Origin of the sequence: Neobacillus cucumis (assembly GCF_002860255.1) — a bacterium.
Taxonomy (GTDB): domain Bacteria; phylum Bacillota; class Bacilli; order Bacillales; family Cytobacillaceae; genus Neobacillus; species Neobacillus cucumis_A.
The window spans coordinates 1-82,705 of sequence record NZ_PGVE01000015.1 but is presented as its reverse complement, the minus strand read 5'-3'; the positions used below and the strand labels follow the sequence as shown (position 1 = coordinate 82,705).

The following is an 82,705-nucleotide window of genomic DNA, read 5'->3' as shown; positions in this document are numbered from 1 at the left end:
CTCTAATTTAATAAGTCTGGCAATTATGGCGAGAAGGTCACACCCGTTCCCATACCGAACACGGAAGTTAAGCTTCTCAGCGCCGATGGTAGTTGGGGCAAGCGCCCCTGTGAGAGTAGGACGTTGCCAGGCTGTTTAATTTTAATTATTTTTATTATCGCGGGGTGGAGCAACGAGCGTTGCTTCAATGAATAATCTGCGAGTTGTATCCATCGAGCTGCTGCTTGAATAGGCCTTCTGAGATGGGGACAGTCAGTAACAAAACATGGAGCATGCTCCAAACTTAATACTTTTTATTATCGCGGGGTGGAGCAGTCTGGTAGCTCGTCGGGCTCATAACCCGAAGGTCGTAGGTTCAAATCCTGCCCCCGCAATTTGGTCTGGTAGTTCAGTTGGTTAGAATGCCTGCCTGTCACGCAGGAGGTCGCGGGTTCGAGTCCCGTCCAGACCGCCATATTTTTTAAAAGTAGCCGAAACGATGTTTCGTCTTTTTTTTTGTCTATAAATGAACTTATAGCTTATGAAGGACAAAACCTAAAATAAAACTAGATAAACTGTTCTTCATTTGGCTTATGAAGGACAAAATATAAATTTAAACAAAATAAACTGTCCTTCAACGCGCGTAGAATCCCAAATCTTAATCCCAAGCCGCTGCTTTTTTGCTTAAATATAAAAATTCTTGTAAACTACATATAATATCAATCCTTAGGCGGTATCCTAAGGTTTTTTTTATACATAAATAAGGGTAAAATGAAAATAAGAATTGTTAGGGTAAAGTTAGGTGATTGGATGAAAGAATATGAATTAACGACAACAAATGATGGGGAAACCTCTCAGTTTGCCCAAAGGCTTGCTGAGTTTCTTCAGCCAGGTGACGTTATCGCTCTTGAAGGCGACCTTGGAGCTGGAAAAACTACTTTTACTAAAGGCCTGGCAAAGGGATTAGAAGTAAAAAAGACAGTTAATAGCCCCACGTTTACCATTATAAAAGAATATAAAGGCAGGCTCCCGTTGTACCATATGGACGTGTACCGAGTAGCTGACACATACGAAGACCTGGGCTTTGATGAATACTTTGAAGGCGATGGAGTTACAGTAGTGGAATGGGCTCATTTAATTGGAGAGCAGCTTCCAGAGGAACTGCTAACCATTTATTTATACCATAATGGTCAGGATCAGCGGAGAATTGTCTTAAAACCTAAAGGGCAAAGATATGAGCAATTATGTAAGGAGATATTTTAGATGACCATTTTAGCGATTGATACTTCTAATTATGTATTAGGAGTAGCGCTTTTAGAGGAAAATCAAGTACTCGGTGAATATATTACAAACTTAAAGAAGAACCATTCTGTCCGGATTATGCCTGCGATTCAAACCTTAATGAAGGATTGTGGAAAGGAACCTGCTGATTTAACAAAGATTGTTGTTGCAAAAGGGCCAGGTTCCTATACTGGCGTGAGAATTGGCGTTACCATTGCTAAAACATTAGCTTGGACCTTGCATATACCACTTGTGGGAGTGTCAAGCCTCGAAATATTAGCAGCGGGCACTGGACGATACTTTAATGGTTATGTTGCACCTCTATTTGATGCAAGAAGAGGACAAGTATACACTGCTCTCTATCAATATCAAGACGGCAGGTTGACAGCGGTAAAACAGGATCAGCTGGTTATGTTAGCAGATTGGGCTGTAGAACTGCAAGAAATGGACAAAGCTGTATTATTTGTTGGAAATGATTTACCACTTCATCAAGCTAAAATTGAAGAGGTATTAGGAGCAAAAGCTGTGTTTGCAAGTGTGACAGAGCGCAATCCCCGTCCAGCAGAGCTAGCTCAGTTAGGTCAGGTTAAACCAGGGGAAGATTTACATTCCTTTGTTCCAAATTATATTCGCTTGGCAGAAGCAGAAGCGAAATGGCTGGAGGCAAAAGGGAAAATTCAAAATGGATAGGATTAGAGACAAATGGTAGATTCTTTTGTTTTTCGTTATATGAGGGAAGAGGATATTGACCAAGTATTAGAAGTGGAACATGCCTCCTTTACAACACCATGGAGTCGGGAGGCCTTTTATAATGAAATACACAATAACAAATTTGCTGTCTATATCGTTTTGGAGGAAGATCATAAAATCGTTGGTTATTGTGGCACGTGGATTGTAATTGATGAAGCCCATGTCACTAATATAGCGATTTTGCCGGATTATAGGGGCAGAAAACTGGGCGAGACCTTATTGGCTAAACTTATGGAAACAGCCCGGGAAATGGGAGCAAGAACGATGACACTTGAGGTTCGTGTGACCAATCATGTGGCCCAATCTCTTTACCGGAAATTTGGTTTTCAAAACGGCGGTATTCGAAAAAATTATTATTCAGATAATCAGGAAGATGCACTAATTATGTGGGTGAACTTATGAAAAAAGATTTATGGATATTAGGAATTGAAACAAGCTGTGATGAAACAGCTGTTGCTATTATTAAGAATGGCCGTGAAATTGCGGCTAATGTGGTGGCCTCTCAAATTGAAAGTCATAAAAGATTTGGCGGGGTTGTTCCGGAAATTGCTTCTCGACACCATGTGGAACAAATTACTCTTGTAATAGAAGAAGCATTGCATCAGGCTAATCTTACTTTTTCAGAAATTGATGCTATTGCTGTCACAGAAGGGCCAGGGTTGGTAGGGGCCTTGCTAATTGGAGTAAATGCGGCCAAAGCCCTTGCCTTCGCTCATAATAAGCCGCTTGTACCTGTTCATCATATAGCAGGGCATATTTACGCGAATAGATTAGTTACAGAGTTGAAATTTCCACTCGTAGCCCTTGTCGTTTCTGGAGGGCATACAGAGCTTGTTTACATGAAGGAACATGGACACTTTGAGGTCATTGGCGAAACGAGGGACGATGCTGCTGGTGAAGCGTATGATAAAGTGGCAAGAACGCTGAATATGCCTTATCCAGGGGGACCGCATATCGACCGTCTGGCACATGAAGGAACACCGACCATTAACTTACCAAGGGCTTGGCTCGAAGAAGGCTCGTTTGACTTTAGCTTTAGTGGTTTAAAATCAGCTGTTATCAACACAGTCCACAATGCTGAACAGCGTGGCGTGGTCATTGCCCCTGAGGATTTAGCTGCAAGCTTTCAGGAAAGTGTGATTGATGTGTTAGTAAAAAAGACGGAGAGAGCTGTGGCAGAATATAAGGTTAAACAGCTATTAGTAGCTGGAGGTGTGGCGGCTAATAAGGGGTTGAGAAGGGCGCTTGAAGAGACTTTTTCAAAACACCCTGAAGTTGAATTAGTCATTCCTCCACTCTCATTATGTACGGATAATGCGGCGATGATTGCCGCTGCCGGTAGTGTTATGTTTGAAAAAGGGATCAGGGCAGGATTGAACCTTAATGCCAATCCTGGTTTAGATATTGAGTTATATAATGAATAGTCCTTCCATTAGGAAAGGGCTATTTTTTTGATTAGTAATATAAAAATCTGTGGATAAAAAATTCAGAAAAGTAGATAAACAATTCACAACTTGTGGATATCTATCCACAATCTGTTGATAATGTGGATAAAACCGGGGATAAGTGTGGATAATGTGGAAAAGTGCGATAAATGTTTATATAAATACCATCTGAAATGTGAGTAACCTTGTGGACAACTGAAATTCTGGTGAAAATAAAAACCGGGATATTTCGCCCGGTTTCGTCATTATTCGGCAAGTGCAGCCCATTCATCCATTAATTGCTCAAGCTCTGATTTTGCCTTTTCATTTTGTAAATTAATATTCAATACCTTTTCATGATCCTGAAACACCTCTGGATCACATAATTGCAGCTCAAACTCTTGTATTTGTTCTTCAAGTTCTCCGATTCTCAGCTCAACTTCTTCTAATCTTCTTTTTCGCTGCCGTTCTATTTTTTTGGTTTCTTTATCCTGTTGATAACTGTTTTTCTCAGTTGAATCCTTTTCAGTTGTTTTCTTAATGGAAGCTGCTTGGGCGAGAGCGGCAAGTTCTTCTTGTTCGAGTTTCTTATCCACGTAGTAATCATAATCTCCCAAGTATTCTAAGCTGCCCTTTGGACTCAATTCCAACACCTTTGTCGCGATGCGGTTAATAAAATATCTATCATGAGAAACAAAAAGGATGGTGCCAGGATAATCAATTAATGCATTCTCAAGAACTTCCTTGCTGTCGAGGTCAAGGTGGTTCGTTGGTTCGTCCAAAATAAGCAGATTGGCTTTTTGTAACATGAGCTTGGCAAGGGCCAGCCGTGCCTTTTCACCGCCGCTTAAAGTGGAAACAATTTTCAAAACATCATCACCGGAAAATAGGAAGTTACCTAAAACTGTACGAATTTCTTTTTCGCTTTTTAGAGGATAATCATCCCATAATTCATTTAATACTCGTTTATTAGAAGTTAATTCTGCTTGTTCCTGGTCATAATAGCCGATGGCTAGATTGGTTCCGTAGCGAATCGCTCCCTCTAATGATGGAAGCTTCTTAATAATCGTTTTAAGGAGAGTGGATTTACCAATTCCATTAGGACCTACTAAGGCAATACTTTCCCCTCGATAAGCCCGAAACGAAATATCCTCTGAAATCTTTTTACCTTCATAACCTACTGCGAGGGATTCTACCATTAACACATCGTTGCCGCTTTGTTTTTCAATTTCAAAGGAAAAAGTGGCTGATTTTTCATCTCCCAGCGGACGGTCCATTAATTCCATTTTTTCAAGCTTTTTTCTTCGGCTTTGGGCGCGCTTTGTTGTAGAGGCCCTAGCTAGATTTCTTTGGATGAAATCTTGCAGATTGGCAACTTCTTGCTGTTGTTTTTCATATAGCTTCATATCGCGCTCATAATTGGCAGCTTTCTGATCAAGGTAGGCGCTATAGTTCCCAGTAAAGCGTTGGATTTGTTTACGTGATACTTCGTAAACCTGTGTTACGACCTTATCTAAGAAGTAACGGTCATGCGAAACGATTAAAATGGCACCATCATATCCCTGCAAATATTGTTCCAGCCAGGAAAGGGTATTGATGTCTAAATGGTTCGTAGGCTCGTCCAATATTAAAATATCAGGTTTTGTTAATAATAGCTTACCTAAGGCCAGTCGAGTTTTTTGCCCCCCGCTTAGACTGGCAATCATCAGAGAATTATCATGAAAGTTTAATCCATAGAGGACTGACCGAATATCTGATTCATATTGATAGCCGCCCTGTTCTTTAAATTTCACCTGAAGCTGGTCATATTCTTTTAAGATGCGTTCGTATTTTCCACTGTCTTCAAAAATCGCAGGGTCGGCCATTTGTTCTTCGAGACGGCGAAGCGTTTTTTCCATCTCTTGAAGGGGTTTGAAAACCGTTAACATCTCATCCCAAATCGACAATTTCGATTCAAGTCCGGTATTTTGGGCTAAATAACCGATGGTTACATCTTTCGGTTTGATAATCTCGCCGCCATCATAGGACAGGTGTCCGGCAATAATCTTTAATAATGTAGATTTTCCAGCGCCATTACGGCCGACAAGTGCAACACGGTCACGCGTTTGTAATTCTAACTTTATATTCGATAAAATAAGGTCAGCACCATAATATTTTTGCAGTTGATTCACTTGCAGTAAAATCATCTTTCATCACCTCTATTAACAACGAAACGTAATCGGCTTACGCAAAATCTTAAATTGAAACAGCTGTATTCGATTTAAATTATATAGTGAAAAAATTCACGAAGAATAAGCAAAAAATGGCTTTTCTATATAATTAGTGTACCGTATAAGCGTATAGACAGCAATAAAGTAAGGTTTGATGGCACTTTTTTCAAGAAAATTGTATATTTCGCTCAAAGTTTCACACACATAGTGGTAAAAATAGTGTATTATTTTTTTGTAGGAGGATTTTTTTATGGCAGAATTCACTCATTTTAATGAAGAAGGCAGAGCAAAAATGGTTGATGTCAGTGACAAACCTGAAACGGCACGTACCGCTATTGCTCATACTAGCATTTCGGTCAGCGATGAAATATATCAAAAAATAACGAATCATGAAATGAAAAAAGGTGATGTTTTAGCAGTTGCACAGGTTGCTGGGATCATGGCTGCGAAAAAAACATGGGATATCATTCCGATGTGTCACCCCATTCCATTAACAGGGGTTAATATAACTTTCTCGTGGGAAAAAGTCTCAAATGAGATGTATCAATTGCATATCGCCGCAGTTGTTAAAACAAAAGGAAATACAGGTGTTGAAATGGAAGCGCTAACAGCCGCTTCTGCATGTGCGTTAACTATTTATGATATGTGTAAAGCTGTAGATAAAGGAATGGTCATTGGGCCAACTTACTTAGTTGAGAAAACTGGCGGCAAGAATGGAGATTTTAAAAGATCAGAACAAGTGAGATAAATTTATCAAATTTTTAAGGGGTGTGGGAGATTATGAGTAATGAAACAATGAAGATACCACAGGCGACAGCGAAACGGCTGCCCCTCTATTATCGATTTTTAAAAAATCTGCATACTTCTGGGAAACAAAGGGTTTCATCTGCGGAATTAAGTGAGGCGGTTAAGGTAGATAGTGCTACGATTCGCAGAGATTTTTCCTACTTTGGAGCCTTAGGGAAGAAGGGATATGGCTATAATGTCAATTATCTATTAACCTTTTTCAGTAAGACACTCAATCAGGATGAATTAACTAAGGTGGCATTAATTGGTGTTGGTAATCTGGGTACAGCCTTTTTAAATTATAATTTTTTAAAAAATAATAACACAAAAATTGCGGTTGCTTTTGATGTGGATCCCGATAAAATGGGTACAAAAATTCGTGAAGTGCCTGTTTATCATCTGGATGATCTAGAAAAGGTGCTTTTGGAGGAGCAGATATCGGTTGTTATTCTGACTGTTCCAGCCCCTGTTGCCCAAGTTATTACGGATAGACTAGCAAAAGCAGAAGTAAAAGGAATCCTAAATTTCACCCCTGCTCGATTAAATGTCCCTTCTACTATTAGGGTTCATCATATAGATTTGGCGGTTGAACTTCAGTCTTTGGTTTACTTCCTAAAACATTATCCAACAGAGGAAATAGAAGAATAATCAGTAAAAGGGTGTTTCACTTACAAAAATTAGTGGAACGCTTTTTTTATTACTTTACACGCGTAACAGTGTTATGTTACATTAACAATAGAAAGGGGTTTTAAGAATGAGCGACGAGTTAATTTCGAAAAAGGAGTTGCTGGATCTAGCCGGAATTTCTTATGGGCAGCTGTATCGATGGAAACGGAAAGATCTTATTCCAGAGGAATGGTTTATTCGTAAATCAACCTTTACTGGTCAGGAAACGTTCTTTCCAAAAGAAAAGATTCTCGAGCGGATCAATAAAATCCAGACGATGAAGGAAAATTTGTCACTAGATGAGTTGGCGGATATGTTTTCACCTAATATTAGTGATTTAAAGCTGGAAAAGGGTGAATTAGTAAAACGTAACATTGTTTCAAAAAGTGTTATGGGTATTTATTTGGAAATAGATAAAGGCAGCCATCAGTTTACTTTTTCTAGAATGATTGAAGTTTATGTATTAGAGAAACTTTTACAGTCAGGTGAAATAAATTTAGATGAAGGTAAAATGCTGCTCCAGGTATTAAAGGAACATGCACAGTTGATCAAACAGAAAAAATGCGAATTGGTGATAACTAGAAAGCTGGGAGTTTCCTCCTGCCTGTTAATGGTTAATTCAGAAACCTTTCATTTCGAGCAAGGGACAAAGGTGGTCACAGTCCTATCACTGATGACTTGTATGGAAGAAATTAAAGCAAAATTATTATAAGGAGAATGACGATGGAAACGAATCGCAGGGGAGATCTGGTCATTAATGGATTAGGTTCATCGAACGGGGGAGTTTTTTCTCGAGTGACGTTAAATGGAAGCGGGACTGTCAACAGTGACCTGGAATGTGAAGAACTAGATTGTAACGGAACCGGGACATTAAAGGGGAACGTGGCTGCAAATAGAACAAAGGTAAGCGGAGTTTTCCGCTTTCATGGAAATTTAGAGGGCGAGAAGCTGAAAGTCGATGGGACGATTAAAATTAGTGATAATCTATCGGTGAAATCCTTAATGATTTCGGGTAAAGCCAACGTTGAAGGAAGGGTTAAAGCGGAAGAGGTAAACCTTCATGGAATATTCACAGTGGGTGAGGACTGTGAAGCGGAGAAATTCAAAGGAAAATACCGATTTACCATAGGTGGACTCTTGAATGCCGAACAAATCGATGTGGAGATTTATGGTGATTGTAAAGCAAAAGAAATAGGCGGAGAGACCATTACAGTTAAGCCGCATAAAGGTTCCTTTATCGGGACTCTATTTAAACCATTTTATAAAACGCAATTAGAAACAGAGGTAATCGAGGGGGATCAAATTGTATTAGAAAATACGGTGGCAAAGATTGTCCGGGGCCACAGGGTTTCGATTGGTCCCAATTGTCATATTGGTGTGGTTGAATATTCGGATGAATTTTCCCAGCATAAAAATTCGGTTGTAGACGATATCCAGAAGGTTTAGGAGGAGGGATGAGAGAATGGGCAATAGTCAAAATTTAATTATTAATGGTTCAGGAAGCTATCCAGGCGGCATATATGATAAAGTCAGCATCCGTGGGGAAGGGGCCATTGTAAATGACGTCGAATGTGCGGCCTTTCATGTGTATGGAACGAGTGAGGCAAGTGAAAATGTAAAAACAGGCTCAGTTAAAATCATGGGAGAGGCAGAGGTTAAAAAGGATTTAGCGGCAAATGAAACACTGATCATGGGTACAATGAGGGTTGGCGGGAGTGCTCATTTGAAAAAGATGAAGGTGTTTGGTCTTCTTGAAGTTGGTGAAAAGTTAGGCGGAAATGAAGCGACCATTAAAGGAAGTATCTCCGTCAAGGGGGATGTGGAGTATGAAACGTTTGATTCCAGCGGCGGCTTTGAAATCAAAGGACTGCTTACAGCGGACAAAATTAATATTGGTCTTCGGTTCGGGCAAAGTTCAGCTGAAGAAATCGGCGGAAGTAAAATTACTGTAAAACGAAGGAAAAGTTCAATTCTCCCCTTTGGAAGAGAGGAAGGGACTTTAACGGCCCAAGTGATTGAGGGTGATGATATATATTTAGAAAATACCACAGCTGCTGTTGTTAGAGGAAGTAGGGTGAAAATCGGTCCTGGTTGTCAAATTGGCCTGGTGGAGTATACGGAGGATCTGACATGTGATTCAGCGGCAACAATCAAAACGGAGACGAAGGTATAAAGGGGAAGTGAAATAGTAAGTTAGGGTTAGTCATTGCTGGATTATTGAGTCGGGCACTTCCGACAGTTTGGGAAAATAGCTGAAGTCTTATCAAGCCCCATCGTCCACACCTTTACATGGGCACTAGTCCCTTCAGTATTAGCATTCCTCTTTATCTTCATCCTCGGAAAAAACCTTCTAAGAATAATCAGGCAAATAGCATCAAAATAGTAGAAAAGGTGACAGGCACCATGTGAAAATTTCACATGGTGCCTGTCACCTTTATTTACCTTTTCAACTGGTTTTTATACTTTATATGAAAAAGGATCATTTTGAGTCCGGAGCCAAAGTCGAAGGTGGCTAGTAAAATCAGCAGGTAACTGAAGAAGCCCCATCCGTGTGTTTGGACATGGTCGATGGCGAAGTAGGTAAACAACGCGCCTAGCAGAAGATAAATAAAGCCGGAAAACAAGGGTGTACGTCTCATAGAAAGCCTCCGATAAAGTTTTGAATCGCTTCCGCTTCTCGTCTTAGTCGTTCTATATCATCTTTATATATCGATTGAACCAAAACCACCATGGTGTTCATCGAGACATGAGCAAAGATTGGAACAATAATACGCTTGGTTTTGACATAAAGAAATGCAAACGTGAAACCCATAGCAGAATAAAGAATAATATGCACTGGTTCCATATGGGCTAAAGCAAAGATAACGGAACTAATTAATGCTGAGATGAAAAAATTATATCGTTTATATAAAGCGCCAAAAATAATTTTACGAAAAACAATTTCTTCAAGGATAGGACCAATAATGCTTGTCACAAGGATCGCAAGCGGTAATGTTTCAATAATTTTTAGGATATCCTGCGTATTCTCTGACCCCATTTTAACGCCTAAAAGGCTCTCAATGATGGCGGCAATGTATTGAGCAAACAACGCTAGAAAAACACCCAAAACCGCCCACATGGCCGAATAGCCGAATGATTTTCCTCTCTCGTCCAGGCTGCGTGTATTCATCTCTTTTCGTAAAATAAGTAAGATGATAACTAAAGCGATGGAAAAGCTCGCAATCAGATAAACGGGAACAGCAAATTTTTGATTGATATCGAAATGTTTAAAGCCAAAGATTAAGATGGGAAGTCCCACAAGACTTGAAAACTGCATAGCAATATAAACAATAATGACCCACCAGTATTCCTTTTTCAAATCACAATCTCCTTTAAGTACATTTATATAATGCAATGAGTATCAACTAATTATATTCAGTCTATTTGAGCACTAATATTTATTTTACTCTTAAAGCTGTAATTGTTTCAATTTAGATGACTTGTAATGAAAAAATGAAAGCGCCTAAACTTGTAAGGACTAGTAAACAGCATTTGTCCATTTTCTTTTAAAAAAACAGGTATAGAATGCAGGCTTTTTCACATACTTTATAAGGTTGCAGAAAAGAAAATTTATTTGTAAAAATTTATGCATGATACTTGCAAAAGATTTTCAGATTCATTATTATAATAATTGTGTTAGCACTCATTAGAAGAGAGTGCTAATAAAGACGAAATTACATATATCTTTGAGGAGGTTGTTTGAATTGTTAAGACCATTAGGTGATCGTATTGTTATTGAGCTTGTTGAGTCAGAAGAAAAAACTGCAAGCGGAATCGTATTACCGGATTCAGCGAAAGAAAAGCCTCAGGAAGGAAAAGTTGTTGCCGTAGGTAATGGCCGTGTCCTTGAAAACGGTGAGCGTGTAGCACTTGATGTTGCTGTAGGCGATCGCATTATCTTCTCAAAATACGCTGGTACTGAAGTGAAATACCAGGGTGTTGAATACTTAATTTTACGTGAAAGCGATATTCTTGCTGTAGTAGGCGAGTAATAAAGCGTTTAGAAGCTGGAACTCTTGTCTGGCATTGAAGTTCAAAGAATAGATTCAGAGTAAAAAATACGAGGAGGTTTTTTTACAATGGCTAAAGAAATTATGTTTAGTGAAGACGCACGCCGCGCAATGCTTCGTGGGGTTGATGCTCTAGCAAATGCAGTAAAAGTTACTCTTGGACCTAAAGGACGCAACGTGGTTCTTGAGAAAAAATTTGGTTCTCCACTGATCACAAATGACGGTGTAACCATCGCAAAAGAAATCGAATTAGAAGATGCATTCGAAAACATGGGTGCTAAATTGGTTGCTGAAGTAGCAAGCAAAACAAACGATGTTGCCGGTGACGGTACAACAACTGCAACTGTTCTTGCTCAAGCAATGATCCGCGAAGGCTTAAAGAACGTTACAGCTGGTGCAAACCCAATGGGTATCCGCAAAGGGATCGAAAAAGCAGTTGCTTCTGCTGTTGAAGAATTAAAAGCAATTTCAAAACCAATTGAAAACAAAGCTTCTATCGCACAAGTTGCTGCAATCTCTGCTGCTGACGAAGAAGTAGGCCAATTGATTGCTGAAGCAATGGAGCGCGTAGGTAACGATGGCGTTATCACAATCGAAGAGTCTAAAGGTTTCACAACTGAGTTAGATGTTGTTGAAGGTATGCAATTTGACCGTGGATATGTTTCTGCATACATGGTAACAAACACTGACAAAATGGAAGCTGTTTTAGAAAATCCATATATCTTAATCACTGATAAGAAGATTTCTAGCATTCAAGAAATCCTTCCAGTATTAGAGCAAGTAGTACAACAAGGCAAGCCATTATTACTTGTTGCTGAAGATATCGAAGGTGAAGCATTATCTACATTAGTAGTGAACAAGCTTCGCGGAACATTCAATGCTGTTGCTGTTAAGGCTCCTGGCTTTGGTGACCGTCGTAAAGCAATGCTTGAAGATATCGCTGCATTAACTGGCGGTGAAGTCATCACTGAAGAGCTTGGCCGTGACCTTAAATCTGCAACTATCAATTCTCTAGGCCGTGCTGCAAAGGTTGTTGTAACAAAAGAAAATACAACAATCGTTGAAGGTGCTGGCGCTACTGAAGATATCCAAGCTCGTGTAAACCAAATCCGTTCTCAATTAGAAGAAACTACTTCTGAATTTGACCGTGAAAAATTACAAGAACGTCTAGCTAAATTAGCAGGCGGTGTAGCAGTAATCAAAGTTGGTGCGGCTACTGAAACTGAATTAAAAGAGCGCAAGCTTCGTATCGAAGACGCATTGAACTCAACTCGTGCAGCTGTTGAAGAAGGTATCGTATCCGGTGGTGGTGTTGCTCTTCTTAACGTATACAGCAAAGTTGCTGAGCTTCAAGAAGAAGGCGATGTAGCAACAGGTATTAACATTGTCCTACGTGCAATGGAAGAGCCAGTTCGCACAATCGCTCACAATGCTGGTCTTGAAGGATCTGTTATTGTTGACCGCTTAAAGCGTGAAGAAGTTGGCACAGGCTTCAACGCTGCTAATGGCGAATGGGTAAACATGATTCAAGCTGGTATCGTTGACCCAACTAAGGTTACTCGTTCAGCTCTTCAAAACGCAGCATCTGTTGCGGCTATGTTCTTAACCACTGAAGCAGTTGTGGCTGATAAGCCAGAACCAGCTGGTGCCGGCGGCGGAATGCCTGACATGGGCGGCATGGGTGGAATGGGCGGCATGATGTAATCATCGCCCAACCCCCTTGATATATGAGGGTTTTATGTAAGAGGGGAGCGGAGTGCTAACATCTTGCTAACATTTCTCTCCTAAAATTAGAGGTTTCTCATGAGTTGCGCAAACTTGTGGGAAGCCTCTTTTTTCATTTCTTTCGTTACGTGAAGATAGACGTTTTTTGTTGTCTCGTCATCACAGTGGCCTAAGCGGTCCATAATCTCTTCCAATCCCACCTTTGCTTCTGCTAACAACGAGGTATTGTGTGGCGCAAAGAGTGAGGCGTTAGCTCTGCACTTAAGGCGGCCAGCTTCAGCAGCCGCGCCATTCTGTTTTCCACAGTCTTAATGAAAATAGAATAGCCGGGTTGTTTCTCTTTCTTAGCAAAAATGAATCCTTCGTCAAGATATGCTTCACCATAGTACTCCTGTACTTTCTTCTGAGGATTTTAAAAGAAGAGGCAGGAATCAAGTAAGCTGCTTCTATTCAATTTTGGAACCACAAACTAGGAGTTACTCGCTAAAATGTGAAACTCCTTTTCCGTTTAGTTTTATTTTAGAATTTATACTTTAATTTTTCTTTTTCAAAACTACTTTCATTTCTCTCGAATTAATACCATTCGAAGCCCGAACTTGTGTTTACTTCTAAGTTTTACTTAGTCAGAGTGTTTCCCCCTAATTTTAAAATTTTCACAATTATTCCAAAATTCATATTGTAAATTGGTAAAATAGCACATATAATCAAAAATGAGCATAAAAAACCAAATTCATTCAAAAATGAGCTAAAACGGTCAAATGTCGCATTGCATTTCAAATGTATTGGAGGAAAACGATTCTATGTACGGTATAGAAAGAAAGTCGGCCATACTGGAGCTACTAAACAAGAATGCTAGAGTAGATGTACAAGAATTAAGTCAGCACTTCGACTTGTCTGACTCAACCATCCGTAGGGACTTAAAGGAACTAGAGGAAGCGCAATTGTTAAAAAGAACGCATGGTGGGGCTGTCTTGTTCAAAAGTGTGACCTTCGAACCGACTTACATTGAGAAAGAAGTGCAGTTTCAAAAAGGGAAAAGGGCTATTGCAAAGGAAGCGGCTAAGCTTATTAAGAACGGTGAAAGTATCTTGCTCGATTCGGGTACGACAACTTATTATCTTGCTCAAGAACTAAGAAGCTTTTCGAGCTTACAGGTGGTTACGAATTCAATATTATGTGCCAACGAATTAAAGGATGTATCTGGAATTGAAGTCTTATTATGTGGTGGTTCTCTGCGTTCAGAAACACTAGCCTTGGTGGGTCCTTTGGCTGAAATGAGCTTTAATCAAATTTGTGTAGACCAATCGTTTATTGCTACGAATGGCGTTGATGTAGAAAATGGTTTAACCACCCCAAATTTAATTGAGGCATCAACAAAAAAGAAGATGATTGATTGTGCGGAAAGGGTTATCCTCATCACTGACCATACCAAAATAGGTCAAGTAAGCTTTGCGAAGTTTGCGGATATTCATGAGATAAATTATTTAATAACCGATAGTGCTGCACAAAAGACCGTACTTAACTGCATTGAGGAATCAGGAATTTCTGTTCGTGTAGTCTGACTTTTCCCCCATAGGTAAAGATCGTATATCAGATAAAAGCAAAAAATGAAGGCGTTTAAATGAAAGCGTTTTAAAAAACCCATATCATTTTTAGGAGGTGATGCTTATAGAGTTGAAAAAATAATAGAAGAGATGTTAATCGTTTTAATTAACTTGTTCTTCGGGGGAGAAAAATGAAAGAATCACAAAAAAGGTTACGATTCAGGGCAACCACGACCAAATGGAAAAAAGCCCAAAATCATAACCCTGCCTGAGTATATCTAAAATTAATATTAATTTTAGCACTCATTTTTATACTACGGTATTACAGATTTTTTTACAAGGATTGTGTTTTGCTAGAAGTATCTATTACTTTACAAAACTATATTTAGGAGGAATTACAAACCATGAAAAACTTTAAAATTTTTAACATAGTATTATTAATTTTAACATTATGCTTTTTAGGTGCATGCAGCAATAATGAAAGCGCTTCTAATACAGGTAAAACAGATGACAAGTCTAATACTGAAAAAAAGCTAAAGATTGGTTTAACAGTTCCAAATTTAAGTAATCCCTTCTTTGTAGCGATGTCTAAAGGGGCTAAAGAAGTTGCTTCTAAGTATAATGCTGAAGTAACGACTGTAAGTGCGGATCAAGATCTTGCAAAACAAACTGCACAAATTGAAGACTTTATCACAAAAAAAGTTGATTTAATATTATTAAGCCCATTTGATTCTGCTGGTATTGCTGGTGCAGTTAGTGAGGCAAAAGCAGCAGGTATTCCGGTTGTTGCTCTTGATGGATTTGCAGAAGGTGGCATTGACACTGTGGTTATGTCTGATAATGTTCAAGCAGGTAGATTAGCTGCGGAGTATCTTGTAAAACAACTTAATGGAAAAGGTAATATTGTTATTATTGATGGACCTCCTGTTTCAGCAGTGACAGATCGAATTAAAGGTTTTAACGAAGTAATTAAAAAATATCCAGATATCAAGGTTGTTGCTAAACAAAATGGTGAGGGTAATCGTGAAAAGGCTCTTACCGTAATGGAAGGTGCACTAACAGCAAACAAAAAAATCGATGCAGTATTTACCATAAATGATGAAGAGGCTGTTGGAGTACAAATTGCACAAGAACAAGCTAATAGACAAAATGAATTCTTTGTCGTAAGTGTTGACGGTGCGCCTTCTGCGGTTGATGCGCTGAAAAAAGGCGGAAGCTTTGCTGGTACTTCAGCACAATTCCCGAATCAAATGGTTATTGATGGTGTTGCCTTAGCATTAAAAGTCATTGATGGAAAGAAAGTTGACTCAAAAGTTCTTATTCCAACTAAATTTATCACTAAAGATAATGTGGATTCCTATAGTGGCTGGTAATTGATTTCCCTCTAGTGGAGGTAAAATATGGTGCTCTATCAGGAGCACTATATTTATATCCTAGTAAAATAGGGCTTAAAAAGAGACTTAGGGAGTGGCACTAATGGCAGTATTTCAGGTTCAAGAACAAATAAATCGTCGTTTACCAGAGAGTCAGTTACCCATCCTTAGGATGAAGGAGGTTACGAAGAAATTTTCCGGTGTCAAGGTGTTGCAAAACGTTAATATCGAACTCTATAAAGGGGAAGTTCATGCCTTGATGGGGGAGAATGGTGCAGGAAAATCTACTTTAATGAAGATCATGGCTGGAGTGTATCAGCCTGATGAAGGAACGATTGAATATAAAAGTCAAGAAGTACATTGGAATAATCCAATGGAGGCAAGAAATAAAGGGATCAGTGTTATTCACCAAGAAATAAGCCTTTCACCGAATTTGTCCATTGGTGAGAATATTATGATGGGGACAACATTTAAGAAAAATAGGCTGGGCCTAATAAATTGGAATGATATTTATGAAAATGCTGCCCAAGTTTTAAAATCCATAGGATCTTCCTTGGATCCTCGAGCGGATGTTTCCACCTTAAGTGTGGCCCAGCAACAAATGGTAGAAATTGCTCGAGCTTTATCACTTAATTCTGAGATTTTAATTATGGATGAACCGACGGCATCTCTGACAGATAAAGAAATAGAAAAGCTTTTTGGCATCATTGAAGAATTAAGAAGAAAAGGCGTAGCTATTGTTTATATCTCTCATCGAATGGATGAGATTTTTAAAATTTCAAATCGCTTTACAGTTCTTAGGGACGGTCATTGGGTTACAAGTGGACCAATTTCGGTTACCAATCCCGAGAATCTAGTAAAACTTATGGTAGGAAGAGAGTTAAATGAGCTATTTGTCAGAGAAAGAATTAAAAGTATTGTTAGGTCTGAACAAAAACCTGTTCTTGAGTTAAAAAATGTCTCTGACAAGAAGTTTGTAAAGGGGATATCGCTGAAGATCTACCCGGGAGAAATTGTGGGCTTAGCAGGCCTTGTCGGTGCGGGACGGACTGAGCTGGTAAGAACAATCTTTGGACTTTCCGAACTGTCAGAGGGTCAAATAATTTTGGATGGCCAGGAGGTTCATATAAAAAGTCCTATTGACGCAATAAAACTTGGCATTGCTCATGTTCCTGAAAGCAGGAAGGAACAGGGGTTATTACCAAATTTATCTGTAAAAGAAAATATACTGATGGCACAATTGCCAACCTATCGTAAATTTAAACTATTGCAGTATAAGCAAATGAATCGTGATGCGGATCGATACATTAAAGAACTTGGAGTAAGAACGGCATCAAAAGAACAAAATGTTATGGGCCTTAGCGGAGGAAATCAACAAAAGGTTGTTATTGCTAAATGGTTATCTATTGGTCCTAAAATACTGCTGCTTGACGAACCGACCCGTGGTGTAGACATAGGTGCAAAGACTGAGATTCATAAAATCATAAGTAAATTAGCAGAGCAAGGGCTTGCTGTGTTGATGATTTCTTCTGAATTACCAGAAGTATTAGGAGTTAGTGATCGGATTTTAGTGATTCATGAGGGGAAACTAAAAGCTGAACTATCTCGTGATGAAGCTACTCAAGAAAAAATTATGTACTATGCTACAGGAGAGGTTAAATAATGAATACAAACTTACAAATGTCAAGTCCATCCGTAGTTTCATTCAAGGAACGGTCAAAACAGATTTTTAATCAGCTGGGCATGGTGATAATTCTTGCCTTATTAATCATCGTTATGATTATTTTTGCACCGAATTTCACAGACTCAAGTAATATCCTAAACGTACTAAAGCAGAGTTCAATCACAGCCATTCTGGCAGCTGGGATGACTGTAGTTATATTAACAGGAGGAATTGATTTATCGGTAGGCTCAACCCTTGCATTGAGCGGTGTTATATCTGTTTTACTATCAAATGCCGGAACCCCTCCAGTCATCGCTATGTTAGTAGGAGTTGCGGTAGGATATGTTGCTGGGGCTATTAATGGATTTTTAACCGCTGTACCTAAGTTGCCTGCCTTTATCGTGACGCTTGGGAGTATGACCTACCTGAGGGGGCTGGCTTATGTTATAACCGGCGGATATCCTGTAGTTCTGGCATCAAAGCAGTTCAAGTTCATTGGTGCAGGTGAAATTCTGGGGATTTCTACTCCTATTTATGTGATGATAATTGTTTATATCATCATGATAACTGTTTTAAAGAATACGATGTTCGGGCGCCATGTTTATGCTATTGGCGGTAATGAAGAAGCTGCACATCTTACCGGGATTAAAGTTAATCGCACCCTGATTAATGTATATTCCATCAGTGGTTTACTCGCCGGTGTTAGTGGCGTTGTGATGGCAGGACGTTTGTTCTCAGGGCAGCCCATGGTAGGAATAGGATTTGAGCTAGATGCGATAGCAGCTGTCGTACTAGGTGGTACTAGTTTTGTAGGGGGACGTGGCCGTATACAAGGAACGATCATTGGGGTTTTGATTGTGGCTGTGTTAACGAATGGAATGACCTTACTTAACGTGGATTATTACTGGCAACAAGTTGTAAAAGGGATCGTTATTGTTATTGCCGTCCTTCTTGATAGATTACGAAGCAGAACTTAATATTTGGAAATGCGGTTGGAGCAATTGTCACAACAAGGAAATTTCAACAGTCTTATAAAATTAAGTATATATCATGGAGAAGGCCTTTCATCAGTTTGTTAAACTGTTGGGAGGCCTTTTTTTATTCATAAAATTTAGTAAAAAGGCACTATTAACTGAAAAATATGTATCTATAATAATGGGACTCTAAAATGCGTTTTTAGTCATCGTTTTCCTAAATTCGCTAGGGGAAATCCCTTTTATTTTTTTAAAAGCACGGTTAAATGAAGATATGCTTAAAAATCCTGAGTCAAATGCAATATCAATTATTTGTGCTTTTGGATCCAAAAGCAAAAACTCTGACCTCTTGATACGCTCAGTAGTAAGAAATTCTATAAATGTCATATTCGTATATTTTTTGAATAAATACGAGAAATAAGATTTGCTAACCCCTATGTGATGAGAAATATCGTCGAGTGTAAGGGGGTTAGTGCAGTTTTGTGACATGTAAAGGCAAGCTTCTGTAATTAGCTTAGTAGATTTATATTCTGTGTTCGGATCATCAGAGAATTCTTCTTTCTTAGTATTGACGCAGTATTCTCCAAGCATTGCAAAAAACTCTAGAAGAAGTGAATATATACGCACTTCATTAAAAGGTGTGTCGGAATAATAAAGCTCGGCCAATTCTTTTATTAAAAAAATCATTCTATCGGCATCAATATTTGATGGGTCATATTTAATGTAATGATACTGGGAAAACATAGAAAAATTAGCACTAATTTCACTCATAATCATCAGTAAGTCCAGAGGGAACTGAACGAGAATAAAGGCATTTTCAGCTATATGATTAATCGAATGCAAGTCACCGGGGTAGATTATGACCAGGTCATTAGTTTTAAGGACATGTTTGGTGAAATTAATCGTTACTTCATTATTATCATAAAGGCTTACAAGTATTTCAATAAAAGGATGCCAATGCATCGTATGAGAAAAATTCATATCGATTTTCTTTGATACATTAAATTTCTTCCCACTATCAAAATTCAACCTCTCGAAATAGTTATTCATCAGCATAATCGATAATCTCCTTTACTGTTCTATAAGGGTCTATGTATATGTGAGAAATTTTGTATATGATTATATCATTTAAGATGTCAAATAGTAATATTTGAGATGCTTAAAGGAAGGATCGCATACAAAATTGACAAAATGCCTTAATATCAATGTTTTTTTATGGACATTGTATTTGCAATAAAAATAATTATAAGAAAATATGCACAGGTAATTCACAATTTTTAAAGAGTAAATTGTATGTAAAATTGATAATATTCTGCATATAGAAGTTTAATAAGAAAGGAGCAATAATCTTAGAATATTTAAAATAGGTAAACTTGGATTCGGAGTTGAAGTTTAATATTTGATTGAGCAAAGTCTTGAAAGGAGATATAAAATGTCAGGAGTACTAGGAACGAATTTATTGGCACAGGTTGGATTAATCGTTAAAGATGTTGAGGAAACAAAGAAAAAGTGGGCTGAATTTTTAGGTGTTGACATCCCAGAGACGCAACCTATTGGTGACTATACGGTTACAGGAACAGAGTTTAAAGGCGAACCCGCTCCAAATGCATATTGTTGGATGGCTTTCTTTGACGTTGGTCCGGGACTACAGCTTGAACTGATTCAGCCTAACGAGGAACCTTCAACATGGAGGAACTATCTTGAGGAGAAGGGCGAGGGCATTCACCACGTTGCATTTCAAGTTAATGATTCAAAGATTGCTGTTGCAAATGCTGAAGCTGCTGGTTTAAAGCTGGTTCAAAGAGGTGTTTATGGTGATGGTGGCGGCGAATATAATTATCTCGATGCTTCGGATCTAAAATGTGTAATTGAACTTCTCGAGAGTTACAAGAAGTAATATTAACACTAACTATAAATAAAAAGGCAGAGACTAAAACAAAATGAAAACTACCTGTGAGAGGCCAGAGCCTTTAAAAACAGGTGGATATATGGACGAAGTTTAATATTTGATTGAGCAAAGGAGATATAAAATGTCAGGAGTACTAGGAACGAATTTATTGGCACAGGTGGGAATTATCGTTAAAGATGTTGAGGAAACAAAGAAAAAGTGGGCTGAATTTTTAGGTGTTGACATCCCAGAGACGCAACCTATTGGTGACTATACGGTTACAGGAACAGAGTTTAAAGGCGAACCCGCTCCCAATGCATATTGTTGGATGGCTTTCTTTGACGTTGGTCCGGGACTGCAGCTTGAACTGATTCAGCCTAACGAGGAACCTTCAACATGGAGAAACTATCTTGAGGAGAAGGGCGAGGGCATTCACCACGTTGCATTTCAAGTTAAAGATTCAAAAACTGCTGTTGCAAATGCTGAAGCTGCTGGTTTAAAGCTGGTTCAAAGAGGTGTTTATGGTGATGGCAGCGGCGAATATAATTATCTTGATGCTCCGGATCTAAAATGTTTAGTTGAGCTTCTCGAGAGTTACAATAAGTAATTTTAACACTAGTTATAAATAGAAAGGCATGACACTAAATATGAGACTTGGGACATCTTCATCATTAAATCACAGTAGTCCAAAAGAATGGGCTATGAAACATAAAACCTTAGGACTTGGAACTGTAAATTTCCCTCTCACTTACGAAAATGATGATGCGCTAATTGACGAGTATGTTAAAGAAGCAAAAAAAAACAACCTTGTGATAGCAGAGGTTGGGGTTTGGCGCAATACATTGGATTTAAATGAAGATGAACGTGTAAAGGCTATTAAGTACGCCGTGGAGCAGCTTGAACTTGCTGATAGGATAGGCTCTCGCTGTTGTGTGAATATTTTAGGTGCAAGAGGCTCTCGCTGGGATGGTGCTTATAAAGATAATTTTACAAAGGAAACGTGGGAACTGGGTGTAAAGACAATTCAGGAGATTATAGATGAGGTAAACCCTAAGAACACGTATTTTACAATCGAGTCAATGCCATGGATGTTCCCGACTGGACCGGATGAATATCTGCAGTTGCTTGAATCTGTGGACAGAGATCGATTTGCTGTTCATATGGACATTTTTAACTGGATAACTACACCAAGAAGGTATTTCTTTAATGAGGAATTTATAAGCGAATGCTTCGAGAAACTAGGTGAGCATATAAAAAGTTGCCATCTGAAAGATGTCAAGATGGAGGACGATTATACGCTGTTTTTTAGGGAAACTAGTGCTGGAAACGGTGGGATAAATATCAAGCACCTGATCAAAAGAGGATTATCCTTTGATGAAAATATGCCGTTTATCATAGAGCATCTTAGTACAGATGAAGAATATTTAAATAGTGTCGCATACATAAAGGCACTAATGTAAGCGGTTATATTGCGAGGTTACCAAGTGAGAGGAGAAAATAAAATGAAAAAAAGAAGAGTTGCAGTGGGCTTAGTTGCTTCAATGGTTATGATGACAGCTATGTTAGCAGGATGTGGTGGCACTCAAAAGACAACAGTAGATACTTCAACTAAAACGAAAGGCAATGTAGTTTGGTGGGGGTGGACGCCGGGTTCCCCAGTTAACGAAAAATATATTGCGGAATTTAACAAAAAATATCCAGACATCAAAGTTACGTGGAAACAAACATCAATAGATAATTATAACGCGGCTCTCAGACCGGCTTTGGCAAATGGCCAGGGTGTTGATTCTTTTCAGGTTTCACCGGGTTCAGGAAATGGTGGAGTTAAGACTTATGGAGGGCAAGCAATTGACTTGACCCCTGCTGTAAAAGAGGCTTTAGGTGCTAATTATAAAGACAAGCTCAACAAGTCATCAATCACCACTATGACTATCAATGGTAAGTTGAAAGCACTGGGTGTCGGAACTGTATATGCAGGAAACCTGTGGATTAACAAAGATCTTTTTGATAAATACAATGTAAAAGTTCCTACAAATTTAGATGAGTGGATAGAGGCTTGTAAAGTTTTTAGACAAAATGGTATCGAAGGTTTTGTGCAGGGAGCAGGTCAAGGTGCATTTAACATCGATACTTTCCATGCAATCGCTGATAATGTAAGCCCTGGTACTTTCACAAAAGCAACAAGAGGTCAAGTTAAATGGACTGATGGCTCCATTGTTAAAGCATTAACGCTATGGAAAGGGCTGTTTGATGCCGGAATTATGCAAAAAGGTGCTCTTGGTATTAAACAATATCCAGAAGCAAACAATTTATTTATGTCTCAAAAGGCTGCCATGGTTATGATGGGGTCTTGGTATACAATGAACGCTTTGCCTGATACGATGAAGGCTAATATTGCGTCTGCAGCTTCAACAAAAGAGCCGTTCACAATGGTTCCAATTTATTTCCCTGACATTGCAGGAACAGGACATACAGGATCTATGTTTGGCGATACAGACTATGCAGACGCAGTGTCTGCAACATCAAAGAATAAGAAGGCTGCAACTACATTTGCTGTTTGGCTTGCAACCTCTCAAAGTGGTCAACAGATGGTTGCAGATTCCTTAAACCTTGTTCCTAATCTAAAATCAGTAACTCCGAATTGGGACAATGTAAAACTTGTAAATCCTGAGAAACAAAACGAACCAATCAAAGAATTTATTAAAAATGCAATGGCTAGTGGTGATAACCCTCGTTTTGGAGGAATAAATGCAGATATGAACCAAGCATTGACAGATGTATTGGCTGGCGTGGCAGGAGGAACTATCACCCCTAAAGATGGTGCTGCTCAACTTGCAACGACTCAAGCTAATAGTAAATAAGGAATAATAGTTTGATAGGGGGCTATTTTTTCTAGTGTCCCCTATCATTAAATGTTGAGGAGACGTATAAACATGGAAAACACCAAAGTTATAAACGTGGAAAACATCAAAAAGATCAAAAAGATTAAACCATTGAGGTCCACGAAGATAAACGGACTTCCTTGGATTCTTCCAGCATTTGCTTTTGTTGTAGGGCTTATCTATTATTCAATCTTTTATACATTCAATTTGTCTACTCTAGATTGGAATGGGCTTGATCCAATTCAGGAAAAAGCGGGGATAAGTAATTATACTGATGCATTTTCTGACTGGGTTTTTTTGAAAGCTATAAAAAACACAATTGTTTTTTTCATTAGTACATTTTTAATTCAAAACTTTTTAGGTTTTATACTTGCCGCAATTTTGCATACAAAAGTAAAGCTTGCAACATTGCACAAGTGCTTGATTTTTATACCAACAATCTTAGCACCTGCGACTATGGCGCCAGTGTTTAGATTGCTGTTCTCGCCTCAGGGAATGCTGCAAAATCTATTTGACACACTTCATTTAGGCATAACTGTTGATTGGTTGGCAAAACCAAATTCGGCACTTTTCGTTCTCATGGTTGTTGCGATTTGGCAGTTCACAGGAATGAGTTTCATTCTATATTATGCGGCAATGAGCCAAATAGATAAAGAAATGCTTGAGGCGGCGCGCCTAGATGGAGCAGGAAACTTTAGAACTTTATTTAGCATGGTATTGCCAAACTGCAAAGGCACAACAGTTTCTCTTGGAATGCTTGGAATTATAGGTGCTTTGAAAACATTTGATATTCCTTATCTGATTACAACCGGTGGGCCAAATCACGCAACAGAATTTTTAGGCACATATATTTATACACAGGGAATAACGAAATCTAATCTTGGCTATGCAGCTGCCATATCAGTAATGCTCCTTATACTCGCAATCTGCGGTGCAATACTTGTTAATAGGGGTAATAAAGGAGATGAGAGATAAAAATGTTTGAAATTAGAAGTTTAAAAAGTAAAGTCATTTTGCAAATCATTCTACTGATATTAACGATCCCATATGTGATTCCACTTGTTCAAATGTTCCTTGGCTCTCTCGGTGGAACAGGTTTTTTAAATTATAAGGCGGTTTGGGACACAGGTGTAGTTCCAATCTTTTTTAGAAATTCACTCATCATATCAGCTGGCGTAATTTTATTGGTTTATATATTCAGTATGACAGCTGGCTTTGGGTTTTCAAAATTACACATATTTGGAAAAGAAGTGTACTTTTGGTTGATTCTTGTTGCTTTAACTTTACCTGAAGTAATTTTGTTGTCTCCATTGTTTGTAACATTCCAAAAGTTGCATTTATTTAATACCTTTTTGGCTGTAATTTTACCTACCGCAGCATTGCAACTGCCATTTACTATTCTACTTACTAGAAACTTTGTCAGTGGAATCCCTAATGAGTTAATGGAGGCAGCAAGAATTGATGGTGCGGGTGTTTTGTCGATGTTTTGGCATGTCATCCTTCCGCTTACAAAGCCAATTGCATCCTCAATTATTGTTTTGACACTCATCCACTCATGGAACACATATCTCCTGCCACTTTTGTTCTTACAAAGCCCGGATATGCAGACGGTAACGCTGCTTCCACAATACTTCCAAGGTGAGTTTACAAATGATCAGACGAAGATATTAGCGGCAGCTGTGCTCACTGCAGTTCCTGAGATTATTGTTTATTTGTTCATGCAGAAAAATTTTGAAAACGGCATGAGTGCTGGAGCTCTAAAATAATCGAAACAAGAGCAGAATCATAGTGAAAAGAAGGAGATCATTATGCCGTTGATTCAAGTTGACTTAAAAAGGTCAGTGTTTGAGGATAAAGGAAAAGAAATATCAAATGCAATACATAATTCGCTGGTTGCAGGTCTAGGTATGGATACAACCGATCTTTTCCACGTGTTTAGACCGCATGATGAAGGGGAGATTATTTTTTCGCCAACTTATGACAATCGCGATAGGCACGATTTGATCATCATTAGAATTACAATGGTTAATATGTTTTCACTTGAGCAAAAGAAAAAAACATATAAAGAACTAACAAAGAGGCTTGTTGACATTGGAATCAGGCGCGATGATATTTTAGTTTGTGTTGTTGAAAACAGTGCTGAAAATTGGTCGCTTGGCGAAAGAGAAGTTTGACAGGCGGTAGCGGCGGAATGGAGGTTTTTATGCGTAAATTATTGGAGAAAGAATTGTGCGTTGTCACGGGTGCGGGGAATGGAATTGGCAGAGCAATCGCAGAACGTTTCATAAGTGAAGGTGCCGATTTGATTGTGGCAACGAGAAATGTTGAAGCCGCAAAAAAAATATATGAGGGAAACAGTCAGGTTGTTGACATTCTAGAAGTTGACGCGACAGATGTGAAAGATTTAGAAAAAATAACGGAATCCGTTAAAAGGACAGGGCGTAAATTAAAGGCGGTGATACCAGTTGTTGGTAACGGGCCACAAAACCCGATTCAAGAAATAACACCTGAGGAGTTTCATTTGACAATGAACCTTAATGTTTTTTCAGCTTTTTTCACGGTTCAGAAGTTAATTCCTTTTATGTCTAATAAATCTTCAATTGTTCTCATATCATCAATTGCAGGTTTTCAGGGTGGGAAAAACGCCATTGTCTATAATGCGGCGAAAGCAGCGGTCAGGTCTATGGCGCGCTCGTTCACAGGAGAGCTTGCAGAAAAGGGTATTAGAGCAAATGCTATAAGCCCTGGTCCAACGGAAACACAGGCGTTTACAGATTTTGTGGGCGGCGATGAGGAACGACGAAACAATATAGTTTCGCAACTTCCCATAGGGCATATTGGAAAGCCTAGCGAGATTGCGGCGGTTGCATTGTTCTTAGCGTCCGATGAATCTTCTTATGTGACTGGTGCTGAAATTATTGCTGACGGCGGTTTCACCAATAGATAAACAAATAGTGATTAATAAATAATATAAGGGAGAAAAAATAATGACATTATCATCAACGAATATAGTTAAGGTTATAGTCGTAACAGACGATTTAGAAAAAACAGTTTCTGCATATAAAACTTTGCTGGGAACAGGGAAAGAGCCTGCAGAGCAAAATACAGAGCATAAAGAGGTAAGAACACCTTTTATGAGGTATAAAGGTGCCGATATCACTGATACCCCAATGAAGGTAGAAAGTGTTTTCAGCGATAATTTCTGGTTTGAAATTATCCAGCCTCTAGGAAATAATGACCCATGGGCAACTTGGTTAAAAGAACATGGCACGTCAATTTGCTCCATTTGTTTGTTGTCAGACGGACCTTTAGAAGATGACGAAGAAACTATGAAAAATACAGGATTTGATTCACTTTTTAAACACGAAAAGGGCTATGAGGCGTATGAATATTTTGACACATCAAAAGCGCTTGGAGTTTTAGTTGAGGTAAAAGAGCAGTATAAATAATGAAAGGGGTGGCGAATTCGTTCGTCACCTCTTTTGTGCACATAAGCTAAAACATGTTTTCTATATTTAGCTACCCATTTTTTTAACATAGTTGAATTCACGTTGTGTTACTTAGGTGTCGCTTCAAAAGATTCCATGCCTTCCAGGTAAGAAGTAATAGCTGGTGTCCTCCTATTTGTCCTCCGATGTTTTATATCATATTTAAAATATTTAAGTTAAATCTCCTATAAATGTTGATTTAAAGGCTTTTTTAATACACTATTTTTTTCTATTTTATATAAAAATGAATGGGCGGCAGGATGTAATACCTCACCCCCCTTGATATATAGGGGGATTTTGAGGCAATAGTCATTAATACTCTTACGTGCTCATAGCCAAAACGAAATAAGGTTTAAACAAAAGGAATTGCCCCTTTGGGCCATTCCTTATTACTTATACGCGCATTCTAGCAAGAGTAATCTATTTTACATTACAAATTACTCTGTCACATTAAATATATATTTATTCAAAAAAGCATTGCGAAACTTTCCATTCAAATCATACTTCATAAGCAGCTGCTGAAATGCAGGCATCTTTTCATAAAGTGATTGTATTTTCGCAGGCGAGGTAGTAAATAGTTTTCCCCAATGCGGCTTTGCTTGAAAAGGTTCAAGCTGGGCTTCGATAAGTGGCAGCACCTGCTGAACTTCCGCCCATTTATCCTGCCACGTAAAGTGAAAAGCAACCGAATCTTGCTTATAGGATGGGCTCATCCAAAGCTCGTCCTGCGCAATAGTTCGCACTTCGGATATAAGCAGATGTGGTGCGATTTGTTCACGGATTTCACTAATCGCACAAAGAGCATCATAGGCATGCTCCCGGGCCATAATATATTCACTTTGCAGCTCTTGGCCTTTACTTGGGGTAAAATCCATCCGGAAGTGTGGCATGCGATCAAACCAATCCCCTGGCACACCTAGCTGTGCTGTACAATTCTCTGCTCCAACCCCGGGTACGGGATGGAGATTTTCTTTGGCCGCTTTTGCTCCATAAAAGTCCTCTCCTAACGAAAAGGTCTGTTCATCCGTCAGTTTGCTCTTCAGCCACACCTGATTAAACGTTTCGTCCTGCCAATTCGTAAACAGACTAACGCTATAGGCACTGGAATAAATGGTATCGAAATCATGTTCTAGTTGTGCAAACGCAAGATTCTCGTAAACATCCTGCCTCATTTGATGACTTGGATGGACATCTAGGGTTAGCTTTGTGACGACACCGAATCCACCTAGTCCCACAACCGCGCCATGTAATTCCTCTTCCGATTTTTCCTTTGAAAACGTTACAAGACTTCCATCCGCGGTGACAACCTCCATAGCACGTACTGCTGCAGCTAAATTTTGATTGCCATTACCTGAACCATGTGTTGCTGTTGCACAAGCACCAGCAATTGAAATGTGCGGAAGGGAAGCAAGGTTATGTAAGGCATAGCCATGTTGCTGAAGCACATGACAAAGGTCGCCATACTTGATTCCGGCTTCCACGGTTACAGTTTTCTTTTCTCGATCAATGGATAAGACCTTGTTGAGCTTTTGCAAGGATACTATATTCTCATCCGAATCTGCGATGCTATTAAACGAGTGACGTGTTCCGATCACACGTAGCTTTGTTAACCTTGAAACTAATTGTTGAACTTCTTCAACAGATTCAGGTTCATGCCAGTTTGTCGTGCTATATTGAAAATTACCTGCCCAATTTCTTTTCCTCTCCATTCATCCCACTCCTTTTTCACTGTTTCATTTAGCGTAACTATACTCATAATAAGAAAAAATCCCCAATACATTATAGTCTTCTGCAACAGCAGCATAAGACAAAAAAGAGCGCAAAAACATATTAATCTGCTAGTTATTCTCCTGTTTTTTTAATTACAAAAAGGCTTTAATTAATTAAATATTCTATTAAACTAGTCTGTTAATTTATAAGATTGGGATATATTTATTATACCTTCAAGGTAAAACGTTTTCAAAGCGGATAAATAGTTTTCTTCTAAGGATGATTGAGAAATAAGCGCAAGAATATAGAAGCCTTTAAATAAGCTTTGAAACAATTTGGATCGAAATTAAAATTTTTGGAAAAGGGAGAGGGAATGATGGAAACATTGCGTGACAGAGCATTACAAATGCACCGGGATAAACAAGGAAAATTAGAAGTGAAAGCAAAGGTAGAGATTAAAAATGCAAATGATTTGAGCTTAGCATATTCACCTGGTGTCGCAGAGCCTTGTAAGGAAATCTATGAAGATCGAAATAAAGTATATGAATACACGATGAAAGGCAACACCATTGTCGTCGTGTCAGATGGCTCGGCGGTATTGGGGCTTGGGAATATTGGGCCTGAAGCAGCAATGCCAGTAATGGAAGGTAAAGCAGCTTTATTTAAGAATTTTGCTAACGTAGATGCATTTCCTATCTGTTTAAATACACAGGATGTGGAAGAAATAATTGAAACAGTAAAGCGTCTTGAACCAACATTTGGCGGGGTAAATTTAGAAGATATTTCAGCTCCAAGATGCTTTGAAATTGAAGAACGCTTGAAAAAAGAAACAAACATCCCTATTTTTCATGATGACCAACATGGTACAGCCATTGTAACGGTTGCCGGATTAGTAAATGCTCTTAAATTAGTAGATAAGAGAATGGAAGAAATTAAAGTCGTCATAAATGGTGCGGGTGCTGCGGGTGTAGCAATTGCTCAATTGCTAAATCGTTTTGGTGTGTATGATGTCATTCTATGTGATACAAAAGGTGCCATTTATGAAAATCGTACATATGGAATGAATCCAATTAAAGAAAAGATTGCTAGACAGACGAACCGTAACAATGCAGAGGGGAGCTTAGAGGAAGTAATTGTAGGCGCAGATGTTTTTGTTGGTGTATCTGTTGCAGGTGCCATAACAAAGGAAATGATTTTAACAATGCGAAGGGATGCAATTATTTTTGCAATGGCAAACCCTGTTCCAGAGATTATGCCAGATGAGGCAAAAGCTGCAGGAGCAAAAGTAATCGGAACTGGACGTTCTGATTTTCCAAATCAGGTCAATAATGTACTTGCTTTTCCAGGGATTTTTCGGGGGGCTCTAGATGTTCAAGCTACAGAAATAAATGAAGAAATGAAAAAGGCTGCTGTATACGCCATTTCTTCGCTCATTTCAGAAGAACAACTATCAGAAGACTATGTGATACCTAACCCTTTTGATGACCGAGTAGCATCTGCGGTAGCAAACGCTGTTGCAACTGCCGCTGTAGAAACAGGTGTAGCGAGGAAATCCCTTATAACCATGTAACTAAAGTGAATTTAGGTGACAGGCACCATAAATGGACAAATGTCTTTCTAGGGTGTCTGTTGCCCTTGACCACACCAAAAAACTTAGTTTTTTTAATTACAAAAAGGCTCCTGTTGATTTCAAGTAATATAATAGACTTGGATTATTTTCACTACTGAAGTGAAGTGTGTTTGGGGGCGACATCTTTGATTATCACACTTACTATGTTCTTAATGGGTATATTACTAGGGTTTATTGGGGCCGGAGGGTCCGGTTTTATCATTGCTCTCTTAACCGTTGTTTTTGGAGTGCCAATTCACACAGCATTAGGTACATCTCTGGCTGCAATGGTGTTTACGACTATGTCCGGAGCTTATAGCCATTACCGGCAGGGAAATATTGATGTGAAGACAGGAATAACTGTAGGTGCTTTTGGGGCGTTTATGTCTTTTGTTGGTTCTAAGATTGCCGTATGGATTCCGGTTCATTCACTCCATTGGCTCACAGCGGGAATGCTGTTCCTGTCCGCTGTTATGCTTATGATCCGTCTTTTTATAGTAAATAGGCTTAAAGAGCCAAATAAAAGGAAAACGAGACAAACTGGCAGCTTTCTAATGAGAGCAGCGTCTGTCGGTATTGTGACAGGTATTTTATCTGGTACGTTTGGTATTGGGTCGGCTCCATTCATTCAGCTTGGGTTGATGGTTGTGTTGGGCCTTACTGTACAAGAATCAGTTGGCACAACGATGTTAGTTATTCTTCCCATCGCTTTCGCTGGGGGGGTAGGCTACTACTTTGAAGGCTATTTCAACGTCTTACTCCTGGTCCAGGTACTCGCTGGAACGATGATTGGTTCTTATATTGGAGCCAAATTTACCAACAATGTTCCGCTGCCAATTTTAAAAAGTGCAATGGTTCTCACCCCAATTATGGCGGGTGCCATTTTGCTAATTCGATGATTTATGATAAAGGCTGCTTAAACTCTTTTATGAGCATAGCGGTCTTTTGTCATTTTATGCATAAGTCTTATACATACTATTATTATGATAATACCTGGAGGAGAATATGAAGAGGGGCAAACTTAGTTTACAAGCCATTATTATTATATTTGTATGCATTGTCGTCGCTTTATCACTTGGAATAACTGATTTAATCATAAGCAAAAGAATTACCGCTAGTGTGGAAGAGACACAGAAAGAAAAGGCCTTAAATGTGGCAAAAATGATTGCCTTTAGCCCGCAAGTGATTGGAGCTTTTGAAGGGAAAGCTAATAAGAAAGAAGTACAAATTTTAGCTAATCAAATAAAAGAAAAAACCCATGTTAACTTTGTTGTCGTTATGGATATGAATGGAATTCGGCTTTCCCACCCAGATCCCAGTAAAGTGGGGAAGCACTTTAGGGGAGGAGATGAAGGACCTGTCCTTAAAGGAAAAGAGTATGTTTCCATTTCAAAGGGAACTCTCGGTCGATCCATGCGGGCATTTACTCCAATAAAGAATTCACATGGAAAACAAGTCGGAGCGGTTGCTGTAGGAATTTCTTTAGAAAACGTTACAAAGGCGGTACATAAAGGACGGATGGGGATCGTTATTGGGACGTTAATTGGAGTCCTAATAGGCGTAATCGGTGCAGTGGTCCTGGCAAGATACATCAAAAAAATACTTTTAGGACTCGAGCCATTCGCTATTGCTAAACTGCTTGAAGAACGAAGTTCCATGCTTCAGTCCGTGCGTGAGGGAATAATAGCCATCGATCAAGAAGGGAAAATCACACTTGTAAACAGGGCAGCCAGTAAGCTTTTTAAGAGAGCCGGTCTTGAAGAGAACCCTATGGGTAAGAACATTGAAGCTTATTTGCCAGAGACTCGGTTAACTCGCATAATAAAATCGGGTGAAACTGAATTGGATCAAGAACAAAACCTGAATGGGGTGACCATTTTAGTAAACAGGGTTCCGGTGGTTGTGGAAAATGAGTCGGTGGGAGCAATCGCAACATTCCGTGATAAAACCGAAGTCCGATTGTTGGCCGAACAGCTCACAGGTGTGCGTAACTATGCGGATGCTCTCCGTGCCCAGGCACATGAATTCATGAACAAACTTCATGTCATCCTTGGCCTGGTTCGAACTGAACAATATGATACACTTGCTAACTATGTGAGTGAAACGGTTAACCACCGGGAAACAGAAATGGGCTTTGTAACGAAGAAAATTAAAGATCCTGTTCTTGCTGGATTTTTAATTGGCAAGCTTAGCTTTGCCAGAGAATCAGGTGCTTCACTATCATTTGATTGTGTAAGTAAACTTCCTAAACCTGCAAACTCGGAAATCACACATGAGCTGATAACAATCATTGGAAATCTCTTCGATAACGCAATGGAAGCAATTGCGGACAGTCCAAACAAAAAAGTCGGCCTTAAACTTGATTATGCAGAGGATATTTTAACAATTGAGGTTAAAGACACAGGGTTGGGAATGAATAATTCACTCCAAAACAAAATATTGGATAAAGGCTTCTCTACGAAAGGAGAAAACCGCGGGTTTGGGTTATATCTTTTGGCACAGGCAATTGAAAGATTAGAAGGGGACATGATTATTTCGTCCAAGCCTGGAAAGGGAACAAATTTTGCCGTGTATATACCTTATAAAGCAGAGGATGAATCGAATGATTAATGTAATGATTGTCGAAGATGATCCGATGGTAGCAGAAATCAATAAACAATATCTTTCTAAAATTGATGGATTCCGCTTGGCTGCAACAGTCAATTCAGTGGCGGAAGCTATCCGATTTTTGGGAAAGAATGATATTCAGCTTATTCTTCTGGATATTTTTATGCCGGGAAAGCAGGGCCTAGAGCTGTTAGCGTACCTTCGAAAAAATGACCTTGAAATTGATGTCATTATCATTTCAGCGGCCTCAGATCTTGAACGAATTAAGAGGGCATTAAGGTTTGGTGCTGTCGACTATTTAATTAAGCCCTTCGAGTTTGAACGGTTTAACGCTGCACTTGGTACCTACCTTGAGCAAACCCGGCTCATTGATAAACAGGAATCGGTTAGTCAGCAGGAGCTCGATCACTTACTTTTGCACAGAGACGAAGCTGTTATAGCAGAAGAACTGCCAAAGGGGTTAACGAAGGATAGCTTAAAGCAGGTATGGGATGCGATTCGTGAATTGAAGGACGGTCCTTTTTCCACTGATGAAGTTGCAAATGTTGTAGGAATATCAAGGGTTTCGGCAAGAAAATATCTTAATTTCCTAAAGAACTTAGGAATCCTTGAAGTCAAGGTTATCTACGGAACGGTCGGAAGGCCTGTATATCAGCATGAATATAACAAATTTAAAGAGCACTTAATAAAAAACTTTCTGTAAGCAGCTTTTGAAACTGCTTACTTTTTTTATTTACAAAAAGAATTATTAAACTTTCATAATCTATGAAAACGGTTTACATGGGAATATGATAGATACGTAGCAAGATAAAGGAGGATTAATAATGCAAATTCCAATTAAGAAAACGCTTGATAAAATTCCAGGCGGTCTGATGGTTGTTCCACTTTTTTTAGGGGTATTAACAAATACATTTTTTCCGCAGGTTTTACAAATTGGAAGTTTTACAACAGCTTTATTTAGTAAAGAAGCTTCATCAACTATATTGGCATGTTTTATGTTTTTAATAGGTTCACAAATTAATTTCAAATTAGCACCAAAGGCATTAAAAAAGGGTGCCATATTATTAACAGGAAAATTTATCGTAGGTGCTGGTATTGGTTTAGCTGTAGCAGCGATTTTTGGTCCTGCCGGATTACTAGGATTAACACCTTTAGCCATCCTTGCAGCGTTGTTAAATGCTAATGGCGGGTTATATGCATCTCTTGCTTCATCGTATGGTGACGAAACAGATGTAGGCGCATATGCGTTATTTTCTTTAAAAGACGGTCCATTTTTCACATTAGTGGCATTAGGTGCATCAGGTCTTGCCACCATTCCTTTTCAAACACTTCTAGGAGTATTAATTCCAATTGTAATCGGAATGATTTTAGGAAATATTGATCCTGATATGAGAAAGTTCCTTGGAAGCAGTAAATTATTATTAATCCCATTCTTTTCCTTCCCATTAGGTGCTGGTATGAATCTTTCAACTATTATAAAAGCTGGAGGTCCTGGGATATTACTAGGATTAATCGCTGCCTTCACAGGAATTGGAGCTTACTTCCTATTAAAGTTATTTAAAGAAAACCCTATCGTTGGTTTAGCAACAGGGTCAACTGCAGGAAATGCGGTAGCTACACCAGCTGTTGTGGCGGCAGCAGATCCAACCTTAGCTGCAGTAGCATCTTCAGCTACTGCCCAAGTTGCAGCTGCATGTGTCATATCTGCTATCGTCTGTCCGATAATTGTGAGCTATGTATTTAAAAGGTCCGAAAAGAAAAAAGCGAAACAATCGATGGCAAGGGCAGCCTGATAAAAAGTAAAGTTAATGTTATAAACACCAAAAAAGTAGAAGATAGAACAGAGCAGTCAGCCGGTTTTTACTGTCTGCTTTGTTTAATTACAAAAAAGGGATATTAAATTAAAAAAACTATTGTGATAAGGAAAATGTTATTAACATGGAAAAGTAAGAAATCTATGTTACGGTATTATCCGAATAGCTATTTTAAGATAGAAAGAAGGAAACACCATGAATGTACCTGAGAATGTTATTATTACAACATTAAAAGGAAAAGAAGTTCTCTCCAATCCTTTTTTGAATAAAGGAACGGCTTTTACTAAAGCGGAAAGGGATGAGCTTGGACTTGACGGTCTGTTGCCTCCCCAAGTGCTCACCCTTGATGAACAAGTAAATAGGGTTTATGAACAATATTCAATGAGGACAACGAATCTATTTAAACACGGTCTGCTTTATGATTTATATAACCGTAATGTTGTTCTATTTTACCGATTGTTGAAAGAACATTTAGCAGAAATGCTTCCAATTATCTACACTCCTACTGTCGGTGATGCGATCCAGTCCTACTCTCATAGCTACCGCCGCCCGGGTGGCTTATATCTTTCCATTGATGATCCTGAGGGCATTGAAAAGGCATTTCACAATCTTGGACAGCCCAAAAATGGCATTGATTTAATCGTCGTTACCGACTCTGAAAGTATTTTGGGTATTGGGGACCAAGGGGTAGGCGGTATTAATATTGCGATTGGTAAACTCGCCGTATACACAGCGGCAGCTGGTATCGATCCAAGCCGAGTTCTGCCAGTTGTGCTAGATGTTGGTACGAACAATCAGGATTTAGTTGCCGATCCTATCTATATTGGCAACAAGTTCGCCCGTGTCCGTGGTGAGCGTTATGATCAATTCATTGATTTATTCGTTCAGACTGCAAGAAAGTTCTTTCCAGAGGTTCTTATTCACTGGGAGGACCTTGGAAACGTGAATGCGCGTAAAATCTTGGACAAATACGGTGACAAAATCCTTACCTTCAATGATGACATCCAGGGAACAGGTGCAGTTACTCTTGCTGCTGTGATGTCTGGATTGAAATTGACAGGAACTAATCTGAAGGACCAGCGTATTGTGGTCTTCGGACCAGGGGCTGCTGGTATCGGTATAGCTGACCAAATCTCCGAGACAATGGTTCTTGAAGGGCTGACAAGAGAAGAAGCCTATGACCGTTTCTGGGCTATTGACTATCGGGGGTTACTAACGGACGAGACACCAGATGTCCTGAACTTCCAGAAGCCTTATGTAAGAAAAACGGATGAAGTCAGAAACTGGGATAAGGAAGAGAACGGGACCATTTCATTAATGGAAGTCGTTCAGAGGGTGAAGCCAACCATCCTGATTGGTACTTCCGGACAAGCCGGCGCCTTCACTGAGGAAATTGTGAAAGAAATGGCCAAACATGTTGAACGTCCGATCATCTTGCCTATGTCCAACCCAACCGCACTGACTGAAGCCGTGCCGGAAAACCTGATGAAATGGACAGATGGAAAGGCTCTAATTGCAACCGGCAGCCCGTTTGCCAATGTAGATTACAAAGGTGTTTCCTATGAAATTGGGCAGTCAAATAACGCATTTGTATTTCCAGGATTAGGTCTAGGAGCCATTGTAGCAAAAGCTGAAGTGATCTCAAAAGGAATGTTCGCGGCAGCTGCTTATGCGGTTGCAAGAATGTCAGACACCAGCGCACCTGGAGCATCCCTGCTGCCATCCATTGAAAAACTTCATGAGGTCTCAAAATACGTAGCCATTGAAGTAGTCAATGCGGCAATATACGAAGGAATTGCAAAAGAGGATATCCAAGATGTTGAGACTGCTATTGAAGAGGCTATGTGGAAGCCTGAATATAAGGAAATCAAGAGTGTAGGTATTTGGACAAACATTCATTCCTATGCATGATTAAATAGTTAAATAAAATGCCTGTACTCCTGGTCGAACTTTCGGAATTCCAGGCAGTACAGGCATTTTGTATTTAACTAGATTAACTGGTAAATTGCATTTTTCGACTAAAACTAGAACTGGGCATAGTTGTCATCAAACTAAAATTATTAATTAGTAAGTAGTGGAAATCGCGATTTTATCGTTTTTATGAATGTCTTCCGTTCCGGCATCCAATGCAGTTCTGTAATATCTGCATTTATGCTCGATGACTCCCATAGTTTTTTTTAGTTCTTCTATCTGTGCTTCTACAATAGCTTTTCGATCCATAAACATGTCATATCTTTGTTGCAGCGAGGAATCCCCATCAGAACACCAATCAATGAAATTTTTTATTTCCTTAATAGGCATTCCGGTGGATTTCAGACATTCAATTATTTTTAATGCGTCGATATCAGATTCTTTAAACAAGCGTGCTCCACTGGGTGTCCGTTCTACAAAAGGTATAAGTCCCTCTTTGTCGTAGTAACGAAGGGTATATACGGTAAGATTCAATTCTTTTGCAACTTCGCTGATCGTGTATGTCTTCATTACTAATCTCCTATTCTAAACATTATAGACTTCGAGTTAACTCTATGATTGAAAGAAATTTATCATGTTGTATGCTAAATGTCAAATGTTACTTTACCATTCAATGGAAAGTAAAATTAAGAATATGAATTTTTTAAAAATAAGGTATTGACCTAGAGTTAACTATAAGGATTAATATTGTTTTGCAAGGAAAAAAGCAGGGTAGAAATAAACGAGGGTTAATTTGAACCTATACCCGGCACAAGCACAGCTTCTTGAAAAATATAAATTATAGGAGGTTTTTTTAAATGATAACAGCTAAAGCACGCGCTGTCGACGGTCCAGACAAACCGTTTCGAGCAGCTGAAATTAAACGACGCGATCTTGATTTGCATGATATTCTAATCGAAATTAAATATGCAGGCATATGCCATTCTGACATCCATACTGCTCATGGCGAATGGGGTCCTGTGAACTATCCACTCGTGCCTGGACATGAGATTGCGGGAATTGTCACCGATGTAGGAGCAGAGGTCACAAAATACAAGGTCGGTGACCGGGTAGGTGTCGGATGTATGGTTGACTCCTGTGGCGAATGTGAAAATTGCCGTAAAGGAGAAGAACAATACTGTCTTAAAGGAAATGTTCCTACATACGCTGGTGTTGACAAATACGGTGAGCCTACTCAAGGGGGCTATTCAACACACATTGTCGTAACGGAGGACTTTGTAGTCAGAATTCCTGATAGCATTGAGCTTGATGCCGCAGCACCATTACTTTGCGCAGGTATTACGACCTATTCGCCATTAAACCATTGGGGAGCCGGGCCAGGTAAGAAAGTAGCGGTCGTTGGTATGGGCGGTCTTGGTCATATGGCTGTCCAAATTGCCCATGCCATGGGTGCAGAGGTCACTGTACTGTCACAAACATTGAACAAAAAGGAAGATGGCTTGCAATTAGGAGCAGACCACTACTATGCAACGAATGATTCCGAGACGTTTAAGAAACTAGCTGGTACGTTCGACCTTATCGTAAATACAGTGAGTGCTAAGATCGATATTAGTGCCTACCTTTCATTGCTAGCGCTCGATGGCACACTCGTTAACGTTGGTGCGCCAGCGGAGCCGTTGTCTCTTAACGTATTCTCACTTATCGGTCATCGCCGTTCATTTGCAGGTTCAATGATTGGCGGCATCCGTGAGACTCAGGAGATGTTGAACTTCTGTGCAGAACACAACATTGCTCCTAAGATCGAAGTCATTTCAGCTGACCAAATCGATGAAGCCTACAAACGAGTATTAGCTTCGGATGTGAAGTATCGATTCGTGATTGATACCAGCACAATTTAAGTTAAATGTAATTTCGAGGGATGTCCTAAAAGCCTAGCTTTTGGGACATCCTTTTTTTGAAAATGATCTTACGGACCTAAAAGAAGCGGATGTTCTCATCAATTTAAAGAATTTGAAAATTTCACTTGAATTACTTTTAAAAACATATCAGCAGCAGCGGAAAAAACCTGATGCTTTTTCCAAACAATATTTAAGCCAGATTCAAGTCTTGGCTCTAGAGGTTTAAAACAAAGGTTACTATCACTAGACGTATTCACTATTTTATCAAGGGTTATTGCATAACCAATGCCCTCATCAACCAAGATGGCAGCATTATAGGCAAGATTGTATGTAGTCACGACATTTAATTTATCAAAATCTTCACCAAACCAATCTGCAAATTCATTTTTAGAAAAGGTCTGTTTCATTGCCTGCCGTGAACAAATTAGCGGGACATTTAATAAATCCACTGCTTGAATGGTTTCTTTGAAAGCAAGAGGACTGTCCTTCCTCATAACAACGCCCCAAACATCTTTGGCTGGGATATTGATATAGTTGTATTTTGATAAATCAGCTGGTTGAATTAAAATACCAAAGTCAAGCAATCCCTTGTCAAGCCGTTCAGTCACATCATCTTCGTTTCCGCTGTAGAGGTGATACCGTATGTTTGGATAATGTAACTGTAAATCCTTTACTATACGTGCAATCTGTCTCATGGCGTCTGTTTCCCCACCACCTATGTAAACATCACCACTTATGGTTTCTTCCATGGAACTAAATTCCGCTTCTAATTTATCGACCATATCAACGATTTCTTCTGCTCTCTTTCGCAGAAGCATTCCTTCATCTGTAAGAATGATACTGTGACTACTTCGAATAAATAGTTTTTTTCCTAACTCTTGTTCCAGGTCTTTTAACTGTCTTGATAATGTTGGCTGTGTCACATGCAAAAAATCTGCAGCCCCCGTAATGCTTCCTTCTCTTGCAACAGTAAGAAAATATCGCAAAACTCTAAATTCCATAAAGCCCTCCTCCTTTATAGTGTTTTAGTATATTTGTTTTAGAAATGCTTATCAAGCATATCTAGTTATTAGATATAAGTATTAGCTATATTTAAAAAGCACGGTAGAATAAATAGCAAAGGTTGAAAATAACAGTATTTTTTTTTGGGGGGCAATTTATTGAAAATAGGAGTTGCTTTTTTGGCTAGACGAAATAACTTGTTGATTTTTATACTAACCATAGGAGTCTTTGGCATTTTAAATACCGAAATGGGGGTTATTGGAATATTACCTTCTATTTCAGAACATTTTCATGTCAGTGTATCCAAAGCAGGATGGCTTGTGAGTTTTTTTGCCCTTGGAGTTGCAGTATCCGGTCCAACGATGCCGTTATTGTTTTCCGGTATAAATCGTAAGAAGGTCATGTTACTTGTACTGGGCGTTTTCGTTTTGGGGAATATCGTATCGATATTTACATCTAACTTTACCATTCTATTAATTGCTCGTATCATTCCAGCCTTTTTTCATCCTATTTATTGTTCTTTAGCATTTACAGTAGCTGCTGCATCAGTAAGTAAAGAAGAAGCTCCAAAAGCTGTTTCTAAAGTTTTTATTGGAGTATCAGCCGGTATGGTAGTCGGCGTACCAATCGCAAGTTTTATTGCAAGTGTAACTTCTTTACAAATGGCAATGGTATTCTTTGCTATTGTTAATGGGATTGTCTTCATTGTTACATTGATTTTTGTCCCATCCTTGCCAGTGGAAGAAAGACTTTCTTATGGTACACAATTTTCCGTATTAAAGAAATCTATTACATGGCTTTCCATTATGACTGTCATTTTATTAAACTCGAGCGTATATGGGGTATATAGTTATCTTGCTGAATATCTGAAAACTGTTACGAATATACCTTCGAACACCATTAGTTTACTATTATTTATATACGGCGTAGCCAATATTATTGGAAATATTGTGGCAGGGAAACTGCTAACTAAAAATGCAAACAAATTTGTTGCATCTTTTCCTTTTATATTAGGGACCGTTTACATCCTATTATTCCTATTTGGACCGTTTACCTTACCTATGGCGTTCATTACTTTAATTTGGGGGATATTAGGTGGAGTAGGTGGGAATATCAATCAATATTGGCTTTCGTCTTCAGCTCCCGAAGCGCCTGATTTCGCCAATGGCTTATTTATATCATCGTGTAACGTGGGAACAACCATTGGTGCAGCTGTTGGCGGGTTATTTATATCAGAAATGGGTATACAATACATCGTATTAGTGGGAATCCTATCATTGATGCTAAGTTTGGTAACTATTTTACTGAGAAATTATATGTATAGTCCTACAAAACAACTCTCCGTATAAGGAGTATCCCTAATAGGGATTTTACAATGCCACTTAATCCAAGAACAACAAAGGGAGGAGAAAAATGTCACACGATAAACAAGTTGCGCTTGTCACTGGCGGGAATCGAGGAATTGGGAATGAACTGGTCAAACAATTGGCTTTAAATGATTTTAAGGTGATTTTGGCAAGTCGGGATCCAGAAATGGGTCATGAAGCTGCGCAACAACTTAAGGAGCTAGATTTAGATGTTTCGTATATAGAGATGGATGTCACCAATCAAGTAAGCATCCAACAAGCTGCGATAACAATAAATAAGAAGTTTGGAAGATTAGATGTATTGATTAATAATGCTGGCGTGTATTTAGATGAGAATGAAAAGTTATTGGCTATGGAGCCTTTCGTTCTGGAGAAAACAATGGCAACGAATTTTTTGGGCGTTTACTATTGTGTCCGTTCCTTTATTCCCCTTATGGAAAAGCACGGCTATGGGAGAATTATTAATGTTTCTTCAGAGTATGGGGCGATTAGCGAAGTGTCAAATCCAGGAGTAGGTGCTTATAAGTTGTCTAAATTTGCCCTAAATGGATTAACACGATTGATAGCTGCAGAAATCGACGGGGATATCAAAATAAATGCAGTCGATCCAGGATGGGTAAGTACAGATATGGGTGGACCATCTGCTCCACGAACACCTAAGCAAGCAGCGGAGTCTATCCTGTGGTTAGCAACGATTGGACCTGAAGGACCTTCCGGAGGGTTCTTTAGAGATGGAAAACCAATTTCTTGGTAGGTAAACACTAGTAGTTTTAGTGGTTTTAACCTGCTATAAAGAAAGAAACATGCTCATCCTTCAAGTAAAAGGATGAGCATGTTTTATAAAGACCATCTTAATTATCATCCCTAAATAAACAAAAGGGTGCTATAAAATTAAACTCTTAGGACACCCGTATTTTTAAATTAGAATCTATCAGAATCCACACGATCGCTGTCGGTAGTAGTTTCACTAACTGAAGCGTCGCCCTCTTTATTCACCTTTGCTTCCTCACGCTTTACATTTTCTGTTACCTTTTGGGTTTCCGTTACTTGCTTTTTGCCAATTACCAGTTCTTCAGATACGACAGGTTTCTTTGTAACTTCAACTTTTTCCTCGACAATTGGAACTCGGATGGTTTCATCATCGCCTATTGGTTTTGTTGTGTCTGCTTCATTCTCGTCCACTGCCCGTCTTTCTACATAGACCTCTTCATGTTTGACTGGAACATTTACTGTTTCCTGTTCTTCAACGACTTCTTTTTTAACCTCTACTTCACCTGTCTGAACACGGTGTTTATTAACATCCAACTGTTCTTCGCGAAGCTTTAATGAGCGCTGCTTATCTGTGTCGAAAGTATCTTGAAGACCCGTTTGTTCACGAGCCATAGTTTCTGTGGAGACACTGTCGATTGCATTATCATATCCAGTTCCTTTTTTAGCAAGAAGCAGGACTTTTCCGTCATTGATATCATCTTCGTATTTTAGTGCATCTACCTCACTGATACCCTGAGCAACCAAATGATCATAATAGGTAGTTCTGTCTTCATCATTTTGATACATACGATCCTCAAACGGGGTAAACAGGCTTGCTAAGAACCCTTGGTGCTCCTCTGTTTGGGTATGATTACTTGTGCTTATCTCCTGGGAAGCTACTCCTGTTTCTTCTTCGATGGAGGAAGGGACATCTGTTGTATTGCCGATAATCGACAAGTCATTTACAGAATATCCTTCGTTTTGGTATTCCTCAATGGCTCGAACCACTTCATCACTAGAATTATAAACACCTAAAACTGTTTTACTCATAGTTATAGCCTCCATTTCTTTTTTTGTTTGCTTATAAAGCTTACAACTCATACGTACCCGGCTTATCAACATTGGAAACCAATTTTCTCCAATGGGCTATAAATTGAAATAAATTACTCCTTCTTAGTCAAGGAAATAATAAAAAGTTACCAATTAATAAAAAAATAACGAAAATTAAACCAATCGCTAAAAATAAATTTACAATTTTTTGATAAAGTTTGAGATAGATTTTCCATGTTCAGTTTTTCATTGTTGCTTTAAATCTGATTCATTAAAAAACCAGACTTATTACAAGAAATGGGGGAGTTTATATGAGTAACCAAAATGAGAACAAAGCGCTAAACAGAAGGGACTTCATAAAAGTAGGAGGGATGAGCACACTGGCGCTAACGATTGCCACTGCCGGAATACCAGGAGTCGATTTATTTAGTACTGTAGCTCAGGCTGAAACCAATGATAATAAAAAACTTCTATTTAATCCGGATGGAAAGTTTAAAATTGTGCAGTTTAACGATACTCAGGATGATGAGCGGATTGACCGCAGGACTGTTGAACTTATGGAAAAAGTGCTTGATAGTGAGAAACCAGACTTTGTAGTATTGAACGGTGACATCATTACCGGAGGCTGCAATTCAGAGCTTGAGATGAAAGAAGCGATGAATAATGTGGCACAGCCTATGGAACAAAGGGGAATCAAGTGGGCGGTTACTTTTGGAAATCATGATGAAGATTCGACACCGGCAGGCGGTCTTGATGAGGAAGCCATGCTTAAATATTATATGACCTACAATTACAATGTTAATCAGCCAGGGGTAAAAAGCATCAATGGGACTGGCAACATGAACTTGCTTATTAGGGATTCCAAAGGCAAGAAGGCTTCATTTAACCTTTGGCTGCTAGATAGCGGCAGATATGCCCCTAAAACGATTGCAGGACAAGATTTTAGTGGATACCCGACTTGGGATTGGATTCGCTTCAGTCAGGTAGATTGGTACTATGAGACTTCCAAAAAGCTCGAGCAGCAGGTTGGCTATAAGGTTCCTTCTCTTATGTTTATTCATATTCCTCTTTGGGAGCATCGATATATGTGGTTTTCAAGTGTAGATAGCAGAACTGAAGAAGATCATGCCCGAGCTGTTACAAAGCATCAAATTGTAGGAGAAAGGAATGAAGAGGAGTGCCCGGGTCCTGTTAATAGCGGGTTGTTTTCAGCAATGCTTGATAGGGGAGACGTCAAAGGCGTATTTTGCGGCCATGACCATGTAAATACATATATGGGGAACTATTATGGAATTTTACTAGGTTATTCGGGCAGCACCGGTTTTGGTACTTATGGACTGTCAGGTGCAGAACGCAATCGATTACGAGGGGCCCGTGTTTTTAATTTGGATGAAAATACAGAGAATGTCTTAGTTGAAACACACATGGTATTTGCAAAGGACTACGGAATGGATCTCACCGCAAATGATCAAAGTATGGACCCTGTTCCAATGCCAGAAAAACAAGCAGTTAAAAACTAGAAGGGTGTAACCCTTCATTGTTTCAAATATCGGCATTCTAGGTTTGGTCCTAAACTTGGTAATTGTAGAGAAGGTCTTTCACCGGTTTCAGGAGGAGGCCTTTTCTTTTTATTTGAGCAAAATATTTTTTTAAAATACACAAAATTATATTGTGGAAAAATTCTGTTAAAATATTTGTTTCAGAGAAAAGTACCTGATATGATTCAAATATATTATGTTCAATTTATTATATAGAATTTTTAAGATAAATTTGGAAAACTTCATATCTAATAGAAAAATAGAAAGGATGTAAAATGAAATGAAACTACTACATTTTAAACAGAATAACCAATCCTATCTTGCAGTGAAAACGGAGCGAGGCATTCTAAATATCCAAAAAGCAGTGGAAACACTAAATTGCGAATGTCCGGTTACTTTGGAAGACCTTATTTTACAAGGGGAGTCAGGGCTCTTTCAAATGAATAAATTAATCGATCTGGCAATTACGCAAAATACGCCGGATTTGTTTATGAATGAAAATCAAATTACATACGGACCAAGTGTAATAAATCCGGAAAAGATCATTTGCGTTGGCCTTAATTATGTAGACCATGCCGAGGAATCCAAAATGGAAATTCCTACTTCTCCTATTTTATTTAGCAAATTTAGTAATACACTCGAAGGGCACAATGGCAAAGTGAAACTGCCAGCGGATGCTGAAAAATTTGATTATGAGGCTGAGTTGGTTGTTGTAATAGGGAAAACCGCAAGCAACGTCTCCGAAGAAGAAGCGCTCTCCTATATTTTTGGCTACTCCGCAGGTAATGATTTATCTGCAAGAGATTTACAATTTAGAACGGGCCAGTGGCTGCTTGGAAAATCATCGGATGGCTTCGCACCAATCGGTCCCTATTTAATCACCAGTGAAGAAATACAGGATCCTCAGAATCTATCCATTTCTTGTACTGTAAATGGGGAAACAAGACAGCAGGCTAATACAAAAGATATGATCTTCAGCTGCGCTAACTTAGTCTGCTATATATCGAAATATATGACATTGAAGCCGGGAGACGTCATTTTCACTGGTACTCCACAAGGCGTAATTTTGGGCTATGCGGAGCAAGATCAAATCTGGCTTAAAGCTGGAGATAAAATCAGCGTGACAATTGAGAATATTGGCACTTTAACAAATACCTTAGAAGAATAAGCAAAGGGACGGTTCTGCTGCATCCAAAGAGAGGCAGAGAGAATCGTCCTTTTCCATTGCAATTTTTTAATTTCTAAACTCATTCAATCTTTCATAGGTTTCAAGCAGGAAATCATAAAACAATACTTCGGTTGGGAGCAGTTTTCGTTCGGTCGGATAAATGACACCAACTGTTCGAGTGAGGCTCCCCTCTGATATTGGGATGATGACGGTGGACCGCGGTGTGTTATCTACCAATGTCATCTCTGGCATCAAGGCCACACCTAAGCCTGCAGAGACTAACCCTTTTAATGCATCAATATCCTTTCCCTCGAAGGCAATTTGTGGGGAAAAACCTGCCATATGGCAAGCCTGAACAACTTGTTCACGAAAGATGAATCCTTCAGGGAGCACACAGAATTGGTCCTCTTTTAAGTCCCTTAATCTAATCGACTTCCGACTAGCTAATGGATGATGAACAGGAATGAGAGCCACAATGTTTTCTGTGAAAAGAATCGCTCCATTGATTTTTTTCTCTTTTTCCAGATTGGGCATCGGGGCAATCATCGCCAAGTTAAATTCACCATTTACAACACCATCAATTAAATCATAATATAGTGCATTGCTCATTTGGAATTTAGCTTCCGGGTACCTCCTTCGAAAAGCATAAATGATCGATGGTAGTGTATGAGCTGCCATGCTGATAGGGAAAGCAATACGAACCGTCCCTTTTTCAGGATCTAAATATTCTTTTACTTCTCGCTTTGCATCCTCCATCATGTTCCAGACCTGCTTCATCCGTTCAAAAAAAATTCTCCCTAAAGGCGTTAATTTGACACTCCTTCCCTCACGTATAAAAAGTTCAACACCTAATTCATCTTCTAAATTGAAAATTTGTCTGCTAACGGAAGATTGGGCAACATGCAAGGCATCTGCAGCCTCTGTTACATGCTCTCTTTTGGCCACTTCCAGGAAATATTGAATTTGCCTTGTCTCCATTTTTTCACTCCATTTTAATGCGTTTTACGCATTAATTTCATCGGAAAATAATATTGAAACTATCAATTATAAAATTATAGAATGAAACCACACTTAAGAAAAGGAAATTTTCTAAACTTTAAAATATATTAGGGGATGAATGTCATGAAAATGCTGGAAACAATAGAGGAGAATCAAACGCAAATTGTAAAAGAGTACGTAAATCGTTTATTTAAAGTTGTTCAAGATCGTAATCCAAATGAATGGGAGTTCCAGCAGGCTGTTAGAGAAGTATTCGATTCTTTAGTACCTGTCCTTGTGAATAATCCAAGCTATATCAAACAAGCAGTTCTTGAAAGAATGATCGAACCGGAGCGCATGATTACGTTTAGAGTTCCATGGGTAGATGATAAAGGGAATGTAAAAGTGAATCGTGGATATCGGGTACAGTTTAATAGTGCAATTGGACCTTATAAGGGAGGACTAAGATTTCACCCTTCCGTTAACACAAGCATTATCAAATTCCTCGGGTTTGAGCAAATCTTCAAAAATTCATTAACAGGACAGCCGATAGGCGGTGGAAAGGGCGGTTCTGATTTTGATCCTAAAGGTAAATCGGATTTAGAAATTATGCGTTTTTGTCAGAGTTTTATGACAGAACTTAGCAGACATATCGGGCCCGATACGGATGTTCCTGCAGGTGATATAGGAGTAGGAGCTAGAGAAATTGGATATATGTTCGGGCAATATAAAAAATTAAAAAATGCGTATGAAGCAGGAGTATTAACTGGAAAAGGCATTGGTTACGGTGGAAGCTTAGGCCGGAAGGAAGCAACAGGATATGGACTGGTATACTTTGTAGAAGAAATGCTCAAAAGTCAGGGTTCAAGCTTTAAAGGAAAAACAGTTGTGGTATCCGGGTCAGGAAATGTTTCCATTTATGCAATGGAAAAAGCCATGCAGTTTGGTGCAAAAGTGGTCGCATGCAGCGATTCAAGCGGCTATGTTTATGATCCAAATGGAATTCAACTAGAAACGGTAAAAAAATTAAAAGAAAAAGAGAATAAAAGAATTTATGAATATGTAAAGGAACACCCAGAAGCTGTTTTTCAGGAAGGATGCTCTGGTATCTGGGCAATTCCGTGCGAGATTGCTTTACCATGCGCAACGCAAAATGAGTTAAATAAGGAAGCAGCAGATATGTTAGTTTCAAATGGCGTAAAGGCGGTAGGCGAAGGTGCAAATATGCCTTCCACTCAAGAAGCCATCGACACTTTTATGGAACATCATATTTTATTTGCTCCTGCCAAAGCAGCCAATGCTGGCGGGGTTGCAGTCTCCGCTTTAGAAATGGCACAAAATAGTGCAAGACTAGCTTGGACACAAGAAGAAGTGGATACGAAATTGCAAGATATTATGAAAGATATTTATAGTAAGAGTTTGAAAGCATCAGAAGACTACGATGCCCCAGGGAATCTTGTTGTCGGTGCTAATATAGCTGGTTTCGTAAAAGTAGCTGATGCAATGATCCAACAGGGAGTTATATAAAAAGTTAGTTAAAATAAAAAAATACAGCACCAGTAAAACGAAGAAAGGCCACTGTTTGGTGGCCTTTTTTATTTCGTATCGCAGGGCGATATAGCTTGCAAATAAATCGAAAAACCTTCATATTTAAAAGAAAAGGAGGCCCGATATGCGACGTGATATACAACCTAACGAACGAGCATACTCCTCTAAGGAAGTGGCTGAAGAAGTGGGAATTGCAACACCTACTGTTCGAAAGTATGGCCAAATCTTAGAGCGGAATGGATATGAGTTTTTAAAAGATGGTGATCGGCGTATTTTTGTTCAATCTGACATCGGAGCGCTTATAGCGCTGCGCGATACGGACAAACCCTTAGACGATACAGCTAAAGACCTTGCGTATCAACAAAAGGAAAGATTAGAAGAAACCAATAAAACAGAGGTCGCGATATCCGATACATATGAAAATCTACCCCAAGACCCCAACCAATTAAAAGAGATTTTAATGTTTGTAGTCAATGAACTCGCAGCTGCGCGTGAAATGAATGCCCAGCTGACCAACGATATGTCTCAGCTTAAAATAACGGTTTCCCGGCTTCAGCAAGATCATCATGTTATAAGTTCTAGTATTGGAAATTCAGCACAAAAAACACATGCTAAAATTGAAAAGCTAACTGAGCAACAAAAAACATATTATGAAACATTGCTGCACCAAGAAATGGAGAAAAGTGAATTTCTGCAAAAAGAATTACAAAGTATACGGGATGAACAGAAAAAAGAATGGCATTCACAAAATGAATTTAATAAACGTTTAGAAGAAGCGATACAGGAACCTAAAGAAAAACGGGGATGGCTTTTCTCTTTGTTCAAAAAATAAGGTGTTTTTTTGATCAATGAATCGTTTATAGCGTTATGCAATATGGGACAAAACCTTCGACGTGGCTCCAACATGTCCTCAGTTGTTCGACAAATCAGATTTACTATTTTCATATTCTAACAAATTCCCGGGAAATATCTACAAATTCTGAGAAGATATCGACAAAATTACTTAGATAAATGGTTGGCATGTTTTAAGTCTTTTAATCCTCACCCTTTCTGAGGATTGCCAAATAAATCATTTATTCAAAAGCTATAAAACCACTTCCTATCATTTAATGGAGTGGTTTTTTGTTGTTGAAATTTGCTTATTGTGATGTGACAAGCCGATTAAAATTGATATTATAATACGTATATATGTGTATTTTAGTAGAATCGTGTAATTTTTTGTAAGATTTTTATGAAAGGGGTTTACTAAACTGAAAAAGCTAATAGTTGTTTACATCTTTCTCCTTGGGCTTTTTGCTTTATATCTATTTTATTATAAATCTACAAGTTTAAATGAAACCGCTTTAGAAAAAGCCCAAGAGGGAATACGCGGTAATATGAATGAAAAATATGTCATGGTTACATTCCAAGCAGGACATGACTATTGGAAACGGGCCTTAAAGGGATTTGAGGATGCGGCTGGTGCCTTAAATGTTTCTATTGAATACCGGGGGGCTGCACAGTATGATGTCCACGAACAAATTACCGTCCTAGAGCAGGTCATTGCCAAAAAGCCCGATGGCATCGCAATCTCAGCCATTGACCCCGATAAATTAACAACGACTATTAATAAAGCAATAGATGCTGGTATTCCTGTTGTTCTATTTGATTCGGGGGCACCATCCAGTAAAGCGCAAACCTTCATAGGCACGGACAATTATAATGCAGGGGTAATGGGTGCACAGGAAATGGCTTCATTGTTGGACAATAAGGGGCAGGTAGGTATTGTAACATTACCCAATCAGTTAAATCATCAGGAAAGGGTAAAAGGCTTCTTAGAGACAATGGAAAAGGATTATCCTGGGATTAAAGTAGTAGAAGTGAAAGATGGAAAAGGAAGCGAGCCGATTTCAAGAATGGCAGCTAAAGAACTTTTATCCAAATATCCTCATTTAAACGGGATCTTTGCTACTGAGGCTATTGGAGGCATTGGAGTGGGAAGTGCTGTAAGTGCCGTAAAAGGGAAAAATAAAGTAAAGATTGTCAGCTTTGACACGGATAAACCAACGCTAGATCTGATTAAAGACGGAACCATCTCGGCTACACTTGCACAAGGTACATGGAAGATGGGGTATTGGTCCATGCAGTTTTTATTTCATTTGAATCATAAGCTGACTGCTGACTCAAAGCTGGGAAACATAAGTGCTCCTCCACTGCCGCCTAATGTAGATACAGGCGTCTCTGTCATCACTAAAAAGAATGTAGGGGATTTTTATGGACAGTAAGAGATTGATCAAACTGTCTTTCAACCCAAGTGGTTTAGAAAAATGGAGGATCAATGATTTTTCGATCCGTTATAAATTAATTGTCTTGTTGTTATTGATAAGTATCGTACCTTCCATTGGACTCAGTATTCTTACTAGTATGACTGTTGAGCGTATTATTGAAAAACAGGTAACAGAAAATACCTTGCAATTAATTGGCCAAGTCAATAAAACTTTAGAAAGCTATGCCAATAATATGCAAAATATAAGTTATTTGATTTCGTTTAATCCAGAAATTAAAAGTTTCATAGATCAAACTCAAGATAGTAAACCATCTGGAGAAACGGATTCCTATGAAATGAAGGAATTTTTACGCAACCTTACCACCTTGTATCCTGAGGTTGCAGGTATTCTCGTCGTAAATAGCAGCGGGAAATACGTTAGTAATGAACTATATTCAGATTCTAATAAAAATTTAACACAGGAAAAATGGTATAAACAGGCTGAAGAAAATAAAGGTATTTTTAAGATCCTCGGCCATCCATTTAATCGGGATGTAAAAAGTTATGTACAGTATAAAGACAGTGATGTGATATCAGTAGTCCGAGCGATTATCGACCCTGAGACTCAGAAAGTGAAAGGGGTTGTCTTAATAGACTTAAAACTAAGAGTCATAGCGGAGGCAACAAAGGATGCACGTCTCGGAAAAACGGGCTATTTAATGGTATTGGATGAGAGAGGCGAAAACATTTATACACCGGCAAAAAAACTCATTAAAAGGTTTCCTTTGGAATGGGCAGCTGGGGGTGAAGCAGGAACATTTTTTAGGCAGATCAATGGAAGCAAAACACAATTCATCTATCAAAAATCCTCTTTTACGAATTGGACAACTGTAGGGGTATTCCCTTCTAATGAAGCGGTTTCAGAAGTCAAGGAAATCAATTTTTATATGATTAGCTTTGTTTTTATTGTCTGTTTAATTGGAGTAACAGCCTCCTATTATTTATCTAATTCCATGTCCAGACCGATTGGTCAGTTAATGTCATTTATGAATAAAGCTGAGACAGGGGATTTATCCGTTCGATATAGGGGAGAACGAAAAGATGAGCTGGGTATGCTTGGCCGAAGCTTTAATAAGATGCTTATACAAATCAATCATCTTATATCATTAACAGAAAAACAGGAGAGACAAAAGAGGGAAGCAGAGCTTAGAAGTCTTCAGGAACATATAAAACCGCACTTTTTATACAATACCTTGGACACCATTAACTGGATGGCACGGAAACAAGGAGCAGAGGATGTAGCTGACCTTGTGGGTTCCTTATCTAAACTATTTCGGATCGGTCTTAGCCGCGGTCACGATGTCATTTCTTTAAGTGAAGAAATAGAACATATACAAAGTTATCTCCAAATACAAAAGGCGAGATATAAGGATAAATTAAATTATACGTTAGATGTTGATCCGCATATCAAGAATGTCATCATTCCGAAACTGGTTCTCCAGCCCATTGTAGAGAACGCCATTTATCACGGAATTAAGGAAAGAAGAGGCCCTGGTCATATTCTCATTAAAGCGGAGGATTGGGTGGGCGATATTATGATTCGTGTGACAGATGATGGAAAAGGAATTTCCAGAGATAAATTAACGGTCCTTCAAGAGAATCTTGGAACTCCTTTATCAGAGGATGAAGAAAGAATCACTCTCGGATATGGAATGAGAAACACGCAGGCAAGAATTAAGTTCACCTGTGGGGAACGCTATGGTCTATATATTGATAGTGAAGAGGGAAAGGGAACCACAGTTTCTATTTTGCTGCCTAGAGAAAGCAATGATATAAGAGAAAAGGATATAAAGAGGTGAGGCATCATGAAAGAAAGTTTAAGAGTTTTGATTGCAGATGATGAACCAATTATCCGTGAAGGAATTAGAGAGGCTGTCAATTGGCAGGCACTTGGGATGACAGTGGTGGCAGAGGCTGAAGACGGAGAGGAAGCACTTGAACTAGCATTACAGCATTCTATTAATATTCTGCTAGTAGACTTAAACATGCCGATAATGAATGGGATTTCCGTGATTAAACACGTCAGGTCACAGCTGCCGAAATGCAAGATCGTGATTATTACTGGATATGATGAATTTAATTATGCCCAGGAAGCCCTGCGATTAAATGTTTCCGACTATATCTTAAAGCCGGCCAACCCAGTGCAGCTGCAAACCTTACTTGAAAAAGTCCGAAACGATTTAAAAGCGGATTTAAAGCAAGAGGAATTTGTAAAGTTGGCATCGACTCAAATAAACAAAAATATCGGCCTGCTTCGTGAACAGTTGTTTTATGATTTACTGGACGGCAAGTCAAGTGAAGAGGAAGCATTCGAGCAGCTCCAGTTTCTTGGTTTACCTATTAAAAGTCCGAAACAAATAGGGGTTATACAATCTCCAGAATACTATGCCAATAAGCTTGTTGTAACAGGTGATGATAATCAGTTAATTTCCATTGCTCTAGAAAAGCTTATTTTGGGAGAGCTTGAACATTTTGAGAAGATTTTTATCCGTGATTACTCAGGATGTATGTTAATTTTGCTATGGGATTCGATCAATGAAGAAAAGATGATGAGAATTGGGAAACGAGCGAAAGAAGAGTTAAAGATTACGATCCATTCCTGTTTTGAACCGTTAAAAAAGGATATAAGCAGTATTCCGGTGGCTTATCAAGCATGTAAACAAATAATAGAACAGGATTCCTCTATTTCACCTGTCGTACGCCGGGCCAGAGACTATATTTTTGAACATTTTTTTGAGCCCAGTATTACGCTGGAAAAGGCAGCCGAATCTCTGCAGGTATCTCCCGTGTATTTAAGCAGAATTTTTAAGCAGGAATTAGGCATATCTTTTGTCAGCTTGGTCACCAATCTTCGAGTTAAAAAGGCCATTTCACTGTTGAATTCGACAGACTTCTCCATTCTTGAGATTGCAGAGAAAGTCGGGTATGACACACAGCATTATTTTAGTACGGCCTTTAAAAAAGTGATGGGGGTATCCCCGAATCAATATCGAAAAACTCCAATATAAAAGGTTCTTGAAAAGGGGCATGTCGGTTATACCATCTGACATGCCCCTTTTATTTTGGAAAAAAGTAGAATGAAAGCGATTTAAAATAAGTTGAATTTTTATAAAAATAGTTATTTTTTTAAAAAGACCTGTTTTTCATTCGGTGATATATTGAACTTACTGAAGCGCTTTCTTAAAAACTTGTTAGTAGTAGAAGAAGGGAGGAACCTACATGAAAAAATGGTTATCAATAATAACCCTATTATTAATGTTAGTATCCTTAACAGCTTGCGGCACCAATCAAGCGAGTGGTAAGGAAGGTGGCTATGTTGGGATTTCAATGCCGACAAAATCCTCCGAAAGATGGGTAAATGACGGGGAGAACATGGCCAAGCAATTTAAAAAGCTGGGCTATAAAGTCGATTTACAATATGCAGAGGATGTTGTCGAAAACCAGACAGCCCAAATTGAAAACATGATTACAAAGGGTGTGAATGTATTAGTTATCGCACCGATAGACGGCCAGGCTGCATTGACAAATGTTTTAGAAAGAGCACACAAATTAGGCATTAAGATCATTGCTTATGACCGCTTAATTAGAAACAGTAAGTATATTGACTATTATGCAACATTTGACAACTTTGAAGTAGGAGTTCAGCAGGGAACATATATAGAAGAGAAGCTGGGTTTGAAGGAAGGGAAAGGTCCTTTCAATATTGAGTTGTTTGCAGGCTCACCTGACGATAATAACGCATACTTCTTCTTTGATGGGGCGATGTCCATCCTAAAGCCATATATTAAATCAGGAAAATTGGTTGTACGAAGCGGCCAAATGAAATTTAACCAGGGAGCAACCTTACGTTGGGATGGCGCTCTTGCTCAATCAAGAATGGACAATCTATTAAGCGCCCATTATTCAAGTAAGCGAGTGGATGCGATTCTTTCCCCTTATGATGGTATAAGTATTGGGATCATTTCCTCATTAAAAGGCGTCGGCTATGGCAAAGGTGACAAACCAATGCCAATTATAACCGGACAGGATGCAGAACTGGCTTCGATTAAGTCGATCATCCGAGGAGAGCAAACCCAAACGGTCTTTAAGGATACAAGGAAATTGGCGGAAAAAGCAGTCGAAATGGCTGACTCTGTTTTAAAAGGAAAAAAGGCAGAAGTGAATGATACCCAAACTTATGATAACGGAGAAAAGGTCGTGCCAGCTTATCTATTGAATCCGCTTTCCGTAGACAAAACAAACTATGAATCTTTATTAATAGACAGCGGCTATTATACGAAAGATCAGCTTAAATAATATCAAATAAAAAATTTTAGCCTATATTTAAAAACAGGCGGGTGATCCTATGACAAACATCCTTTTGGAAATGAAGGGTATTACGAAAGAATTCCCAGGTGTGAAAGCACTTGATAATGTAAACTTGAAAATTAAAAAAGGAGAAATACATGCTCTTTGCGGTGAGAATGGCGCAGGCAAGTCTACCTTAATGAAGGTATTAAGCGGAGTCTATCCGTATGGCTCCTATAGCGGTGATATCTTCTATAATGGCAAGGAATGTCAATTCAAAGATATAAAGGAAAGTGAAGATTTAGGGATTGTTATCATCCATCAGGAATTAGCTTTAATCCCCTATCTGTCTATAGCAGAGAATATTTTTTTAGGAAATGAACAGGAAAAAAACGGTGTCATCAATTGGAATACCACCATCAAGAAAACTAGGGAACTGCTGCAAACAGTCGGTCTGAATGAATCACCCAATACGCTTATTACAAACATTGGGGTCGGGAAGCAGCAATTAGTTGAAATTGCGAAAGCGCTGTCCAAAGAAGTGGAGCTATTAATCTTAGATGAACCGACTGCCTCTTTAAATGAAGATGATAGTGAGAATCTATTAAATTTATTGCTAGAGTTCAAAAAACAAGGCATGACGGCGATCATCATTTCTCATAAATTAAATGAGATTTCTAAAGTCGCCGATTCTATTACGATATTACGTGATGGAAAAACGATCGAGACATTAGATATGAAAAAGGATGAAGTCACCGAAGATCGCATCATAAAAGGAATGGTTGGCCGAGACTTGACTCATCGATATCCGGAAAGGAAGCCGAAGATTGGAGAAACGATTTTTGAAGTCAGAGACTGGAATGTTTATCATCCCCAGCACCAGGAGCGTAAAGTAATTGACCATGCCAATCTCTATATCCGAAGAGGGGAAATAGTTGGGATTGCGGGATTAATGGGGGCAGGGCGAACCGAACTGGCGATGAGCATCTTTGGTAAATCCTACGGTAAGAAGATAGGCGGACAGCTTTTTATGAAGGGGAAAGAAGTAGCCTTTAATGATGTCAGCCAAGCAATTAATCAAGGTCTTGCCTATGTTTCCGAGGACCGCAAGGGAAATGGATTAATTTTAATGGAAGACATTAAGAAGAATATCACCTTGGCAAGCCTTGATAAGTTGGTTAATAAATTCGTTATCGATGAAAATAAAGAGATTATGACAGCCGAAACCTATCGCAAAAAACTCAGGATCAAAACGCCGAGCATCTTTCAAAAGGCTGGAAATTTAAGCGGCGGTAATCAGCAGAAGATTGTGTTAAGTAAGTGGATTATGTCAGAACCTGATGTGTTAATTCTTGATGAGCCTACACGGGGGATTGATGTTGGAGCAAAATATGAAATTTACTCCATCATAGATGAGCTGGCAAGGGAAGGAAAAGGAATTCTCATGATCTCCTCTGAACTCCCGGAAATTCTAGGCATGTGTGACCGAGTCTATGTTATGTGTGAGGGACGGATCACCGGAGAATTGAGCAGAAAAGATGCAAATCAAGAAAGCTTAATGAGGTTAATGACACAAAGTACGGTTAGGGGGTAATGGAAGTGCAAACAATCATGCAAAAGGTAAATAAAAAAGAGCCAGCCTCTGGCGGAAACTCTAATGGGAGTATGCTTGGAAATTTCCTAAAGAGTAATGTAAGACAATATAGTATGATCATTTCTCTTATTTTCATTATGGTGCTCTTTCAAGTTTTGACAGACGGGCTATTACTGAAGCCATTAAATATTACAAACTTAATCCTGCAAAACAGTTATATTCTCGTGCTGGCCATCGGAATGGTACTCGTTATTATCACAGGTCATATCGATTTATCCGTAGGATCTATTGCGGCATTTGTAGGAGCTATTTCAGCTATTTTAATGGTTAATCATGAAATACCAACTTTCGTTGCTGTTGTTCTTTCTTTAATCATTGGGGCATTAATTGGCGCTTGGCAGGGATTTTGGATTGCCTATGTGAAAGTGCCAGCTTTTATTGTTACACTTGCAGGTATGCTTCTTTTTAGAGGATTAACCATGATTGTTCTGGAAGGTAAATCTATCGCGCCTTTCCCGGAAAGTTTTCAAAAAATGAGCACAGGATTTATGCCGGACGTATTTGGCGGTTCAGGCCTTCATGTTACAACACTCATGATTGGTATTGTCTTGTCCGTACTTTTTGTTCTTGGCGAAATCAGTAATCGAAAAAACCAAATTAAACACAGTCTGGATGTTCAACCACAAGGGATTTTTCTAGCCAAGCTTGCTGCAACTGTTATTATCTTGAATTTATTTACCTACTCATTGGCATTGTATGAAGGTATTCCAAATATCCTCGTCATTCTTGCCTTACTAATAGTTGTTTATCGCTTTTTCACTAACCGGATGAAAGCGGGACGCCATGTTTATGCCATCGGCGGCAATGAGAAAGCAGCCTTGTTATCTGGTGTGAAAACAAAGAAAGTTACTTTCTGGGTATTTGTCAATATGGGTGTATTGTCAGCTCTTTCCGGCCTGCTTTTCGCAGCCCGATTAAATGCAGCAACACCTAAAGCAGGTAACCTGTTCGAACTGGACGCTATTGCTGCTTGCTTCATCGGCGGAGCCTCAGCTTACGGTGGAATCGGTACAGTTCCTGGAGCGATTATCGGCGGTCTTGTTATGGGAATTATGAATAACGGAATGTCATTGCTGGGTCTAGGGATTGACTGGCAGCAAGGGATTAAAGGTCTTGTACTATTAGCAGCAGTGGCCTTTGATATTTATAACAAAAATAAAGCTTCTTAGCATTATAAAGGCAGTTTCAAAATGATTAGAGCGTAAATCATCATCCAAGTTTAATAGATACTGATAAAAAGACTACTTCTAAATGAGGTAGTTTTTTTACTGCTTACAAGCAAGTTCATGTCGAAAGAAATTTGAGTAACAACTTAGTGTGATATAGAGGAAAAAAAGGGGAAAGGTGGAATATATTAAGTTGGCCAAAATTACACTTGGTAAATTTTGTATTTACCAAAACAGGGGGGGAAAGATATGGGAAAAAAGGTTGTAAAGTTACTTTTATTACTGGTACTTATCATGAGTGGTACTGGTACCATCAGTAATGCAAAAGCAGCAACGGTTAAAAATAATCCTTTAAAAACGGTAAGCGGAACCATTAAAGAGGATGGAAAATCCGTGAAAAACTCTCTAGTCTTGATACAGGATAAAGATAACTCAAAATGGATTCATACCTTAACTGATGGCAAAGGAGAATTTAAATCAAAACTTTCAGATGGTACATACAGTGTGAAGGCATTTAAGGGAAAAAATAGTCCTTGGTTTAGTGTGAATGAAAAATTCATTGTAAAGAAGGGGAAAATTAAAGGCTTAAAAGAAGGTGAGATTGACCTTTCCAAAAAGGAAAAAAGTAAAAAGCCAAGTACGCAATCCAGTAATTTCAATGGTGTATTAAAGGAAGGAAGCAAAGGGTTAAAGGCGAATTTAATTATCTCCAAATACGATAAGGAAGAAATATATACCGTTTCCTCTATAGGAAATGGAAGTTTTTCCGCCTCTCTTTCTGATGGTAACTACTATTTATTTGGAATTGAAGAGGATGGCGGATTTTATCGTTACACGTTTGAATTCACTGTGGAGAATGGAAAAGTATTGGTTGAAGGGGTAGAACAATCTAATCTTTTCATTTCAATCCCAACGAATGCTTATTCAGGGAAAGTAGCAGATTCAATTTCAGGTTTAGCTGGGGCTGAAATCGTATTGGAGAAGTCTCTTTCTGACGATGAGTACGATACGGAATATATTCAAAGTACAACGACAAGTAAACAAGGGACCTTTTCATTAAGAGCATTGTCTGATGGCACCTACAGCATTAGTGTTTACCACGAAACTTACTATTCATGGAATAGTGTAACTTTTACTATTCAAAATGGAATAGCTTATGTTAATGGTGTTAAGACTTCATCATTTCAAATAAAGGTGCCTGATCTAAATGTAAAAGGTACGGTTACAGATGGAAAAGCACCAATTGGAAATTCCTACATTACTTTTGAAGGGCAAATAGCGGAGGGAGAATATATAGGATTTAGCACGCCAGTTGATTCTAAGGGTAATTATCAATATAGATTACCAGATGGTAATTATACAGTTTATAGTATTGATGAACAAAACCGCAATACAACTGTAAATATCCCATTTGAAATTCAAGATGGGAAACTTCTGCAAAATGGAGTAGTAGTAACTAACTTAAAAATTGTCCTGCCACCTGTTACTTTTAATGGGAAAATAGTAGACTCCGGGGTTCCTCTACAAGGTGCCATAAATATTGAAAAAAATCTTGAAGATGGCAACATGGAATGGTATAGTGCCGTGACAGATGAGAATGGTTTATACTCCTTACGACTTACAGATGGAAACTACCGAGTGACAGGGGGATACCTATTTGAAGAAGGTCAAGATGTTGGTCTTAGTGCTGAATTTAACATTATAAACAGTAAACTCTACGTCAATGGAGAAGAAAGGTCTATTTTAGAACTACAGATTCCTCCGGTAAGTGTAAATGGATTGGTTACAGAAGGAGACCATGCTTTAACAAGTGGATCGATTTCTGTTACTTCAGAGGATCAGAGTTTTTATAGTTGGAAGAATCTCAATCCTGACGGTACATTCACATTACGTCTAGCAGATGGTAACTATAAAGTCATGGATGTGTACTTAGAAGATGGAACAAGTGCATCGATTAATCAATCCTTCTCTATCGTAGATGGAAAGACTTATGTGAATGGAGAGTTACAGGAGGTATTAAAAATTTCAGTGCCTCCCGTTACAGTTAAGGGATTCCTTACACAATCAGGCAACCCTGTTATAGGATATCTCTACATTATGGAGACTAACAATGCAGAGAATCCTTTAGAGGCATGGGCGTATACGAATGAGGAAGGGAAATTTCAACTCCGGCTTCCGGATGGCAGTTACAAGGTGTATGAAGTATATTTAAATGATGGAACCACCGTTAGTTCTGATATGGAGTTTAAGGTAGAATCAGGACAATTATATGTTAATAATGAACCTGCGGAGGGAATTCAAATTGAGATGCCAGTAACTACTATTGAATAGAGATTGCTGCATTAAAAGGCCTGGCTCATTTTTTGTGCCAGGCCTTTATTACTTACTTTCTTATTTTTCAAAAATAGCATTCGATAGGAGTCGGAATAAGTAATCCGTATGGTCACGGAAGCCAACTTCTAATCCCATGAGTGTTACGTCTTTATCCTGTTCTTTAACAATGACTGCCTGGCCCTTAGCATCTGCCTTTTTATTAATCCAATGGCCGGCCATAAAGAAGTCATCATCACTTCCTAAACTTGCAACCACTTCATCATTGCTAGTTCCCGTATACCAAACGGGGCGATAAACAAATCCAAGATCATCCTGTCCATATCCAGCTGATACACCAGTTCCCGTATAATGTACCTTCACAATTCCGTTGCTATTGGATCCCGCTGTATTAATACTATCATCAGTAAGACCTAATGTTTTGGTAGCGTTCGATGCACCTGCACCCACGGCTATATATTTTCCGCCCTTGCTTACAAAATAGGTGACTTTGGTTTTAAAGGAATCAAATTGGCTTGCATTCTCGAATCCAAATTCTTTATTAGCAGACGATAATTTTTCTGGAAGGGAGATGAGACTCTCTGTACCGCTATAGACAAATACATCAAAGTCACCTAAACCGTTTTTAGCCACCTTAACCGGTGTTACTTCTGTTACCTCAAAACCAAGTCGTTTTAGAGCTAACTTGGTTCCGCTGTGAGACTGCTGTTTTCCCATACCGCCATCTTTTAGAATAGCCACTTTTAAACTGGTTAATTTTGTTGCGGCAGCTGGTGCCTTCTCGGCGGTTCCCACTTGGATACCTGATGCCTTGACCGCTGCAGAAATTTGATTAGCTGGTGCTTCTACATAAAAGTCACCGTTTGCATCCCGTTTTACGGATACCCCTTGCTGAAGAAGTGTATTTACTAGATTCACAGCTTTAACAGAACTATTCGGTATAACAAATGGGCCCTTTCCAGAGATTGCCCCTTGTTCTGTCACCTGATTGACTTTTGTTGTAATCGTATTAACATCGGTTTGCGTTGGAGTGGCTTCAAAGCCCCAAAGTTCAGGTAAGCTCCATGCTGAAATATCATACATAGCCGGTGTATCGTTCGAGATATCCTCGCCATCCCAAAGCATCGTATTAGCTAATCCTGCCTTTGCTTGATCCATTTTTACAATATAGGTTCCCTTAGAATATGTTTTTCCATCAACAGTAAACTCTTTTGCTGCCTGCTCTACTTCAATATCGTTTTTCAGCAAATGATTAACGGCTTTATGGGTTACAGTTGGATCCTTTTCATTAACCGGAAGAATATAAGCTTTCGGGAAGAAGCCGTCCTGATGGAATGGATGGTCAAAATTGATTCCGCGTTTGAACATTTCAATTTGATCAGTAATCATGGCTTGTTTATTCTCGGTAGCAAATTTTAGTGCACCCATAATGGCATCATATTGCCAGCGAACACCATCCCAATCGTTGGTAGGTGCTTCTAATGTATGACCGTACGCACCATGGTACATGGCATACATTGGTGTAAAAATTGGCGGATAGTCGTCCCAGCCAGCAGAATCATCGCGCTGTGGAACATAAACACCCTCCATGCTCTTATAAAGATCCCCTTTAAAACTAGCCTGATCTGCCTTAATGTTTGCTTCCATGGCTTCTGCCTGCTGATAAGCCCATTTATTATAAAGATCATACTCATAGTTCGGATTATGTGGTGGTGTACAAGGTTCGATTAAGCCTTGACGGTTTGGAGCATAATTTTTAACATATCCGTGTGTATCAAGAAATACCATCGGATTCCATTCCTTAATTAGCGAAACGGTTTCTTGCGTTTCTGGCTGTGATTGAGTGATAAAATCACGGTTTAGGTCAATTCCTTCCCCGTTAAAACGTGTGGCATTGACACGGCCATCCGGATTTTGGACGACATTAAAAATAAGAATGTTATTGGCTAAAATAGTCTTTGTTTCGTTGTCATTCTGGGTAGCAAAACGTGCAATTAATTGGAGAATAGCATCGCTGCCTACAAACTCTGTTCCATGGATCGATCCATTAATCATAACCGGAACTTTAAAATCCGGGTTTGCGGCAATCCAATCCTGGGCCTTCCCTGGATTTTTAAACATTTGCTTTCTTAGAGATTGTATTTTGCCAAACTTTCCTTGGGTGGTAGGGTCAGCGATGGTAACAACATAAAGAGGATTTCCATCTGCAGATGTTCCGCGGACCTCAACCTTTACACGGTTGGATTGTTTCTCAATGTTTTTGAGCGTTGTCCCAATTTGTGAGAATTTTATAAAATCATAGTTTTCGCTATTAAACTTGCTTCCATCTTGTTCTTCGTATGCATTCACGTTTGTCCATTTTTGTCCCTCAGCAAAACTGGTTGTCCAAGGAATAGTGGTAACTAGACTCACTACCAGTAAGCTGGCTGCCACTTTTTTCTTTTTGTTCTTTTTCACTGACTTATCCCCCTAGTTATGTATATTTATTACTCTTCGTGAATCTTTATCTATTATATTACTAAAAAGGTAAAATTTACAACCTACTATTTTCCTTAAATTAGGAAATCGGAAGGATGAGCATAGGTAAATAGTGCTAAAAAATATTCCCGGCTTAATAGTTTAACCGTTTTCACTTTTAGGTGAAAAAGTGTGTATTAATTCTTTTGAGGAAAATTTCTATACTAAGTACATAGATTGAAACCGCTTTATAGAATGTGAGATTAGGAGGAAATACATTGAATACATCATGGCTTGAATTAGAAGGTAAGGTAGCAATTGTTACAGGTGGTGCATCAGGAATCGGAAAAAGTATTGCAGATCAATTACGCCAAAATGGAGCAAAGGTTGTTGTTTCCGACCTTAATGTTGCGGAAGGCAAACAAGCTGATGGTACTTATTTTATGAAATGTGATGTCACCAAAAAAGAAAGCATTGACGCTATGGTTGATAAAACAGTGACATTATTTGGAGCTGTAGACATTCTTGTTAATAATGCAGGAATCAATCTTCCGAGATTATTAGTAGATGTAAAAGGCGAAAGACCGGAATATGAGCTAAGTGAGAAGGATTTCGACTTTATGGTAGCAGTTAATCAAAAGGGTCCATTCCTTTGTTCACAGGCTGTTGCGAAAGAAATGGTTAAACAAAACAAAGGTGTTATTATCAACATTGCATCAGAGGCTGGACAAGAAGGGTCAGCTGGTCAAAGCTGTTATTCTGCAACCAAAGGGGCTGTCATCTCATTTACTCGGGCTTGGGCTAAGGAATTAGGTAAGTATAATATCCGGGTTGTAGCAGTTGCTCCGGGAATCATGGAAACTACTGGATTGAGAACAGATGCTTATAATGAAGCATTAGCCTATACACGAGGTGTTACGGTTGATGGTTTAGCAACAGATTACAGTAAGTCCATTCCTTTAGCAAGGGAAGGAAAACTAAATGAAGTAGGCGAGTTAGTTACTTATCTGGCTTCGGATCGTTCTAGTTACATTACTGGAACTACGGTTAATATCTCAGGCGGTAAATCTCGAGGTTAATGTGAGTAAGAAGGCTATGCCTAGATTAGCATGTAACAATAAGAACTGATAAGTGTGCATCCATTTATTTTTCGGGTATAATTTTTGCAATCGTTTTTAGAAGGAGGTGGTGAAGAATGTCTGATTTAATGGTGGATGAACGAGTTGTTCAAATAATTGAGATCCTAAAGAAGAGAACCTATTGTACGTTGGAGTATTTAGCGGAAACAATGGGGGTTAGTACGAGAACAATCCGTAATTATAGTAAACAGTTAAATAGCGATTTAGAAGGTATCGCATCAGTAGTGAACGAAAAGGGAAAAGGCTACCATCTGCTAATTGAAGATAAGCAGTTATTTGAGGGCTTCATGGAAAAAATCCAGACAAATAAAAATCAACAGGATTCACCACAAAGCCGGATTGCCTTCATTATTGACAGACTTATAAACAGTGATGAAATTAATACTCTTGATGAATTAGCTTTTCAAATGAATATTGGCAGAACGACCCTTGTCAATGAATTAAAGAGAGTGGCTGTGGTATTAGAGACTTATGATTTATCGATTCGAGGAAAACAAAACAGCGGCATGTATTTAAGTGGGAATGAACTTAACCTTCGTTTCTTTATCTTGGATAACCTTTATGACTATTTATATAGTGCTTATCCACTGGATGGAGATATTAAAGAGGAGATATTCCGTATTGCTAATCAATTTGATTTGGAATCAACGACACAAAACCGACTTATTCGCTTCATTATTGTCATGTTAGACCGTTTGTTAAATGGTCATCCGATTACAGAGATTAATGAGAGGCACTATAAACTGACCGAAACAAAGGATTATCAGCTTGGGTTAGAAATTGCAGCTGCAATTGAAAGACATCTCCCTATTAAGATTCCGCAACCTGAGATTTTATTCATTACATTACCAATTGCCGGCCGCAGAACGCCGACAAACAATCGGACGTTGGCAGATGTCACGGTAACTGAGGATGTCAAAAATCTTTTGAATAAAATTATTGAAACTGTGGGGTTTGAAAAGGGAGTCATCCTTGAAAATAAGGAATTTTTTGAGGACCTGCAATTCCACTTAACGTTTATGTTAAATCGGTTGATGTTTGGAATGAGGATTAGCAATCCATTACTAGCTGATGTAAAAGAGAAATACCCAGTCGCATATAAAATGTCAGAAATCGCCGGTAATGTTATTGAAGCAGAATATGGTTTAAAGGTGTCAGAGGATGAACTAGGATATATAGCCTTCTATTTTGGAGTATTTATTGCCCAGAATGAAGTGAAGGTGAAGAGGCTTCGTGAGGTTGCCGTTATTTGTGGAACGGGGCGAGGGACCGCAAAATTAGTTGCTATTCAGCTTCAGCGGGTGTTGAATCAAAACACGAAGATTGACTTGTTTTCCGAATCAGAGATAACGAAAGAAGGATTAGCAAATTATGATATGATTTTTTCAACCGTTCAGATTTCAATTGAGACAGAAGCTCCATTAATTTCAATCAATGAAATTTTTGACGAAAAAAGTATTTCACAACAAATTGAAAGAGTGACTTATTTACAGAAGTTCAAGTTGAAAGATACAGGAAATAATCATTCCATCATTAAGATGCTAACCAATGAAGATAAATTTTTTGTTTTAGATAGTCAGAAGGGTTACAAAGAAAATGTTGATTTGATGATTGAAGATTTAGTCATGAAGGGTTATCTCGATGAGGCTTTCAAAGAGCGTCTAAAAGTTAGGGCGGAAAAAGGATCGATGGTATTTGATCAATACATTGCCCTTCCGCATACCGTGAATCAATGTTCAAATAGAATTGAGCTGGCACTAGGTGTATTTCCCGAAACAGTCATAGCTGATGGGAAAGAAATAAAATTAGTCTTCCTAATGGGAATTCCTGAACAGACTGATTATGATGCTAGTCTTTTAGTGAAGATTTACGATGAGATTATTCGGATTGCTGCTAGTCAAAAGCTTGTTAGCCAATTGGCTGGGACAACAAGCTATGAAGAGTTATCAAAATATCTTGAGCAAGCTAGCAGGTTTTCATAAATCAATTTGTAAGGAAGTGAAATAATGCAGATTTTTATCATCATGATTTTTATTGCAGGTGCATTTATTCTTCAAATGGCATTAGGATATCTCCAAATTAAGCATTTTTCGAAAACGTATGCAGAATTAAGAAGAATTGGTAAAGTGGCTATCGGCAAGAAGCCTGGAAAAATTCGCTCTGGAACCATTGTTATGTTTGCTATTACCAATAGTGGTAAAATCCTCAAGGCAAAGAAAATCCAGGGAGTTACCGTCATGGCAAAGGTAAAAGATATGTCAGGCTTTGAAGACAAAAATATCAGAACACTTGAAACCAAGGATCTTACTGAATGCAATAAATTACTAAAATTAGCCATTCTAGATGCAGTTCATAATTATAAGGTCATCATGAGCGGGGGAGAAATTCCTGAAAAGAATAGTCTCTTTAAACGAATGATGCTGCAAGCAGAACGTGTGGCTGCTGTAAAAAAATAAGAAGAGGTGATCGTTAATGGATTATATTGTAGTATTTGCCGAGGGCTTTATGAAGTTATTTCAAACGGGTGCACACACGTTTATTTCATGGATGAAGGGAATCGTACCGGTTGTTTTATTATTAATGGTTGCGATGAATACGTTGATTCAGTTAATTGGAGAAAAACGGATTAACAGGCTTGCGATGGCTTCCAGCAAAAACCCGCTATTAAGATATTTAGTGCTCCCATTTATTGGGTCGTTCATGTTAGGGAATCCAATGGCATTATCATTAGGACGGTTTTTACCAGAAAAATATAAACCGAGCTATTATGCTTCAGGTGCTTATTTCTGTCATACAAGCAATGGATTATTCCCGCATATCAACCCTGGAGAATTGTTTATCTTCCTAGGTATCGCAGCAGGGATTGAAAAGCTTGGCTTCAGTACAGCGGAGTTGGCAGTCCGTTATCTGCTTGTAGGTTTGGTTATGAACTTCTTTGCAGGCTGGATTACAGACTTTACAACAAAATTGGTTGAAAAACAGCAAGGCATTAAATTAAAAACAGAAGTGAAGTTACATCACTAGGATGTAGGGAGGGTTCAAGATGACTGAGTATCGTTCAATTAAAATTGTAAAAGGAAGCGGTGGTTTTGGAGGACCGTTAACAATTACTCCTACTACAGCTAAAAATAAAATTGTTTATATTACAGGCGGCGGGGCTAAGCCGGCAATTGTAGATAAAATTGTGGAACTAACTGGAGCGGAGGCTGTAAATGGGTTTCAAACGTCGGTTCCTGATGAACAGATTGTGCTGGCTATCATTGACTGTGGCGGTACATTACGCTGTGGAATCTATCCACAAAAACGTATTCCAACTGTTAATATTATGCCTACAGGTAAAAGTGGTCCTTTAGCTAAATTTATTACGGAAGATATTTATGTATCTGCTGTTGATGTTGATCAGATTCAACTACTTGATGGGGCAGAGATACAAGTAGCTGCTGCAGCGGAAAAATTACCTGAGCCGGAAAGAGAATATAAATATAGCACGGATAAAAAGATCTCTCAAACGTTGGCAGCTAAAAAGAATAAAAGTATCATAACGAAATTTGGACTTGGTGCCGGTAAGGTTATTAACACTTTTTATCAAGCAGGTCGTGATGCAGTCCAAACGATGATCAACACGATTATTCCCTTTATGGCCTTTGTATCCTTGCTAATTGGAATCATCCAAGGCTCTGGAATCGGTAATGTATTTGCGAAAATGATGTCACCGCTTGCAGGTAATATCTGGGGACTACTTTTAATCGGTTTCATTTGTTCTTTACCATTCTTATCTCCATTACTTGGTCCAGGTGCAGTTATCGCACAGGTTATTGGTACATTGATTGGGGTGGAAATTGGGAAGGGAAATATCTCACCAAATCTAGCGCTGCCTGCATTATTTGCAATAAATACGCAAAATGCCTGCGATTTTATTCCAGTAGGTCTGGGTCTTGCTGAAGCTGAACCTGAAACAGTAGAGGTTGGAGTGCCTTCTGTTCTCTATTCTCGATTCTTAATAGGGGTCCCAAGGGTACTTGTCGCTTGGTTAGCAAGTTTTGGTTTATATGAATAATTAGTGAAAAAAAGTGTCAATTAGTTTTCTGTGAAAAAATTGAAGTATACTGCATTTATACACTCTTATCTAGACTAACTAAGAAGAATTGGAGGTTTAGGGCTCGGCAATTTCGGTTGCCAATGCCGTGAGAATATGAAAACAATTTATGAAAATGAAGTAAAAAGTATTGGGGCTATGGCAAATACTTTTCTAGAGGAAAAAATGCTGATTTTATTTGGCGATGGAGCACCACAGGACTTGAAGGACTTTTGCTATAACATTGAAGTTGTTAATGTTGAAGAAGATATCCAAGTAGGACAAACACTGTACATTAACAATGAAAAGTTCAAAATCACCTCTGTAGGGGATGTTGTTCAACGAAATCTTTCTACTTTAGGACATATTACCTTGCGCTTCGATGGCTCAACTATTCCGGAATTACCGGGAACTCTATATTTAGAGGATAAAGAGGTACCAGCCATCGAAGTAGGGTCTGGCATAAAGATTGTAAGTGAATAACCAAATTTAATTCTTTAGCAAATAGAGGTTGGCTTAATCTACTAAGGTTAAGTCTTTCTTATTAAGGAGGATGACTAGTGAAGTTATATATTGATTCAGCGGACGTAAAACAAATCTCTCGTATAAATGAATACTATCCAATCTCGGGTGTGACCACTAATCCATCTATTATTGTCAGGGAAAATCGCCCTTTCATAGAACTGCTAAAAGAGATAAGACAAGTGATTGGTCATGAAAAGGAGTTGTTTGTTCAATTAATTGGTGATTCCGCTGAAGAAATGATAGAAGAAGCAAAATTTATTAATGGCAAGTTAGCAGGAAATGTCGTCGTTAAAATTCCAGTAACAGAAGAAGGAATCAAGGCAATTAGACTGCTTGATTCTGAAAAAATACCTACACTTGCAACGACAATCTATACTTCTTTTCAAGCTTTAATTGCTGCGGTTGCTGGTGCAAAATATGTAGCACCATATGTAAACCGGATTGATAATTTAACTGGCAATGGTGTAAAAGTTGTATCAGAAATTAATAAACTATTTAATACGTATCAATTACCAACTGAGATTTTAGCGGCCAGTTTTAAAAATGTTCAACAAGTACACGATGTTTGCCTATCTGGGGCAAAAGGAGCTACGGTCGGAACAGAATTAATTGAAAAGTTTATAGCCTTTCCCGCTACTCTTCAAGATGTTAAGGTATTTAAAGATGAATGGCAGACTCTTTACAGGACAAGAACGATCATCTATTAAATTCTTAATAAATAGCCTTTCTTTAATTTTCACTTAAAATACCAATTATACGCTTAGTTTAAACATACCGATTTCCAATTTATAATCAGGTTTTATCTCCTTGCAATGGGTATAACACTATAGACATAGTAATTTGTAACCTGCATTTATTTTTTAGGGAGGTAAAATTATGAACTGGAAGGGAAGACGGGAAAGCTCTAACGTTGAAGACCGCCGGGGCATGGGAGGAAAAACAATCATAGGAGGAGGTATAGGCAGTATTATCATCGTGCTCCTCTTTACACTCCTTGGGGGAAATCCTGGAGATATAATGAACAACATAACATCAAATAATGATTCTGGCACCAATACTCCATACCAAGAGACAGCGAAGGAAAAGGAACAGGCGGATTTTGTTTCTGTGGTTTTGGCTGATACAGAGGATATATGGTCTGAAGAATTTAAAAAAAGAGGGCTCACATACGAAAATCCTAAGCTCGTTTTATACACCAATAGTGTCCAATCTGCCTGTGGATCTCAAAGTGCCGCAGTGGGACCGTTTTATTGTCCAGGTGACCACAAACTTTATATTGATTTAAGCTTTTATCAGGAGCTGAAAGACAAATTCCAAGCACCAGGAGATTTTGCCATGGCGTACGTCATTGCCCATGAGGTAGGCCACCATGTTCAGACGCTTCTGCATTCAGGAGATCAGGCCTCAGCAGCCGAAAGACGGACAAATGAGTACTCCGTCCGGTATGAATTGCAGGCTGACTATTTGGCTGGTGTATGGGCTCACTATGCACAAGGGAAGGGCTATCTCGAAAAGGGTGACCTTGAAGAGGCGTTAAATGCAGCAAAGGCGGTTGGTGATGACAATATCCAGAAAAAAGCCCAGGGCTATGTTGTTCCCGAGAGTTTTACACATGGGACCTCTGAGCAAAGAAAACGCTGGTTTAATAAAGGATTTCAAACCGGCACCATTGAAGGCGGAGATACTTTTCATGCATCAAACCTTTAATTGTTTACCTTATACCTGAAATATAGAGGATGAATTCGCAAAGAGGATTCATCCTCTTTTTTTATAGGCTCTATTAAACGATATTGTTGTTTTTTATACTCTGTAGATTGGAGCGGAAGGCGCTCGACTCCTGCGGGAGTACGGGGCTGGGGAGACCCCGCAGGCGCTATTGCGCCGAGGAGGCTCCCCGGCATGCCCGCGGAAAGCGAGCGCCTGGAGCGGAAATCAACCCCCAAATTTAACAGAGTCTTTTTATAAAGTGAGCATGATTTAAAGAATATGTAGAAAAAGCACGAATTATGGACAGAAAATTTAGAGCACTATCGAACTTTACTAATAGGTAGATAGTTCATATAGAGGAAATTAGTGGTGCAAAAAACTTAAACTTTATAGAGAGAATAGGAGAAAAGTTTAATTATGAAAAAAGAGATCTATACAACGGGGGAACTTACATTAAGTAGAAAAGAAACATACGGCAAACACAAACAGATAAAACCTGTTCCGGTTTTTACTTCAAGAATGGAAAAACGAGAATATTATAAAAACGTCACTCTCTTTGATATACGTCATGTATTGGATGTTAAAGGATTACTAAAAGATATAAGGGCAAATTTTCATACATATGTGAATCAAGTGCACGAATGGATTCAAAATAATCCAATCAAAAAATTAATTGTTACTGGTATTTTTACAGTAGTACTTGGATTATACGTAAATACGGCGAATGCAGCAGCCTATATTCAGGAATACACTTACCAAGTAAAAAATGGCGAAAACATAGAGGAAGTTGCAGCTAAACACGGAGTTACCGTTCAAGAGATACTGGATGCTAATGGCCTTGCTTCTATTGAGGGTAAGAAGATTTTACTGCCAAAGGTTCAAGACAGAATCGTAACTGCTTCGACACTTAACGTCCGGTCTCAAGCGACCACTAAAAGCAGTATTATTAATAAATATAAAAAAGGCGATGTTGTAAAAGTATCATTTGTAGAAAACGGATGGGCCGGGATTTTGATTAAGGGACGGCTTTGTTACGTAAGTGCAGATTATTTAACAAACACAGAGAAAGAAGATTCACCTATCATTGAATCGCAAGCTAAAACTATGTATGTCACAGCAACGTCATTACGAGTAAGAGAAGCATCCTCGACTAGCAGCGCAGTATTAGGTTCGTTAAAGCTGAACGATCGAGTGTTGGTGACTGCAAATATCAATGGATGGGCAAAGATAAAAATTAATGGGAGAACGGCATACGTCAGTGAAACTTATCTAACGAGTAAAGAAAAAACTAAAACGGATTCAACCACTGTGTATGTAGTAAAAAAAGGTGATACTTTTACAAAAATCGCCAAAGCACTAGATATTACAACAGCAGCTATTCAAAAGTTGAACCCAGCTGTGGAGCCAACTAAGTTGAAAATTGGACAAAAAATAAATATCCCTTCTGCCCCATCAAATCCAAATCAAATCAAGGTAACAGGCCAAATAGGTGCGGTCGACAATGAAGGAACTTTTCTTTTTATCACCAGTGATGGCCGTACTAATACGGCTAAAGCAACAGGCAGCTTAATCAATGAATTATTTAAATCTCAAGGGAAAATAGTAAATCTTATACTTGAAGGGAAAAGGGGACAAAGGTTAACCTTAATTTCCTTTCAATAAAAATTAGATCTCTCCTTATTGGAGAGGTCTTTTTGTTTTCAGTAAGTACATATCCTTTTTAAGGATATATTACTTCTTTACAGGAGTTTTCCGGAAAAAAGAGAATATTTAATTGAATGACATAAATTGGTTAAAACGCAAGGAGGTATGACCTTGTCACATGATGAAAAGAATCCAACGATTGAAAGAATAATAGAAAACATTGAAAAGGTAATGATTGGCAAAAGAAATGTCGCAGAGTTAAGTCTTGTGGCACTGCTTGCTGGAGGACATGTTTTATTAGAAGACGTACCAGGTGTAGGGAAAACGATGATGGTGCGTGCTCTTGCGAAGTCGGTAAGCGCCAACTTTCGGAGAATCCAATTTACACCAGACCTCTTGCCGTCTGACGTAACTGGGGTGTCCATTTATAATCCAAAGGAAATGGAATTTCAATTTCGGCCAGGCCCCCTTATGGGAAATATAATCCTTGCTGATGAAATTAATCGAACTTCACCGAAAACACAATCCGCACTCCTTGAAGGGATGGAAGAATCAAGTGTCACTATTGATGGTGTGACCCATAAATTGAGCAGGCCATTCTTTGTTATGGCTACGCAAAATCCAATTGAATATGAGGGGACATATCCCCTTCCGGAAGCACAGCTCGATCGCTTTCTTCTAAAAATGAAAATGGGATACCCGGATATACAAGAGGAAATCGAAGTACTTAATCGCGCCGAAAAGGTAGCACCGATTGAACAACTTACACCAGTGATTGATATCGAAGGACTGCTTGCTTTGCAGAATAAAATAAAAGATGTTTTTGTCGATGATACCATAAAGCGTTACATCGTCGATATTGTCAACCGGACAAGGGGGCATGGCAGCGTCTATCTGGGGGCCAGTCCAAGGGGTTCGATTGCTTTAATGAAAGCAGCTCAGGCCTATGCGTTTATGTATGGCCGGGAATATGTCTTGCCGGATGATATTCAATATTTGGCATCATTTGTTTTATCACACCGGATTATTTTGAAATCTGAGGCCAGGTTTGAAGGGACATCAGCTGAAGATATTGTCAACCGGGTAGTTGCGAGAGTACCCGTACCGGTAAAAAGGCTTGTGAAATAATGATGGAAAAAAGATGGCTTCTGGTAAAAAAGGTTTGGAAATTCATTCTCTTACTTATATTAATTCTCTTAACGTTTTCATATGCCATGTTCCAAGGAGGATTTGTCAGTTGGTTTTTGTTTTATAGCTTTTTGCCATTTGCTATTTATTGCATGGCCTTATCCTTTTATTCCTTAAATGAACTAGAAGTATCAAGGATTTTACCCAAAATTGATTTTAATGCCGGGGAAGTCCTACAAGTGACGGTAAAAGTGAAACGCTCAAATGTTTTTCCTTTATTTTTTCTGCTTATCGAAGACAACTTAGATGAACCATTAAAATTAGCCCAACAACGAAAAAAAGCAAAAGTGCTTATTCTGCCAGGGGTGAGAAAAGAATTTTCCTTTGAATATCTTATCCATGACTTGCCGCGGGGGGAACACTTTTTTCATTCCTTTACACTTAAGATTGGTGACCCGCTAGGATTATTTGAAAAGGAAAAGACTTTTGCGGCAGAAGGGAGAATCATTGTTTATCCCGCATACTCTGAGCTGCTCTACCAGCCATTTGAAAATCAATATGACCAGGGACTAACCGCGTCAAGAGAGCGTGTCCAGCGCGATACCTCCATGGCCATAGGGGTTAGAGAATATCAGCCAGGAGACCGGTTCTCTTGGATTAATTGGAAGGCATCAGCAAAGCGGAATGAAATTATGACCAAGGAATTTGAGCAGCGCCAATCGCATGATGTATTTGTTTTAATGGACTGTATACCCGATAAGCGCTTTGAAACGGTCGTATCCTTTACAGCTTCGCTTGTTCGGGCCGTTTTAAAGAAGGGGGCTCAGACGGGATTATTAACCTGTAGTAACGACCGGGCGTACTTTCCCATTAGCGGCGGGGAGCCACAGCTTAGGCAGCTTTTTTATCATCTTGCAAAAATTGAAGCTAAAAGTTTAAGGCCGTTCGAAAAGGTCATAGAAACAGAGGGATTGTTTATTCAACAAACCATTTCCTTTATGCTGGTTACTGCCCAGCTGACGAAACCACTGATAGATAAGGCGAGCTTTTTAGGGCAAAGGAAAGGTTCAATAGCCCTTTTTCTAATTAAGGGTCCAAAAGAATCTCCAACCGAAAATGAGCGTTCTTTAATGGCAATTGCCAATGCTCGTGGAATTCGAATCGTCCTGATCAATGAGGGTAATCATAGGGCAGCCTTTTCGGAGGTGAGTTTACGGTTATGAAAAGGGATATTCCATCGTTTCTTTTGTATTTGTTCAGTTTTTTCTTATTATGGGAATGGCTTCGCCCAATAAAACAATTAACAGATACAAGTAATATTGGAATTTTTATTGCTTTTTTAATTGTATCCTTTGCAGCCTCCTTTTTTAAAATCAAAGCTGTTTGGCGATTGCTGTTGATGGTTTTGTATATCTTATTTGCCATCAATCACCTTCACTATGAGGAAGGATTTTTTAACTTTAACTGGTTGTCATCCTTCATAACGGAATGCGCAGATAATGTCGGTTTACTATTAAGCAGGCAATGGAATGATCTATCAAATGAATTTCGAACCCTTTTGTTTTTTATCTTGTTAGGGTTGATGGTGTACTTAATTAACTATTGGCTTTTAAGACAGAAGCGAATCTTTATCTTTTTCTTTATGACATTAATCTATATTACTGTATTGGATACTTTTACAACCTACAGTGCCAAAACCGCTATTGTTCGAACCGTTGTGGCGGGATTTGCGGTCATGGGGATACTGACCTTTTACCGAATCATCCAAAAGGAAAAAGTCTATTATGATGCAGAGTCCATTCGAAAATGGATGATTCCACTGTCTGTCATGATTGTTCTTAGTGTTCTGGTGGGAATGGCTGCCCCAAAAGCTGCCCCAATCTGGCCAGACCCAGTGCCTTATTTAACGGCCAAAAACGACAAGGCTGGTACCTCCAGTCCGAAGGCAGGTCCGCATCGGATTGGATATAGTACGGATGATAGAGCCTTGGGCGGTCCATTTGTTGGTGATAACCAAGCTGTTTTTGCCTATGAGGGCAATGGAGAGAACTATTGGAAGATGGAAACGAAGGATATGTATACGGGGAAGGGGTGGATTTCCTCAGGATCAACCTTTACCTCTTTTAGAAAAGGCGATCTTGTCCCTATTTATTCGATTCCTTCCGAAGTGGAAAGAATTAAGGAAACGGCGCGCGTGATATTAAACGGCAGCTATAAATTTAATTATGTCATGTATCCAGCAGGTTTAACTAAGATTCTAACTATACAGCCTTCTAGCCAAAATACAAATCAGTTTTTGGTGGATGGGAATAACGAGAAAATTAGTTTTATTACAAGAGAGCAACAACCTGTAGTCCCTCAAGTTTTTACAGTTGAGTTTGAACGACCTAAATATAAGGCTTCTGAATTGGTCAAGACAACGGCGTTTCCTGCCGAAATGAACAGAGCTTATTATGAGAAATATACCATGCTGCCAATGAATTTGCCGCCACGGATAAAAGAACTGGCAGAGGAGATTACAAAGGGAAAGATAAACTGGTATGACAAGGCAAAGGCCGTTGAAGACTATTTCGACAATAATGGATTTATCTATGATCAAAAAAATGTGGCGATTCCTGGGGAGAAGGATGACTATGTCGATCAATTCTTGTTCGAAACAAAACGGGGCTACTGTGACAACTTCTCCACATCTATGGCAGTTTTACTTAGAACAATAGGTATTCCTACTCGCTGGGTAAAGGGGTATACGGGCGGAGAATTTCAATCCTATAGTGATGAGAGCACTTCTAAGCAATTTTATGAAGTAACCAATAATAATGCCCACTCATGGGTGGAAGTTTTCTTGCCAAATCTGGGCTGGATACCATTTGAGCCGACAATAGGCTTTTCGAATGAAATGAATATAAATGATGATTTAGAAGGAGACACTGCGGTAGGTGGGCAGCCGATGGTACCGCCTTCAGTGAAAAGACCTCAGAAGGCAGAAAAGGATACGGTAAAGACTGAAAAAAAATCAGCGCAATCTGGCGTAATGATAACATTCTGGAATTCAGTGAAGGGCCACTGGGGGCGGTTTCTCTTAGTTACGCTTCTTTTAGCCGGATTGACTATCATCGTTTACCTTATCCGTGGAAGATGGGCTCCATATGGAATTTTGCTCTTTTATAAATTTAAAAAGAAGGATGAAAATATAGGTTCAGCATATCTGATTTTATTAATTCAACTAGAGCGTTATGGACTAAAACGAAAGGAAAATCAAACTCTCAGGAGTTATGCTCGTTATATCGATACCTTTTTTTCAACGAGAGAAATGACCCGTTTAACTGCCCGGTATGAACAATATCTCTATCATCAGAGCCTTCCAAAAGGAACTTGGAAAGAAACGCATGAATTGTGGGAAAATTTAATTAAAAAGACAATCGCTTGACCGCAAAAACGACCTATTGTTACAATAAGTTTTAATTCAATAGGGTATGTACTACCTTCATATATCCTCGAAAATAGGGTTCGAGAGTCTCTACCGGGTCGCCGTAAATGGCCTGACTATGAAGGCGGAATTTTTCTATAAGCGTTATTTTGCGAGATAACTAGAATTCTGCCTTCCTGTTTATGTTTGGGGAGAGAATTCTAGTTTTTTTTATTTTTTCACTTTATTGTATAAGCTAATACTATTATTAGAAAATTGAGGGGTGTCCGTTTTGACAGAGAAACAAGATTTAATTGTTGTGTTAGACTTTGGGAGCCAATATAATCAGCTGATTACCCGCCGCATCCGTGAATTTGGTGTGTATAGTGAACTACATCCGCATACGATTACTGCAGAAGAAATTCGTAAAATGAATCCGAAGGGGATTATTTTTTCAGGCGGTCCAAACAGTGTCTATGATGAAAATTCTTTCCGCTGTGATGAAGAGATTTTTGAAATGGGCTTGCCGATTTTAGGAATCTGCTACGGCATGCAGTTAATGACCGTTCATTTTAACGGGAAAGTGGAAAAAGCACAGCATCGTGAGTATGGTAAGGCAACCATGGTTGTTGAAAAGCCATCTGCTTTATTTGCTGAGCTTCCAGCTGAACAGACTGTTTGGATGAGCCATGGGGATCTTGTTGTGGAAGCACCTGGAGGGTTCACAGTTAATGGAACAAGCCCGTCTTGTCCAATATCGGCAATGAGTGATGAGAATCGCAAACTTTATGCCGTTCAATTCCATCCGGAAGTACGTCATTCTGTTTATGGAAATGAACTACTCAAGAACTTTGTCTTCAAAGTTTGTGAGTGCAATGCTAATTGGTCCATGGAAAACTTTATTGAAATGGAAATGGCAAAAATTCGTGAAACTGTTGGTAACAAGAAAGTACTTTGTGCGCTAAGCGGCGGCGTGGACTCTTCTGTAGTAGCCGTATTAATTCATAAAGCAATCGGCGACCAATTAACATGTATTTTTGTTGACCATGGTTTACTTCGAAAAAATGAAGCGGAAAGTGTCATGAAAACTTTCTCAGAAGGCTTCCATATGAATGTCATTAAAGTGGATGCAAAGGAGCGTTTCCTTTCTAAATTAGAGGGTGTTTCAGATCCTGAGAAAAAACGTAAAATTATCGGTAATGAATTTATTTATGTGTTTGATGATGAAGCGGCTAAGCTTGAGGGAATTGAGTTTTTAGCACAAGGAACCTTATACACAGACATTATTGAAAGTGGAACAGCTACTGCACAAACGATTAAGTCACACCATAATGTAGGCGGGCTTCCAGAAGACATGCAATTTACATTGATTGAGCCACTTAATACGTTATTTAAGGATGAGGTTCGTGCTCTAGGAACGGAACTTGGCATTCCTGATGATATTGTTTGGCGTCAGCCATTCCCTGGTCCAGGGCTAGGTATTCGTGTTTTAGGTGCCATTTCGGATGACAAGCTTGAAATTGTCCGTGAATCGGATTGGATTTTACGTGAAGAAATTAAAAAGGCGGGACTTGACCGCGAAATTTGGCAATACTTCACTGTGCTGCCAGATATCCGCAGTGTCGGTGTGATGGGGGATGCACGGACATATGATTATACCATCGGAATCCGCGCGGTTACATCGATTGATGGAATGACTTCAGACTGGGCAAGAATACCATGGGATGTATTAGAAGTCATCTCAACCAGAATTGTAAATGAGGTATCACACGTGAACCGGGTAGTTTATGATATCACCAGCAAGCCGCCTGCAACGATTGAATGGGAATAGACTAAAAAAGCTTAAATAGCCTTAAAATAAGACGAGCCGAGCTGCTCGTCTTATTTTTTTGACACGGGGCTGCAATTGGACAGCGTAAATCACAATGAAAATGTCGATTTATGAGGAATGGTGATGAAGCTTGGAATAATTAAACAAAAATACGAACGATAAAAAAATTTTTTATATCATCGTTCGTATTTTTTGTTTACAACTTTTGTCCTACCTGTTACAATAAAAAACGGAATCAGGGAAATAAAATAATTGCATCGTATAATCTTGGGAATATGGCCCAGAAGTTTCTACCGAGCCACCGTAAATGGCTTGACTACGAGGCAGTGTTTAATAAAGAGGCTTTCTTTTCCTCTATTATTATTGCACGAGCCTATAGTCAGCTCCGGTAGAATATACCGGAGTTTATTTTTGCATAATAAAGAAAAGAGTGTATAGGAGGAAAAGAAATGCATAAGTATTTTGAGTTTGAAAAAAATGGCACCAATTATCGCCGTGAATTTATTGGCGGTTTAACCACCTTTTTAGCAATGGCTTATATATTAGTCGTAAACCCGTTAACATTATCACTTGCTTCCATTAAAGATTTTCCGGATGCATTAAGAATGGACTACGGTGCAGTATTTGTGGCTACAGCACTAGCATCAGCTCTTGGTTCCATTGTAATGGGGCTGCTTGGAAAGTATCCGCTCGCTTTAGCACCAGGTATGGGATTAAATGCTTTCTTTGCTTATACAGTTGTTTTAGGAAGTGGTATTCCATGGCAGCATGCATTAGGTGCGGTTCTTATTTCTGGTATCTTCTTTCTTTTACTAACACTTACAGGACTTCGTGAAAAAATTATTAACGCCATTCCAGTTGATTTAAAACATGCAGTAGGAGCTGGAATTGGATTGTTTATTACGTTTATCGGTTTACAAAACGCAGGAATTATTGTAAACAACGACGCTACTCTTGTTGGGTTAGGTGATCTGACAGCAGGAAATACGTTGCTCGCTATTTTCGGTATTGTCATAACGGTTATTATGATGACTAGAGGCATCAATGGAGCTGTATTTTTTGGAATGGTAATTACTGTTATTGTAGGAATAATCTTCCATTTAATTAAAATGCCGCATCAAGTAGTTGATACTGTACCGAGCTTATCACCAACATTTGGTGCTGCCTTCTCTTCTTTTAGTGACAGTTCTTTTTATACAACATCAATGCTCGGAATTATTTTGACTTTCTTGTTTGTTGATTTCTTTGATAATGCTGGAACATTAGTGGCTGTAGCAAACCAAGCGGGAATTATGAAAGATAATAAACTTCCTCGTGCTGGCCGTGCTCTTATTTCTGATTCAATTGCAACAACTGTTGGTGCTGTACTTGGTACTTCAACTACAACTTCTTACATTGAGTCATCAGCAGGGGTTGCTGCGGGAGCAAGAACCGGGTTTGCTTCTCTCGTAACTGCAGCACTATTTATCTTATCGCTCTTTTTCTTTCCATTATTATCTGTTGTTACAGCGCCTGTAACAGCACCGGCTTTAATTATTGTCGGGGTGTTAATGGTATCGTCATTAGGAAAAATTGATTGGACTAAATTTGAAATTGCAGTTCCAGCTTTCTTAACCATGATTGCAATGCCACTATCCTACAGTATTGCAACCGGGATTGCAGTCGGCTTTATTTTCTACCCGATTACAATGATCGTAAAAGGACGCACAAAAGAGATTCACCCAATGATGTACGTATTCTTTGTGATTTTCGTGTTATATTTTATATTCCTAAAATAAAAGCTTTTGTAAAAGGGAACTGTCATGTGCAGTTCTCTTTTATTTTATTTTCAGTGCGAAATTGAACATTTTCCTAAAAATTGTCTAATAACTGTCGAACATTGTCGTTGACTTCCGGTTTAACCTCTTATAACATGAAAATATTAAAGGTATATGTAGGAGAAACGGGGGTGAAAGTTTGGCAAACTTATTAATCGATAAAGTATTAAATAACAATGTATTAATTGCTGAACACCCTTCCTTTAAAGAAGTTGTTTTAATTGGGAAAGGCATAGGGTTTAATCGTAAACATGGGGACTATATAGAAACAGAATCAGTAGAAAAGCTTTTTGTTTTGAAGGATGAAAAGGAACAAGAAAATTACATTAAGTTGCTCCCGTTTATTGATTTGGATTATTTAGATGTCATTATTTCTGCGATTGACCTAATCAAACAACGTACACATGCAGACTTAAATGAACATATACATGTGGCTCTCACCGACCACCTAATGTTTGCTCTAACGAGAGCGTCAAAAGGAATGGAAATGAGGAATCCATTTTTAGTTGAAACAAAAGCGCTGTATCGGCATGAATATGAAATCGCTTCAATGGTGGTAGAACACATTAGCGAAAAAACAGGGATTCATCTTCCGGTAGGTGAAATAGGGTTTATAGCATTGCACATCCATAGTGCAATTACGAATAAAAATTTATCCGATGTTAATCAACACTCCCAGCTTGTCAGCCGATTGGTTTCGATGGTAGAGGAACAATTTGATATTGAAATTGACAAAGAAAGTATTGATTACATGAGGCTTGTCCGTCATCTCCGTTTTGCAATTGAACGCGTAATAAAGGCTGAAAAGGTAGAAGAGCCAGAAAAAATTGCAAACCTATTGAAAGTTGAATATCCGGTGTGTTATAATCTCTCATGGAAGCTCATTAAAGTGATGCAGCAAACATTAAAAATGAAAGTCTTTGATGCGGAAGCGGTTTATCTAACTATGCATCTGCAAAGACTTCAGAACAAATTTAAATAGCACTTATTATTTTTTACGTGTTACTGATTCGATCAGGCATGAGTGAAAAGTATTAATTGAAATGGAGTTTTTGGGGTAGTCTATACCTAAACTCTGAATCAATAGTACTTTTACTCATGCCTTTTTTGTTGTTTTTATATCTCGTGTGTAACCGCTTTATGAGCTAAAAAAATTCAGGAGGTCATTTAAATGAAAAGCGCTTTTGGTACGTTACAAAAAGTCGGTAAGGCACTGATGCTTCCGGTTGCTCTTTTACCTGCTGCTGGGATCTTGCTTGCGTTGGGTGCCGCATTGGTCAATCCGGCATTATTAAACCTAGCACCTTGGTTAGATAATAGCGGGGTTGCAATGGTTGCGTCTGTTATGAAGAATGCAGGCGATATTGTTTTTGGTAACTTGCCGCTGTTATTTGCGGTGGGTGTTGCTGTTGGATTAGCTGGAGGAGAAGGAACAGCTGGACTGGCGGCTATCATCGGTTACTTAATTATGAATGTAACGATGGGTACTGTTTTAGGTATTGATGCAAAGGATATTAATGGAACAAGTTATGTTAGTGTCCTAGGTATCCCGACTCTTCAAACTGGAGTATTCGGTGGTATTATTGTTGGTATCATTGCCGCTTCGATGTACAATAAGTTTTTTGAAATTGAACTTCCATCCTATTTAGGGTTCTTTGCAGGAAAACGTTTTGTTCCGATTATCACAGCTGCTACAGCTATTATTCTTGGTTTGATCATGCTAGTTATCTGGCCGCCAATCCAGTCAGGATTAAATGCATTCTCGACTAACATGGTGAATGCAAACTTAACTCTTTCTGCATTTATTTTTGGGGTTATTGAGCGTTCATTAATTCCGTTTGGATTACATCATATTTTCTATTCACCGTTCTGGTATGAATTCGGAACTTATACTACAAAAGCGGGTCAGGTTGTACATGGTGACCAGCGTATCTTTATGGCTCAAATTTCAGACCACGTTAAAAACCTTACTGCTGGTACATTTATGACTGGTAAATTCCCATTCATGATGTTTGGTCTGCCGGCTGCAGCGTTAGCCATATATCATGAAGCGAAACCTGAGAAGAAAGCATTTGTTGGTGGGCTAATGGCTTCTGCTGGTTTAACATCTTTCTTAACAGGTATTACTGAACCGATTGAATTCTCATTCCTTTTCGTAGCACCAATATTGTTTGGTATCCATGCTGTTTTTGCTGGATTATCGTTTATGGTGATGCATTTATTAGATGTAAAAATCGGGATGACGTTCTCTGGTGGTTTAATTGACTATATTCTATTTGGTTTAATTAACCCGCAGACACATGCGTGGCTTGTTATTCCGGTAGGTTTGGTTTTTGCTGTAATTTACTACTTTGGTTTCCGTTTTGCGATTCGTAAGTTTGACCTTAAGACTCCGGGACGTGAACTAGAGGAAGAGGAAAGTCAAGAAACTGGAAAGGCTGCAGGCGGAGATTTAGCTTCTAATATCTTAGATGCTATGGGCGGTAGAGATAATATCGCAAATCTAGATGCTTGTATCACACGACTTCGTGTATCGGTAAAAGACATTAAAAATGTTAATAAAGATGAATTAAAACGTCTTGGTGCTGCAGGAGTGCTTGAAGTAGGTAATAATATTCAAGCGATCTTTGGTCCACGATCTGAAACAATTAAAGGTCAAATGAAAGATATCATGTCAGGAAAACGCCCTCGTGCGGCTGCACCTGAACAACAGCAAGCGCAGCAAACGACAGCAGCAACTGATGTTATGCAGGCTGCGCGTGAAAATGAAGTGTTTGCTGCACCTCTTAAAGGGGAAATCAAACCTATTACAGAAGTGCCAGATCAGGTGTTTGCGGGTAAAATGATGGGTGATGGTTTTGCGATTGTTCCTTCAGAAGGAATGGTAGTATCTCCTGTTAACGGGAAGATTGTTAACTTGTTCCCAACTAAACATGCGATTGGAATCCTTTCAGATACTGGTCGCGAGATCCTAATCCATGTGGGTATTGACACGGTTAATTTAAAAGGCCAAGGTTTCGAAACATTGGTTTCAGAAAACGAAATTATTGAGCAAGGACAACCACTTCTAAAGTTTGATATTAACTATATTAAAGAACATGCAACTTCAACCATTACTCCAGTTGTTTTCACTAACTTAGCTGAAGGTGAAAAAGTGGTAATTGAGAAGTCGGGTCAAGTTAATATGAAACAAGAAGGTATTGTGAAGATTACGAAATAAGATGAAGAAAGAAGCCGGCTCTTAGGAAGTCGGCTTCTTTCTATTATATATAGTGTTAGTGATGCAAATAGGAATGAGATTGGAAATGACGGAAGGAGATGTCCTGATAAGTGGGTTGAATGTTTATTTATCTGTACTAAGTGTTTCAGATATTGTTCTTAAGAAAAATGAAAAGAAATTGAAATTTAGTGTTGACTCAGAACTGTCTAAAGTGATATTATATTCAAGCAGTCGTTGAAACGAAGTTAATAACAAACATTTTAAAAAAGTTATTGACTTTAAAATAACGATATGATATATTAATAGAGTTGCTTCTGATGAAGGAACATAAGATTGCTCTTTGAAAACTAAACAAACAAAAACGTCAACAAACAATAATTA

Annotated in this window: 71 protein-coding genes, 2 tRNA genes, 1 rRNA gene and 2 riboswitches; of the genes, 63 read left to right on the top strand and 11 right to left on the bottom strand. The window is 38.8% G+C overall.

Going from position 1 to position 82,705, the window contains the following annotated elements; genetic code table 11:
* The first annotated feature begins 15 nt into the window (after positions 1 to 15).
* The 7 genes from rrf to tsaD all read left to right on the top strand — a co-directional run bounded on the left by rrf (position 16) and on the right by tsaD (position 3,434).
* Positions 16 to 132, top strand: a 5S ribosomal RNA gene (rrf, locus tag CVD27_RS02655).
* Positions 133 to 300: 168 nt separating this feature from the next.
* Positions 301 to 374 (top strand) — tRNA-Met (locus tag CVD27_RS02650).
* A gap of 3 nt (positions 375 to 377) precedes the next feature.
* Positions 378 to 454: transfer RNA gene (locus tag CVD27_RS02645), tRNA-Asp, on the top strand.
* Between the two features lie 335 nt (positions 455 to 789).
* The gene (gene tsaE, locus CVD27_RS02640) at positions 790 to 1,242 is read left to right on the top strand and encodes a tRNA (adenosine(37)-N6)-threonylcarbamoyltransferase complex ATPase subunit type 1 TsaE (protein ID WP_101646346.1); all 453 of its coding nucleotides are present in this window, start codon (positions 790 to 792) and stop codon (positions 1,240 to 1,242) included.
* Complete coding sequence (gene tsaB / locus CVD27_RS02635) at positions 1,243 to 1,950, top strand: tRNA (adenosine(37)-N6)-threonylcarbamoyltransferase complex dimerization subunit type 1 TsaB (protein ID WP_101646345.1); 708 nt, start codon at positions 1,243 to 1,245, stop codon at positions 1,948 to 1,950. It abuts the gene before it with no gap.
* Positions 1,951 to 1,962: 12 nt separating this feature from the next.
* Positions 1,963 to 2,412, top strand: coding sequence for a ribosomal protein S18-alanine N-acetyltransferase (gene rimI, locus CVD27_RS02630; RefSeq protein ID WP_101646344.1), 450 nt, complete (start codon positions 1,963 to 1,965; stop codon positions 2,410 to 2,412).
* Complete coding sequence (gene tsaD, locus CVD27_RS02625) at positions 2,409 to 3,434, top strand: tRNA (adenosine(37)-N6)-threonylcarbamoyltransferase complex transferase subunit TsaD (RefSeq protein WP_101646343.1); 1,026 nt, start codon at positions 2,409 to 2,411, stop codon at positions 3,432 to 3,434. The genes rimI and tsaD overlap by 4 nt, the downstream gene beginning before the upstream one ends.
* A gap of 266 nt (positions 3,435 to 3,700) precedes the next feature.
* Here the strand turns inward: tsaD and CVD27_RS02620 are convergent, their stop codons facing one another.
* The gene (locus tag CVD27_RS02620; protein WP_101646342.1) at positions 3,701 to 5,620 is read right to left on the bottom strand and encodes an ABC-F family ATP-binding cassette domain-containing protein; all 1,920 of its coding nucleotides are present in this window, start codon (positions 5,618 to 5,620) and stop codon (positions 3,701 to 3,703) included.
* A gap of 274 nt (positions 5,621 to 5,894) precedes the next feature.
* Here CVD27_RS02620 and moaC point away from each other — a divergent pair, with 274 nt between their 5' ends.
* From moaC to CVD27_RS02595, 5 genes are all read left to right on the top strand, one after another.
* Complete coding sequence (gene moaC / locus CVD27_RS02615; RefSeq protein WP_101646341.1) at positions 5,895 to 6,392, top strand: cyclic pyranopterin monophosphate synthase MoaC; 498 nt, start codon at positions 5,895 to 5,897, stop codon at positions 6,390 to 6,392.
* A gap of 32 nt (positions 6,393 to 6,424) precedes the next feature.
* Positions 6,425 to 7,078 (top strand): redox-sensing transcriptional repressor Rex, encoded by a 654-nt coding sequence (locus tag CVD27_RS02610; protein WP_101646340.1) that lies wholly within the window; start codon positions 6,425 to 6,427, stop codon positions 7,076 to 7,078.
* A 106-nt stretch (positions 7,079 to 7,184) separates the two neighbouring features.
* Positions 7,185 to 7,808, top strand: coding sequence for a YhbD family protein (locus CVD27_RS02605; protein ID WP_101646339.1), 624 nt, complete (start codon positions 7,185 to 7,187; stop codon positions 7,806 to 7,808).
* A gap of 11 nt (positions 7,809 to 7,819) precedes the next feature.
* Positions 7,820 to 8,542: a cytoplasmic protein gene (locus CVD27_RS02600; RefSeq protein ID WP_101646338.1), complete on the top strand. Its 723-nt coding sequence runs from the start codon at positions 7,820 to 7,822 to the stop codon at positions 8,540 to 8,542.
* Between the two features lie 16 nt (positions 8,543 to 8,558).
* Positions 8,559 to 9,269: a cytoplasmic protein gene (locus CVD27_RS02595; RefSeq protein ID WP_101646337.1), complete on the top strand. Its 711-nt coding sequence runs from the start codon at positions 8,559 to 8,561 to the stop codon at positions 9,267 to 9,269.
* Between the two features lie 265 nt (positions 9,270 to 9,534).
* Here CVD27_RS02595 and CVD27_RS02590 read toward each other — a convergent pair whose 3' ends face one another.
* Positions 9,535 to 9,735, bottom strand: coding sequence for a YdiK family protein (locus CVD27_RS02590; RefSeq protein ID WP_101646336.1), 201 nt, complete (start codon positions 9,733 to 9,735; stop codon positions 9,535 to 9,537).
* Positions 9,732 to 10,454, bottom strand: coding sequence for a CPBP family intramembrane glutamic endopeptidase (locus CVD27_RS02585; protein WP_101646335.1), 723 nt, complete (start codon positions 10,452 to 10,454; stop codon positions 9,732 to 9,734). The genes CVD27_RS02590 and CVD27_RS02585 overlap by 4 nt, the downstream gene beginning before the upstream one ends.
* Positions 10,455 to 10,839: 385 nt before the next feature.
* Between CVD27_RS02585 and groES the strand changes: the two genes are divergently transcribed.
* Together groES and groL are read left to right on the top strand one after the other, a co-directional pair.
* Positions 10,840 to 11,127, top strand: a complete 288-nt coding sequence (gene groES / locus CVD27_RS02580; RefSeq protein ID WP_098529497.1) for a co-chaperone GroES — start codon at positions 10,840 to 10,842, stop codon at positions 11,125 to 11,127.
* Positions 11,128 to 11,214: 87 nt separating this feature from the next.
* Positions 11,215 to 12,849: a chaperonin GroEL gene (gene groL, locus CVD27_RS02575; RefSeq protein WP_101646334.1), complete on the top strand. Its 1,635-nt coding sequence runs from the start codon at positions 11,215 to 11,217 to the stop codon at positions 12,847 to 12,849.
* Between the two features lie 86 nt (positions 12,850 to 12,935).
* Here the strand turns inward: groL and CVD27_RS28575 are convergent, their stop codons facing one another.
* The gene (locus CVD27_RS28575; protein ID WP_257984235.1) at positions 12,936 to 13,088 is read right to left on the bottom strand and encodes a hypothetical protein; all 153 of its coding nucleotides are present in this window, start codon (positions 13,086 to 13,088) and stop codon (positions 12,936 to 12,938) included.
* Between the two features lie 582 nt (positions 13,089 to 13,670).
* On the opposite strand from CVD27_RS28575, the gene CVD27_RS02565 reads away from it, so the two are divergent.
* The 4 genes from CVD27_RS02565 to CVD27_RS02550 all read left to right on the top strand — a co-directional run bounded on the left by CVD27_RS02565 (position 13,671) and on the right by CVD27_RS02550 (position 18,427).
* A complete protein-coding gene (locus CVD27_RS02565) occupies positions 13,671 to 14,432 on the top strand; it encodes a DeoR/GlpR family DNA-binding transcription regulator (RefSeq protein ID WP_101646333.1) in 762 nt (253 codons plus the stop codon).
* Positions 14,433 to 14,818: 386 nt separating this feature from the next.
* Entirely contained in the window at positions 14,819 to 15,787 is a 969-nt protein-coding gene (locus CVD27_RS02560; protein WP_101646332.1) for an ABC transporter substrate-binding protein, read from the top strand.
* 103 nt (positions 15,788 to 15,890) lie between these two features.
* On the top strand, positions 15,891 to 17,450 hold the full coding sequence (locus CVD27_RS02555) for a sugar ABC transporter ATP-binding protein (protein WP_101646331.1): 1,560 nt from the start codon (positions 15,891 to 15,893) through the stop codon (positions 17,448 to 17,450).
* Entirely contained in the window at positions 17,450 to 18,427 is a 978-nt protein-coding gene (locus CVD27_RS02550; protein WP_101646330.1) for an ABC transporter permease, read from the top strand. Before CVD27_RS02555 ends, CVD27_RS02550 begins: the two co-directional genes overlap by 1 nt.
* A gap of 186 nt (positions 18,428 to 18,613) precedes the next feature.
* Here CVD27_RS02550 and CVD27_RS02545 read toward each other — a convergent pair whose 3' ends face one another.
* A complete protein-coding gene (locus CVD27_RS02545; RefSeq protein ID WP_101646329.1) occupies positions 18,614 to 19,480 on the bottom strand; it encodes a helix-turn-helix domain-containing protein in 867 nt (288 codons plus the stop codon).
* 376 nt (positions 19,481 to 19,856) lie between these two features.
* Between CVD27_RS02545 and CVD27_RS02540 the strand changes: the two genes are divergently transcribed.
* From CVD27_RS02540 to CVD27_RS02500, 9 genes are all read left to right on the top strand, one after another.
* On the top strand, positions 19,857 to 20,321 hold the full coding sequence (locus CVD27_RS02540) for a VOC family protein (protein ID WP_101646328.1): 465 nt from the start codon (positions 19,857 to 19,859) through the stop codon (positions 20,319 to 20,321).
* A 133-nt stretch (positions 20,322 to 20,454) separates the two neighbouring features.
* Entirely contained in the window at positions 20,455 to 20,919 is a 465-nt protein-coding gene (locus CVD27_RS02535; RefSeq protein ID WP_101646327.1) for a VOC family protein, read from the top strand.
* 28 nt (positions 20,920 to 20,947) lie between these two features.
* Entirely contained in the window at positions 20,948 to 21,772 is an 825-nt protein-coding gene (locus CVD27_RS02530) for a sugar phosphate isomerase/epimerase family protein (protein ID WP_219621279.1), read from the top strand.
* Positions 21,773 to 21,814: 42 nt separating this feature from the next.
* Complete coding sequence (locus CVD27_RS02525) at positions 21,815 to 23,173, top strand: ABC transporter substrate-binding protein (RefSeq protein ID WP_101646326.1); 1,359 nt, start codon at positions 21,815 to 21,817, stop codon at positions 23,171 to 23,173.
* 72 nt (positions 23,174 to 23,245) lie between these two features.
* Positions 23,246 to 24,169 carry a carbohydrate ABC transporter permease gene (locus tag CVD27_RS02520; RefSeq protein ID WP_219621278.1) on the top strand — a complete coding sequence of 308 codons (924 nt, stop codon included), beginning with the start codon at positions 23,246 to 23,248 and terminating at the stop codon, positions 24,167 to 24,169.
* 2 nt (positions 24,170 to 24,171) lie between these two features.
* Entirely contained in the window at positions 24,172 to 24,960 is a 789-nt protein-coding gene (locus tag CVD27_RS02515; RefSeq protein WP_101646325.1) for a carbohydrate ABC transporter permease, read from the top strand.
* A 42-nt stretch (positions 24,961 to 25,002) separates the two neighbouring features.
* On the top strand, positions 25,003 to 25,368 hold the full coding sequence (locus tag CVD27_RS02510) for a tautomerase family protein (protein ID WP_101646324.1): 366 nt from the start codon (positions 25,003 to 25,005) through the stop codon (positions 25,366 to 25,368).
* A 29-nt stretch (positions 25,369 to 25,397) separates the two neighbouring features.
* Entirely contained in the window at positions 25,398 to 26,141 is a 744-nt protein-coding gene (locus tag CVD27_RS02505; RefSeq protein ID WP_180960123.1) for an SDR family NAD(P)-dependent oxidoreductase, read from the top strand.
* Between the two features lie 40 nt (positions 26,142 to 26,181).
* The gene (locus tag CVD27_RS02500) at positions 26,182 to 26,643 is read left to right on the top strand and encodes a VOC family protein (protein WP_101646322.1); all 462 of its coding nucleotides are present in this window, start codon (positions 26,182 to 26,184) and stop codon (positions 26,641 to 26,643) included.
* A 476-nt stretch (positions 26,644 to 27,119) separates the two neighbouring features.
* Here CVD27_RS02500 and CVD27_RS02495 read toward each other — a convergent pair whose 3' ends face one another.
* A complete protein-coding gene (locus CVD27_RS02495) occupies positions 27,120 to 28,391 on the bottom strand; it encodes an FAD-binding protein (RefSeq protein ID WP_101646321.1) in 1,272 nt (423 codons plus the stop codon).
* A 377-nt stretch (positions 28,392 to 28,768) separates the two neighbouring features.
* Here CVD27_RS02495 and CVD27_RS02490 point away from each other — a divergent pair, with 377 nt between their 5' ends.
* From CVD27_RS02490 to CVD27_RS02465, 6 genes are all read left to right on the top strand, one after another.
* A complete protein-coding gene (locus tag CVD27_RS02490) occupies positions 28,769 to 29,962 on the top strand; it encodes an NAD(P)-dependent malic enzyme (protein WP_101646320.1) in 1,194 nt (397 codons plus the stop codon).
* A gap of 185 nt (positions 29,963 to 30,147) precedes the next feature.
* Positions 30,148 to 30,900 carry a sulfite exporter TauE/SafE family protein gene (locus CVD27_RS02485; protein WP_180960122.1) on the top strand — a complete coding sequence of 251 codons (753 nt, stop codon included), beginning with the start codon at positions 30,148 to 30,150 and terminating at the stop codon, positions 30,898 to 30,900.
* A 106-nt stretch (positions 30,901 to 31,006) separates the two neighbouring features.
* Positions 31,007 to 32,611 (top strand): DcuS/MalK family sensor histidine kinase, encoded by a 1,605-nt coding sequence (gene dcuS / locus CVD27_RS02480; RefSeq protein ID WP_101646319.1) that lies wholly within the window; start codon positions 31,007 to 31,009, stop codon positions 32,609 to 32,611.
* Complete coding sequence (locus CVD27_RS02475) at positions 32,604 to 33,311, top strand: response regulator (protein ID WP_101646318.1); 708 nt, start codon at positions 32,604 to 32,606, stop codon at positions 33,309 to 33,311. The genes dcuS and CVD27_RS02475 overlap by 8 nt, the downstream gene beginning before the upstream one ends.
* A gap of 121 nt (positions 33,312 to 33,432) precedes the next feature.
* The gene (locus CVD27_RS02470) at positions 33,433 to 34,401 is read left to right on the top strand and encodes a 2-keto-3-deoxygluconate permease (protein WP_101646317.1); all 969 of its coding nucleotides are present in this window, start codon (positions 33,433 to 33,435) and stop codon (positions 34,399 to 34,401) included.
* 216 nt (positions 34,402 to 34,617) lie between these two features.
* Complete coding sequence (locus tag CVD27_RS02465; RefSeq protein WP_101646316.1) at positions 34,618 to 36,333, top strand: NAD-dependent malic enzyme; 1,716 nt, start codon at positions 34,618 to 34,620, stop codon at positions 36,331 to 36,333.
* A 153-nt stretch (positions 36,334 to 36,486) separates the two neighbouring features.
* On the opposite strand, the gene CVD27_RS02460 is transcribed toward CVD27_RS02465, so the two are convergent.
* Positions 36,487 to 36,903, bottom strand: a complete 417-nt coding sequence (locus CVD27_RS02460; RefSeq protein WP_101646315.1) for a MerR family transcriptional regulator — start codon at positions 36,901 to 36,903, stop codon at positions 36,487 to 36,489.
* A 287-nt stretch (positions 36,904 to 37,190) separates the two neighbouring features.
* On the opposite strand from CVD27_RS02460, the gene CVD27_RS02455 reads away from it, so the two are divergent.
* Positions 37,191 to 38,231, top strand: a complete 1,041-nt coding sequence (locus CVD27_RS02455; RefSeq protein WP_101646314.1) for an NAD(P)-dependent alcohol dehydrogenase — start codon at positions 37,191 to 37,193, stop codon at positions 38,229 to 38,231.
* 98 nt (positions 38,232 to 38,329) lie between these two features.
* Here the strand turns inward: CVD27_RS02455 and CVD27_RS02450 are convergent, their stop codons facing one another.
* Entirely contained in the window at positions 38,330 to 39,232 is a 903-nt protein-coding gene (locus CVD27_RS02450) for a LysR family transcriptional regulator (protein ID WP_101646313.1), read from the bottom strand.
* A gap of 180 nt (positions 39,233 to 39,412) precedes the next feature.
* Between CVD27_RS02450 and CVD27_RS02445 the strand changes: the two genes are divergently transcribed.
* Positions 39,413 to 40,582 (top strand): MFS transporter, encoded by a 1,170-nt coding sequence (locus tag CVD27_RS02445; RefSeq protein ID WP_101646351.1) that lies wholly within the window; start codon positions 39,413 to 39,415, stop codon positions 40,580 to 40,582.
* A gap of 64 nt (positions 40,583 to 40,646) precedes the next feature.
* Entirely contained in the window at positions 40,647 to 41,354 is a 708-nt protein-coding gene (locus CVD27_RS02440) for an SDR family NAD(P)-dependent oxidoreductase (protein ID WP_101646312.1), read from the top strand.
* 167 nt (positions 41,355 to 41,521) lie between these two features.
* Here CVD27_RS02440 and CVD27_RS02435 read toward each other — a convergent pair whose 3' ends face one another.
* Positions 41,522 to 42,400 (bottom strand): YsnF/AvaK domain-containing protein, encoded by an 879-nt coding sequence (locus CVD27_RS02435; protein WP_180960121.1) that lies wholly within the window; start codon positions 42,398 to 42,400, stop codon positions 41,522 to 41,524.
* A 311-nt stretch (positions 42,401 to 42,711) separates the two neighbouring features.
* On the opposite strand from CVD27_RS02435, the gene CVD27_RS02430 reads away from it, so the two are divergent.
* Complete coding sequence (locus CVD27_RS02430) at positions 42,712 to 43,920, top strand: metallophosphoesterase family protein (protein ID WP_101646310.1); 1,209 nt, start codon at positions 42,712 to 42,714, stop codon at positions 43,918 to 43,920.
* Positions 43,921 to 44,218: 298 nt separating this feature from the next.
* Positions 44,219 to 45,106: a fumarylacetoacetate hydrolase family protein gene (locus CVD27_RS02425; protein ID WP_101646309.1), complete on the top strand. Its 888-nt coding sequence runs from the start codon at positions 44,219 to 44,221 to the stop codon at positions 45,104 to 45,106.
* Between the two features lie 66 nt (positions 45,107 to 45,172).
* On the opposite strand, the gene CVD27_RS02420 is transcribed toward CVD27_RS02425, so the two are convergent.
* On the bottom strand, positions 45,173 to 46,084 hold the full coding sequence (locus CVD27_RS02420) for a LysR family transcriptional regulator (RefSeq protein ID WP_101646308.1): 912 nt from the start codon (positions 46,082 to 46,084) through the stop codon (positions 45,173 to 45,175).
* A gap of 150 nt (positions 46,085 to 46,234) precedes the next feature.
* Here CVD27_RS02420 and gdhA point away from each other — a divergent pair, with 150 nt between their 5' ends.
* The 9 genes from gdhA (at position 46,235) to CVD27_RS02375 (ending at position 59,375) form a co-directional block, all read left to right on the top strand.
* Positions 46,235 to 47,611, top strand: a complete 1,377-nt coding sequence (gdhA, locus tag CVD27_RS02415; protein WP_374703035.1) for an NADP-specific glutamate dehydrogenase — start codon at positions 46,235 to 46,237, stop codon at positions 47,609 to 47,611.
* 145 nt (positions 47,612 to 47,756) lie between these two features.
* Positions 47,757 to 48,464: a hypothetical protein gene (locus CVD27_RS02410; protein WP_101646306.1), complete on the top strand. Its 708-nt coding sequence runs from the start codon at positions 47,757 to 47,759 to the stop codon at positions 48,462 to 48,464.
* A 418-nt stretch (positions 48,465 to 48,882) separates the two neighbouring features.
* On the top strand, positions 48,883 to 49,896 hold the full coding sequence (locus CVD27_RS02405) for a substrate-binding domain-containing protein (protein ID WP_101646305.1): 1,014 nt from the start codon (positions 48,883 to 48,885) through the stop codon (positions 49,894 to 49,896).
* The gene (locus CVD27_RS02400; RefSeq protein WP_101646304.1) at positions 49,886 to 51,736 is read left to right on the top strand and encodes a cache domain-containing sensor histidine kinase; all 1,851 of its coding nucleotides are present in this window, start codon (positions 49,886 to 49,888) and stop codon (positions 51,734 to 51,736) included. The genes CVD27_RS02405 and CVD27_RS02400 overlap by 11 nt, the downstream gene beginning before the upstream one ends.
* A 6-nt stretch (positions 51,737 to 51,742) precedes the next feature.
* A complete protein-coding gene (locus tag CVD27_RS02395; RefSeq protein ID WP_101646303.1) occupies positions 51,743 to 52,945 on the top strand; it encodes a response regulator transcription factor in 1,203 nt (400 codons plus the stop codon).
* A 211-nt stretch (positions 52,946 to 53,156) separates the two neighbouring features.
* Entirely contained in the window at positions 53,157 to 54,233 is a 1,077-nt protein-coding gene (gene chvE / locus CVD27_RS02390; protein WP_101646302.1) for a multiple monosaccharide ABC transporter substrate-binding protein, read from the top strand.
* A gap of 49 nt (positions 54,234 to 54,282) precedes the next feature.
* A complete protein-coding gene (mmsA, locus tag CVD27_RS02385; protein WP_101646301.1) occupies positions 54,283 to 55,818 on the top strand; it encodes a multiple monosaccharide ABC transporter ATP-binding protein in 1,536 nt (511 codons plus the stop codon).
* 5 nt (positions 55,819 to 55,823) lie between these two features.
* Positions 55,824 to 57,047: a multiple monosaccharide ABC transporter permease gene (gene mmsB / locus CVD27_RS02380; RefSeq protein ID WP_374703034.1), complete on the top strand. Its 1,224-nt coding sequence runs from the start codon at positions 55,824 to 55,826 to the stop codon at positions 57,045 to 57,047.
* Positions 57,048 to 57,293: 246 nt separating this feature from the next.
* A complete protein-coding gene (locus tag CVD27_RS02375; protein ID WP_101646300.1) occupies positions 57,294 to 59,375 on the top strand; it encodes a carboxypeptidase-like regulatory domain-containing protein in 2,082 nt (693 codons plus the stop codon).
* 60 nt (positions 59,376 to 59,435) lie between these two features.
* Here CVD27_RS02375 and CVD27_RS02370 read toward each other — a convergent pair whose 3' ends face one another.
* The gene (locus tag CVD27_RS02370) at positions 59,436 to 61,832 is read right to left on the bottom strand and encodes a M14 family zinc carboxypeptidase (protein WP_101646299.1); all 2,397 of its coding nucleotides are present in this window, start codon (positions 61,830 to 61,832) and stop codon (positions 59,436 to 59,438) included.
* Positions 61,833 to 62,110: 278 nt separating this feature from the next.
* On the opposite strand from CVD27_RS02370, the gene CVD27_RS02365 reads away from it, so the two are divergent.
* From CVD27_RS02365 to ptsG, 16 genes are all read left to right on the top strand, one after another.
* The gene (locus CVD27_RS02365; protein WP_101646298.1) at positions 62,111 to 62,911 is read left to right on the top strand and encodes an SDR family oxidoreductase; all 801 of its coding nucleotides are present in this window, start codon (positions 62,111 to 62,113) and stop codon (positions 62,909 to 62,911) included.
* Positions 62,912 to 63,027: 116 nt separating this feature from the next.
* Positions 63,028 to 64,953: a BglG family transcription antiterminator gene (locus tag CVD27_RS02360; protein WP_101646297.1), complete on the top strand. Its 1,926-nt coding sequence runs from the start codon at positions 63,028 to 63,030 to the stop codon at positions 64,951 to 64,953.
* Positions 64,954 to 64,977: 24 nt separating this feature from the next.
* On the top strand, positions 64,978 to 65,427 hold the full coding sequence (locus tag CVD27_RS02355; RefSeq protein ID WP_180960120.1) for a transcriptional regulator GutM: 450 nt from the start codon (positions 64,978 to 64,980) through the stop codon (positions 65,425 to 65,427).
* 16 nt (positions 65,428 to 65,443) lie between these two features.
* Positions 65,444 to 65,995, top strand: a complete 552-nt coding sequence (gene srlA, locus CVD27_RS02350) for a PTS glucitol/sorbitol transporter subunit IIC (protein WP_101646296.1) — start codon at positions 65,444 to 65,446, stop codon at positions 65,993 to 65,995.
* Positions 65,996 to 66,014: 19 nt separating this feature from the next.
* Positions 66,015 to 67,028 (top strand): PTS glucitol/sorbitol transporter subunit IIB, encoded by a 1,014-nt coding sequence (gene srlE, locus CVD27_RS02345; RefSeq protein WP_101646295.1) that lies wholly within the window; start codon positions 66,015 to 66,017, stop codon positions 67,026 to 67,028.
* A 135-nt stretch (positions 67,029 to 67,163) separates the two neighbouring features.
* On the top strand, positions 67,164 to 67,529 hold the full coding sequence (locus CVD27_RS02340) for a PTS glucitol/sorbitol transporter subunit IIA (RefSeq protein WP_101646294.1): 366 nt from the start codon (positions 67,164 to 67,166) through the stop codon (positions 67,527 to 67,529).
* 77 nt (positions 67,530 to 67,606) lie between these two features.
* Positions 67,607 to 68,278, top strand: a complete 672-nt coding sequence (locus CVD27_RS02335) for a transaldolase family protein (RefSeq protein WP_101646293.1) — start codon at positions 67,607 to 67,609, stop codon at positions 68,276 to 68,278.
* Positions 68,279 to 68,447: 169 nt separating this feature from the next.
* Positions 68,448 to 69,278 carry a KPN_02809 family neutral zinc metallopeptidase gene (ypfJ, locus tag CVD27_RS02330; protein ID WP_101646292.1) on the top strand — a complete coding sequence of 277 codons (831 nt, stop codon included), beginning with the start codon at positions 68,448 to 68,450 and terminating at the stop codon, positions 69,276 to 69,278.
* Between the two features lie 417 nt (positions 69,279 to 69,695).
* Positions 69,696 to 70,940, top strand: coding sequence for a LysM peptidoglycan-binding domain-containing protein (locus tag CVD27_RS02320; RefSeq protein ID WP_101646291.1), 1,245 nt, complete (start codon positions 69,696 to 69,698; stop codon positions 70,938 to 70,940).
* Between the two features lie 153 nt (positions 70,941 to 71,093).
* Entirely contained in the window at positions 71,094 to 72,050 is a 957-nt protein-coding gene (locus CVD27_RS02315) for an AAA family ATPase (protein ID WP_257984234.1), read from the top strand.
* 2 nt (positions 72,051 to 72,052) lie between these two features.
* Positions 72,053 to 73,273 (top strand): DUF58 domain-containing protein, encoded by a 1,221-nt coding sequence (locus CVD27_RS02310; protein ID WP_101646347.1) that lies wholly within the window; start codon positions 72,053 to 72,055, stop codon positions 73,271 to 73,273.
* Positions 73,270 to 75,477 carry a DUF4129 domain-containing transglutaminase family protein gene (locus CVD27_RS02305; protein ID WP_101646289.1) on the top strand — a complete coding sequence of 736 codons (2,208 nt, stop codon included), beginning with the start codon at positions 73,270 to 73,272 and terminating at the stop codon, positions 75,475 to 75,477. Before CVD27_RS02310 ends, CVD27_RS02305 begins: the two co-directional genes overlap by 4 nt.
* Positions 75,478 to 75,514: 37 nt before the next feature.
* A riboswitch (purine riboswitch) is annotated at positions 75,515 to 75,616 on the top strand.
* Positions 75,617 to 75,748: 132 nt separating this feature from the next.
* Positions 75,749 to 77,287, top strand: a complete 1,539-nt coding sequence (gene guaA / locus CVD27_RS02300) for a glutamine-hydrolyzing GMP synthase (protein ID WP_142384066.1) — start codon at positions 75,749 to 75,751, stop codon at positions 77,285 to 77,287.
* A gap of 237 nt (positions 77,288 to 77,524) precedes the next feature.
* Positions 77,525 to 77,626, top strand: a riboswitch (purine riboswitch).
* Positions 77,627 to 77,736: 110 nt separating this feature from the next.
* The gene (locus CVD27_RS02295; protein WP_101646287.1) at positions 77,737 to 79,065 is read left to right on the top strand and encodes an NCS2 family permease; all 1,329 of its coding nucleotides are present in this window, start codon (positions 77,737 to 77,739) and stop codon (positions 79,063 to 79,065) included.
* A 178-nt stretch (positions 79,066 to 79,243) separates the two neighbouring features.
* The gene (gene glcT / locus CVD27_RS02290; RefSeq protein ID WP_101646286.1) at positions 79,244 to 80,086 is read left to right on the top strand and encodes a glucose PTS transporter transcription antiterminator GlcT; all 843 of its coding nucleotides are present in this window, start codon (positions 79,244 to 79,246) and stop codon (positions 80,084 to 80,086) included.
* Between the two features lie 189 nt (positions 80,087 to 80,275).
* Positions 80,276 to 82,324 carry a glucose-specific PTS transporter subunit IIBC gene (ptsG, locus tag CVD27_RS02285; protein ID WP_101646285.1) on the top strand — a complete coding sequence of 683 codons (2,049 nt, stop codon included), beginning with the start codon at positions 80,276 to 80,278 and terminating at the stop codon, positions 82,322 to 82,324.
* The last annotated feature ends 381 nt before the right edge of the window (positions 82,325 to 82,705 follow it).

What these genes read in the sequence shown, in the direction of transcription:
- tsaE (WP_101646346.1), top strand. Translation starts at nt 790, where the DNA reads ATGAAAGAATATGAATTAACGACAACAAATGATGGGGAAACCTCTCAG.
- tsaB (WP_101646345.1), top strand. Translation starts at nt 1,243, where the DNA reads ATGACCATTTTAGCGATTGATACTTCTAATTATGTATTAGGAGTAGCG.
- rimI (WP_101646344.1), top strand. Translation starts at nt 1,963, where the DNA reads ATGGTAGATTCTTTTGTTTTTCGTTATATGAGGGAAGAGGATATTGAC.
- tsaD (WP_101646343.1), top strand. Translation starts at nt 2,409, where the DNA reads ATGAAAAAAGATTTATGGATATTAGGAATTGAAACAAGCTGTGATGAA.
- CVD27_RS02620 (WP_101646342.1), bottom strand. Translation starts at nt 5,620, where the DNA reads ATGATTTTACTGCAAGTGAATCAACTGCAAAAATATTATGGTGCTGAC.
- moaC (WP_101646341.1), top strand. Translation starts at nt 5,895, where the DNA reads ATGGCAGAATTCACTCATTTTAATGAAGAAGGCAGAGCAAAAATGGTT.
- CVD27_RS02610 (WP_101646340.1), top strand. Translation starts at nt 6,425, where the DNA reads ATGAGTAATGAAACAATGAAGATACCACAGGCGACAGCGAAACGGCTG.
- CVD27_RS02605 (WP_101646339.1), top strand. Translation starts at nt 7,185, where the DNA reads ATGAGCGACGAGTTAATTTCGAAAAAGGAGTTGCTGGATCTAGCCGGA.
- CVD27_RS02600 (WP_101646338.1), top strand. Translation starts at nt 7,820, where the DNA reads ATGGAAACGAATCGCAGGGGAGATCTGGTCATTAATGGATTAGGTTCA.
- CVD27_RS02595 (WP_101646337.1), top strand. Translation starts at nt 8,559, where the DNA reads ATGGGCAATAGTCAAAATTTAATTATTAATGGTTCAGGAAGCTATCCA.
- CVD27_RS02590 (WP_101646336.1), bottom strand. Translation starts at nt 9,735, where the DNA reads ATGAGACGTACACCCTTGTTTTCCGGCTTTATTTATCTTCTGCTAGGC.
- groL (WP_101646334.1), top strand. Translation starts at nt 11,215, where the DNA reads ATGGCTAAAGAAATTATGTTTAGTGAAGACGCACGCCGCGCAATGCTT.
- CVD27_RS02565 (WP_101646333.1), top strand. Translation starts at nt 13,671, where the DNA reads ATGTACGGTATAGAAAGAAAGTCGGCCATACTGGAGCTACTAAACAAG.
- CVD27_RS02560 (WP_101646332.1), top strand. Translation starts at nt 14,819, where the DNA reads ATGAAAAACTTTAAAATTTTTAACATAGTATTATTAATTTTAACATTA.
- CVD27_RS02555 (WP_101646331.1), top strand. Translation starts at nt 15,891, where the DNA reads ATGGCAGTATTTCAGGTTCAAGAACAAATAAATCGTCGTTTACCAGAG.
- CVD27_RS02550 (WP_101646330.1), top strand. Translation starts at nt 17,450, where the DNA reads ATGAATACAAACTTACAAATGTCAAGTCCATCCGTAGTTTCATTCAAG.
- CVD27_RS02545 (WP_101646329.1), bottom strand. Translation starts at nt 19,480, where the DNA reads ATGCTGATGAATAACTATTTCGAGAGGTTGAATTTTGATAGTGGGAAG.
- CVD27_RS02540 (WP_101646328.1), top strand. Translation starts at nt 19,857, where the DNA reads ATGTCAGGAGTACTAGGAACGAATTTATTGGCACAGGTTGGATTAATC.
- CVD27_RS02535 (WP_101646327.1), top strand. Translation starts at nt 20,455, where the DNA reads ATGTCAGGAGTACTAGGAACGAATTTATTGGCACAGGTGGGAATTATC.
- CVD27_RS02530 (WP_219621279.1), top strand. Translation starts at nt 20,948, where the DNA reads ATGACACTAAATATGAGACTTGGGACATCTTCATCATTAAATCACAGT.
- CVD27_RS02525 (WP_101646326.1), top strand. Translation starts at nt 21,815, where the DNA reads ATGAAAAAAAGAAGAGTTGCAGTGGGCTTAGTTGCTTCAATGGTTATG.
- CVD27_RS02520 (WP_219621278.1), top strand. Translation starts at nt 23,246, where the DNA reads ATGGAAAACACCAAAGTTATAAACGTGGAAAACATCAAAAAGATCAAA.
- CVD27_RS02515 (WP_101646325.1), top strand. Translation starts at nt 24,172, where the DNA reads ATGTTTGAAATTAGAAGTTTAAAAAGTAAAGTCATTTTGCAAATCATT.
- CVD27_RS02510 (WP_101646324.1), top strand. Translation starts at nt 25,003, where the DNA reads ATGCCGTTGATTCAAGTTGACTTAAAAAGGTCAGTGTTTGAGGATAAA.
- CVD27_RS02505 (WP_180960123.1), top strand. Translation starts at nt 25,398, where the DNA reads ATGCGTAAATTATTGGAGAAAGAATTGTGCGTTGTCACGGGTGCGGGG.
- CVD27_RS02500 (WP_101646322.1), top strand. Translation starts at nt 26,182, where the DNA reads ATGACATTATCATCAACGAATATAGTTAAGGTTATAGTCGTAACAGAC.
- CVD27_RS02495 (WP_101646321.1), bottom strand. Translation starts at nt 28,391, where the DNA reads ATGGAGAGGAAAAGAAATTGGGCAGGTAATTTTCAATATAGCACGACA.
- CVD27_RS02490 (WP_101646320.1), top strand. Translation starts at nt 28,769, where the DNA reads ATGGAAACATTGCGTGACAGAGCATTACAAATGCACCGGGATAAACAA.
- dcuS (WP_101646319.1), top strand. Translation starts at nt 31,007, where the DNA reads ATGAAGAGGGGCAAACTTAGTTTACAAGCCATTATTATTATATTTGTA.
- CVD27_RS02475 (WP_101646318.1), top strand. Translation starts at nt 32,604, where the DNA reads ATGATTAATGTAATGATTGTCGAAGATGATCCGATGGTAGCAGAAATC.
- CVD27_RS02470 (WP_101646317.1), top strand. Translation starts at nt 33,433, where the DNA reads ATGCAAATTCCAATTAAGAAAACGCTTGATAAAATTCCAGGCGGTCTG.
- CVD27_RS02465 (WP_101646316.1), top strand. Translation starts at nt 34,618, where the DNA reads ATGAATGTACCTGAGAATGTTATTATTACAACATTAAAAGGAAAAGAA.
- CVD27_RS02460 (WP_101646315.1), bottom strand. Translation starts at nt 36,903, where the DNA reads ATGAAGACATACACGATCAGCGAAGTTGCAAAAGAATTGAATCTTACC.
- CVD27_RS02455 (WP_101646314.1), top strand. Translation starts at nt 37,191, where the DNA reads ATGATAACAGCTAAAGCACGCGCTGTCGACGGTCCAGACAAACCGTTT.
- CVD27_RS02450 (WP_101646313.1), bottom strand. Translation starts at nt 39,232, where the DNA reads ATGGAATTTAGAGTTTTGCGATATTTTCTTACTGTTGCAAGAGAAGGA.
- CVD27_RS02440 (WP_101646312.1), top strand. Translation starts at nt 40,647, where the DNA reads ATGTCACACGATAAACAAGTTGCGCTTGTCACTGGCGGGAATCGAGGA.
- CVD27_RS02435 (WP_180960121.1), bottom strand. Translation starts at nt 42,400, where the DNA reads ATGAGTAAAACAGTTTTAGGTGTTTATAATTCTAGTGATGAAGTGGTT.
- CVD27_RS02430 (WP_101646310.1), top strand. Translation starts at nt 42,712, where the DNA reads ATGAGTAACCAAAATGAGAACAAAGCGCTAAACAGAAGGGACTTCATA.
- CVD27_RS02425 (WP_101646309.1), top strand. Translation starts at nt 44,219, where the DNA reads ATGAAACTACTACATTTTAAACAGAATAACCAATCCTATCTTGCAGTG.
- CVD27_RS02420 (WP_101646308.1), bottom strand. Translation starts at nt 46,084, where the DNA reads ATGGAGACAAGGCAAATTCAATATTTCCTGGAAGTGGCCAAAAGAGAG.
- gdhA (WP_374703035.1), top strand. Translation starts at nt 46,235, where the DNA reads ATGCTGGAAACAATAGAGGAGAATCAAACGCAAATTGTAAAAGAGTAC.
- CVD27_RS02410 (WP_101646306.1), top strand. Translation starts at nt 47,757, where the DNA reads ATGCGACGTGATATACAACCTAACGAACGAGCATACTCCTCTAAGGAA.
- CVD27_RS02400 (WP_101646304.1), top strand. Translation starts at nt 49,886, where the DNA reads ATGGACAGTAAGAGATTGATCAAACTGTCTTTCAACCCAAGTGGTTTA.
- CVD27_RS02395 (WP_101646303.1), top strand. Translation starts at nt 51,743, where the DNA reads ATGAAAGAAAGTTTAAGAGTTTTGATTGCAGATGATGAACCAATTATC.
- chvE (WP_101646302.1), top strand. Translation starts at nt 53,157, where the DNA reads ATGAAAAAATGGTTATCAATAATAACCCTATTATTAATGTTAGTATCC.
- mmsA (WP_101646301.1), top strand. Translation starts at nt 54,283, where the DNA reads ATGACAAACATCCTTTTGGAAATGAAGGGTATTACGAAAGAATTCCCA.
- CVD27_RS02375 (WP_101646300.1), top strand. Translation starts at nt 57,294, where the DNA reads ATGGGAAAAAAGGTTGTAAAGTTACTTTTATTACTGGTACTTATCATG.
- CVD27_RS02360 (WP_101646297.1), top strand. Translation starts at nt 63,028, where the DNA reads ATGTCTGATTTAATGGTGGATGAACGAGTTGTTCAAATAATTGAGATC.
- CVD27_RS02355 (WP_180960120.1), top strand. Translation starts at nt 64,978, where the DNA reads ATGCAGATTTTTATCATCATGATTTTTATTGCAGGTGCATTTATTCTT.
- srlA (WP_101646296.1), top strand. Translation starts at nt 65,444, where the DNA reads ATGGATTATATTGTAGTATTTGCCGAGGGCTTTATGAAGTTATTTCAA.
- srlE (WP_101646295.1), top strand. Translation starts at nt 66,015, where the DNA reads ATGACTGAGTATCGTTCAATTAAAATTGTAAAAGGAAGCGGTGGTTTT.
- CVD27_RS02340 (WP_101646294.1), top strand. Translation starts at nt 67,164, where the DNA reads ATGAAAACAATTTATGAAAATGAAGTAAAAAGTATTGGGGCTATGGCA.
- ypfJ (WP_101646292.1), top strand. Translation starts at nt 68,448, where the DNA reads ATGAACTGGAAGGGAAGACGGGAAAGCTCTAACGTTGAAGACCGCCGG.
- CVD27_RS02320 (WP_101646291.1), top strand. Translation starts at nt 69,696, where the DNA reads ATGAAAAAAGAGATCTATACAACGGGGGAACTTACATTAAGTAGAAAA.
- CVD27_RS02310 (WP_101646347.1), top strand. Translation starts at nt 72,053, where the DNA reads ATGGAAAAAAGATGGCTTCTGGTAAAAAAGGTTTGGAAATTCATTCTC.
- CVD27_RS02305 (WP_101646289.1), top strand. Translation starts at nt 73,270, where the DNA reads ATGAAAAGGGATATTCCATCGTTTCTTTTGTATTTGTTCAGTTTTTTC.
- CVD27_RS02295 (WP_101646287.1), top strand. Translation starts at nt 77,737, where the DNA reads ATGCATAAGTATTTTGAGTTTGAAAAAAATGGCACCAATTATCGCCGT.
- ptsG (WP_101646285.1), top strand. Translation starts at nt 80,276, where the DNA reads ATGAAAAGCGCTTTTGGTACGTTACAAAAAGTCGGTAAGGCACTGATG.